Raw genomic sequence first — 84,164 nt, 5'->3', positions numbered from 1 at the left:
GTTGCGGGGGACGCCGTAAACCCGTCCATGGGGGCTTGGTCGCGGCATCCATGCCGCTCACACCCCCGCAACCGGACCCACCCCGCCTTCGACAGTTTCCCTCTGTTGTTTAGTGCCAGCTGCTCTTGGCGGATGCCGACCGTTGGTCGGCACGGGGTCGGATCCAACCTCTGATTCATTTCCGGCTGGCGATGAATAGACTGGGCGCATGTCCATCGAACTGCGCCACCTGCGCTATTTCCTCGCCGTTGCCGAGACCCTGCACTTCGGCCAGGCGGCCGAGCGGCTGGGCATGTCGCAGCCGCCGCTCAGCCAGCAGATCCGCCAGCTGGAGGACCTGATCGGGGCGCGCCTGTTCGTGCGCAGCCATCGCCGCGTGCAGCTGACGCCTGCCGGTGAACTGCTGCAGGAGCGCGCGCGGGCCATCGTGCAGCAGGTGGAGACGGCAGTGGACGAGGTACAGCGTGCACAGCGCGGCGAGCAGGGTGAGCTGCATATCGGGCTGACCCGGGCCACGCCGCTGTCCCCGCAGATTCCGCGCTCGATCCTGCGCTACCGCCAGCAGTATCCGCAGGTGCGGCTGCAGCTGAGCGAGATGAACACGCTGCAGCAGATCGACGCCCTGCTCGACGGTTCACTGGACGTGGGCATCATCCGCAAGCGCGCGCTGCCGCCGGAACTGGTTGCGCACAGCCTGTTCGTCGATCCGCTGGCGTTGATCGTGCATGCCGACCACCCTGCCCTGCGCCGGCTCCCGGAACAGGGAACGCTGTCGCTGCGTGCGTTCGCGCAGGAACCGTTCGTGGCCTTTCGACGCAGTGCCGGCGCCGGCATCCATGACCACATGATCGCGCTGTGCGCGGCTGCCGGATTCACTCCACGCATCGTGCAGGAAGCCGGTGAGGCGTCCACGCTGATCAGCCTGGCGGCGGCTGGCCTGGGTGCGGCGATCCTGCCGTCCTCGTGCGACCACATCCGGGTGGAAGGCGCGCGCTTTGTCGCGCTGGCCGATGCCGGCGCGCACTCGGAGGTGCAGCTGGCATGGCGCCGTGAGGGGGTGACGCCGCTGATCCGCAACTTCGCCGGCCTGCTGCGCGGCGCGTTCGCCGAAGAGTGAAGCGCCGCGCTGCGCGCTCGCCGGGCATGGCCCGGCACTACCCGGTCAGGGTCGAAAACGGTGGCGCCGGGCCATGCCCGGCCAGCATCAGGCCGTCACCGGCTGCGGGGCCCGCTGCTGCAACGCCCAGACGATGCCACCGCCAAGCAGGGTCAGCACTGCCGCGAACGCGCACACCCCCAGCCAGTCCCACGCGGCGTAGGCAAGCCCGCCCACACCGCCCAGCACGCTCGACCCCAGGTAGTAGGCGAACAGATACAGTGCCGAGGCTTCCGCGCGCATCATGCCCGCCCGGCTGCCGACCCAGCTGCTGGCGACCGAATGACCGCCGAAGAAGCCGAAGGTCACCAGCGCGATGCCCAGCGCCATCGTGGTCAGCCACGGCATCGCCAGCAGCGCGATGCCGGCACCGATAAGCACGAAGGAGATCGACAGGACGCGCCCACGGCCGTACCGCGTGGCCTGTTGGCCCATCCATGCCGAGCTGAACGTACCGACCAGGTAGACGCTGAAGATCAGCCCGACCACGGTCTGGCTGAGGTGGTACGGCGGCGCCAGCAGGTGATAGCCGAGGTAGTTGTAGAGGGTGACGAATACGCCCATCAACACGAAGGAGGTGGCGAACAGCCACGGCAGGCCGGGATCGGCGAACAACGTGCGCCAGCGCGACGGCAGCTGGCGCAGGCCGCCGCGACGGGCCTGGAAATGCCGCGATGGCGGCAGCTGCAGCCACAGCAATACGGTGCTGGCCACGGCGATGATCGAGACCACGCCGATGCCCCAGCGCCACCCCCAATGGTCGGCGATGATGCCGGCGAGCAGGCGCCCGCTCATGCCACCAATCGCGTTGCCGCCGATGTACAGGCCCATCGCCAGGCCCAGTGCGCGGCTGTCCATTTCTTCGACCAGATAGGTCATCGCCACCGCCGGCACGCCACTCAGGGCCAGGCCCAGCAGGGTGCGCAGCACCAGCAGCGTGGTCCAGTCATCGACCAGGGCGGTACTCAGCGAGAGGATGGCCGAGGCCAGCAGGGCGACGATCATCAACGGCCTGCGGCCCACGGCGTCGGACAGCAGCCCGGCCAGCAGCATCGCCACGGCCAGCGTGCCGGTGGTCAGTGACAGCGACATCGCGCTGCCGGCGGCGGAGACGCCGAAGTGGCGGCTGAACTCGGGCAGCAACGGCTGCACCGTGTACAGCAGGCCAAAGGTGGAGAAGCCGGCCAGGAACAGCGCGACCGCCGTGCGGCGGAACGCTGGCGTGCCCTGCTGGATGCGCGTCTCGGGGCTGTAATCGGCAGGAGGGAAGCGACGTTCGGGGGCCGCGGCGGTTTCGCCAGTCATGGGATCGATGGGCCGTTGGGGGCGGCCGGGGTGGAGGGAACGGGCCCCAGACTAGGCCCGTCCACCCAGTCGATCCATAACCTGAAAAGTCAGGATTGATATCCCTGACGTATCGATTCAGCTCACAGGTGCTGCCACTGGAAGCCATCGCCACGGCGGTAGTAGACGGCCACCGCGCGCCCGTAGACTTTGTCGGCGTCGACAAAGCCGAAGAAGCGGCCATCGAAACTGTTGCCGCGATGATCCCCCAGTACCAGCAGCTTGCCGGCCGGTACCACCAGATCCGCAATGTCGGGACCACCGCCCATGTCCAGGTCCAGGCGGGCACGGCGGCTGCCGAAGCCCTCCACGTCCTGCAGGTCGGCCATCTGCAGCGGGTGGCCGTTGATGCTCAGGTGGCCCTCGTGCAGTTGCACGTGGTCGCCGGCCACGGCGGCGACCCGCTTGATCAGGCGGGTGCCGTCGGCAGGCGAATCGAATACCGCCACCTCGCCGCGCTGCGGCTGGCCGGTGGACAGCAGGGACGTGTTGGTGAACGGCAGGCGCAGGCCATAGGCACGCATGTCCACCACCACCCGGTCACCGGGCTGCAGGGTCGGCTGCATCGAGCCACTGGGCACCACGTAATGATTGGCGAGGGTGTCGCGGGCGGCGGCGAGCAGGCCCAGCATGAGCAGCAGCGGCAGCGCCTCCTTCTTCAGCCAGGCGAGAGCGCGTTGCGGGAACGGCGGTCGGGCAACAGCATCCATGTCAGGTTCCGATGGGGTGGCAGGGTCTTCAGACCCCATCCGGGTGCAAGAGGTTCCCGGTCGCGCCGGGCCATGCCCGGCCGAGTGTTGGAACGGCCGCGCCATGTGCTCTCCGGGCATGGCCCGGCGCTGCCGATGCAGGGTTACGCAGGTTTTACGCCCGGGCCCGGCGCCCGGCATCGCACCTTTACGGGCACTGCGCGCATCGTCTGCCCACCGCGCCGAACGGCGCTTTCCGCAAGGTGTTGTATGACCCTCCTGGTGATCCGCCACGCCTCTTCATCGGCACCGCGTCCGCAGCTGCCGGCGCAGTTGTCCGGCCACCGCGTGCTGTGCAGCGACTGCGCCAGCCTGTCCGAAGTGCGCCAGTGCCTGTGCCAGCCGCAGGCGCGCTCGGCCGACTGGGTACTGCTGGACGTGGGCGTGGCCGACGAGGCGCAATGGCAGGCCGAGGGCAGCGCGCTGCAGGCCGCCCTGGAGCGGCTGCCGGCGCATTACATCGAACTGCAGAGCGCCCGCGAACCCGGCTTGGACGCGCGCCTGCGCCTGCAGCATGGGCCGGCCGCGGTGGTGGTCGACCAGCGCAGCCAGCAGGCCGGTTATCCGCTGTCGCTGGCCATCGTCGGCCGCCGCCTGGCGCAGGAGGGCTGAGCCATGTCGATCTTCATCATCCGCGGCCCGGAAGCGGCCGGCACATTGATCCGTACCGCACTGCCGCTGCCGGCACCGGTACTGAAGTCGCTGGTACACCGTGCGATTGATGCCGGCACCAGCGTGGCCATCCGTGCCTGCGGTTCGGAACAGGAACTGCTGGATGCCCTGCGCGTGGCCGATCACAGCCGCGGCGAAGTGACATTGCTCGATCCCGGCGCGTGTGCCGGCAGCCTGCGTCTGCAGCGCCTGCTGCCCTATCTGCACAACGCCTACGTGGAGGTGCATGACGACGGCGCGGTGGCTGAGCCCTGTCTGCCGGCCGGCATCGGCCAGCGCCTGGGCATCGCCGCCGGCTATGGCGCGCAGAGCTACGTGCTGGCGCTGGATATCGCGCTGGATCACCTGGGCCTTGCCGAACAGGCGAACCGGGTGCACGTGGGGACGTAACGCTGTTTGTAGAGCCGAGCCCATGCTCGGCTGCCTTTCCAGGAAACATCAGCCGAGCATGGGCTCGGCTCTACAGAAGAACGTCGAGCATGGCTCGACGCTACAGAAAGAAAAACGGCGGGGTCGCCCCCGCCGTTTTCGCTTTCTTACTTCAGCCCGCGGAACTTCAGCAGCGGCTCCACCGACGGGTCCTTGCCGCGGAAATCGCGGTACAGGGTCGACAGCTCCACGCTGTTGCCGCGCGAGAGGATCTTGTCGCGGAATTCCTGGCCATTGGCCGCGGTCAGGCCACCGTTCTCGGTGAACCACTGGAAGGCGTCATGGTCGAGCACTTCCGCCCAGAAGTAGGCGTAGTAGCCAGCCGAGTAGCCACCGCCCCAGATGTGGTCGAAGTAGGTGGTGCGGTAGCGCGGCGGAACCTGCGGCAGATCGACCTTGAACTTCTTCAGCGCGCTGGCTTCGAAGGCTCCGACATCCTGCAGCGGCGCGTCGGCCTTCTGCGTGTGCCAGGCCAGGTCCAGCAGCGCAGCCGACAGGTACTCGGTGGTGGCGTAGCCCTGGTTGAAGCTGCGCGCCTTGAGGATCTTGTCGACCAGTTCCTGCGGCATCGGCTCGCCGGTCTTGTAGTTCTTGGCGTAGTTGGCGAAGACCTTCGGATCCAGCGCCCAGTGCTCGTTGAACTGCGACGGGAACTCGACGAAATCGCGCGAGGTGGCCGTGCCGGCGATCGAGGGGTACTTCACGTTCGAGAACATGCCGTGCAGGGCGTGGCCGAACTCGTGGAACAGGGTGGTGACGTCGTCGAAGCTCAACAGCGCCGGCTGGCCTTCGGCCGGCTTGGTGAAGTTGCAGACGTTGTAGACCACCGGCTTGGCGCCGGTCAGGCCATCCTGCTCGACGAACACGTCCATCCACGCGCCACCGGACTTGCTGTCACGCTTGAAGTAGTCGGTGTAGAACAGGGCCAGCGAGGTGCCGTCCTTGTCGAACACTTCATACACCTTCATGTCCGGGTGGTAGGTCGGAATGTCGGTACGTGGCTTGAAGGTGATGCCGTACAGCTGGGTGGCGGCGTAGAAGACGCCGTTCTGCAGCACGTTGTCCAGCTCGAAATAGGGCTTGATCTGCGACTCATCCAGATCGTACTTGGCCTTGCGTACCTGCTCGGCGTAGAAGTCCCAGTCCGAGGCCGCAACCTGGAAACCGCCCTTCTGCGCGTCGATCACCTTCTGGATCTCGCCGGCTTCGGCACGTGCCTTGGCGGTGGCAGCCGGCACGGTGTCGGTCAGCAGCTTCAGCGCGGCGGCCGGGGTCTTGGCCATCTGGTCGCCCAGCTGGTAGTCGGCGAAGGTGTCGAAACCCAGCAGCTTGGCCTTCTGCGCACGCAGCTGGGCCAGGCGCTGCACGGTCTGGCGGGTGTCGTTGGCATCACCGCGCTCGGCGCGGGTTTCCGAGGCCTTTAGCACGGCGGCGCGCTGGTCGCGGTCGCTCAGCGAACCAAGCACCGGCTGCTGGGTGGTGTTCTGCAGCGGCAGCAGGAACTTGCCGTCAAGCTTGCGCGCCTTCGCATCGGCAGCTGCGGTGTTGATCGCGTTCTCATCCAGGCCGGCCAGCTTGGCCTTGTCGTCCACGATGACGGCAGCGGCAGCGGTGGCGGCGACCAGGCGGGTATGGAACTGGGTGGAAAGCGTGGTCTCTTCCACGTTGAGCTTGCGCAGGCTGGCCTTGTCGGCGTCGGACAGCTGCGCACCGGCACGCACCAGGCCGTCGTAGTAATGCTCGACCAGGCGCTTCTGCACCGGGTCCAGGCCCAGCGTGTCACGCTGGTCGTACAGCGACTTCACGCGTGCGAACAGCTTCGGGTCCAGGCTGATCTCGTCCTGGTGCGCGGCCAGTTTCGGCGCGACTTCTTCCTGGATCTTCTGGCGCGCATCGTTGGTATCGGCCTGCACCAGGCCGAAGAAGATGCGCGACACGCGGGTCAGGGTCTCACCGCTGCGCTCCATCGCCACGATGGTGTTGTCGAAGGTGGCCGGCTCGCTGTTGTCGGCGATCTTGCGCACGTCGGCCAGGTGCTGGCGCATGCCTTCCTCGAACGCCGGCAGGTAGTCGCTGTCCTTGATCTTGTCGAACGGCGGCGCCTGGAACGGCAGCGTGCTGGCGCTCAGCAGCGGGTTGGTGGAGGCATCGGCCGGCTGCTGGGCCGGGGTATTCTGGGCTGCGGACACGGGGGTGGACTCCTTGCCGGAACAGGCCGCCAGCGCCAGGCTGATGGCGGCGGCCAGGACTACGGTACGCGACATGTAAAACGCTCCTTGGGCAGACGGGATGGGATGCCGACCGTCCACCCTACTCCTGTCGCGCTCGCCCGGCATGTGCCGGACGTGGCGTCTGGACCTTCACTGGCGGCCGGCTCAGACCGTACCGCGGGTCTTGCCGATCCAGGGCCGGTAGAACTCGCGGATGGCGGCCATGTCGGCCACGTCATCGCCGGTGGGATGGAACAGCGGACCGACGCCGATGACCTTCTCCGGATAATGGAAATAGGCGGTCAGGATCGGCACATCGGCCATCCGCGCGATCTTCAGGAATCCGGCCTTCCATTCCTTGACCGCCTTGCGGGTGCCTTCAGGGGTGATCGCGAACCACATCCTGTCGTTGTTGCGGATCAGGTCCACGGCCTGGCCGACGGTTCCCTGCGGCGAGCTGCGGTCCAGCGGGATCACGCCCAGCCGGTGCAGCAGCGGGCCCAGCGGCCACCAGAACAGCGACGCCTTGCCCAGCACCTTGACCTTCATGCCCAGTGCGATCTTGGCCGCCATGCCCCAGAACCCGTCCCAGTTGGACGAGTGCGGGGCGATGATGAAGACCAGCTTCGGGATGTCCGGCAGGGTGCCGACCACCTTCCAGCCGCCCATGCGCAGGGTGCAGCGCGCCAGCCAGCGCAGGAACGGGTTGGATCTGACCTGCGGCATGTTCGGCGGGATGGCCGGCAGCAACGGAGTCGGGTTGTTCAAGCAATCACTCCCAGTCACGTGAGGAGCGCCCGCGCTTGATCTGCGCGCGCCCGCGTTTGGCGTCCAGACGACGCAGTTTCGACCCGAGGGTCGGCTTGGTGGCCTTGCGCGGTTTGGGCACGCTCAACCCGGCCTGGATGAAGGCCGCCAGCCGCTCGCGCGCATCCTCGCGATTGCGATCCTGGGTCCGGAAGCGTTGCGCGTCGATGACCAGCACGCCTTCGCCGGTCATCCGCCGGTCACGCCGCGCCAGCAGGCGCGCGCGCAACGGTTCGGGCAACGAGGGCGAGTTGGCCACGTCGAAACGCAGTTCCACCGCGGTGGACACCTTGTTGACGTTCTGGCCACCGGCACCACTGGCACGCACGAAACGCTCGACGATCTCGCCGTCGGGGATTTCAAGCTGCGCGCTGATGGTGACCGGTCCATTGCCCATCCGCGCATTGTAACGGCAGCCACGTGGCGGAGTGCGGCATCGCGCGCCGTATGCCGCCGATCAGGCACCGAACACGCCGCCTTCGCCTTGCCAGCGGGTATGCTGGCCGTCCCATGTACCGCAGGAAGCTTCGCATGATCCGCTCCGCATCCACCCTGCCCGCCCTGCTGCGCCGTGCTGCCCTTCTGCTGGCGCTTGCCGTGGCCAGCGCCCCGGTCCTGGCCGCCGCGCCGACCGACGGCGACATCAACCGCCTGCTGTCGGCCTCCCGCGCGCAGAGCATGATCGACACCATGCTGCCGCAGATCGAGGCGATGCAGCAGCAGCAGTTCCAGCAGGTCGCGTCGCAGCGCCAGCTCAATGCCCAGCAGCAGGAGCAGCTCAAGCGCATCCAGGCACGGACCAGCCAGACCCTGCGCCAGGCCCTGTCATGGCAGCAGCTGCGGCCGATGTACGTGGATCTCTACAAGAAGACCTTCAGCAAGGAAGACGTGCTGGCGATGGCCGAGTTCTACGAGAGCCCGGCGGGCCAGAGTCTGCTCGACAAGACCCCGGCGCTGATGCAGAACGTGATGGTGGCCATCCAGTCGCGCATGCAGCCGCTGTTCGCCGACCTGCAGAAGGATCTGGAAGCGATCGTCAACGAGCCGGAAAAGAAGTGAGGCGGTAGCGCCGGGCCATGCCCGGCGCTGCCTTCACTCCACCCGCCAGCCGAACAGGTCCAGTGCCTTCTGGAATTCCCGGTCCAGCGGCGCCCGCACATCCACCGTGCCGCCCTCGGGATGCGGAAAACGCAGGCGCTCGGCGTGCAGCAGCATGCGGTGCACCCCCTGCATGCGGAAGATGCGGTTGTGGCGGCCGTCGCCGTGGCTGGTGTCGCCGATCATGTGGTGCGAAAGATGCTTGAGATGCCGGCGGATCTGCCGGAACCGTCCGGTCTGCGGCTGGCAGCGCAGCAGCGCATAGCGCGAACGGGCGAACTCGCCGACCGGCACCGGCAGCTCGCCGGTAGCCAGGCACTGGAAGTCGGTGATGGCAGGCTTCTTGACCGGTTTTCCGGGGCCGCCGTCGAGGTCGTGGTCGACCCGCCAGGACGCCTCGGCCGGCCAGCCGCGGCAGATCGTCAGGTAGTCCTTGGCCACCTCGCCGCCCATCAGGGCCTTGCCCAGCGCACTGGCGGTGTCACGGTCGAAGGCCAGCAGCAGGCAGCCACTGGTGGCACGATCCAGCCGATGCACCAGAAAGATCGGGCGCCCGAGCTGCTCACGCAGGCGATCGGCCAGGAAATCATCTTCGCCACGGGCCAGCTTGCTGTCATGGACCATCAGCCCGGCCGGCTTGTCGACCACCGCCAGGCGTTCATCCAGGTGCAGGAGCCGAAGGGGGGCGGTGTCGGTCTCGACCGCGGCGAGGGTATCGGGTTCGGTGCTCACCGCGCGATTATACGGGCGGCCTGTATGGGGTCAGATCCCTTTTCCTGCGGAAAAGGGATCTGACCCCGGGTTTGTGCCGCGAGGCAGTCAGGCGTTGCGCACGGCCAGCAGTTCACCGTTGCCCACCGGCACCAGGCTGACGCTGAAGTTCGCGTCCGCCTCCAGCAGCGCCCGCAGCGGCTCCATCTGTTCGGCGTGGGAGATCGCGTTGTCCACCACCAGCAGGCCACCGGGCCGCAGCACGCGGCGCAGGTGCGGCCACCAGCCAGCGTACTGCTCGCGATCCGAATCGAGGAACAGCAGGTCGATGCTGGCATCGGCCGCCTGCGCCAGCCACGCCCCGGCGTCAGCGTGCACCAGGGTGATATGCGCCTGCAGGCCGCTGCGGGCGAAGGTCGCGCCGGCCAGGGCCACCTTGTCGGCAGCGTACTCCAGCGTGGTCACATGGCCGTCGATGGCAGCGGCAGCCTCGGCCAGCCACAGGGTGGAATAGCCGTTGGAGGTGCCTATCTCCAGCACGCGCCGGGCCTGTCCGAAACGTACCAGCAGCGACAGCAGCGCACCGGTATCCGGCGTGATGTTGAGCATGCGCCGGGCCCGCTCGCTTTCGCGCGCATCGTTGTCGGCGCCAAAGCGCGCCAGTTCGTCCTTGAGCGCCTGCAGCACGGCGGCTACTTCCACCACGCCCGGGCCAATGCGGCCACACCCACCGCGCCCGACAGCCAGCTCCACATCGGCAGGTCGCCCCAGTACCAGCCGGGCGGCTGCAGCACGTACATCAAGGCGGCAATGGCAAGCAGGCCGACGCCGGTGATGGCACCGACCGCATGCTTCTGCAGGCGCTGCACGCTGGCATCGAGCGATACCAGATCGCGCGAGCGCATCGCCAGCTCGTGACGTCCCTCCACCTGCTGGGTCAGCCAGGCATGCACCAGGCGGGGCATGTCCGGTGCGTGGGTCATGATTTCCGGCAGGCGCTTGCCGAGCTCGCGCATCACCCTGCGCGGGCTGTAGCGCTCGCGCAGGATCTTCGCCAGTACCGGCTTGGCCACCGCCCAGATATCGATCTGCGGGTCGAGCTGGCGACCGACGCCTTCGATGTTCAACAGGGTCTTCTGCAACAGGATCAGCTGCGGCTGCAGCGTCAGCTGGTAGCGCTGCGCCACGCGGAACAGCTTCATCAGCACTTCCGCCAGCGAGATCTGCGACAGCGGGCGGGTGAAGTACGGCTCGCACACCGACCGCACCGCCGCTTCCAGGTCGTCGATGCGCACGTGGTCCGGCATCCAGCGCGCCTGCACGTGCAGCTCGGCGATGCGGCGGTAGTCGCGGTTGAAGATGGCCATGAAGTTCTCGGCCAGGTAGTACTGATCTTCCTGCGACAGCTGGCCCATGATGCCGAAGTCCAGCGCGATGAAGCGCGGATCGCTGCGGCGTGCCGGATCGGGGTCGACCCAGATGTTGCCGGCATGCGCATCGGCGTGGAAGAAGTTGTCGCGGAACACCTGGGTGTAGAACACCCGCACGCCCTTGGCGGCCAGCGCCTTGCGATCGATCCCGGCGGCGTCCAGTGCCACGATGTCATCGGAGGGAATGCCCCACACGCGCTCCAGGGTCAGCGCGCGCTCGGCCGTGTGGCTCCAGATCACTTCCGGCACGTACAGGTCGTCGGAGTTCTCCCAGAAGCGGCGCAGCACGCTGGCGTTGGCGCCTTCGCGCTGCAGGTCCAGCTCGGCGGCCAGGGTGTTCTCCACTTCCGCCACGACTTCGCGCGGGCGGATCTTGTCGGCACGCGGGTGGGTGCGCTCAACCAGCGCGGCCAGTGAATTGAGCAGGGCGATATCGGCGTCGATCTGCTTCTCGATGCCCGGGCGCAGCACCTTGACCACCACCTGGCGGCCATCGGCCAGCGTGGCCGCATGGACCTGCGCGATCGAGGCCGACGCCAGCGGTTCGGTATCGAAGCTGGCAAAGGCTTCGCTGACCGGCAGGCCCAGCGCGTCCTCGACGATGCGGCGCGCGGTGTCGCCGTCGAACGGCTTGACCCGGTCCTGCAGCAGGGTCAGTTCGTTGGCCACGTCCGGCGGCACCAGGTCGCGACGGGTCGACAGGATCTGCCCGAACTTGACGAAGATCGGACCCAGGTCCTGCAGCGCCAGGCGCAGGCGTGCGCCACGCGATTGCGCGGCGATGTCGGCAGAGGCCCGCGGAACGAAGGGTTTGGCCAGGCGCAGCCAGCGTTCGGCCGGCGTGTCCTGCAGCAGGTCATCCAGGCGGTAGCGCAGGATCACCCGGCCGATGCGGCTGGCCCGCAGCACCGCCTTCATGCCGCACCCCGCAGGCGCTGCACGCGTGCACCCAGGCGCTCGACATCATCGCGCAGCACATCCACATCGTCGTGGAACGCGTCCAGCTCGGCGCGCGGCACCACGTCGCGCGATTCCTCGGTAATGAATTCGGCTGCACTGTGCGCCAGATCGATCACGCCCTGGCGGGCGTGCTGCAGCGCGCCGCGCAGTGTGTTGGCCACCTGTACGCCCAGCACCTCGCCGAACACGCTGACGAACGGCTGCTGCCAGTCCGGGTCGAAGCCCTTGGCCAGCTGCTGCAGGCGGCGCGCCAACTCGGCATCGCCGGCCACGCGCACGCGTCCCTTGCCGGTGCTGTCGGCGCGCCGGGCATTGGCCAGCAGCGGCAGCTGGGCCAGCACCCCCGACAGGCTGCTGCGTACGGCCAGATCGGCTTCCTGGGCATCCACCGGCCCCACCCGCAGCTGGTCACCGTCAACGCTGATGCGCATGGCCAGCGCAGGAGCCTCCAGGGTCAGATCGATATGGCGGCCATCCAGACCGGCCAACGCGTGGCGGGTATCCGGATCCAGCGCCAGGGCGCGGTTCAGGGCGATCTGCAGGGCACGACCGGCGACCGGCTTGAGGGACTTGAGCAGGGAAAGAGCCATGGCCCCATTCTACCTTCGTGGGTGCCGGGCTTGGGCCGGGCAGCGCGGATGGGTGCGGGTTCATCCCCGCCTCACCTGCCGGGCGAAGGAAGGTCCATGCTGTGGGGCCACGCAACGTCCAGGACATCGCATTGCCCATGAGCAGGACCCGGGTCGGCATCATTTTCGGTGGTACGTCCTCCGAGCACGAAGTCTCGCTGCAGTCGGCGAAGAACATCCTCGACGCACTCGACCACGAGCGCTTCGAGCCGGTGCTGATCGGCATCGACAAGCAGGGCCGATGGCATCTGAGCCAGGCCGGGAGCTTCCTGCTCAACGCCGATGATCCGGCGCGCATCGCGCTGCACCGGTCCGGCGTCGCGCTGTCGGTGCACCCGGGCGCCGGACAGGCGCAGCTGCAGCCCGCCGATCCGGCTGCCGTGCTCGGCCAGATCGACGTTGTCCTGCCGATCGTGCATGGTCCGCTGGGTGAGGATGGCGCGCTGCAGGGCCTGCTGCGCATGGCCAACCTGCCCTTCGTCGGTTCACCGGTGCTGGGCTCGGCCGTGGCCATGGACAAGGACGTGACCAAGCGCCTGCTGCGCGATGCCGGCCTGCAGGTGGCGCCCTGGCAGTGCATCCGTCGCCACCAGGCTGCGACCATCGATGTCGACGGCGTCATCGCCCAGCTCGGTCTGCCGCTGTTCGTGAAGCCGGCCAACCAAGGTTCGTCGGTGGGGGTGAGCAAGGTCAAGGACGCTGCCGGCTTCGCGGCCGCGCTGGAACGGGCGCTGCGCTACGACCACAAGGTTCTGGTGGAAGCGGCCGTGGCCGGCCGCGAGATCGAATGTGCGGTGCTCGGCAACGAGCAGCCGCAGGCCAGCGTGTGTGGCGAAGTGGTGGTGCACGACGAGTTCTATGCCTACGACACCAAGTACCTCAACGAGAACGGTGCCGACGTCGTGGTCCCGGCCGACATCGATGATGCCACCCAGCAGCGGATCAGGCAGATCGCCCTGCAGGCGTATCAGGCGCTGGAGTGCGCCGGCATGGCCAGAGTGGATGTGTTCCTGACCGGCGATGGCCGCGTCGTCATCAACGAGGTCAACACGCTGCCGGGCTTCACCCGCATCAGCATGTACCCGAAGCTGTGGGGCGCCAGTGGCGTGGATTACACCACGCTGATCACGCGCCTGATTGAACTGGCCCTGGAACGGCACGAAGCCGATCAGAGGCTGCTGTAGGCAAGGCAGTACCCGGTACTACAGGAAACAACCGCTTCCGCCGGAGCAGTGCCGGCCATCGACCGGCACTGCTCCGGGGCTCACTAGCCGCGCTTGCGGAACATCGAGATCACCGCCAGGACCAGGAACACCACGAACAGGATCCAGGCAATGTTGCTGGCCGCGCCGGCGATGCCGGAGAAACCGAGCACGGCGGCGATGATGGCGATGACGAAGAAAATGACGGCGTAATGCAGCATGGCGCTCCTCGCAGATATTCGGCCGTGGGTGGCGTGGGGTCCATCCTCCCGGTCCGGCGGTGTGCAACCGGTGATGGCCGGTTCTGCGCGCGATGAAGTCTTCAGCGCCGTGAGGCTGCCGTCATGACGACGCGGCCTTCAGCCGACGCAGCCCTTCCTCGATGCTGACCTGCGGCACATAGCCGAAATCACGGCGCGCCGGCTCCATGCTGTACCAGTGCGGCGTGCACAGCTGCTCGGCGAGGAAACGCGTCAACGGCGGCTCGCCGCGCAACCGCAGCAGCGGCCACAGGCGCTCGCAGATCGCACCGATCCGGTAGGCGGTCCTGAAGCTGATTGCCTTCTCCACAGGGGGGGCGCCCACGGCCTGCAGCAACTTGTTGACCAGCTCGCGCATCGGCAGTGGCTCGCCATTGGAGATGAAGTAGGCCTTGCCGGCGCAGGCCGCCGCCGGGCCCAGCGCCTCGAATGCCAGGAAGTGCGCCAGCGCGGCGTTGTCGATGTAGGTGGTGTCGACCTTGTTGCTGCCATCACCGACCAGGCGCAGCCGGCCCTGCCGTGCGCGCTCGGCCAGACGCGGCACCAGCTGCTGGTCGCCCGGCCCCCAGATCAGGCGCGGACGCAGCGCCACCGTGGCCAGCGTCGCGTCGTTGGCGGCCAGCACCCGTTGTTCGGCGATCGCCTTGGTCGCCGCGTACGGCGCCTGGAAATCCTCGCCGTAGGGCACCTCGTCCGCGCCCAGTCCTTCCACCGGGTGGGTGGCACGATGGGTCACGCTCGGTGTGGAGGTATAGACCAGCCTGCCGATGCCATGCGCACGGCAGGCAGCGATGACATTGTCGGTGCCGACCACATTGGCCTGGTGGTAGCTGTCGTAACTTCCCCAGGCACCGGCCTTGGCACCGTTGTGGAATACCGCATCGACACCGGCCACCGCATGCAGCACGGCCTGCGGGTCCGCCAGGTCGCCACGGATCTGGCCCACTCCCAGCGCCTGCAGCGCCGGGTAGTGGCTGCGGTTGAATGCCAGCACCTGGTGGCCGCGCTCGACCAGCCCGCGGCACAGCGCCTGGCCAAGGAAACCACCACCACCGGTGACCAGGATCTTCATGCGCGCTTCTCCAGTTCGGCGCTGGCCCAGACGGCGAGCTTCTCGCGGCCGATCTTGGCGTTGTGACGGATATCGACGGGAAACGCCGGATGCACCAGGAAGTGCTGCAGCCCGGCCTCGGGCAGGCGTGCGCCGGCAAGGGCGCGCAGCACTTCATGCAGCGCCGGGCTGTCGGACTGTCCACGCTGCAGCTCCACGCACAGGACCGGCACCTGCGCGCCCGCGGGACCCACGCCGACCAGCGCGGTGCGTGCCACGCCCTGCACCGTGTTGAACACCGGCTCGACCTGTTCGGTGTAGAGCGGGCCGTGCGGGGTTTCCACGCGCTGGGTCTTGCGTCCGCAGAACCACAAACGGCCCTGCGCGTCGAAATAGCCGACATCGCCCATGCGATGCACGATGCGGGTACTGCCATCGGCCAGCGTTTCGGCAATCTTCGCCGCAGCGGTGGCCTGCGGACGATTGAAATAGCTGTCGGTGGCGGTGGGGCCGGCCACGGTGATCTCGCCCACCTCGCCGGTGGCCAGCACGCGTACCTGCGACCAGTCGGCCAGCGGTGCATCGTCGATGGCGATGATGCGCACTTCGTTCGGGGCCACCACGTTGCCCACGCAGGTACCCGCACCGCCCTCGGTGGCCGCACGGGTGCGCTCCAGTTCATGGCCTTCCACCACCGCCACCGGCAGGCATTCGGTGGCACCGTACGGCGTCCAGAACTGCGCGCCGGCCGGCAGCAGGCCACGGATGGTGGCGACCACATCCGGCGGAACCGGGGCACCGGCCGAGGTCACCCGGGTCACCGACGGCAGCGGCCGGCCATGGCGGGCCAGGACCCGCATCAGCGCAGGCGAGCCGAACAGCTGGGTCACGCCGAAGCGTTGGATCGCATCATGCAGGCGTGCCGGATCGGCCTGCGCGGGCCGCGTGGGGTCCATGTCCGGGATCACCGAGGTCAACCCCAATGCGGGATCGAACAGGGCGAAGGGCGGGAAGGTCGGCAGGTCCACCCCGCCGGCCTCCATGCCGAAGGCGCTGCCCAGCAGCTCGATCTGGCCGACGAAATGGCGATGGCGGTAGACCACGCCCTTGGGCACGCCCGTGGAGCCGCTGGTGAACAGGATCGCGGCCATGTCCTCGCCATCGGTGGCCGCCAGCATCGGCCCGGCCTGCGCGCCCGCGCGCTCCAGCGCGGCCAGGGTGGTCCCGCCCCAGGCCAGCCGCCGTCCCACCGTGACCAGGCGGGTCGCCGACGGCGCCCAGCGCAGCGCCAGCCGTGCCACGTGGGCCAGCGGGATGCCGATGAAGGCCTCCGGCTGGGCTTCGTCCAGGCACTGCTTCAGCGCGCGCCGGTCGATGCCGGGATCGACCAGCACCGGCACCGCACCCAGCTTGAACAGGGCGAACATCAGCAGGAAGAACTCCGGCGAGGGCCGCACCATCACCACCGTGCGCACGCCGCGCCCGATCCCGTAGCCGGCCAGGCCGGCGGCCATGGCGTCGCTGCGGGCATCCAGCTGCCGATAGTCCAGGGTCACATCGTAGGCCGCCATGCCGTTGCCGGCGCCGCGGCGGCCGGGGCAGCGGATGGCGATCTGGTCGGGGCGTTCACGGGCCAGTTCAGGCAACCGCGCAGCAATGTTGCAGGGTCGGTTCATCCGTTCATTGTCGCCGCTTACGGAATTTCTTGCGCGGCGGCTCACTTCGTGGAAAATCCGCAGCCTCGTTCCCGATTCCGACTGCCGCCCGAGGCGGCTTGCCCATGCAACACCCCTGCATGACCTGCGGCGCCTGCTGCACCCAGTACCGCGTGGCCTTCCACTGGATGGAATCGGACGAGGTCACCCCGGGCGGCGTGCCCCACCAGCTGACCGAAGTGCTCGACCCGCATCGCCTGTGCATGCGCGGCACCCACTCCAAACCGGTGCGCTGCGTGGCACTGGATGCGCAGATCGGCGTGTATTCGCGCTGCACGATCCACCCCAACCGGCCCAGCGTGTGCCGCGAAGTGGATGCCTCATGGGAGTACGGCAAGGCCAGCCCGCAGTGCGACAAGGCCCGCATCGCCTACGGCCTGGACCCGCTGACGCTGGCCGACTGGCGCTGGCGCGACGAGGCGGACAACGACGACGATCATCCGGACGACAACGGCAGCAGCCCGTCGTCTCCGCCGCAGGCGCCGATCGCGGCGTGACGGTCAGGGTCGGGCCCGTTTCCGGCACGGAAGGGCTCTGACCCCCTGTACGACAACGCCGGGCATGGCCCGGCGCTACCGAAGGGATCCGATCAGATCGGGTTCGCGTCCAGGAAGGCGCGGATCTCCGGCACCAGCACCTCGTGCTTGTCTTCCAGCACGTAGTGGCCCGCGTCCTTGAAGGCATGCACCTGGGCCTGCGGCAGCGCCGCCTGGAAGCCCTGCAGGAAATGGTGGTCGAACACGAAGTCGCGCAGGCCCCAGCCTATGAAGGCCGGGCGATCGGCAAACGACGGCAGCGCCTTGCCTGCACGCTCCAGCAGCGACCACGCCTTGTCGGCCGGGCCCAGCGGAATGTCCTGCATGAAGCGGATGGTGCTGATGCGGTTGGCATAGCTGTTGTACGGCGATACATACGCGCGGCGCACGTCGGCGGGCATCTTCCGCTCAACGCCCAGCCACGATGCGCCGGCGGAGAAGGCATTGAAGGTGCGGATGATCCACTCGCCGATCTTCCAGTGCCGTCCGAGCGCGATCTGCCATGGCATCTTCTTCGCTGCCGGCATCGGGAACGCGGCGGTGTTGAGCACCACCAGCCGCTTGACCTGCGCGTGGTGCGACAGCGCCCAGCCAAAGCCGATCATGCCGCCCCAGTCGTGCACGGCCAGGGTCACCGGGCCGGTGATGCCCAGGTGCCTGAGCAGCGCATCCAGGTCATCCACGCGCGATTGCAGCGTGTACGCATAGCCACGGTCATCGGGCTTGTCCGACAGGCCCATGCCGATGTGGTCGGGCACGATGCAACGGTACTTGTCCGACAGGCCGGCCACCAGCGTGCGCCAGTAATAGCTCCACGACGGATTGCCGTGCACCATCACCACCACCTCACCGTCGCGCGGGCCCTCGTCGAGATAGTTCATCGACAGGCCAGGGCGGACCTCGAAGCGCTGGGGATGGGCGGGGTAACCGGGAAGCTTGGACATCGGGTCGCACCTGTAAAAAGGGCCGGTAGTACCGGCCCCAGGATTCAACGCAGGGGTCTGTTTACCAGACCACTTCGGCCATCGAGCAGTTCAGGCCCGAGCCGATGCCCAGAAGCGCGATGCGATCACCCTTCTTCAGCTTGCCCAGCTGCTTGAGCTTGCTCAGCACGATCGGTACCGACGCCGGGCCGATGTTGCCGTGCTCGCCGAAGATGGTCATGACCTTCTTCGGGTCGATGCCGAAGTTCTTGATGAACGCTGCGGTGTGCGGCTGGCTGACCTGGTGGATGACGAACTGGTCCAGTTCTTCCACCGCCCAGCCCAGCGCGATCTTGGCCGCAGTGAAGGTCTTCTGCGCCAGCTTGATGCCTTCGATCAGCAGCAGGCGGGTGTCGGTCACCATGCGGTCCAGGTTGCCCAGGCACAGCTGGTTCCATTCGGTCGCCGAACGGGTGACGCCGCCCTTGTAGCGCGGGGCATCCGGCACCAGTTCCGAGCGCGCCATCACCATGGCGGCAGCGCCCGAACCGGTGGTCAGCGCCGCCAGTTCGTTGCGGAAATCGTCGGCGGTGACGTCCGGCGCGGTCATGCGCTCCAGCGTCTTCTCGTACACCAGGTTGGCGGTTTCGCCATCCACCACCAGCGCATAGTCGATGTCACCGCGCTCGATCATGCGCGCCGCGATGTCCATGCCGTTGATGAAGGCCAGGCAGGCATTTGCGACATCGAACGTCATGCATTCGTCGCTGACACCCAGATTGCCCGAGACGATGGAGGCCGTGGACGGCTCCAGGTAGTCGCGGCTGACCGAGGTATTGACCAGCAGGCCGACCTGGGTGGCTTCGATGCCGGCATCTTCCAGTGCCTTGCGACCGGCCATGGTGGCCGCGTCCGAGGCCAGCACGCCGTTGTCCCACAGGCGGCGGGCGTGGATGCCGGCGATATCGCCGAGCACGTCGGTGCGGATGCCCAGCCGGTCCAGCGTCGGCTGCAGGCGTTCGTTGATTTCCTTCGTCGTCAGCGTATGAGGCGCATCGACGTGTGCCAGGCCGGCGATCGAGACATTCTTGAAGAGCATCGAGGTTAGCGCCAAGGCTCAGGCAAAAGGGGGCGCTATTCTATAACCCCCCGGGCCTTCACCGCATCTTTACGAATTCAGGCTTGCCCGTATGGTGAAGGATTCAGCGCGGCGGGCACTGGAAGGCGGCAAAGCGCTGGCTGCCATCGGCCGGCGGTGCGGCGGCCTGTACGGCATTGGCGCCGGCGCTGGGGGCCTCGTTGCGGGCCAGCGTTTCCAGTTCTTCCTGCACGCGCAGCGGGTTGCGGTTGTAGAAGCCGACCTTGCTCTTCACGGTGACCACCACCTCGCCCTTGGTGATGCAGCCGGTGGGCGCCGGCCCGGCCGGCAGCACGCGGACGGTCTTCCCGGCCGGTTCGATCGGCACCCAGGTACAGGCGGTGACGGTGAGCAGCAGGGAGGAAAGCAGCAGAACGCGCATGGGCAGATCCTGGAAGGGTATGAGGGGGATTCTGCCTGAACCGCCTGAATCGAGGGTAGCCGGGAGGCCTGCCCGCCGTGGCGGGCAGGCCTGTCCCTTACTTCTTGACCGGCTTGCCTTCGGCATCCAGCACGGTCACCTCGCCCAGGTTCAGCGCGCGCACGGCTGGCTCGGTCTGCTTGAGGTCGCCCACCACCACCCAGGTCAGCGCCTGCGGCTTGATCTCGGCCGCAGCCTGCTGCACCTGGGCCGGCGTCATCGCCTCGATCTCGGCCTTGCGACGCAGCACATAGTCATCCGGCCGCTTGAACTGCACGATGCTGCTGATGGTCGCGGCGACCGCACTGGCGGTCTCATAGGCGCCCGGCAGGCTCAGCGTCTGGATGTTGCGGATGCGGTTGACCTCGGCAGCGGTGGCCGGCTTGCTGCCCGTGCTGAACTCGACGATTTCCTTCTGCATCTCGGCCAGCGCCGGGCCGGTCTTGTCGATCTGCACCGGCGCACTGGCCGCCCACGGCCGCTGTCCGACCGAGTTCGGCGCACTGCTGCGCGCGCCATAGGACCAGTGCTTGTCCTCGCGCAGGTTCATGTTCAGGCGCGAGGTGAAGTCACCGCCGATCACACCGTTGGCGATATCGAAGCGGGTCGAGCTGGCGTCACTGGACGGCGGCACCACCTGGCCGGCGAACAGGTTTGCCTGCACCGCACCAGGCTGATCGATCAGGAACACGCGCGGGCCCTTCGGCAGCGCCACATCGGTGGCCGCCTTCACCTGCGGCGCATCGCCCGTGGCCTTCCAGTCGCCCAGCTGCTTGTCCAGCAGGGGCACGATCTCGGCCAGCGTGGTATCGCCAACCACGATCAGGGTGCCATCCTGCGGGCGCAGCCAGTCGCGGTGGAAGTCGACCAGATTCTCGCGGGTGAGGCTGCTGATGGCCGCTTCATCGCCGCTGCCAGTGAACGGAATGGCGTACGGATGGCCTTTGCCGTACAGCAGCGGCGGCAGCACGCGCATGGCCACCGCGTTCGGGTTGACCTTCTCCTGCTGGATGCCGGCGATCCAGGTGGCCTTGACCCGGTCGATCTCGGCCTGTTCGAAGCGCGGCTCGCGCAGCAGATCGCGGTACAGGGCCAGCGATGGCACCAGGTTCTCCTTCAGTGCCGACAGGTCCACGGTCACCGAATCCAGGCCGGCACCGGCGTCCAGGCTGGCACCCAGCGCATCGGCGGCATCGGCGAAGGCCAGCGAGCCGAGCTTGCCGGCGCCTTCGGTCATCAGGTTCATGGTGAAGTTGGCGGTGCCCGGCTTGCGGCCCTGGTCGGCGGTGAATCCACCCGGGAACTGGTAGCTGAACTGCACCACCGGAATCTCGTGGCGCTCGGCCAGCACCACCTGGGTGCCGTTCTTCAGCGTGGCGCGCTGCAGGGCGGGGAACTTCAGCTGCGGGAATTCACGGGTCTGCGGCACGCCGGCCTTGCGGTCCACCTGCTCCGGCAGAGTGCTGTACTTCGGGTCCACCGCCGGCACGTTGAACGGCTTCGGCGCCTGTGAGGGATCTTCCTTCAGCGCCACGCGCTCGCCCGGTTCGACCACCAGCGTGTGGCTGCCGACGTCCAGCCACTGCGCGCCCAGGCGCTTCAGGTCGGCCGCGGTCGCCTTGTCGATGTTGGCCAGCGACGTGCGGAAGCAGCCCGGGTCGCCGGTGTAGACCGCGCATTCGGCCAGTGCGTCGGCCTTGCCACCGAAACCACCGATGCGCTCGATGCCGCGGATGAACGCTGCGCGCGAGCCGGTCTTGGCACGCGCCAGCTCGTCGGCCGTGGGGCCCTCCTTGATCAACCGGTCCAGTTCTTCGTCGATGATCTTCTCGACCTTGGCCGGATCCTGGCCCTGCTTCACCGTGGCCATGACGATGAAGTTGGAACCCAGCTGCGAGGCGTAGGCGCCGGCGCTGATGTTGTCCACCAGCTTGTCCTGGTGCTGCAGTCGCTGGCTCAGGCGCGAGGACTTGGCGCCGCCGAGCACATAGGCCAGCAGCTGCAGCTGGTCGACGTCGGTGGTGCCGACCTGCGGCACGTTCCAGGCGCGGTAGATGCGCGACTGCGGCACCTTGTCGGTCATCGTCTCGCGGGTGTCGGCCGGGCGCTTGGCCACGTCGACCTTCGGCTGCGCCATGCTCGGACCGGCCGGGATGCTGCCGAAGTAACGGGCCACCTTCTCCTTGGCGGTGGCCACGTCGATATCGCCCGCCAGCACCAGCACCGCGTTGTTCGGGCCATACCAGGTGCGGAACCAGGTCTTGACGTCATCCAGCGAGGCCGCGTTGAGGTCGTTCATCGAGCCGATCACGCTGTGGTGATACGGGTGGCCGGCCGGGTACATCGCACGGTTGAGCTTCTCCCAGGCCTGGCCGTAGGGCTGGTTCTCGCCCTGGCGCTTCTCGTTCTGCACCACGCCGCGCTGCTCGTCCAGCGCGGCCTGGTCGATCGCACCGAGCAGATGGCCCATGCGGTCCGACTCCATCCACAACGCCATGTCCAGCGCGGTGGTCGGCACGTTCTCGAAGTAATTGGTGCGATCGGTATTGGTGGTGCCGTTCTGGCCGGTGGCACCCACCTGCTTGAACGGTTCGAAATACTCGCCGTCGTGGTTTTCGCTGCTCTGGAACATCAGGTGTTCGAACAGGTGGGCGAAACCGGTGCGGCCCGCAGGCTCGTCCTTGCTGCCGACGTGATACCAGACGTTGACCGCCACGATCGGCGCCTTGCGATCGGTATGCACGATCACGCGCAGCCCGTTGGGCAGGGTGAACTGCTCGAACGGAATATCGACCTTGGCCGGCGTGAACGTCTTGGCCGCCAGTGCAGGAGTGGGCGCGAGCGTGCCCAGGGCAGTGCTGAGGGCAACAGCGAGCAGTGCAGCACGCGGGCGCAGGGCGAGAGACATTTCCGGATCCTTGGTCACGTTGGTGAAGCCCGATCCTAGCGTGCCCATCCGGTGCCCGGAATCCGCCAGCAGTCACTGGGGGTGTTTGCCCCCGTAGCCGTTCAGGGCCTTGTCGGCGGCCCCCGACAGCAGTCACGTCTCCCCCGCCCCCGCGTCCGGACAGTGTCCGCGCCCCCTCGGATGGACAGGTGTCCGCCCCGCGGACACTTTCCGACGGGAGAAAACCCTTTCAAATCAATGATTAAAAGTTGGCACGGGGTTTGCTTGGTACTTCCTGCGCCAAGAAGGGCTTCAGACAAAAGCTGACTGAAGACTGAACAAACGCAAGAAATCGAAAATTTCCCTTGCATCCCCCGAATTGGTGTTCTACCTTACTACCACACCACCGATCAACAACACTAAACAGGCCCCGTCATGAACGCCAAGACCATTGCCATCGCCATCGCCCTGATCGCCGGCACCGCGGTTGTTTCGTCGGTGCAGGCCTCCGAATCCATCAAGACCCTGGCCACCGTGCAGGTTCGCCCGGCCGCCGACCAACTGGCCCAGCAGGCCTGGGAACAGGCCAGCGGCATTCCGACCCTGGCCACCGTGGAAGTGCGCCCCAGCGCCGACCAGCTGGCCGAACGCGACGGCTTCACCGCCGCCCCGGTCGCCGCCGCCCTGCCGATCACCACCCTGGCCGCGGTGGAAGTGCGCCCGAGCCTGGAACAGCGCGTCGCCCTGGCCGCCGAACTGGAAGCACAGCGCTACGCAGCCACCCTGGCCGCCGCCGCCACCAGCGTTGCCAACCAGGTGATCGTCAACCTGCCGACCCTGCAGGTGCGTCCGAGCGCGGCCGACCTGCAGGCCCTGGCCACCGAAACCGCCCAGGTCCTGCTGCGCCCGTAAGCGGTGCCCGCCCTGCCCTGGCAGGGCGTGCGCCGTACTGGCAGCCGTCGCAGGTACACTGCGCCGATGAATGCCGCACCCCAGTTCCACGTGATCCTGTTCCAACCGGAAATCCCGCCCAACACGGGCAATGTGATCCGGCTCTGCGCCAACACCGGCGCGCAGCTGCACCTGGTCGAGCCACTCGGCTTCGCACTGGAAGACAAGCAGCTCAAGCGCGCCGGCCTGGACTACCACGAGTACTCGCGCCTGCAGGTGCACCCCGACCTGGACACCGCGCTGGCGCGGATCGCACCGAATCGGTTGTTCGCACTCAGTACCCGCGCCAGCGTGCGCTACGACAGCGTGGCCTTTGAAGAGGGCGATGCCTTCCTGTTCGGCCCGGAAAGCCGTGGCCTGCCGCAGGACGTGCTCGATGCACTGCCGGATGGCCGGCGCCTGCGCCTGCCGATGCGGCCGGACAACCGCAGCCTCAATCTTTCCAACACCGTTGCCGTGGTGATGTATGAAGCCTGGCGGCAGCACGGGTTTGCCGGCGGCGCGTGAGAGGAAGCAGCCGAGCATGGGCTCGGCTCTACACGTACGTGTGACCTGCTTATGGTGGGTGCGGACCTTGGTCCGCACCGATGCCCGGATGCGCGCCGAAGAAATGTGCCGACCAAGGTTGGCACCCACCGGAACCCGCTGTCAGAACGCGTTGATGCCGGTCAGTTCGCGGCCAATCACCAGCTGGTGCACGGTCTCGGTGCCTTCATAGGTGATCACCGATTCGAGGTTCAGCGCGTGCCGGATCGCCACGTGTTCGGTGGTGATGCCAGCCCCACCGAGCAGATCGCGACACTCGCGGGCGATGTCGATGGCCATGCGGCAGTTGTTCCACTTGGCCAGGCTGACCTGCTGCGGCTGCAGCTGGCCGGCTTCCTTCAGCCGGCCCAGTTGCAGGGCCAGCAGCTGGGCGGTGGTGATGCGGCGGGCCATTTCCGCCAGCTTGATCTGCGCGCTCTGGGTGGCGGCCAGCGGGCGGCCGAACAGCACGCGCTCCTTGGCGTAGCCCAGCGCTTCATCCAGGCAGGCGATGGCCGCGCCGATCGGGCCCCAGCTGATCCCGTAACGCGCCTGGGTCAGGCACCCGAGCGGCCCCTTCAGGCCCTTCACGTTGGGCAGGCGGTGGCTGTCGGGCACGCGCACATCGTCGAAGAACAGCGCGCCGGTCAACGAGGCACGCAGGCTCATCTTGTGCTTGATCTCCTGCGTGCTGAAGCCGGCCATGCCCTTCTCCAGCACGAAGCCCTGGATGCCGTCCTCGGTCTGTGCCCAGACGATGGCCAGGTCGGCCACCGGGCCGCTGGTGATCCACATCTTGCTGCCGCTGATGCGCCAGTCGCTGCCGTCGCGCACCGCGCGGGTCTTCATGCTGGCCGGGTCGGACCCACCGTGCGCCTCGGTCAGGCCGAAGCAGCCGATCAGTTCGCCGCGTGCCATCGCCGGCAACCACTGCTGGCGCTGTTCCTCGCTGCCGTACGCGTAGATGGGATACATGCACAGCGAGCTCTGCACCGAAACGAAGCTGCGCAGGCCCGAATCGCCGCGCTCCAGCTCCTGGCAGATCAGGCCATAGCTGACCGCGCCGAGGCCACCGCCACCGTATTCGGCCGGCAGTGTCGCGCCGAGCAGGCCCAGAGACGCGATCTCCGGTACCAGTTCGGCCGGGAAGCGCGCCTGGTCGAAGGCATCGCCGATGATCGGCAGCACGCGCTCGTTGGTGAAACGGGCCACGCTGTCCTGTACGGCGCGCTCTTCCTCGCTGAGCAGGGAACGGACATCGAACAGGTCGTACGGATCCAGGGCCATGGCACTCACACGCAGTCGGGACCGGGCCATTGTCGGTCATCCGGGAAGCGCGTGCCGACCAGGGTCGGCACCCACCCGGCTGCGGGCGTGCGCTGCAGTGCAGCAATCACGACGTGAACATCGGCGATCTAGCTCGATCACGCCCGTCCCGGTACCCTGACACATTCAAACAACCGTTTCGCCGTGGCTGCACGCGCGATTTCCAGGCAACCGCCGGTGGCCCTGCTACCGGCACTACCCACGAGTCATGCAATCGATGAGCGCTGAAGCCAACGCCCTGCCCCCGCGTGAAGTAATGGAGTTCGACGTGGTGATCGTCGGTGCCGGCCCAGCCGGGCTGGCCACCGCGATCCGCCTGCGCCAGCGTGCGATCGAAGCCGGCCGCGAACTGTCGGTGTGCGTGCTGGAGAAGGGCTCCGAGCCCGGTGCACATGTTCTGTCCGGTGCGGTGATGGACCCGCGCGCTCTGACCGAACTGTTCCCGGACTGGGCCGAACGCGGCGCACCGCTGAAGCAGAAGGTCACCCGCGACGAGTTCCTGTTCCTCAGCGAGACCGGGTCGCGCAGCACGCCCAATGCGCTGCTGCCGGAGTGCTTCCACAACGAAGGCAACTACATCATCAGCCTGGGCGAAGTGACCCGCTGGCTGGCGCAGCAGGCCGAGGCGCTGGAAGTGGCGATCTTCCCCGGCTTCGCCGCCGCCGAGGTGCTGTACGGCGACACCGGCGAAGTGATCGGCGTGGCCACCGGCGACATGGGCATCGAGAAGGACGGCAGCATCGGCCCGGCCTTCGAGCGCGGCATGGCGCTGCATGCGAAGTACACGGTCTTCGCCGAAGGCGCGCGCGGCCACCTCGGCCGCCAGCTGATCGCCCGCTACAAGCTGGACGAAGGCAAGGACCCGCAGGCCTACGGCATCGGCATCAAGGAACTGTGGCAGATCGACCCGGCCAGGCATGAGCCGGGCATGGTGGTGCACGCCGCCGGCTGGCCGCTGGACAGCGACACCTACGGCGGCGCGTTCCTCTACCACGCCGACGGCGGCAAGGTCGCCATCGGCTACGTGGTCGGCCTGGACTACAAGAACCCCTGGCTGAGCCCGTTCGAGGAATTCCAGCGCTTCAAGACCCATCCGGATATCCGCAAGCATCTGGAAGGCGGTACCCGCATCGGCTACGGCGCGCGTGCGATCACCGCCGGCGGCCTGCTGTCGCTGCCGAAGACGGTGTTCCCCGGTGGCGCGCTGGTCGGTTGCGAGGCCGGTTATCTCAACGCCAGCCGCATCAAGGGCAGCCATGCCGCGATCAAGACCGGCATGCTGTGCGCCGACGCCGCGTTCGACGCGCTGGCCGCCAACCGCCAGCACGATGAACTGAGCGCCTATCCGCAGGCCTTCGAAGCCAGCTGGCTGTTCACCGAACTGCAGCAGGCCAAGAACTTCAAGCAGTGGTTCAAGAAGGGCCAGACCGTGGCCACGCTGATGACCGGTGTGGAGCAGTGGCTGCTGCCCAAGCTGGGCGTGCGCAACCCGCCGTGGACGCTGCACCGTACGCAGCCGGACCACGCCTGCCTGGAGCCGGCGGCCCAGCACACCCGCATCAGCTACCCGAAGCCGGACGGGGTGCTGACCTTCGACCGTCTCAGTTCGGTGTTCCTGAGCAGCACCAACCACGACGAGAACCAGCCCAGCCACCTGACCCTTAAAGATCCGAGCATTCCGGTGAAGGTGAACCTGGCCGAGTACGCCGGCCCGGAAGCGCGCTACTGCCCGGCCGGCGTGTACGAGTTCGTTGGCGAAGCCGACAACGCACGCCTGCAGATCAACGCGCAGAACTGCGTGCACTGCAAGACCTGCGACATCAAGGATCCCACCCAGAACATCGTCTGGGTGACCCCGCAGGGCGGCGGCGGCCCGAACTACTCGGGCATGTGACCGCAGGGGGCTGCGACCGCGTGTCGCAGCCCGGCCCGCGGCGGCCACGGCTATCCTCTCCGCCCATGCGTGCCTTCCGTCTGCTCCCTGCCCTCGTCCTGCTGCTGGCGTGCAGCGGCTGCCAGCGCACGGCCACGCCACCGGCCACACCTGAGCAGGCGCGACAACAGGCGATGCAGCGCGCATTCGAACTGTGTGCGGGCTGCCACACGGTGCAGGCCGGTGGCATCCACCGGTTCGGCCCCAACCTGCACGGTGTGATCGGACGCCGCGCTGGCAGCCTGCCCGACTATGGCTATTCGCAGGGCATGCGCCGGGCCGACATCGTCTGGACCGCGCAGACCCTGGATGCCTTCCTGCAGTCACCAACGCAGCAGGTGCCCGGCACGCGCATGTACAACGCGTTTCCCAGCGCCGAACGACGTGCGCTGGTGATCGCTTACCTGCAGCAGCAGTCTGCTCAGTGAGACAGCCCCTGCAGCTGCTGCCGCAGGCGTGACAGGAACGCCTGGACTTCGGCGAACAACGGCGCGCTGTCCCCTTCTCCGGCGTCTTCCAGGCGTTCGACCAGGGCATTGGCCTGCGTTGCCAGCGCATGCGCACCCACCGCCCCGAGCCCCCCGGCCTGGCGATGCAGGTGCAGGGCGGCGGCCTCGCGGTCGCCGGCCTGCACCGCACGCTGCACGGCCGCGATATCCACCTCGCTGGCCTGCAGCAGGGTGGCGGCCAGCTGCACGGCGACCGCATGCGAACCGAAGCGCCGCTGCAGGCCCGCCAGGTCCAGCGATGCGTCGCCCTCCACCGCTGCGGGCGACTCGGCGGTCGCCTCCGGTGCCACGGACGCCTGCGGCAGCCATCGCATCAACGCCGCGCGCAGCGTAGCCAGCGACAAAGGCTTGGCCAGCACCTCATCCATGCCGGCCTCGCGGCAACGTCGCGCGTCGTCGTCCAGCACGCTGGCCGTCAATGCCAGTACCGGCATGCGCGCCTGGCCCTGGCGGCCTTCGCGCTCGCGCAGCAGGCGGGTGAACGCAAAGCCATCGAGAACCGGCATGCGGCAATCGGTGATCACCAGGTCGAAGCGTTCCGACGCCAACCGGTCCAGCGCCTGCTGGCCATCACTCACCAGCACGTGCGGAAGGCCCAGCTGCTGCAGCCGCCAGGCCATCATCGCCTGGTTGGTCGGATGATCCTCGATCACCAGCACGCGGCTCTGGCGCAGCGCGGTCGGCAGCAGCGCCGCCTGCTCGTGCTCGCTCGCCAGCACGGCGACGTCCTCGATGCCGGCTTCCACCAGCGACAGACGGACCTCCGCGCGGGTGCCCTCGCCGAGCGTGCTCTGCAGGGTCAACGTGCCGTCCATCATCTGCACCAGCCGCTGGCAGATGCTCAGGCCCAGGCCGGTTCCGCCATGGTCGCGCTGGATGTATGCACCGGCCTGGGTGAACGGCGCGAAGAGGTGCTGCAGCTGTTCCGGCGCGATGCCCATGCCGGTATCGATGACGCTCAGGCACAACGGCTGACTGCCATCGGCGGTAGTCGGCCCGAGCACCTCCAGCCGCAGCCACACATCGCCCTGCGCGGTGAACTTGATGGCATTGCTGAGCAGGTTGAAGACGATCTGCCGCAGGCGCACGCCATCCACTTCATGCGCCGCAGCCAGCTGCGGATCGATCTGCACGTGCAGGGCCAGGCCACGCGCGCTGGCCTGCGCCGACATCAGCCGGCACACGCCTTCCAGCAGGGTCCGCAGTGACAATGGCACCGGTTCCAGGCGCAGCGCACCGGCTTCGATGCGCGAGTAGTCGAGGATGTCATCGAGGATCTGCCGCAGCATCTGCGCAGAATCCTCGATCACGGCAAGGATGCGCTGCTGTTCTGCATCCAGCGGCGAGTGCGCCAGCACTTCCAGCATGCCCAGTACACCGCTCATCGGCGTGCGGATCTCATGACTCATCGTGGCCAGGAAGCGTGATTTGGCCTCGGCCGCCTGTTCCGCCTCGATCTTGGCCGCCGCCAGCGCATCGGCCTGTACGCGTGCCTGGGTCACGTCCACCCAGTAGCCGCTCCAGGTGACGGCGCCGGCCTCGGTGGCGTAAGGGTGAGCCTGGCTGCGTACCCAGCGCGCGGGCGTGCCGTCATCACCCGGCAGCAGGCGGAACTCGAAGGCCAGCGGCGCGAACTGGCGGGCCGCCTGGTCGATCGCCTGCAGCACGGCCTGGCGGTCGGTGTCCTCGATCCGCGCCAGCAGCGCCTGCGCATCCTGCTCGGCACGCTGCCGCGGAATGCCGAACAGTGCCTGCAGGTCGCCGGCGATGAAGGGGAAGGCCAGGCTGCCGTCCGCGTCTCGACGTGCCTGGTAGACCACCGCAGGCAGATTGTCGGTGACCTCGGCCAGGCGCTGCTCCAGATGGCGGCGCCCGGCCACCTCCCGGCGCAGCCGCCAGTGACCGACGCCATGCACCACCGCCCCGGTCAGCAGCACCAGCAGCAGCGGAAGCCCCCAATGCAGCACGGCGTCCCAGTCCACGCCACTGCGATACTCCACGGCCAGCCAGTCGCCCCGCAGCGCCTCATGCTCCCGCGGTGACATCTGCAGCAGCAGGCGGTCGAAGGTGGTCGCCAGGGCGGCATGGCGACGGTCGACAGCCAGCGCCAGCTGGTCGCCGAATCCGGCCGGCGCAAGGATCTGCAGACGGCCCGGGAAGCGGTTGCGCAACAGGTGATCGACCAGGACCAGGTTCCCCACGTAGGCATCGGCCTCGCCATCGGCCAATCGCTGCAGCGCCTGCTCGCCACTGCGCGCGGGAATGATCTTTGCCCGTGGCGCCTGCTGCAGCACGTAGCCGCGCAGGCGTTCCGGGTCGGACAGCAGCACGCGCTTGCCCTGCAGATCGGCCAGCCCCAGGATCGCCGGGCTGTCGCGCGTGCCGACGATCACGCTCGGCACGCTGATGAAGGGCTGGCTGAACACCCAGTCCGGCCCCAGGTAGCGCGAATCGGTGGGAATGCCCATCACCGCCTGCACCTCACCCTGCAGCGCCTTCTCGCGCACCTCGAACCAGTCGTGGCTGGTTTCCACCTTCAGGTTGGCGCCGACCTGGATCAGCCGCCGCAGGTACTCGCTGGTCAGGCCGCTGGGCTGGCCGTCGTCGTCGGTGAACGAAAGCGGCGCGGCATTGGGCGCAAAGGTGATCTTCAACGGCTGCTGCAGCACGCGCTTTTCGGCCTGGCTCAGGGCCAGCTGCGCCGACGCGGACCATTCCGGAGGCCGCAGCCAGCGCTGGGCCAGCGCGTCCCGCTGCGCCTGGCTGGTGGCAGCCAGCGCAAGATCCAGTGCCTCGGCCAGCGGTTGCTTGCCGTTGGGGACGCCGAAGTGCGCCCGCTCCGGCGGCAGATCGCTGGGCCGCAGCAACACCACGCCCTTCAGCTGATGGGCCGCGATCAGCTCGGTGACGACATAGGCATTGCCGATATAGACGTCGGCCTTGTCGTCTCTGACCATCTGCAACGCCGCCAAAGTGCCATTTGCGACAAGTTGTCGTGCCCGTGGGAAACGGGCGCGCACCTGCGGTGCGGTCAGGAAATCCTGCTCGATCACCACCCGCAGTCCGTCCAGATCCGGCATCTCCGAAGCACGCAGGTCTCCGGGCCGTCCGACCACCGCCAGCGGCGCCTCGGCATAGGCCGAGGTGTAGACCATGCAACGGGTTCGGTCGGCACTGAGGCCGATGTTCATGACCACATCGATCTCGCCCCGGCATGCCGCGTCCAGCACGGATGGCCAGTCCGGATAGCGGCGTGCCTCGACTTTCACGCCCAAACGACGAGCCAAAAGCGACAAGTAGTCCGGTCCCAGGCCGACCTGCTGGCCTTCGTGGATCGACTCGAAAGGGGGCCAACCGCTGTCATACTGCCCGACGACGATGCGAGGGTGCGCGGTCAGGTATTCGCGTTGCAGGGGACTCAACGGCAATGGGCCGGGCGCGAGTTGCGCCCAAGCGACGGCAGGACCCAACATGGCCAGCAGCAGGACCCGCCCGCGAACAGCCCAGCTACGCATCGGCGTTGATCTCCTAGAATCCTGCCAGGAGCCGCGATGGTCGCGGCCCGGCGTGCCCGGTGGTCATACTAGAGCATGAGCTTGCGCATCATCATCGCAGACGACCACCCCGTGGTCCGTATCGGAACCCGCGCCGTCATCGAGTCCAGCGGCGTTGGCCAGGTCGTCGGTGAAGCCGACAGTGCCCAGGCGCTGATGGCGCTGCTGACCAGCCAGCCATGCGACCTGCTGGTCACCGACTATTCGATGCCCGGCAGTCCCCAGGCCGATGGCTTCGCCATGATCGGCATGATCCGGCGCCGCCATCCCGACCTCAAGGTGCTGATGCTCAGCGTTTCCAGCAACCTGGCGATCCTGCGCATGGTGCTCGACAGCGGCGTGCTCGGCCTGGTCGACAAGAGTTCGTCGATGGACGAGCTGCCGCAGGCGATCCAGGCGGTGAACCGCGGCCAGCTGTATATCAGCCGCAGCCTGCGCGAGCGGGTCGAGGCCGCCGGCAGCTGGCGCATGCGCGAAGGCGACGGCAAACCGCTGTCGCCGCGCGAACTGGAGGTGCTGAGGTTGCTCGGCACCGGCATGACGGTGAAGGAGATCTCGGTGCAGCTGCACAAGAGCGTCAGCACCATCAGCCGGCAGAAGGGCGATGCGATGCTGAAGCTGGGCCTGAAAGGCGATGCGGAGCTGTTCGACTATCTGCGTGACGGCAAAATCTGAATCCTGTCCATCCAGCCGTTGAACTTTCAGGCAGGCTTCATGCCGCCTGACGCTAGATGAATACGCACGCCGCCCAGTGGCCCACGCAATGTTCCGGCAATCTCCGGGCGCCAGCGTGGTCACTACGGCAGCCAGGGCGCCCGCGCCCTCCCTGCCCACCGTGGCATGCCCCTACAGGAGAACCGAACATGCTCAGTACTTCCGCTCTCAGCTTCCGTGGCGTGGCGATGGCCCTGGCCCTGCTGGCCGGTGTCGCCGTGGTCAGCGACGCCAGCGCCATGTCGAGGAAGGACAAGCGCACCGTCGTCGGTGCGGTGGTGGGCGGCGTCGCCGGCCACCTGATCTCCAATGGCGATCCGGCCGCCACCGTCGGCGGTGCCGTGGCCGGCGGCGCGATCGGCAACCTGACCACCCCGGACCGCCACGACCGTCGTTATGACCGCCGCTACGACCGCGGCTACCAGCGCGGCTACGACCGGGGCTATGGCTATCGGGACCGCGGTCATGACCGCCGCTGGCGCGACAGCGACCGCCGCTACTACCACGACCGCGGTCGCCACCGCGGCTGGTAACCCTCGCCGGCACTGCCCGGCATCACCGGCAACGGGCGGGTCGATGACCCGCCCGTTTGCGTCCGGACCGTCCATGGCGTTGAATGCGCAGCCCTGGATGACTCCTTTGCCCCCGGCCCCCGCATGACCTCCACCGCCCACCGCGTGCAGGGCCTCAACAACGATGAGGTCGCTGCCGACTGGCCCGCGATCGATGCAGCCGAGGTTGCCTGGCTGGCCCGCCGTTATCGGGTGCTGGACGCGGACAGCGCCCTGCGTTGGCACAGCCCCCGGCCGTTGTCGGCCGCCGCGCTGGCTGAAGGTGCCCGCGGCCGGGTGTTCATCAAGCGCCACCACCGCAGCGTGCGCAGTGCCGCCTGCCTGCAGGAGGAACACCGCTTCATCGCCCATCTGGACGCTGCCGGCGTGCCGGTGGTGAAGGTTCTGCCCACCGCCGGAGGCGACAGCGCCATCGAGCATGGGCCTTGGACCTATGAACTGCATTCACCGGGGGTGGGTGACGATCTGTACCGCGACGCCGCCTCCTGGACGCTGCTGACGGACATCGCACGGGCGCGTTCTGCCGGACGCATGCTGGCCCGGCTGCATCAGGCCGCCGCCAGCTACCACGCCCCGCAGCGCAGCACGCATGTCCTGGTGGCACGCGACGAGCTGATCCGCGCCACCGACCCCATCGGCGCGCTGGAAGCGGGTCTTCCCGACCGCCCGGGACTGGCGCGCTACCTGGCGCGGATTCCGTGGCAGGCGCAGCTGCGCCGCGACGTCCTGCCCTGGCATGCCGGCCTGGCCGAGCGCCTGTCCGCCGAGCCGCCGCTGTGGGCGCACAACGACTGGCATGTGTCCAACCTGCTGTGGCGCGGCGACGACGTCAGCACCGTGCTGGATTTCGGCCTCGCCTCACCCACCAGCGCGCTGTTCGACCTGGCCACCGCGATCGAGCGCAACGCCGTGGCCTGGCTGGAGCTGGAGCGGGGCCATGAGGCGGTGCGCATCGACATCGCGCTGGCGCTGCTCGACGGCTACCGCGAAGTACTGCCGTTGTCGGCCACCCGCCTGCATCTGCTGGCGGACCTGCTGCCGATGGTCCACTTCGACTTCGCACTGTCCGAAGTGGAGTACTTCGAAGGCATCACCGGCTCGACGGCGAACGCCGATGTCGCCTGGTATCCCTTCATGCTGGGCCATGCCGCGTGGTTCGCCAGCGCACCCGGCCAGGCCCTGCTGCAGGCGCTGCATGCCGCCGCCTGAAGGGCATCGGCTCGCAAATCCCTGCCATCTGTAGTGAAATAGCGGCCTGAAGCGGGGGTGCCTGGATCTGCAGGCTGAGAGAGTCCCTTGGAACCTGATCCGGTTTGCACCGGCGTAGGGAGCTTTGAGCCGCAGCCACACCCCCGTTCCGGGCCGGTGCACCTGCGCGCCGTCGCTTCGTCTCCCCTGTTGTCCGAAGACGAATCGAATGAACCGCTGCCTGCGTCCCACCCTGCTCGCTCTCGCCCTCTGTGCCGCGCTGCCGCTGCATGCCAGCGAGGCTGGAGCCTCCCCCGACGTGACAGCCGACAGCGGCGAACGTTCGCCCACCGAGCTGGCAGCGGTCCGCGTGCAGGCCGGCAGGCCGGCGGCCGACAGCGCGCGGGTCAGTGCATTCGGCGCCGGATCCTGGAAGGACACCCCGGCCTCGGTGAACGTGCTCGAACGCGACTACCTCGACCGTCGACAGGTGCGCTCGTTGTCCGAACTGGCAAGCAATGACGCCTCGCTCGGTGATGCCTACGCGCCGGTGGGCTACTACCAGAACGTCGCCATCCGCGGCTTCGCGCTCGATGCCGCCACCGGCTACCGCTTCAATGGCCTGGCCATCGCCGGCGAGCAGCGGTTGGCGCTGGAGAACGTGCAGGCGGTGGAGATCCTGAAGGGTGAGGCCGGCCTCGCCGCGGGGGTGATGGCACCCGGCGGCATCATCAACTACATCGGCAAGCGCCCGGCCGAAGTGCGCACGGCTACCATTGGCACCGATTCGGAAGGCTCGCGCTATGCCGCCGTCGATGTCGGCCACTGGATCACGCCGCGTTTCGGCATCCGCCTCAATGCCGCCTGGGAGGGCAGCGAGTCCTACGTCGAGCACGCCGACGGCCGCCGCAACTTCTATTCGCTTGCAGCGGACTGGCTGATCGGCGAGCGCGGCAAGCTGGAAGTGGACGCCAACTACCAGACCAGTTCGCAGCGCTCGGTGTCCGGTTACCAGCTGCTGGGCGCACATGAGCTGCCTCGTGGCGTCGACCGCGAGCACCTGCTGGGCTATCAGCCGTGGCAGCGCCCGGTGGAAATCGCCAGCACCAACATCACCGCCGTACACACCTACGACTTCAACGAGCGCTGGCAGTCGCGGCTGTCGGTGGGCCACAGCCGCTCGGTGATCGACGACAACGTCGCCTTCGCCTATGGCTGCTACTACGCCGACGCGTGCGCTGATGGCAGCGTGCCCGGCAACTACTTCGCCCCCAACGGCGACTACGACATCTACGACTACCGCAGTCCGGACGATACCCGCCGCAACCAGCAGGCGCGCGCCGAGCTGCGTGGCCGCTTCGACACTGGCAGCGTCGGCCACCAGCTGACGGTCGGCGCCGACACGTTCCGCCGCACGGTGGACAGGCGACCGAGCGTCAACGAGTACGTGGGCAGCAGCAACATCCACAACACGCAGGTGCCGGTGTACGAGCCCTCGCCGCTGATGCCCGGCCCCTCCGCGCGGCGTCTGGACAGCCGCCAGACCGCCGTGTTCGCGCTGGACCGCATGCAGTTCGGCGATGACTGGCAGTGGCTGGCTGGTGGCCGCTTCGTCCGCCTGAACGAGCGCGCCTACGACAAGCGCGGCAAGCCGCAGCGGCACAGCCGGCTGTCGCGCTTCCTGCCGCAGACCGCGCTGGTATGGAAGGCCACCGACCAGCTCAATGCGTACGCCAGTTATGTGCGCGGCATTGCGCTGGGCCAGGAGGCACCGTTCTGGACCTCCAACGCCGATGCCTTCCTGCCGGCGGTGCAGTCACGGCAGCTGGAAGCCGGCGTCAAGTACGTGCCAGCTGCCTCGCTCACCCTGGGCGCCGCGCTGTTCCGCATCTCGCAGCCCTACCAGTACGCCATGCCGGATGACAGCGATGCCGGTTACACCTTCGTCGAGCGCGGCACGCAGACCCATACCGGCCTGGAGCTGACCGCCAACGGCCAGCTGACCGATGCGCTGCAGATCGTCGCCAGCGCCAGCGTGCTGCAGGCGCGTGCACGCGATACCGGCACGCCGGGCCAGGAAGGCCATCAGCTGGTGAACGTGCCGAAGGTGCGTGCCAGTGTGCATCTGGCCTACGCACTGCCGTTCGTGCAGGGCCTGGATGTCACCGGTGGCTGGCGCTATGCCGCCGCCAATGTGGCCCGTGCCGACGGCGGCGTACGTGCGCCGGACTATTCGGTGTTCGATGCCGGCCTGCGCTTCCGCCACCGCGTGCATGAGCGCGCCGTGACCTGGAACCTGTCGGTGGACAACGTGTTCAACCGCTTCTACTGGCGCGACACCGGCAGCAGCGGCGGTGACTACTACCTGTTCCCCGGCGCACCGCGACAGGCACGCCTGTCGGTGACGTTCGCGCTGTGAGCGGCGCCGTGCTCGAGTGGACCGCCGCGCTGTGCAGCGTGCTGGGCGTATGGCTGATGGCGCGCCGGCGGCTGGCAGCGTGGCCGGTCGGCCTGCTGTCGGTGGCGCTGTACGGCCTGGTGTTCGCCGAGGCCAGGCTGTACTCCGACACGCTGCTGCAGGTCGCCTTCGCCGGCTTCCTGGTCTATGGCTGGATCAACTGGCGCCAGCACGCCGCCGATGAGGGCAGCATCCGCATCGTGCCGCTGGCACGCGGAAAACTGCTGCGTGACCTGATCATCGGCCTGTGCGGTGGCGTGGCGCTGGGCACGGTCATGCACACCTTCACCGATGCGGCGCTGCCATGGCTGGACGCGATGCTGACCGCCCTGAGCCTGGTCGGCCAGTGGTGGCAGGCGCGCCGCCATGTGGCGTGCTGGTGGGTGTGGATCGGGGTGGACGTGGTTTACGTGGGCGCGTACCTGTTCAAGTCGCTGCACGTCACGGCCGCGCTGTATGTGTTCTTCCTGGGGCTGGCAGTATTCGGCCTGCGCGCCTGGAGTGCGGCGGCGCGGGAGCGCGAGCTGCTGCCGGCGCGGTAGTGCCGCGCAGTGCACTTCACTTCGGCTGCAGCACCAGCCCCAACCGCAACGGCTGGCGCATGTCGGCCGGTGGCGCCGACGACAGCGGCGCCGACTGCAGCGTCGCGCGCAGATCCGCGTCCGCCTGCGCATCGCCGAGACTGTCGAATTCCAGTTTCGCGATGCGGCCATCGGCTGCGATCCAGAGGCTGACCGGCAGCGGCGTGGGCACCTGTGGATGCGCCTGCAGCCAGGCCAGCACGCGCTGCACCTTCGGGTCCTGCTCCTGCTGCAGGCGCTGCTGCAGTTCACTGCCTGCCGTGGCGGCGTAGGCCATCCAGTGCGGTGGAGCCTCATCGGCCGAGACGGCCCCGGCGCCGCCCAGCGCCAGAAGGCCGATCAGCGACGCCAGCGGTCGCCACCAGCGGCGGCGGTCGGCGCGAAGTATGGATTCCATGGCGGTACCCTCATGCAGTCGTCCAGCGCTCCATCGTCGGCGGCGCGGATGACAGGCAGATGGCGGGCAGGCATCACCCGCCCAGGTCGGCCAGCACCTTGCGCGAAGGCGCGAAGAAGGTCACGCCGGTCATCGCGGTAGAGAAGTCCAGGATGCGGTCATGCAGCGGCGCAGGGTTGCCGATGAACATGCGCTCGAGCATCTTCTCGATCACCCACAGGCGGCGCGTGTAGCCGATGAAGTACGTACCGTACTCACCGCGCCCCGGATTGGCGAAGGGCATGTTGTCACGCAGGATGTCGTGCTCGCCGTCGGCGTCCTCGATGGTGCACAGCGTCTTGTGCGACTTCTGCGCGTCGGCCGGCGCATCGTCCAGCTCGGTGTTGTCGTGCTTGGTGCGGCCGATGATCGCCTCCTGCACCTCGGTCTTCTGCGCGCGCCATGCGTCCAGGTTGTGCAGGTACTTCTGCACCACCACGTAGCTGCCGCCGGCATGCGCGGGATCCTCGTCGCCGACGATCGTGGCGTCCGGCAGCGACAACCCTTCCGGATTGGCCGTGCCGTCAACGAAATCGAGCAGGTCGCGGCCGTCGAAATAGCGGAAGCCGGCCACCTCATCGACCGTCTCCACCGCATCGCCGAACGCCATCAGCAGGTTGCGCTCGAACGCCACGATCAGGTCCATCGTGCGTGCCCGGATGTGGTACAGCAGATCGCCCGGGGTCGACACCGCGGTGTGGGTGGCGCCCTTGATCTCGCGGAACGGATGCAGTTCGCGCGGCGGCGTGCTGCCAACCAGCGGCTGCCACACACGGTGGCCGATCGCCACATTGCAGGTGAAGGTCCGTTCGATCTCGCGGATGGCCGTGTTCTTGATCAGGTCATCGGTGCTGGCCAGCACGTCGCGCACCTTCGCGATCGAGTCCGCATCATCCTTCACCTTCAGCACCAGGAAGGCGGCCGAGTGGGTCAGCGGCGCAGTGATCTGCTGCGGCTCGTTGTCGAGCGTGTGATTGAGGGCGGTGATCGGTGCGGGCTGGGAATTCACGGCAGTTCCTGCGGGCTTGAGGCGGGCGCATCGCGCATGGTGCAGCGATGTGCGGGCGATCATAGCGGAACGGCTTCCGCTGCGACGGAGCGGTTCTCAGTCGCGCGCCAGCCGCTTGGGGCGCAGAAAAGTGAAGCCCGGCGCGAGGCCGGGCTTCGATGGCGTGCGGGAGAGAGAGAGAGTCACACGCCAGTTACACGCACTAACGACAGAGCGTTTCTTACCAGGTGAAGCGCGGGCCGACGAACCACTCGCGGTCGCCCGCCTTGGCCAGCTTCACTTCGCCACTCAGGCCCCAGTTCTGGTTGAACTTGGCGGTGGCACCGACGCGGCCGTAGAACTCGCCGTCCGGGTTGTAGCCGTGCTTCTTGCTGAAATCTTCGTAGCCGGCCAGCGCGTAGCCTTCCAGGTACGGGTTGAACGCGGTGCGCACGCCCACTTCAGTGGAGTAGCCATTGAAGTCCAGGCCGCGCTTCTCGTCGTACTTCTGATAGGCCACGCGGGCCACCAGGTCGGTGTTCGGTGCGATGCCGTAGTTGTAGCCGACACCCAGGCGCCACTGGTCGACGTCATTCTTGAAGCGGTCGGTTTCCTGCGCGCTGTAGTCGCCGAAGATGTGGAAGTTCGGGTGGACGGCCACCGAGCCCTTCACGCCCCAGCCATCGGCGTCGCCGCCCTTGGCATCGGTGTTCACGTAGCCGCCTTCAACGTAGTTGTACGACAGGCCATCGGCAGCCGATGCAGCGAACGGCAGGGCAGCCAGCAGACCCAGGGCAAGCAGCGAATTCTTGTTCATCGGGACACACCTTTAATTATTTTGGTTTCGTCGACCGCCTCCCGGGAGGGGGAGAGAGGAGAGGCGCTCGACAGGTGTGAATTATCCGTTTGTTGGCGAAATCAGCCCTGAATATTGAACTGACCGGTACATGAATGAAGTTGCTGTTCAGGGAACTCTGGCGCTGGTCGACAGCGCTGCTGCTGCATGCCCGCGCCACCCTTACCCGTCATGTCCCTTCAGGCGGCTGACACCTGTCACTGGTTCGGGAAGGCTCCGGCGCGAATAGTACGCGTCACCGCCCGGCACCACTGCGCCGGCACTCACCAAGGGGACGTGTCATGAACCTGTTCCAGCAACTCCTTTCGCATACTCCGATCTGGGTCTGGGTGCTGATGGTGTTTCTCATCACCCGGGGCATCGCCGCCATGAAGCCCGGCGAAACTTCGCTGCCCACACTGGCGATCGTGCCGGCGGTGTTCACGGCATGGGGGGTGTGGTCCATCAGCCACCGCTACGGCGCATCGTGGTCGGCCTGGGGCGAGTGGCTGGTCGGCATCGGCGCAGGAACGGGCCTGGGTTGGCTGTTGCTGCGCCGGGCGCGTGTAGCCGTGAACAGTGCGACGGGACGGCTGTGGCGCAGCGCGGATTACAGCCTGCTGCCGCTGCTGCTGATCACGTTCCTGGTGAAGTATGGCTTCGAAACGGCGCTCGCAGTGTCGCCCGCGCTGAGCGCGAACTCAGGTTTCAGCGCTGCCTACCTGCTGCTGTCCGGTGGTTTCACCGGCATCTTCATCGGCCGCTACTGCCGGTATCTGTCGGCGGCACGCCTTGAGGGGCACAGCCGGATGGGGGCTGCCAGCTGAGGCGGGTGCACCCGGGAGGCGTCGCGCAGTGCCGTCACCCGGTGCCGGCTGCGGTCGTCGCCCCTGCGGCCTGCGCAAGCGCTGCCGCTGCAGCGTCACCCTTGCGCTCGCTGTAGCGATCCACCAGGTAGTCCGCCCGGCCCCGCGTCAACAGGGTGAACTTCACCAGTTCCTCCATGACATCCACCACCCGGTCGTAGTATGGCGAGGGCTTCATTCGTCCGTCCTCATCGAACTCCTGCCAGGCCTTGGCCACCGAAGACTGGTTGGGGATGGTCAGCATGCGCATCCAGCGCCCCAACACCCTCAGGGTGTTGACGGTGTTGAACGATTGGGAGCCGCCACTCACCTGCATCACGGCCAACGTTCTGCCCTGCGTGGGCCGCACGCTGCCGTCCTCCAGCGGCAACCAGTCGATCTGGTTCTTGAACACGCCGGTGACGGTACCGTGCCGTTCCGGGCTGACCCACACCTGCCCCTCAGACCACTGCGACCACGCGCGCAGCCGCTGCACTTCGGGGTGGCTCCTGTCCACGCTGTCCACCATCGGAAGCGCATGCGGATCGAACACCCGGGTTTCGCAACCCAGATGCTGCAGGAGCCGCTCGGCTTCCAGGGCCAGCTTGCGGCTGAACGACTGCGGCCTCAGCGAACCGTAGAGCAGCAGGATGCGGGGCGGTCCCAGATTCCCCGCGGCGAGCAGGCTGGGGTCGGGCTGGGGCAGCGAGGCTTCCCTCAGATTCGGCAGCTGGGTACTTGCGATCGTCTTGTTCATTCGACTATTCTAGAAATATGGAAACGTCAAATGCAATCGTCGCGCTCACCGCGTTGGGCCACGCCACCCGCCTGGCGGCCTTCCGCCTGCTGGTGGAAGCCGGTCCAGCGGGGCGCGTGGCCGGTGACATCGCGGCGGCCCTGCAGGTGCCACCGGCCACACTCAGCTTCCACCTGAAGGAGCTGGTACAGGCCGGCCTGGTGGAGAACGAGAGCCAGGGCCGCAATGTCTGTTACCGCGCCAACTTCGCCGCCATGACCGGCTTGATCGAGTACCTCACGCACAACTGCTGCGCGGGTTCGCCGAGCGAGGAGTGCGGGCCCACTGCGCCCGCATGCAAGTGCTGAAGCCCGATCCAACCTCCTGCCATCACAACGACTGCACCATGACACGCAACGTCCTGTTCCTCTGTACCGGCAACAGCGCCCGCAGCGTCCTTGCCGAGGCCACGCTGCGAGCCTGGGGCGCTGAACGTTTCAATGCATTCAGCGCAGGCAGCCACCCCACCGGCCAGGTCAACCCATTCGCACTCGCACAGCTGCAGGCCGAAGGAATCACCATCGATGGGCTGCGCAGCAAATCGTGGGATGAGTTCGTGGATGCTGCGCCCATGGACCTGGTGATCACCGTGTGCGATTCGGCTGCGGCAGACGCCTGCCCGGTGGTGTTTGGCGACTTCATTCGCAGCCACTGGGGCCAGCCGGATCCGGCCGCAGTTGCAGGCAGCGATGCCGAGAAAGCAGCCGCGTTTGCACGCGCGCATGCCATTGTGAAATCGCGGCTGCGTGCGTTGATCGATCTGCCCGGATCGTTGTGGTCCGACCGCGAGGCAATGCAGAACGCTCTGGATCAGATCGGCCGGTTGCAGCCGACCGACAGCACACCGTGACGGCGCCCGCGCGCATGCGCCTGTTCGAGCGCTACCTCACCCTGTGGGTCGCGCTGTGCATCGCGGCCGGTACCCTGCTGGGACACCTCCTGCCCGGCGCCTTTGCGGCACTGGCGTCCGCCGAAGTGGCCAAGGTCAACCTGCCGGTCGCGGCACTGATCTGGCTGATGATCATCCCGATGCTGCTGAAGGTCGACTACGGCGCAATGCGCCAGTTGCAGCAGCACTGGAAAGGCATCGGCGTAACGTTGTTCATCAACTGGGCGGTCAAGCCCTTTTCGATGGCACTGCTGGGCTGGGTATTCCTGCGTCACCTCTTCGCGGAATGGCTGCCGGCCGGCCAGATCGACAGCTATATCGCCGGCCTGATCCTGCTGGCAGCCGCGCCCTGCACCGCGATGGTGTTCGTGTGGAGCAACCTGTGCCGCGGCGATGCGAACTTCACGTTGAGCCAGGTCGCGCTGAACGACGCGATCATGGTGGTGGCCTATGCGCCGGTGGTCGCATTGCTGCTCGGCATGTCCGCGATCACTGTTCCGTGGGACACCCTGCTGCTGTCAGTGGGGTTGTACATCGTTGCACCTGTCGGTGTTGCCGCCCTGCTGCGGCGCTGGATGCTTTCGCGCAGCGGCGAGGCCGGTCTGCAGCTGGCGCTGACCCGACTCGGCCCGGTTTCGCTGTCGGCCCTTCTACTGACACTGGTGCTGCTGTTCGGCTTTCAAGGTCAGCAGATCGTCGAGCAGCCGCTGGTCATCGCGCTGATCGCCGTGCCCATCCTGATCCAGGTCTATTTCACTTCGGGCCTGGCCTATCTGCTCAACCGTCGTCTGGGCGTCGCCCATTGCGTGGCCGGCCCGTCGGCGCTGATCGGCGCGAGCAACTTCTTCGAGCTGGCGGTCGCCACCGCCGTCGGGCTCTTCGGGGTGCATTCGGGCGCCGCACTGGCCACCGTTGTCGGTGTGCTAATCGAGGTGCCGGTGATGTTGTCGGTCGTTCGTATCGTGAACCGTACTGAAGGCTGGTACGAGAGGCATGGTGCGGGTGACCGCGGGCGGTCGTAGAGGGCCGATGCCTGCTTCTGGCCCGCGCTGTCGCAATCGTCCAAGTTTCGCGGCACCCCGAAGCACTCAACCACGACTCGTGTCGCAAATTCCCCGAACGCGTGAGGCCCTTGCGCCATCAACGTCTGCGACTACTTAACCGTGTGCGAGGATGCTGAAAGCGTCGAGCATCGTGGGTTGAATACAACTCGGCTCATTGGCGTTGCGCAGTGACACAGGTACAGATGCGGTGCCACCCCAAAAGGTGGCCGGGCATCGAAAACCCGTGGAGTTGCTTGATTACGGTTGCCAGCCGGTGTCACCTCGTGTGGTGCCGGCTGGCAACGCGTCCGCCGGCCATGGCGGGCGGAGCGTGGAGGCCTTGTGCCTGCCGGCCTAGCAACCTCCCGGTTTTCGAGCCACGTCTCCGCCCGCCACCTTTATCCGTGGCGGCTACCGTCTGTCCTGCACGGAGCCTCATCAATGACCACACCCGAGTTTCCCCCTCCGCATTCCGACAGCGCGCCGGCCAACGATGCCGATGCGACCCCCCAACAGACCCCGTCCGACCCCAACACCTTCATCGCCACGCTGAAGCGGATCGGCAGCGGCGCAGCCGCCGATGGCCTGCCCTGGCCGGAACGCCATCCGCTGCCTGGCCGTCAGCTGGCGCTGGCCGATGCCGACTGCGCGCACGCCGGCCTGCGGGTGGCGCTGGAGCTGCTGCTGGCCGCCGAGCGTGTCCGGCAGAACGGGCCGGAGGAGCAGTACGTGGGCGATCGCGTGATGGAAGGACTGGTGATGGCCTGCCTGTCACTGTCAGTGCAGGCCGGCACCTTGCTGCGTCCGGGCTGACAGGGAGGTTTCGCGCACCCTCGGCCGCGTGATCCGGGGCCGGCCCGTGTGGTTATTCTTGCGGCCAGGCTTCTGCCACCGCCCGGGACTCTTCGCATGCGCCCCCCCTTCCATGCCGCGATCCTTCTTGCCACCGTGCTGCTGGCCGGTCCTGCCCTCGCGCAGCACGCCAGCAGCGCACCGCCGCCCGCTGGACGCCTGCCCGACGTGGCACTGCCTGCGGCACTGGATCGCGTGCTGCGCGACTACGAGCGGGCGTGGAGCGCGGGCGATGGCAAGGCACTGGCGGCGCTGTTCGCCGAAGACGGATTCATCCTGCAGAGCCACCAGCCGCCGGTGCGCGGGCGCGACGCGATCGCGGCCGCCTACGCCGGACAGGGCGGAAGCCCGCTGCGCCTGCGCGCGCTGGCGTACGCGGTGGACAGGAGCACGGCCTACATCATTGGTGCCTACACGTTTGGCGGCAACGTCGGCGATACCGGAAAGTTCACGCTGACGCTGACGCGCGCGGGCGATGGACCCTGGATGATCTTCTCGGACATGGACAACGGCAACGGGCCTCCACGGGCGCGGTGATCGGGCGTTGCAGTGGATCCACGCCATGCGTGGATATGCTGCACGCGTGATGCCAAGCAAGCTTGGCACCCACCAAAGTCTGTCTCCGGTCCGGCACCCGCATGGGTACTCCCTGATGAAAAAACCCCGGCGCATGGCCGGGGTTTTCGGTTACTTGAACAGCGTGTCCGGATATTCCGGTTTCTGTTCGCGCGCCAGCAGTGCGCGCAGGCCCTCTGCCGGGGTCTGCTCGCCGTGCAGTACGGCGCGTACGCCATCGGAGATCGGCAGGTCGATGCCGTGTCGGCGTGCCTGACGCATCACCTCATCGGCCGTCTGCACCGATTCAACCACCTGCCCGATCTCGCGCACGGCATCCTGCAGCGTCTGCCCGCGGCCCAGGGCCAGGCCCAGGCGGCGGTTGCGCGACAGGTCGCCGGTGCAGGTCAGCACCAGATCGCCCAGGCCCGCCAGACCCATCAGGGTTTCCGGCTTGGCACCGATTGCCGCGGCCAGCCGCAGCATCTCGTTGAGGCCGCGGGTGATCAGGCCGGCACGGGCGTTGAGGCCCAGCTGCATGCCATCGGCAACGCCGGTGGCCACGGCCAGCACGTTCTTCATCGCGCCCCCCAGCTCGGCACCGACCATGTCGTCGCCGGTGTAGGCACGGAACGCCGGGCCATGCATCGCTTCGGCCACGGTCTGCGCGAACGCCGGCACGTCGCCGTGCACGGTGATCGCGGTGGGCAGGCCCTGGGTGACTTCCTTGGCGAACGACGGGCCGGTGACGACAGCCAGCGGCACGTCCTCGCCGAGGATCTCGCGCGCGACTTCATGCAGGAAACGGCCGGAGCCGGGCTCGAAACCCTTGGTCGCCCAGGCCACGCCGGCACCGGCCGGACGCAGCGGCGCCAGCGCGCGCACGGTCTCGTTGAACGCGTGCGACGGGGTCACCACCAGGATCCAGGCGGCACCGTGCACCGCCGACGCCAGGTCGGTGGTGGCATGCAGGCTGTCCGGCAGCGGGATGCCCGGCAGGTAGCGCGGATTCTCGTGGCGCTGGTCGATGGCCTCGACCACGGCGGCATCACGCCCCCACAGCACGGTCGGATGACCGTGCCGGGCGAGCAGGCTGGCCAGCGCGGTTCCCCAGGAACCGGCGCCCAGCACGGCGATCTTGTCAGCGGTAGTGCTCATCCGTGACGTCGCGACGGATTCAGGCGTTGCCGGCCGGCTCGGAGTCAGCCAGCGACGGTGCGTCGCCCTGCTCCTGGCGCTGGCGCAGGGTTTCTGCGTACAGGCCTTCGAAGTTGATCGGCTGCAGGAAGAACGGCGGGAAGCCGCCGGCCTGGATCAGATCGCTGACCAGCTGGCGCACGTACGGGAACAGGATGTTCGGGCACTGGGTGCCGAGCAGCACGTCGATCGACTGCGGGTCCAGGCCGACCAGGCCGAACACGCCGGCCTGCTTCACTTCGGCCACGTAGGCGGTGCGCTCACCGGCCTGGCAGGTCAGGGTGACGGCCAGCACGACTTCGAACGCGTTCTCACCCAGGCGCTGCACCTGCTGGTTCAGATTCAGCTGCAGCTCCGGCTGCACCTGGTCATTGAAGATGGTCGGTGCGTTCGGCGACTCGAAGGAGACGTCCTTGACGTAGATCTTCTCGACGGTGAAAGCGGGGCCGGTAGCGGCATCGACCGGCGCAGCGGCGCCGTTGGTGATCTCTTCGGACATTTCCAGTAACTCCAGGTGAATGCAATGAAAACTAGGGTCGAATTACTGCGATGGGGGCGGCATCAGGCCCATACAAGGCCGGATCCGCCACCTGCGGCAATCAGTTGCGGCCCTTGACCAGCGGCAGTTCGGCCTGCTGCCAGGCGGGAATGCCGCCCTCGAGCACGAAGACCTTTTCGAAACCGGCCTTCTTCAGCGCCTTGGCGGCGGTTTCCGATGCGTTGCCGTTGCGGCACACCAGAACCACCGGCGCCTGCTTGGCGCTGGCCACGAGCTTGTGCTCCGGGCCGAACGCGCTGGCCTGCGCATTGCGGCTGCCGGCGATGTGGCCCTTTTCGAAGTCACCGCTGGCGGACAGGTCCACCACCACCGTGCCGCCCGCATTCATCAGCTGGGTCAGTTCGGCGGGCTTGATGCCCTTGAAGCCCCGGAACAGGCGGCGGATTTCGGTGACGATGAGGGCCACGGTCAGGCCGACCAGGGCCGCGGACAGCATCGGGTTTCGGCCTGCAAAGGCCAGCAACTCTTCGTAATTCACTCAGGTCACGGGTCGATAAGCGGGCGCCGATTGTCGCACAAGCCGGACGCGGCCCGTCACTGCCCCTGCCACAGATCCGGCAGGCCACCGGCCTGCCACCAGCGCTTGGCCTCGGCATCCCAGCGCCAGCGCTCGGTCACCACCACGGTGCGCTCGGCCTGGGTGTTCTGGTTGATGACGCCGATTTCCACCCGGCGCTCGACCTGGCCATCAGGAAGCGAGGCGCTGCTGCGCTCGCGGTAGGAGGACACCCGCAGCTGTGCATAACGGTTGAGCTCGAACTCGGTGGGCGGCTTTTCCTTGCGCAGCACCGGATCCAGGTAGCCGATGGCGTCGTCCATGCTGCCCCAGCGGATCGTCGCTCCGTAGGCGATCTGGGTCTCTTCCAGCATCTTGCGCTGCTTGCGGCTCAGCTCGTCGGCACCGGCCATGGCGCTGACCAGCAGCAGGGAACTCAACAGGATCTGGATGAGGCGGCGCATCAGGGGTTTCCGCAGGGCGTCAGCCTGCCATCCTACCCTTTGGCGAAGGCAACGAAGCGACCGCTGAACTCGGCAGCGGCCCGGCCGTCGGCGGCCGGCTGGGTGGCGATGATGCTGATGCGGGCCTTGCGACGCTGGCGGAAGGTGGCCAGGAAGGTGTCCCAGGCACCGCTTTCGGCCGCCTCGGCCTGCGCGTGCAGGTCTTCGTAGACCGGTGCCAGGTAGCGCAGGTTGCTGTCGGCTACGTAGACCTCGGCGTCGTGGCCGGCCAGGCGCAGGCGCAGGCTGACCAGCGCCCAGCCGGACAGGGTCAGCACCGAGGCCAGACTGCCGCCGAAGGCGTTGCCCTTGTCGTTGACGTTCGCCGTCAGCGGCGCGGTGATGCGCAGCACGCCATCGGCATAGCCGTCCAGGCGGATCTGCATGGCACGGACCGCAGGCATGCAGTCCAGCACCTCCTGCAGGGAGGCCAACGAGGAGCTCAGGGCATCAACGGACATCGGAGCAGCAACCACGACAACGGCGGGCCCGCATAATGCAGGCAATGGATGACCATACGATACCCACTGGCAGCGCGTGCCGCGGCGCGGGCTGGACGCTGATCTCGCTGCGTCCGCAGGGCCAGCATGCGGCGCTGCGCCGCGCCGTTGCTGGGCTCGGCGGGCAGCTGGTGGCGCTGTCGCCGTGGCGGCTGCAACGCTTGCAGGGCCCTGCCGTGGTGCGCCAGCTGCAACGCGCGCTGAACTGCGATCGGGTGGTGTTCACCAGCCCCGCAGCCGTCACGGCGGCTGCCGCGCTGCTGCCGCTGCGCCCGGCGCAGCACAGCCCGTGGCTGACGGTTGGCGAGGGCACCACACGCGCGTTGCAGGCGCACGGCATCAGCGAGGTCCACGCGCCGCAGCGGATGGACAGCGAGGGGTTGCTGGCCCTGCCTGTACTGGCGGCGGTACAGGGCCTGCGGATCGGGCTGGTCACTGCGCCCGGTGGCCGGGGCCTGATTGCCGCCCGGCTGCAGGCGGCGGGTGCCAGCATCGAACGTGCCGATGTCTATCGGCGCCAACCACTGCGCCTGTCGCCTCGCGCCCTGTCACGGCTGGGAGAGTGTTCTGCGCCCTGGCTGATGGCGGTCAGCAGCGGTGAAGCCCTGCAACGTGTGTGGGAGCAGCTGTCGCCGCAGTGGCAGCAGCGGCTGCAGGCCCATGCCACCGCGCTGGTCGCCAGCGAACGGCTGGGCGTGCAGGCGCAGGCGCTGGGCCTGCGGGTGGTACGCAGCGCGGGGCCGACCACCCCGCAGTTGATCGCCGCTGCACACACCACGCTCACCGGGCCGGCAGCGACCTGAACAGGGACGTGGGTCACGCTTGCCGCTGTCGTCGGCAACAGGGATGCTGTGCCTGACGCTGCCTGCCGGAACCCTTCCGGCGACGCCGCCGACAAGGAAGCCTGATGAACGACACCGCCCCCGTTTCCCCACCCCGCCGCTCCCTGCGCTGGCTGCTGCCGCTGGCGGTGGTGGCCGTGCTCGGTGCAGGGGGCTATGCCGGTTGGCGTTTCTGGCAGCAGCAACAGCATGAGCAGGAAGCACAGTCGCGGACGATGGCGGTGCAGTTGCAGGGCCTGGAGGCCACGCTGGATGCGCTGCGTCGCGACCAGCGCGCAACCAGCCAACGCCTGCAGGACGCGGCCGCAACCAACCGTGTGCTGCGCGACGAGATGCTGGGCCTGTCGCAGCGCAGCGCGCTGCTGGAGGAAAACCTCGCCAAGCTCGCCGACAGCGCCAACCAGGGCCGGCAGGCCGTGCAGCGCGACGAGGCCGAACTGCTGCTGACCCAGGCCGCACAGCGCTTGAACTACGCCGACGATGTCGAAGGTGCCCGCCGTCTTTATGCACAGGCCGCGACCGCGCTGGCCGCGCTGCCCGACAGCGAGGGCCTGAACCTGCGCCAGGCGCTGGTACAGGAGCGCGATGCCCTCGATGCGTTGGGTGCCGGACCCCGCGTTCAGGCGCTGCAGCGACTGGATGCGTTGGCCGGCGCCCTGCAGGGGCTGCCGACCCAGGTGGCCAGTACGCCGGCCGGCGACCAGACGCGAGCGTGGTGGCAGGCCGCTCTGGCGCCCTTCGTCGATATCAGCCCGAGCCGCCAGAACGGTCCGCTGACCGCCGCCGAACGGCGCAACGCCGACGATGCGCTGCAACTGGAACTGACCCTGGCCCGGGCGGCGATCGAGCGCGGCGACCGTGCCGGCCGTGACGCCGCGCTGTCGCGCGTGGAGCAGTGGGCACAGCGGCGCTGGCCGGATTCACCGGCCCTGCGCGCGCAGCGTGCTGAACTGCAGGCCTTGCGCGAGCTTCCCTTGCAGACCAGCAACACCGTCCTAGGCAGCACCCTGCAACAGCTGCGCACCCAGACCGACCGGAGGCTACCCGAATGAAACCCCTGCAATCCCTGGTCGTGCTGTTGCTGGCCGTGGCCATTGGTGTGGTCGCCGCGCAATGGCTCGGCACCGACGATCTCAACCGCTACGGCGAAGTGATTCTGCGCTATGGCGGCTACGACTATCACAGCAACCTGCCGAAGGTGGCGCTGCTGACGGTGATTGCAGTCCTGGTGCTGTGGCTGCTGTGGAGCCTGATCGCCGCACCGTTCCGTGCGTGGGGCCGCTACCGCCGCAAGCAGGGCCGGGTGCGCCTGATCGATGGCCTGCAGGCTTACGAGCACGGGCAGTGGCAGCGCGCGGAAAAGCTGCTCGACGGCGCCGCCAAGGATCCGGAAGTGAGCGCGGTGGCGCTGGCCAATGCCGTGCGCAGTGCACAGGCACGTGCTGACGCCAGCGCAGGTGAGGCGCTGCTGCAGCGGCTGGGTGAATCCGATGCCACCCTGCAGGCGCTGCTGCGCGCCGAGCAGCTGCTGGCGCGCGACCTGCCGGTGGACGCGATCAACGTGCTGGATGTGGCCGCGATCCAGCCGCTTCCGCCGCGTGGCCTGTGGCTGCGCACCGAGGCACTGGCCCGCGCCGGTCGTGCGCACGAAGCGTATGGACAGCTGGGCGCCCTGCGTCAGAGCAAGGTGCTGCCGGCCGAATCCAACAGCGAACTGGAAGCGCGCCTGGCCGCGCAGGCGCTGCTGGAAGCGGCCGACGTCAATGCGTTGGCCGCGCAGTGGGAAGCCACGCCGAAAGCGCTGCGGCCGACCCCCGACGTGGTGGGCGCCTATGCCAGCCGCGCGGTGGCGCTGAACTGGGACGAGCCGGCGCTGCTGGCGCTGGAGCACGCCCTGGACCAGCGTTGGGACGACGAACTGGTGGCCCTGTATGGCCGCCTGCCGGCCGAACGCCTCGCCACCCGCCAGGCCAACCTGCAGCGCTGGCGCAACGTGCATGACGATTCGGCGGCGCTGCGCCTGGCACAGGGCCGCGTCGCCCTGGCCCAGCAGCAATGGGACGCTGCCGATACGTTCCTGCACGAAGCGATCGCCAGCGGCGCCGGTGCCCCGGCCTGGGAAGCGCTGGGTGAGCTGTTCGCCCAGCGGGGTGAACATGCCCTGGCTGCACAGTGCCTGGCCAACGCGCTGCGCCTGCAGCGCGGCGAGGACAGTGTGGCGCTGGTGCGCACGGCAGGGGCCGGTGCCGATGAAGTGCCGCCGCGCGCCACCGTGGAAGATCTGCCGACGGTGCCGCAACCGCCGGTGTACAACGCCAACGAAGAGCGCGACGAGTTCGGCAACCCCCGTCTTCCCTGATCGGCGCAGTGCCGGCGAAGGGTCGGCACCCCACCGGGTCCGCAACGAAAAAGCCGCCCATCCGGGCGGCTTTTCCATGTGCAGCCTTCTGCAGCGATCAGCGCTCGACGATCGCCACCACGCCCATGCCGCCTGCCGTGCAGATCGACACCAGCGCGCGGCCGCCGCCGCGTTCGGCCAGCTGCTTTGCGGCCGTGGCGATCACACGCGCACCGGTAGCGGCAAACGGGTGACCGGTAGCCAGCGACGAGCCCAGCAGATTGATCTTGTCCGGATCGATGCGGCCCAGCGGTGCCTCCAGGCCCAGCCGGTTGCGGCAGTAATCCTCGCTCTCCCACGCGCGCAGGGTGCACAGCACCTGTGCGGCAAACGCTTCGTGGATTTCGTAGATGTCGAAGTCCTGCAGGGTCAGGCCATTGCGCTTGAGCATCTCAGGCACGGCCACGGTCGGTGCCATCAGCAGGCCTTCGCCGTGCACGAAATCGACGGCCGAGACATGCGCATCGCGCAGGTAGGCCTGCGGCTCGTGCCCGTGGGCGCGGGCCCATTCCTCGCTGGCCAGCAGCACCGCCGCGGCACCATCGGTGAGCGGCGTGGAGTTGGCGGCGGTCAGGGTGCCGCGGCCGGACACCTTGTCGAACGCCGGCTTCAGCGTGGCCAGCTTTTCCAGCGAGGTATCCGGGCGCAGGATGTTGTCGCGCTCCACGCCGCGGAACGGCGCGATCAGGTCGTTGAAGAAGCCACGCTCATAGGCGGCGGCCAGCTTCTTGTGCGAGGACACCGCCCACTCGTCCTGCGAGTCACGCGAGATGTTCCATTCCTTGGCCATGTCCTCGCAATGATCGCCCATGCTCTTGCCGGTGCGCGGTTCGGCCACGCCCGGGAACTCGGGCTTGAGCTCGGAGAACTTGAAGCCGGAGGTCAGCGCGCGGATCTTGTCGCCGGTGCTCTTGGCGCGGTTGGCGGCCAGCAGGCGTGCACGCAGCTTCTTGCCGTACACGATCGGCACGTCGGAAGTGGTGTCCGACCCGCCGCCGATGCCCGATTCGATCTGGCCCAGGGCAATCTTGTTGGCGACGGTGATGATGCTGTCCAGCGACGTGCCGCAGGCACGCTGCAGGGTGATGCCCGGGGTGAGCGGCGACAGTCCGGAGGACAGCGTGGCTTCGCGGCCCAGGTTCCAGTCGCTGGAGTGCTTGATCACCGCACCCATCGCCACTTCACCCAGCTGCTGGCCGTGCAGGCCGAAGCGTTCGACCAGCGCACCCAGTGTGCGTACCGACATGCCGAGGTTGCCGACATCCGAATACGCGGTGTTCTGGCGGCAGAACGGAATGCGGACGCCACCGAGAATGGCGACGGGACGAGCGTTGGGCATGGAGATACCTGGCATGGATGAGGGTGTCTGCAACATGGCCTGCACGACAGAGCAGGCATAATGGGGCCAAGTGTAGCTGCCGCCCTGTGATGGGCCAACCGTGGAACCATGAGCAAACCCGACCCCGCGATGAATGCCCTTGGCGTGCTGGCCCTGGAACTGGCCGGCGGCGAGATCCCCCGCCAGGCGGTACTCAGCGCAGACCAGGCCGGTGAACTGGCCGAGCGCGTCGGCCGCGACCTGTCCAAGCTGGTACCGGCCGTGGCCGAGCTGGACCTGGTCCTGGCCGCCGCCCATTTCGATCCGGCCGAAGTGCTGCGCCCGGGCTGGCCGATCCATCGCCGTCTGGAAGAACTGCAGATGCGCGCGCCGGGCCGCAACCAGGGCCCGCGGCTGCTGGCCTTCGGTACCGATGCCAATGGCGATGTGCCGCTGCCGTTCCAGGCCGATGCGACGCTGGTGGGTGGCGGCCTGCGTGTGCTGCCGTTCCTGCTGACCGGCAGTGATGTGGCGACCACCCGTGCGGTGGCCGATGCGTTGGAAGAGGTGCTGCTGGCCAATGGCATGGCCCATGCCGATACCGCGCTGATGGCGCAGAACAGTTTCGGTGCCCGCATCGAGCATGCGCGCTATTTCACCGTGAACGACCTGGCCGCGATGATGTCGATGCAGTACGACAACCAGGGCCTGGCCGCGCTGTGGCCGTTGATCGAGACCGCGATCATGGCGCCGGGCGAGGATGAATGGCTTGAGGCCGCACCGGAGCCGTTGCTGCGCTACAGCCATGGCGAGGCGCGCATGGCGTTGTTCGATCCGGCCGGCTGGTGCGCCCACTACAATCATGACAGTGGCGACTGCGATCGCCTGCAGGGCATCTATGAGCAGTTCCTGATGCGCCAGCGGCAGATGGCGGCAGTGCTGGAAGCACACGGTGTGCCGGTGCTGTTCGTGCATTGCGAGGCGGGACAGGACGCGCGCGAGTTGCTGGCGCGCTGACAAGGAAACGGCGGCCGCGTGTTGTAGAGCCGAGCCCATGCTCGGCTCAGGCCGCCGGAAAAGCAGCCGAGCCTGGGCTCGGCTCTACAGAAAGGGATGCAAAGAAAAACGCCGGCCTGCGCCGGCGTTTTCCAATCCAGCGGGCCCGGCCTTACGGGGCCTTCTGGATCACTGCGCAGGCCAGGCGCGCACCTGCGTTGCCGGTCGGCTGGCTGGTGTAGTCATCCGGATCGGCGTGGACGATCAGGCCACGGCCGATGATGTCGAAATCATCGCCCTTGCCGATGTTCACGTTGCTCGACACCGGGCCATCGATGGTGGCCACGCCCTTGTCGTCGGCCTTGATGTTGGGCATGTCGCCACCGTGGTGCGGATCACTGGCCACGCTGCCATGGTCCTGCTTGCCCGGGTTGAAATGACCGCCGGCGCTGGTGCCGTCCGGCGCACTGCAGTCGCCCTTCTCGTGGATGTGGAAACCGTGTTCGCTGCCGGGCTTCAGGCCACTGATCTGGCCCGTGACGTGCACTTTGCCGTCAACCCGCTTGAAGGTGACGCTGCCCTTGGTCTCGTTGCCCTGGGTGGGTGCCAGCTCCGCCGTGGCCGAGGCATCGGCGGTGGACGCCGGTTCTGCAGCGGGCGCCGGTTCGGTGGTTGCGCTCTCGCCCGGCGCGGCCGGCGGCGTCTCGGTCTGCGGGGTGTCGGCCGGCTTGCCGCAGGCCGCCAGGCCCAGGGCGGCGATGGCCGCGAACAGCGAAGTATGGATCAGACGCATGGATGCTCTCCTTGGAAGATGGCCGGCGGCGATCAGCGCGTCACGCGGATCACGCCGCAGGCGATGCGAACGCCGGCATTGCCGGCAGGCTGGCTGCGATAGTCATCGGCATTGGCATGCACGACCAATGCGCGTCCTGCGATATCGGTGGCGGCGCCTCCGCCCAGAGTAACGCCCTTGAGGTGGATGTCGACGTTGGCGCGGCCCTGGGCATCGGCACGCAGGTTGTCGATGTCGCCCAGGTGATGCGTGCCGGCACCGGCGCGACCGTGCGCGACGCCGCCGGGATTGAAGTGATTGCCCGCACTGCTGGCATCCACAGCGCTGCAATCACCACGCTCGTGGATATGGAAGCCTGCCTGCTGCATCGGCTGCAGGCCACCGACCAGGCCGGTGATATGTACGCCTGCCGGTTCGACCTTCAGCACCAGCCGGCCACTGACGATGCTGGCCGACGCCGGGGCCAGATTCGCCTCGGCCTGCTGTGCGGTACTGGTCACGACCGGCGGCGGTGGCGTGGGCTGCGGCTTCGGCGTACTGCCACACGCGGACAGCAGCGCGGCGGCGGACAGCGGAAGAAGGGCAGGTAACAGGCGCATCGAAGACTCCTTGCAGGTGACACTACGGACGGCATCGTCCATGAGGGATCAACGGTTCGGCAAGCGGATGCGAGGATCGCGTGCAGGGACCGTTCAATGGGGGCCGCGGCGGCGGCCTGCGCCCAGCTTGCGGGTCAGCGTGTTGCGGCCCAGGCCCAGCCGCGCCGCTGCTTCCGCGCGGCGACCGTGGGTGATCTGCAGGGCAGCGTCCAGCAGGGCGTGATCGACGCGCTCGCGCACCTGCGCATGCAGCCCTTCCACGCCCTCCGCCAGTTGCCGCCGCGCCCACTCCGACAGCAGCGCCTCCCACTGCCCCGGGTCGGTGCCGCCGGTGCTGCTGCGCCGGGTGCGTGCCCGGTTGAGCGCGGTATCCACGTCGGCCACGCCGATGGTGTCGGCGGCGGCCAGTGCGGCCATCCGCCAGCACACGTTCTCCAGTTCGCGCACATTGCCCGGCCAGTCGTGCTCGCGCAGCGCCTGCAAGGCAGCGGCGGTCAAGCGCTTGGTCGGCGTATCCAGCCGGCGTGCGGCCGCCGCCAGGAAGGTGGTGGCCAGCTGCGCGATGTCCTCGCGGCGCTCACGCAGCGGCGGCAGCTGCAGGCGCACCACGTCCAGGCGATGCAGCAGGTCGGCGCGGAACAGCCCCTGCGCCACCCGTCCTTCCAGGTCCTGGTGGGTCGCTGCGATCACGCGCACATCGACACGGATCAGTTCGCGACCGCCGACACGGAAGAACTCGCCCTGCGCCAGCACGCGCAGCAGGCGCGTCTGCAGCGGCAGGGGCATGTCGCCGATTTCATCGAGGAACAGGGTGCCACCGTCGGCCTGCTCGAAGCGGCCGATGTGCCGGCGCTGTGCGCCGGTGAATGCGCCGGCTTCATGGCCGAACAGTTCACTCTCCAGCAGCTCGGCGGGAATGGCGGCGGTGTTCAATGCCACGAACGGGCCCTGCGCACGCGGCGATTCGCGGTGCAGCGCGTTGGCCACCAGTTCCTTGCCGGTGCCGGTTTCACCGGTGATGAGCACCGCCAGCGGCGCCTGCGCGAGCCGGCCGATGGCGCGGAACAGCGCGCGCATCGGCGGCGTATCGCCAACCAGCTGCGGCGACGGGTCGGCGGAGGCCTCCGTGGCCGGTACCGGCGCGGCCAGTGCCGGCGCGACCGCCGGCAGCACGCGCTGGGCCAGCGCCACGGCATCATCCAGATCGAACGGCTTGGACAGGAATTCGTGCGCGCCGCCGCGGAAGGCGCCCGCCGTGCTGGCGACATCGGTGTAGGCCGACATCACCACCACCGGCAGCTGTGGCAAGGCAGCCTTGAGCTTGTCGAGCAGCACCAGGCCGTCATCGCCGGGCATGCGCACATCGGTGAACAGCAGTGCCGGCGGAGACCCCTCGGCCAGCGCCTGAAGGGCGGCGGCGGCGCTGTCGAAATCATCGACCCGGTAGCCCGCCTCGCGCAGCGCGGTGCACAGCACGAAGCGCACGGCGCGGTCATCGTCGACCACCCAGATCCGCTGGGGTGAAGGGGACGCGTCAGACATCGCGCGGGGCCTCCTCGGCCGGAACGGTGCCGCTGCCGATCGGCAGCAGCAGGGTGAATACGGTGTGGCCGGGCCGCGAGCGGTAGGTCAGCGTGCCGCGATGCTCGCGCGCGACCTGCTGGGCCAGCGCCAGGCCCAGGCCGGTGCCTTCGGCGCGACCACTGACCAGGGGCAGGAACAGGTGTTCGGCCAGCTCCTCGGGTACGCCACGACCGTCGTCGGCGATCTCCAGCCGCAGCGCCAGCGTATGCAGCCGCTCGGCAACCCGCGCACCATGCTCCACGCGCGTGCGCAGGGTGATGGTGCCCGCGCCGGCCTGGATCGCATTGCGCACCAGGTTCCACACTGCCTGGGTAAGGCGGTCGGCGTCGCCATCCAGCTCGGGAATGCTGGGGTCGTAGTCGCGTTGCAGGCGCACCGCCCAGCCCGCTTCGTTCTCGGCCAGGCGCAGCACGCGCTCCAGTGCTGCATGGATGTTCAAGGCGGCATGCGGTGCCGCCGGCGCCGGCGACAGCAGCTGGTCAAGCAACCCGTTGAGGCGTTCGATCTCCGAACCGATCAGTTCAATCAGTTCGCGCTCGCTGGCATCGCGCTGTGCGGCACGGCGCGCCAGCAGCTGCGCCGCGCCTTTGAGGCCAGCCAGCGGGTTGCGCAGTTCGTGGGCCAGGCCCTTCAGCGCCGCGCTGAGTGCGCTGGGCAGGGCCTGGGTGGGATCAAGCCCGGGGAACTCATCGACCGGATGCGCCTCCAGCAGCCAGCCGCCATCATCACGGCGGCTCATCCAGCCTTCGGCGAAGCGGGGTGCCTCTCCCGGTACCGCCAGTGCCAGCCGGTGCAGGCGCAGGCTGTCACGCTCGTCGCGGGCCAGGAAGTGGGCCAGCGCCTCGCCCTGCACCTCCAGCGCCGCCAGGGGCTGGCCCAGCAGGCGACGGCCGCTGACGCCCAGCCAGCGTCCGAAGGCCGGATTGCAGCCGATGATGCGGCCGTCGGCAGCGGCCCAGGCCAAGGGGGTACCCAGGGCATCGAGGGACGGTGGCGGCGCGGGGTCGGACATTGCACCAATGTAGTGCAAAAGCGTGGCAGATGCGTTCCTTCCGCGACCCGAAGCGCCCCGCCGGTCTACAGCTTCATGCTGAGGCCGACGAAGATGGTGCGGCCGGGGGCAGGCGAGAACATCGGCCGGGCACTGTCCCAGAAGAAGCTGTCGTACCACGCGTAGGCGTACTCGCGTCCGGTGACGTTCTTCAGCTGCAGGTCCACGCTCCAGCGCGGATTGATCCGGTACGCGGCAGTGAGGTCGAGCACGGCGAAGCCGCCGAACCTGCCGGCCACGTTGCGCTCTTCCAGGTAGTAGTCGCCCTGCGCGCGCGCCTGCAGGCCCAGCCGCAGTGCCTGGCTGGCCTGGTAGTCCACGCCCAGGTTGCTGATGTGGCGCGGGGTGGCGGCCACTTCGCGACCCTGCAGGGACACGCCGGGGGCGCGGTTGTCGCGGGTGATCTTCGCTTCCTGGTACGCATGCGAGGCCCACACCGTCCAATCGTCGCCCACCTGCAGGCTCAACTGCGCGTCCACGCCACGGCGGCGGGTCTTGCCCAGGGTGACGGTGGTGCCGGTGGCCGGCATGTTGGACACCTCGTTCTCCGCATCCTGCTGCCATATCGCCAGGCGGGCCTGGGCGCCGTCAAAGGGCTGGAACTTCAGGCCCAGCTCCATGCCGGTGTTGGTGGAAGGACGCATCGGCGTCTGCCCGGGCGTGAGATAGGCCGGCGCGGTGGCGCCGGTCAGCACCTGGAACGTGCGGCCCCAGTTCGCGTAGACGTGGGTGGTGTCGCCCAGGCTGTGGATGACGCTCAGCTTGGGCTGGCCGATGGAGCCGTAGTCCTGCAGCCGCCCGCGGGTGCCATCCATCAACCGCGTGCGACCATTGAAGCGGTCCACGCGATAGGCCGGCACGATCTTCCAGGCGGCGGCTGGCTGATAGATGGCCTGCAGATAAGCGCCCACGTTGTCGAAGCTGTGGCGGTCGTCGTTCTGCACGCGGGCCGGCGGGCGGGTGAAATCGGTGGGTTCGGCGTAGGCATACCGCTCGCGGATGTAACCGTTGTCCTGCTGCTCGTAGTTCAACCCGCCCTCCACCGTCAGCGTGGCTGCGGGCTGCCAGGTAAGCGTGGTGAGCAGGCCGGCCTGGCGCTCGTCCCACAGCCGCCGCTGGCGCGGCAGGTTGCCGGTGGGCAGGTCGCTGAAGGTCACGCGCCGATCGTCCTGGTAACGGTTGTAGTACAGCCGGGTGCCGAGAACGAGCGCGTCGGACAGCTTCAGGTCCAGATGCGCGGCGAACTGGCGCATGTCGCGGTCGTCGCCGTCATGGGCGTTGCGCAGGTCGCTGCCACGGCGGTGCGTGCGCAGTTCCTCGGCCGTCATGAAGCCGGGTTCGTCCGCCTCGTGGTGATAGGCGCGCGCGGTCAGGCCCACGCGCAGGCCATCGTCCAGTGAACCGTAGAACCACTTGCCACCCAGCGAGTACTTCCTGGAGGTGTCGTGCTCGCGATAACCGTCGCTGGCCTGGGTGCCGATGAAGTAGTTCTGCGCGAAGCCGTTGGATTCGCGGCCCACCGCCAGCTGCGCATCGCGCGTGTTGTAGCTGCCATAGGCCAGCCGTGCATCGGTGTAACTGCCGCCCTGGCGGGTACCGAAGTTCACGTTGCCGCCGATGTTGTGCAGCCCATAACGCGGATCGTTGGTCCCGCGCACCACCTCGATGTAGCTGATTTCCAGCGGGAACAGCATGTCGATGAAGCGCTGGTTGCCGCTGTTGACGTTGCTCGGGATGCCATCGATCAGGGTCTTGATGGCATTGAGGTAACCCTCGCCATTGAAGGCGCGGAAGCTGACCTTGCCCGACTCGGCACCCTGGCGTGTTTCGGTCAGCTGGATGCCGGGCATCTGCCCCAGCAGTTCCCAGCTGTGGGACACGGTGCGGTCTTCAATCTGGTCTGCGCCCAGAACGTCAACGGAGGTGAGTACCTGGTGCGCGCTGAGGGCGCCTTCCCGGTGCTGGTGGACATCGACCTTGCCCAGGGTGAGCGACGCGTCGGCTGACTGCGCCAATGCGTCGGGGGCAAGGGGAGCCGCCGCCAGGGCGGCCAGCAGCGTGGGGGTCTTCATGGGGGAGGAGATGGAGTGCCAAAAATGAAACTTTATAACATTTCAGTTCTGGCAGCCATCGGGGACGCCGGTTTGCCGGGCGTCAGGCAGACGGATACCCGGTCGCTTCCCTGGCCTTCTTCCACGCGATTTCAAATTCGCGCGCGCTGATCTCGTCGTCGGAATCGAAATCCAGGAACGAGACGGGCTGGTCGGCCAGCATGAAACGGTCATCGCTCTGGCCGTTTTCATCGGCCCATACCAGCTTGGAGCCGTAGATCTCCACCTGGCGGACGATCCTGTCGCCCCGTGCTTCCATCAGCACGTTGCCCTTGCCGAGGCCCGATTCGGCCCAGTGCTTGTAGTACTTCTTTGCGTTCTTCATTGCCGGAGTCCTGGCTGTGGAGGCAGCCGGAGAGTTCAGAGGGCGGCATTATCGCCCAGCGGGCACCGCAGGGGCCCTGCGATGACCTGCCATTCGCCCGTCGATCACGGCAGAAGGCCCCGGCTCACCGCCGGGGCCCTGCACTCACTTCTGCTGCAGGAAGGCCAGCAGGTCCTGGTTGACCTTGTCCTTGTGGGTTTCGGTCAGGCCATGCGGCGCACCCGGGTAGACGATCAGGCGGGCGCCCTTGATCAGCTTGGCCGACATGCGGCCGGCAACATCGATCGGCACGATCTGATCGTCATCACCGTGGATCACCAGCGTCGGCACGTCGAACTTCTTCAGGTCCTGGCGGAAATCGGTTGCCGAGAATGCGGCGATCGAATCGTAGGTGTTCTTGTGCCCGCCCAGCATGCCCTGCGCCCACCAGGCGTCGATCATGGCCTGCGAAACCTTCGCGCCCGGGCGGTTGAAGCCATAGAACGGGCCGGAGGGAATGTCGCGGTACAGCTGCGAGCGGTTTTCCAGCTGCGCCTTGCGCAGGCCATCGAACACTTCGATCGGTACGCCGCCGGGGTTGTCGGCGGTCTTGAGCATGAGCGGCGGCACCGAGCTGATCAGCACGGCCTTCTTCACCCGGCCGGTACCATGGCGGCCGATGTAGCGCGCCACTTCGCCCCCCCCGGTGGAGAAGCCCACCAGCGTCACGTCATGCAGATCCAGCGTGTTGATCACCGTGGCCAGGTCATCGGCATAGTGGTCCATGTCGTTGCCTTCCCACGGCTGGCTGGAGCGTCCATGACCGCGGCGGTCATGCGCGATCACGCGGTAGCCATGGTCGGCCAGGAAGATCATCTGCGATTCCCAGCTGTCCGAGTCCAGCGGCCAGCCGTGGCTGAAGGTGACCACCGGGCCATCCTTCGGACCCCAGTCCTTGTAGTAGAGCTGCACGCCATCGGCGGTGGTGAGGGTGCTGGCGGTACGGGCGACGGCGGTGACGGCGGTGGAGGGCGCCGCTTGCGCAGCCTGGGCGGACAGGCCGGCCTGCAGGGACAGAGCCAGGGCAGTGGCGGCCAGGGTGCGGGTGACGGTGTTCATGGTGGAATCTCCTGCGAAGTGAGTGGGTTTCGACAGGTCCACTTTGCGCCCCTTTCCGGGACTGCTTGCTACGTAAAGTCCTTAAAATTTGACCATTCGTCCGCCAATCCCCATGGCCCGCGACCGCTACCTCGCGCGGGCATCGCCGCGGCCCGGTCTGCGGTCTGCGGTCAGCGGTCAGCGGTCAGCGGGCCGGCAGCGCCACGCCCTTCGGCCACAGCATCCACAGGCTGCCCTGCTGCTTCATGTCGCCGGCCAGCTTCCCGGCGGCATCACCGGTGCCCCAGTACAGGTCGGCGCGGACTTCGCCGGCAATGGCGCCACCGGTATCCTGCGCGGCCACCGGGCGTACCAGCGGCGTACCGTCCGGACGGGTGGTCGACAGCCACAGCAGGCTGCCCAGCGGTACCACGGTGCGATCCACGGCAACGCTGTAGCCGGCAGTCAGCGGTACGTTCAACGAACCGCGCGGGCCTTCCGGGCTGTCCGCGCTGCGCACGAAGAACACGTAGCTGGGATTGCTGCGCAGCAGCTCCGGAACACGCGCGGGATTGGCCTTCGCCCACGTGCGGATGGCGTCCATGGTGACGTCTTCCTTGCGCAGCTCGCCCTGCTCCACCAGCCAGCGGCCGATCGCGCGATAGGGATGGCCGTTCTGCTCGGCGTAGGCCAGCCGCACCTGCGTGCCATCGGCCAGGCGAACCCGGCCCGAGCCCTGGATCTGCAGCAGCTGCAGGTCCATCGGATCGGTCAGCCAGGCCAGTACCGGCGCCTTGGCACCCTTGCCGGCGATGGTGCCTGCGTCGTCATAGGGCTTGAGTACCTTGCCGTCCAGGCGGCCGCGCAGGCGCTTGCCCTTCAGTTCGGGGTAGACGCTGTCCAGCTGCACCACGATCAGATCATCGGGGGTGCCATAGACCGGCACTGTTGCCGTGTCCGTGCGGCTGAGGCTGCCGGGGTAGATCGGCTCGTAGTAGCCGGTGATCAGGCCTTCGGCCTGCTGGCCACCCGCACGCAGCGCATAGACGTCCAGATCACGCTGCAGGAACTGGCGGATGTCGGCCGGGTCCTTGTCTGAAACCGCAGCGGCTGTGGCGCAGGGTCTGGCCCAGACCGCATCGTTCTTCAGGCGGGTGCAGCTGCTGCGCCAGGCGACGAAGCCGGCCTGCAGGTCGCTGTCCGAGACCGGTGGCAGCGCACTCCATTCAACCCTGGCGTAGGTGGCCGCAGCGGGCGTGGCAGCGGCAGGCGTGCCTGGGCGGGTGCCGGTGGTGGAACACGCGGCGAGCAGGGCTGCACCGAGCAGGAGGAGCAGCGCGTGCGGCAACGACTTAACAGTGATCATGGTCGCAATGTAGTGGGGCGGGTGCTGGCCCGGCAACCTCATGCAGGTGTAGCGCGGGCCCATGGCCGGCGGAAAGCGGATCCCGCGCTGTGCGCTCGCCGGGCATGGCCCGGCGCTACCGGCATTCCGACCCGGCGCTGCCGGTCACGGCGTCTGCAGCAGCAGCGAGTACAGGATGCGCGCGTCTTCCGCATCCAGCGTCTTCGGCAGATCATCGCTGCCACGGAATCGACGGTGGAACGCGGCCACCGCCGCGTCCCGATCCTCCAGCGGGTAACCGAAGCGGGCCAGCGCATTCCAGGCATCGAAGCCTTCCGGTGCGGGGCCATCGCTGGCACGCGGCCACACGCCGAAGCCGGCCTCTGCCAGCTGCTGCCACGGGAAGAAACGGCTGGGATCCTGCTTGCGCGTCGGCGCCAGGTCGGCGTGGCCGATGACCTGCCGCGGCGGAATGTCCAGGCGCGCGGTGAGGTCGCGCAGCAGCACGATCAACGATTCGATCTGCGCCGCGCTGAAGGGTGTGCGGCCGTTGTTGTCCAGCTCGATGCCGATGGACGCCGAGTTGAGGTCGGTGATGGTGCCCCATCGGCCCGTGCCGGCATGCCAGGCACGACGTTGATCGCTCACCAGCTGGTAGCGATGGCCGTCGGCGCCGATCAGGTAATGCGCGCTGACCCGGCCGCCACTGTTGGCGGTGCGCAGCGTGCGCAGGCTCTGCTGCACCGAATCCTGTTCGGTGTGGTGGATGACGATGATGACCGGACCCCGCGCGTTGTGGTTCGGCGAGGGCACCCAGGTCGCGAGCGGATTGCGCGGCTCCGGCGGAGCGGACGCACAGGCGGCCAGCAGCAGGCAGGCCGAGAGCAGCAGGGACGTGCGGATCGGGTGCATGCCCCTGATTGTGCGCGATCGGGATGGATCGTGCATGGAGGGGCACGCGGCGCGTGGCCGGTGCCCTGACGGACGCAGCCGGGCATGGCCCGGCTGCACAGCGTGCGGGCGGCCCTTCCGGACCGCCCGCCCCTGCATCAGGCCTCGTACGCGGATTCGCCGTGCGAGGTGACGTCCAGGCCGGTACGTTCGGCCTCTTCGGTCACGCGCAGGCCGACCACCACCTTCACCAGCAGCAGGATGACCGCGGTCACCACGGCGGACCAGACCACCGTCAGGCCGACGCTGACCACCTGCACCCACACCTGGTGGCCGATATCCAGATCGGCCTTGGTGCCGCCCAGCGACTGCGCACTGAACACACCGGTGAGGATCGCGCCGACGATGCCGCCGACGCCGTGCACGCCGAACACGTCGGCCGTGTCATCCACCTTCAGCAGCCGCTTGAGACCGGTGACGCCCCACACGCAGACGGTGCCGGCGACGAAACCAATGACGATGGCACCCAGCGGCCCGACCGTGCCGCACGCGGGCGTGATGCCGACCAGGCCGGCCACCGCGCCGGAGGCCGCACCCAGCGCCGACGGCTTGCCCTTGCCGATGGCTTCCACCAGCGTCCAGCCCAGCACTGCGGCGGCGGTGGCCAGCACGGTGTTGAGGAAGGCCAGCGATGCCACGGTATCGGCCGCGGCGGCGGAGCCGGCGTTGAAGCCGAACCAGCCCACCCACAGCAGCATCGCGCCGATGTAGGTGAACGGTACGTTGTGCGGCTTCAGCGCGGTCTGGCCGTAGCCGAGGCGCTTGCCGACGAACCACGCGGCGACCAGGCCGGCAACGCCGGCGTTGATGTGCACCACGGTACCGCCAGCGAAGTCGATCGCGCCCAGCTCACCCAGGTAGCCACCGCCCCAGACGATATGCGCCATCGGGATGTAGCTGAAGGTGAACCACAATGCCGAGAACAGCAGCACCGCACGGAACTTGATGCGCTCGGCGAAGGCACCGACGATCAGCGCGGTGGTGATGCCGGCGAAAGTCGACTGGAAGGCGACGAACAGATAATCCGGCAGGCCCGCGATCGGCGTGTTGCCCACCGAGTCGGGCGTGAAGCCCTTCAGGAACGCGAACTCGGTGAATGAACCGAAGAACGGATTGCCGGCGCTGAACACCGCGCTGTAGCCGTAGGACACCCACAGCAGCAGCACCAGCGAGAACACCACCAGGATCTGGCTCAGCACGGACAGCACGTTCTTCGAACGCACCAGGCCGCCGTAGAACAGGGCCAGGCCCGGCACCACCATCAACAGCACCAGCAGGGTGGAGGTCAGCATCCAGGCGACGTCGCCGTGATCGAAGGCCGGGGCCGCAGCCTCGGCAGCCGCGGGAGCGGCGGCGGCCGGTGCCTGCAGCGGCTCGACCGCTACCGGTTCACTGCTCAACGGTGTCACCTGGGCCTGGGCGTGGGCGTTGCCCGGCCAGACGCCCGCGGCCAGCGCGCTGAGCAGCATCAGCAGGCACACGAGATGGAACCGGGCTTGCCACCCGGTAAGAAGGCGCATCTTCATTGGGGGAGTCTCCGGAAGGGGGTTACAGCGCGTCTGCACCGATTTCGCCGGTGCGGATGCGGATGACCTGTTCGACGGCGGTGACAAAGATCTTGCCGTCACCGATCTTGCCGGTACCTGCCGACGATTGGATCGCCTCGATCACCGCATCGGCGCGCTCGTCGGTGACCACGGTTTCGATCTTGATCTTGGGCAGGAAATCGACGACGTACTCTGCGCCGCGGTACAGCTCGGTATGGCCCTTCTGGCGGCCGAAGCCTTTCACTTCGGTCACGGTGATGCCCGACACGCCAGCATCGGAGAGGGCCTCGCGGACCTCGTCGAGCTTGAACGGTCGGATGATGGCGGAGATCAGTTTCATGCGCATGTCCCGATGGTGGATGGGGCCAGCGCGCCAACGCGCGATGGCATCAGGCAACCACGGGCCATCACATCGATGGCCGTGGCTGTTGCACCGGACACGAACGGGGCCGGGACGGTCGTGCCTCTCTCCTTGCACGACCGACGCGGGAGGGAGGGCGGCCCATGTCGCGTATCCGGTCTCTCTTGCCCCTGGATCAACGGACCCACGGTCCGCTCTAGCACGGTGGGCCGGAGCCCACCCTGCGGCTCCCCAGCCGCAAAGATCGGAGGCGATGGCGGCGGGTGGGAGGGGGAAGCCCGCCGCCATCGCCGCCCGGTCAACTGGCGTAGTACAGCTGGTATTCCAGCGGGTGGGTCGCCGCGCGGAACTTGGTCACTTCCTGCATCTTCAGCGCGATGTAGCCGTCGATGAAGTCATCGCTCATCACGCCGCCGGCCTTCAGGAACTCACGGTCCTTGTCCAGCGCTTCCAGCGCCTGGTCCAGCGAGGAGCAGACCTGCGGAATCAGCTTCTCTTCTTCCGGCGGCAGGTCGTACAGGTCCTTGTCGCTCGGTGCGCCCGGGTCGATCTGGTTCTTGATGCCGTCCAGGCCGGCCATCATCAGCGCGGTGAAGGTCAGGTAGCCGGACTGGATCGGATCGGGGAAGCGCATTTCGATGCGGCGTGCCTTCGGGTTGGAGACCCACGGAATGCGGCACGACGCCGAACGGTTGCGCGCCGAATAGGCCAGCATCACCGGTGCTTCGAAGCCCGGCACCAGGCGCTTGTAGCTGTTGGTGCCCGAGTTGGCGAAGGCATTGATGGCGCGGGCATGCTTGAAGATGCCGCCGATGTACCACAGCGCCAGCTGGCTCAGGCCGCCGTAACCGTCGCCGGAGAACAGGTTGGCGCCGCCCTTGGACAGCGACTGGTGCACGTGCATGCCGCTGCCGTTGTCGCCGACGATCGGCTTGGGCATGAAGGTGACGGTCTTGCCGTTGCGGTGCGCGACGTTCTTGATGACGTACTTCATGCGCAGCAGCTCATCGGCCTTCTGCACCAGGGTGCTGAACTTGGTGCCGATCTCGCACTGGCCGGCGGTGGCCACCTCGTGGTGCTGCACTTCCACTTCGATGCCGACCTGTTCCAGCGTCTTGCACATTTCCGCACGCAGGTCGTGCAGGGTGTCGGTCGGCGGCACCGGGAAGTAGCCGCCCTTCACGCCCGGGCGGTAGCCGCTGTTGGCGCCGTCGTACTTCGCGCCGCTGTTCCAGGCGGCTTCTTCCGAGTCGACCTTGAAGAAGGTGTTGCCCATTTCATTGGCGAAACGGACCGAGTCGAAGATGAAGAATTCCGGCTCCGGGCCGAAGAACGCCGATTCGGCGATGCCCGAGGACTTCAGGTAGGCCTCGGCACGCTTGGCGATGCCGCGCGGGCAGCGGCCGTAGGCCTGCATGGTGGCCGGATCGAGGATGTCGCAGCTGATCACCAGAGTGGGATCGGCGTAGAACGGATCGACATAGGCGCTGGACGGATCCGGCAGCAGGACCATGTCCGATTCGTTGATGCCCTTCCAGCCGGCGATCGAGCTGCCATCGAACATCTTGCCTTCTTCGAACAGCGACGCTTCGACGATGCTGACCGGGAAGGTGACATGCTGTTCGACACCGCGCATGTCGACAAAGCGCAGATCGACGAACTCGATCTGGTTGTCCTTGATCAGCTTCTCAACGTTTTCCACGGACATCGGTACGACCTCGGATGGGAATGAATGCCTGCTGAGGTACAGCAATGACCGTGCCAACTTTTTGCGCCCTGCAAGTCCTTGATTTCACAAAGCGTGCACTGAGTCAGTGCGGCACAGCCTGCACCAAAGGGGTGCGCAGGCACGCGGATGCACCCCTTTGGTGCGGCATGGATGGTCTATCCTCTCGACCTTCTTCCGCCGCACGCGCCCGCACTGTCCATGTCCGACCTGCTCTCCGCCCTGCTGCTGGGCATCCTCGAAGGCTTGACCGAATTCCTGCCGATCTCCAGTACCGGCCACCTGCTGATCGCCCAGCATTGGCTGGGCGCACGTTCGGATTTCTTCAACATCATCATCCAGGCCGGCGCGATCCTGGCCGTGGTGCTGGTGTTCCGCCAGCGCCTGTGGAGTCTGGCCACCGGCCTGGGACAGCGCGAGAACCGCGACTACGTGTTCAAGCTGGGCGCGGCATTCCTGGTCACCGCCGTGGTCGGGCTGCCGGTGCGCCTGCTCGGCTGGGAACTTCCGGAAACGGTCAGCCCGATCGCCTGGGCGCTGATCATCGGCGGCATCTGGATGCTGCTGGTGGAGCTGTATACCGCGCGCCTGCCCGACCGCGACCAGGTCACCTGGACGGTGGCGATCGGTGTCGGTCTGGCACAGGTGGTGGCCGGCGTGTTCCCCGGCACCTCGCGCTCGGCGTCGGCCATCTTCCTGGCCATGCTGCTGGGCCTGAGCCGTCGCGCAGCCGCCGCCGAGTTCGTGTTCCTGGTCGGCATTCCCACCATGTTCGCCGCCAGCGCCTATGCGTTCCTCGAGCTGGCCAAGAAGGGACAACTGGCCAGCGAGAACTGGGCCGATGTCGGCGTGGCGTTCGTTGCCGCCGTCATCACCGGCTTCATCGTAGTGAAGTGGCTGCTGGGCTACATCAAATCGCACCGCTTCACCGCGTTCGCCCTGTACCGCATCGCGCTGGGTGCCGCACTGCTGCTGTGGTTGCCGTCCGGCACCTGAACAGCGGCGGGGAACGGCAACCCCGTTGCCGGCCCCGCCCCGTTTCCCCCTCGGTTCCCCAAGGAGAATCACCATGAACCGCAAGCTCACCCTGCTCCTCCCGCTGGCCCTGCTGGCCGCCTGCAGCCAGACCCCGGCCCCGGCCGGAACCGGCGGCGACGACGTGGCCCCGGCGGCGACCAAGGCGGCAGACCAGCAGACGCTGGCGCATCTGGACGCGCAGCGCCTGCAGAGCCAGCACTGGCGGCTGCAGAAGGCCACGGCCGCCGACGGCAAGCGCATCGACGCGCTGTTCGCCCGTGAGGACAAGCCGGTCACCCTGGACTTCGTCGATGGCCGCCTGTCGGTCAGCAATACCTGCAACCGCATGAGTGGCGGTTACACTCTGGCCGACGGAAAGCTGAGTGTCAGCGCGATGGCCTCGACGATGATGGCCTGCGCGGACAAGTCGCTGATGGCGCTGGACGAGGCCGTATCCAGCCGCCTGCAGGGCGAACTGAAGGCGGAGCAGGATGCCGCCGGCATGCTGACCCTGACCAGCGCACAGGGCGACACGCTGGTCTTCGCTCCGGAACCCACCGCTGAAACCCGCTATGGCGGCGCCGGCGAAACCGTGTTCCTGGAAGTGGCCGCCCGGACCGAGAAGTGCTCGCACCCGCTGATCCCGGACTACCAGTGCCTGCAGGTCCGCGAGGTGAAGTATGACGACAAGGGCCTCAAGCAGGGCGAGCCGGGCAAGTTCGAGAACTTCTACGGCAACATCGAGGGCTACACCCACGAAGACGGCGTGCGCAACGTCGTGCGGGTGAAGCGCTACGAGGTGAAGAACCCGCCGGCCGATGCGCCGTCGCAGGCGTATGTGCTGGACATGGTGGTCGAGTCGGCCGTCGAGAAGAAGTAAGCATGCAGAAGGGCGGCCGCAGGGCCGCCCTTCTTCGTTGCCGCTGGGCGTACTGCCCGGCGCTGCAGAAACACGCTGCGCGGTCAGGCCAGCGCCGGATTCAACGTGTAGGTGCCGTGCAGCGCCGCCTCGGCCAGCACATGGCCATGCATGGCGCGATGGACATCCGCGGCGGTGAAGCGCTCCGGCAACGCCAGCGCGGCCACGTCCAGCGCGAACACACGGAAGAAGTAGCGGTGCAGCCGCTCGTCGTTGAACGGCGGGTACGGGCCGTCGTAGCCCAGGTAATCACCGGCCATGTCCGGATTGCCGGCGAACCAGCCGGTGAAGTCGTTCAGGCCCTGCCGGCTGCCGGCCGGACCGGCCGGTGCGGCCTTGCCCTTGACCACGAAGCCATCGCTGCAGCTGCCCGCGGCGATCTCGTGCACGCTGGCAGGGATGTCGGCCATCACCCAGTGCACGAAGTCGCAGCGCGGCTGGTCGCGTGGCACGGTCATATCGCTGCGGCCGACGGTGTCAGGCACCGTCGGCACATCCGGGTCCACGCAGATCAGCACGAACGAGCGGGTGCCCTCGGGCACATCGCTCCAGGCCAGGTGGGGATTGCGGTCCGGCGCGAAACCGGCGGTGTCGCCGGCGGCGAATTCGCGGTCGATCGGTGCGCCGTTGGTCAGGCTGTGGCTGCTCAGTTTCATCGGACGGTCCTCACTCTTCCGGGTAGCCCAGGCGCACCGCGATTGGTGTCAGCTGGGCGAAAGCGGCGCTCATCACGTCGCGGTAGTGGCGCCAGTGGCCCGGCGGGAAGCGCGGCACGCCAAGCTGGGCTGCCACGGGCATGGGGCGCTCGAACAGGCGTCCCAGCAGCTCGGCCATTGCCTGCGCATCATTGCCGATGTGATCGATCCGCAGCAGCACATGCGGGTACAGATCTTCCTCGTTCAGGGTCGCGACCTGGGCCAGCGCACGCGCCAGCCATTCGCCGGCCTCGGCCAGCGAGGTCATCGCCAGCGGCGCGGCAGCGCCATAGGCCACCCAGTCCAGCAGCATGTCGCGCGGATCACGCAGCACGATCAGCAGGCGGCCCTGCGGCAGCTGCGGGCGCAGGGCCCACAGCAGCGCGTTGTCCCACCACAGCAGCCAGTCGATGATCGTGTCGCCCTGCACGCCGCGCGCCGGCAGCTGCTCGCGCCAGCGCTGCACCAGCCGCTCCGGCGTCAGCACGCCGGACGCCAGGTCCTGCAGCGTGTGGTAGTTCTGGAACGCGTCATCCGGCGGGTTGCTGGTGTAGCGATCACTGCGCAGCACCGGGCTGGCAGCGGCCAGGCCGGTCGCCACGCGCTCCACACCCGAACCCGGTGCGCCCCACAGGAAAATCGGCGCCGACGTGTTGGATTCGTCGACACTGCCCTTGTCCGGCCAGCTCGGCGGTGCCTTCGCCTGCGGCGGCAGCGGCAGGCGCTGCGGCGCCTGGTCGGCCTGCAGCGCCAGCCAGGTTGCCAGGGCGGCATCCGGTTGCCCGGCGCGATCCTGGATCTCGCCCAGCCAGGTGCGCAGGTCAGCGCGATGGCCCTCCGCGGCCTGTTCGATCAGCGCCTGCACGCGGGCAACGGCAGCAGCGGGGTCGCGCTGCAGCAGGCCCTCGACAAGGCGGGACTCGGCGCTGACACGGCCCGGCTCGAGGCTGACGATGCGTTCTGCGATGCCTTCAGCCTGTGCGTGCTCACCCGCCATATCGTGCAGCCGCAGACGCGCCTCCAGGGCGGGCACATGGCCAGGCATCGCTTCGATCCAGCGCTCGACCACGGCAACCGCCGCATCGCTGCCCACCTCTTCCACCGACAGGCGTGCCAGCCACAGGTCATGCAGCTGCGGGTTGTTTTCCAGCGCCGCATCCAGGCGTGCGCGTGCTTCTTCCTCGCGGCCCAGCCGCTGCCACGACATCAGCAGCAGCTGCAGCATCTGCCGGTCTGCCGGCTGCGATTCCAGCAGCGGCAGCAGGTGTTCCAGCGCCTGCAAGGGCTGCCCGCTGCGCAGCGCCAGCTCACCGGCCAGGCGCCGCAGCGATGCGTGGTCCATGCCTGGCTGCTGCAGCGCCACCTGCATGGCCTCGGCGGCGGCCTCGAGATTGCCCTGCCGCAACGCCAGCTGCACGACCAGCCCGTGCAGGGACGACAGCGACGGGTTGAGCTCCAGCACGCGGCGGAAGGCCTGCTCGGCGAATGCCAGCATGTCCTTGCCCAGATAGGCAAAGCCCAGTGCATACAGCACGCGCGGATCATTCGGCTGGGCCTGGTTGGCCTGCGACAGCAGTACCAGCGCGCGATCAGGATCGTCACGGCGCAGGGCGATCATGCCGTCGATGTGCAGCAGATCGGGGTGATCCGGTTCAACGCGCGCGGCCAGGGTCGACAGGCGCTGGGCTTCATCGAAGTCATTACGGCCGATCGCCAGGTGCGCCTGCATCAGGTAGGCGGAAAAGGCGTTCGGATTGAGATCGGTGGTACGCAGCAGCGCCTCGTCGGCGCCCTGGTATTCGCGCAGCGCCAACAGCAGGCCGGCATGCTGCAGATGCAGCTGGGCATCGTCGGGGGCCAGCCGCAGCGCCTGCTGCAGGGCGTCCATCGCGTCGCCGGGCTTGCCCTGCTGCTGCAGCGCAAGCGCCAGCCAGCGGTGGGCCGCGGCCAGGCCGGGTTCGTCACGGGTCCACGCCTGGGCCAGCTGCACGGCCTGGCCGGCCTCGTTCTGGCGCAACGCTTGGATGATCTGGTCTTGCATGGCGGTCCGGTTCAAGGGCAAACCCGCATTGTAGCGGCCTGCGCGCCGGTCCCGGTTCAGGCCTGCAGAACCCGCCGCAGGCGCTGCGCCACCCAGCGCTCGGAGAAGCCGTCACCACGCCAGTTTTCCAGGAAACCGCAGTGACCGCCCCAGCACGCCGTTTCCAGATGCGCCTGGCGTGGCAGCTGCCAGTCGCGGAACGTGGAATACGGGATCACCGGATCATCCTGTGCCATCAGGATGTCGGCCGGCACCTGCAGCCCGGACAGGCGATCACCGGCAATCGAGTAGCCGTCGAAATACGCCTGCAGCGAACCGAAGGTGGTATGGCGCTCGACCAGCCATGCGGTCAGCGCGCGGATGTCCAGCTTCAGCACGCGATCGTCGCAGTCACTCAACTCGGGGAACAGGTCGCGCTTGCGGCGCAGCGAGACGGTCCACTTGCGGCGGAAATACCAGTCGTACATCGCCGGGCCGTTCTCGATGCTCTCCATGGTCAACGCCGGGTCCAGCACCGGGCACACCGAGGCCACCCGCAGCAGCGGCACGCCGGCTGCCGGCGCACGCAGGGCCAGGCGCAGCACGAAGTTGCCTCCCAGCGAGTAGCCAGCGGCGACCAGCGGCAGGTGCGGCCAGCGCTGGGCGACGTCGCCCGCGGCATGCACCACTTCGTCGATCAGGTTGGAATGGAAGATGCCGGGGTTGAGGTGATGGGTGTTGCCATGGTCACGGAAGTTCAGCCGCACCACGTCGAAGCCCTGCTCGAGCATGCGCGCGGCGGCCATGCGCATGTAGCTGGACTCGGCGCTGCCTTCCCAGCCATGCAGCAGCAGTGCGATGCCACGCGGCTCACGCCCCTCGACGTGGCTGTGCCAGCCCTGCAGGCGCACGCCCTCGCCACCATCGAGGATCATTTCCTCGCTGACTGCGCCGGTGGCGGCCAGCAGCAGCAGGCCGCGCTGCAGGCGCATGCGGCTGGAACTGAGCATCGACTGCAGGTGGGGATTGCGCAGCCAGCGCGGCGGCTGGTAATCGGCCGCAGTCAGCATCGACGCGGATGCGTCGACAGGCGGTGGCGGGACCAGGGCCACCACGGCCTCACTCCCCGCTCATGGCCGCCACGATGCGCGCGCGCGAGGTCTCCGCGATGCGCCGACGGCCTTCCAGGTCCTGGGCACCGATCGGTGCCAGGAAGTGCACTTCCGCACGTCGCGCCGGCTCACCGAGCAGGCGCAGGAAATTGGCGAAGAAACTCTCGCCCGGGCCGAAGGCCACGATCGTCTGCGCGTCGCCCTTCGTTCCGTACACCAGCGCCACCGGCTGCACCGGCACACCGGTCTCGACTGCCGCCTGGAAGATCCGGGCGTGGAACGGGCCCACTTCGTGGCCCCCGCGGGTGCGCCCCTCCGGGAACACGCCCACGGCCTTGCCTTCACGCAGGCGATCGGCCATCACCTGCATCACCCCACCGAGCGACTCGGTGTTGCCACGCTGGTGGAAGATGGTCTGGCCGCGCGCGGCCAGCCAGCCGACCACCGGCCAGCCGGCGATCTCGCGCTTGGCGACGAAGCCCATCATGCGCTGGCTGTGCAGGATGCTGATGTCGACCCAGCTGACGTGGTTGGCGACGAACAGCACCGCGCCGGGCAGCGGCTGGCCGAAGCGCACCAGGCGGAAACCGAAGATCCACATCAGGCCGCCCTGCCACGCGTTCACCACTTTGGCACCGAGACGGTCCTGGCCCACGCGCAGGTTCGCCCACGGCGCGAGCATGCCCAGCAGGGTGAGCGGCAGGAACACGAGGATGTGGACCAACAGCAGCGGTACGCGGTACAGGTAACGGCACACACGCGCCACGCCGCCGCGGGGGGCCGGAGTGGGGGAAGTCATCCGCGCACGATACCGGAGGGCTGCCATCGCTGCCAGCTGGTTCAGGCCATAAATCCGCTAGATCGGGGCAATCGGCGGGGAACGCTGGGTTCCGCCGCTGTCGCGGGCCTGGCCGGGGGCTCAGCCGTGGCCGGCAGCCACCACGGCCAGGGTCAGCCGCGAGATGCACACCAGCCGGCCCTGCTCGTCCTCGATGCGGATCTCCCACAGCTGCGTGCTGCGACCCACGTGCAGCGCGCGTGCGGTACCGGTGACGGTGCCCGAACGCACCGCGCGCACGTGGTTGGCGTTGATTTCCAGGCCCACGCAGATCTGCTTGCCGGCCTCCACGCACAGATTCCCCGCGCTGCTGCCCAGGGTCTCGGCCAGCACCACCGATGCGCCGCCGTGCAGGATGCCGTAGGGCTGGCGGGTGCGCTCGTCCACCGGCATGGTGGCCTGCAGCCAGTCTTCACCGGCAGCGCTGAAGACGATGCCCAGCGACGCGATGGCCGTGTTGCGGCTGAGCGCGTTGAGCTGCTCGAGGGATACGGCTTCGCGGAACACCTGGGTCATGCGGGCACCTTCAGAGGATGGGGACGAGGCCGGCGCCGAATGCGGTCAGCATGCGTACCAGCAACCACTTCGGTCCGACGTTGACTTCGGGGAAGTCGCCCACGGCGACGTAGCACTGGTGGAAGTCCGGGCTATGCCGGGGCAGCGGCTGCGGGCAGTCCGGACCCGGCTTGAACTCGTAGTCGGTGGCGTAGCGCCACGGCCAGAAATCGAGGATCGGCAGCGCCTCGGAGGCCTTGCCGACGCTGTAGTTGAGCCCGGACAGCACCGGCGGCTTGGCGCGTGGCGCGACCGTCCAGGAGTTCTGCGGGTGGATGTCGCGCAGGATGCTCTGTGCCAGCTGCTCGGCGAACACCGGATCGTCGATGATAACCGCACCTTCGGTGTTGTAGTTCTCGCTGCGCGGATCGAAGTTGTGGGTGCCGACCACGCCGATGCGGCGGTCGACCACCAGCGACTTCGCGTGCAACCCCATGCGCGCACCCTTGCGGGTCACAGGCAGCGGCTTGTTGACCGCCTTGCTGCCCAGGAACGAGGGCCGCGTCTCGGTGCGCAGCAGACGCGTTTCCACTTCACTGCCGGCGGCGCGGCGGCGCGCCCGCGCATTCTCGTAGGCGCTGCCGGTGCGGGGGCGGAAAACCGCCGGCGCTTCGTCGGCGCCACTCGTGGTGGCGGTGGCGTCGGTGGCGGAGGACGTGCCGCCGCTGCGGGCATTGCTGCCGGCAGCGCTGCCGCCGATCAGCGGATTGCGTCCGCCACTGTCCTGGCCCGGCGGCGCCTCGATCGGGTCCGGCAGCAGGTTGCGGTAGTCGACCGGCGCATCGAGCGGGAACGGTTTGTATTCGAAGATGTTGAAGCCCAGCTCACGCATGTTGCGCCGCTTGTACTTGTACGACAGCGCGTAGACGATCGGGTTGTCGGTGGCCGCCAGGCTGTTGGTGGACACCAGCACGCGCGGCGGCTGCGGACGCTTGCGCAGATCGCGGAACAATGTCTGCGCGGGTTTGGACAGCACCAGGTACGGCGTCTGCAGGATCACTTCGTGCTGCGCGCTGGCGATCAGTGCGTCGAGCTGTGGCTCGGTGACGTGCTGGCTGGCCAGCGGCGCATCGACCTTTTCGCGCCGATGCTTTCGCGGCAGGTCGGCGACGTAGCGCACCGACGCCACCGGCAACGCGGTGTCGACGAAAGAGCGGGTGACGAAGTCCATGTCGTTGGCCTCCGCGCTGACCCGCTGCACCCGCTCGGGACGGCGGAAGGTGGCGGGCGGCAGGGCCGGCACGCCCTCGCGCAGCAGCGTACGTCCGACGTCGTTCAGGCGTTCGGCCGGCACGCTGCGGCGGGCGCGCCAGAATGCATCGAAATTGGCCGCCATCTCACGCGCTTCCGGGCCGGCGATCAATACGTCGCGATCACGGAAGTTGTACTCGCGGTCCCAGTCGTAATAGTCGTCCTGGTAGTTGCGGCCGCCAACCACGCCGATTGCGTCATCAATCACCAGCAGCTTGTTGTGCATGCGCTGGTTGAAGCGGCGGAAACAGCACAGCACGCTGCCGGCATAGTCGAAGTAGTTCAGCCGCGCCTTGCCGAAGGTCGGGTTGTACACCCGCAGCTGGAAGTTCTCGTGGGCGCCGGACAGGGCGCCGAGAATCTGCAGGTCGGAGATGGCCGAGAGCTGGTCGATCAGCAGCCGCACCTTCACTCCCCGCTTCGAGGCGGCGAGCAGTTCATCGATGACCAGCCGGGCACTGTCGTCCTTGTCGAAGATATAGGTCTGCAGATCGATGCTGCGGGTGGCACTGCGCAACAGGTTCAGGCGCGCGACCAGTGCGCCCTCCCCCTCGTCCAGCAGGGTGGCGTAATGACGGGGACGGGTTTCGGTGGACTCGCTGAATGCGCGGCCAGCGAGCGCGCGCAGCGGCGACTCCTGCGCGCAGCGGTCGGCACGCTGGCACTCGACCTCGGTGGAGCGCGCCTGCACGGCAATCGCTTCGGCACGGTCGCGCTCGGCGTGCGACAGCGACGCACAGCCACTGCCAAGCAACACCGTTGCCAGCGCCAGCACCCGCAGCAGCAGATTCACGGTTTCGGCGCCTCGCTCAGGCGCGCTCGCAATACGAAGGTCACTCGGTCACTCAAGGCAAGCTGCCAGCTGTCCATGCCATACCGGCCTCGCTGCACGGTACCGCGGCTGACGACGTCGCAATCATAGCCGGGTCGGGCGCACTGCGCCTTCTCGACCCGCAGCGATTCAGGATGGCTGACCCCGCGCAGGGTCAGACGGCCTTCGATGTCGCCGCCTTCGGCCACCGTGTCGGGCCAGTAGGGCAGCGAATCGAACTCCACCATGGGGTGCCGCCCGGCGTCGAAGAACTCCTCGCCCCGCATCCAGCCGGTGTAGCGGGCCTTGCCGGGAATCTCCACCGACCGGGTGAACATCTTCAGGTGCACCTGGTGGCGGCCGTCGGAGAGCACCTCGATGCGCCCCTCGAACTGCGGGAACACCCCCTCGATGCGCTGCCCGAAGCGGGTGCGTACTTCGAAGCCGATGCGCGAATGCTGGCTGTCGAGCAGCAGCACGCGGGGGCCATCGGCGCGCACCGGAGGCAACGTGGTTGGCTGGGGCACGCCCGCCCAGGCCGGGGCGAGTGCCAGCAGCAGGGGCAACAGGCAGCGGCCGGGCCACCGCAGGCTCATCGGCTCACGGCCACCAGAAGGCGTTCAGGCTGGCCACGCCCGGCTCGATCGCCGCTTCGCGCGGGAAGCCGAGCACCGCGATGCCGGCCGGCGGCATGCCGCGGTAATCGCTGCTGCTGCCTTCGGTCATCAGGGCCACCAGCCGTTCCAGGCCGGGGTTGTGGCCCACGACCAGCACACGGTCGAGATCGCGGCGTTCATCCACCAGTGCCGCCAGGGTGCCCGGGGTGGCTTCGTAGATGCGGTCTTCCAGGCGCTTTTCGACATAGCCGATGGCCGCCATCACCGCTTCCAGGGTTTCGCGGGTCCGCCGCGCAGGCGAGCACAGCACGCAATCCGGCAGCAGCTTGTTCTCCTTCAGCCAGCGGCCGGCGGCTTCGGCTTCGGCAAGCCCGACCGGCGACAGGGGCCGGTCGAGGTCGGCCTGGCCCGGGGTGGCCGGTTCGGCGTGGGCATGGCGCAGCAGGATCAGTTCACGCATCGCGGATATCCATGGAATCGGGGAGTGGAGCAAGGGCCCAGGCGTGAACGGTCACAGCTTCAGCCAGGACAGCAGAGGTTCCCAGTCGGCCTGGTGCTCGCGCACCTGGGCGGAGCGATAGTCGAACAGGCTGCGGCCCAGGCCGGTCATGACCACGTAGCTCTGGCTGTCGCGCAGCTGTGCGACCACCGGGTACGGCCATTCGGCCAGCATCTGCAGCGCCTGCTGCGAGGTCTGGGTCCAGGGCTTGGTGCGGTTGAGCACCAGCCCCACCGGCAGCTTGCGGCTGTGCACGCGCGGCACCTGGGCCAGGCTGTTGAGGAAGCCGACGATGGCTTCGATGTCCAGCGCCGAGGGCAGCACCGGCACCACCACTGCATCGGCGGCATCAAGGAAATGGGGGATATCGTCGGCCAACGCGCCGGCAGGCGCATCGATGATGACGGTCTCGGTGCCATCGGGCAGCTTCTGCGCCCATTGCTTCTTCCGGTACACGTCGATCGGCAGCACCGCGCTTTCCAGGCCGGCGCGGCGCTGTGCCCAGCAGGTGCTGGAGCCCTGCGGGTCGGCATCGGCGATCACCGTGGCCTTGCCCTGCAATGCCGCGTACGCGGCCAGGTGGGTGGCGACGGTGGTCTTGCCCACCCCGCCCTTGGAACCGGCCACCAGGATCGTCTTCATGCCAGCCTCGCTTCCGGGTACGTGCCCCGAGCGTACACCGGCGATGGTGACGGGAGGTAGAGCCGCGCTGAACCTGTCGGCATCGGCTTTGCTATGGTGGCGCCCCCGAAGGATCGAACCCGCATGAGCGAACTGCAGGACCTGAGCGCGCTGATCCGCGCCAACACCCCCCTGATCGTGGTGGAGACCCAGGACGAGGGCCGCATCGTCGAGCTGTTCCGGCAGACACTGATGCATGTATGGCGGGCCCTGCACCGCTGGTCGATCACCGAGGGCCTGCGCCGCATCGATCTGGACAGCGAGGATGCGCCGGTCGGACCGCCCGATGCCAGCGCGGCGCTGCAGATGATCCGCCAGGCCGACCAGCGCGGGGTGTACCTGCTGCTCGATTTCCATCCCTATCTGGGCTATGCCAGCCACCAGCGCGCGCTGCGCGACCTGATCCAGCGCCGCCACAGCGAACCCCATGTGCTGGTGCTGATCGGCGCCAAGGTCGAGCTGCCGGCCGAACTGGAAGCCCTGGCGGTGCGCTTCAACCCGCGCCTGCCCGACGCCAATGCACTGCTGAAGATGCTGCGCGAAGAGGCCGATGCCTATGCACGCGAGCACGGTGGCCGCCGCGTGGAGGTCGACAGCGAGGCGGTGAAGAAGATCCTGAAGAACCTGCAGGGCCTGAGCCTGGTCGACGCCCGGCGCATCGCCCGGCAGCTCATCTACGCCGACGGTGCGCTGCGCGACGACGACCTGCCGCAGCTGGCGCGGCTGAAGTTCGAGCTGCTCAACCGCAGCGGCCACCTGTTCTTCGAGCATGACAGCGCGCGCTTCGGCGACGTGGCCGGCGCCAACCGGCTCAAGCGCTGGATCAACCAGCGCCGTGTCGCGTTCATCGCCGGCTCGGCACCGGCAGGGCTGGATCCACCGCGCGGCATGCTGTTGCTGGGCGTGCAGGGCTGCGGCAAGTCGATGCTGGCCAAGGCCACCGCCGCCGGGTTCGGCGTACCGCTGCTGCGCCTGGACGTGGGCGCGCTGTACAACAAGTACCACGGCGAGACCGAGTCCAACCTGCGCCAGGCCCTGGCCTCGGCCGAGCAGCTGGCGCCCTGCGTGCTGTGGATGGACGAGATCGAGAAGGGCCTGGCCAGTGGTGGCGACGACGGTGGGGTATCGCGCCGCGTGCTTGGCTACCTGCTGACCTGGATGGCCGAACGCAAGGCGCCGGTGTTCATCGTCGCTACCGCCAACCAGGTGCATGAGCTGCCCGCGGAGCTGCTGCGCAAGGGACGCTTCGACGAGATCTTCTTCGTTGACCTGCCCTCGCCCGAGGTGCGGGTGGAACTGCTGCGCCTGCACCTGGGGCGACGCCAGCTCACTGCGGACGACTTCGCGCTGCCGGCGCTTGCCGCAGCGTCCAACGGGTTCTCCGGTGCGGAGATCGAGCAGGCCATCGTGGCCGGGCTGTATGCGGCCCATGCCGAGAACCGGCCGCTGGATACCGAAACGCTGATGGGCGAGATCCGGGCGACACGGCCCTTGTCGGTGCTGATGGCCGAGCAGGTGGCGGCGTTGCGCGAGTGGGCGTCGGGTCGCACGGTGTCTGCGGACGACTGAGCGGTCTGCCACCCGCGGCGCAGGCTGTTGCCCTCTGCAGGTGCCGGGTGCACCCCGGCACCACGCCTGCCCTCAGGGCCAGGCCGGCGGCGCGGCAGCCCAGGCCTGCTGTACTTCGGCCAGCGACGCGCGCTCGTCCTCGCGCCACTGCGGCAGCAGCTGCGCGTAGCGGCTGCTGTCGCTCCACTGCGACGGTTCGGTGCGCACGGCAGCGGCGTACCACTGCACTGCCTGCTCCTTCTGCCCCAGGCGCCACAGTGCCAACGCGTAGCTTGGCGGCAACCAGCTCGGCTTGCTGAGCGTACTGCCGGCGGCGGCCTGCCACTGCTCCAGCGCGGCCTCCGGCTGCCCCTGCCGCAGCAGGTCCCAACCATAGTTCCAGCGTACGCCGCGACCGACGCTGCTCTGCACCGGGGCATCCTTCAATGCTTCGCGGTACAGCTGCTCGCCAAGTTCGGTACGGCCCTGCGCGATCGCCACCGAGGCCAGCTGCACGGTCGCTTCCACCACGCGCCGGCCACGCTCGCGCTGCTTGAGCAGCTGCGCCACCAGGGCATCGCCCTGCGACTGCTGCACGACCACCATCGGCGCAGCCGCGGCATCGTTGTCGAAATAGAACTCCTGTGGCGCCGGCAATACCGGCGCCGCCCACGCGGAGGCCGCCCCCGAGACCAGCAGGATGCCGGTCAGGATCTTTACTGCCACTGACATTCCTTCTTCCCCCGGGCTGCGACCGCAGCCCCTCTCTCTCCTCCTGATCCTAACCGCAGCATGGCCGCCGGCGCGAGTGCCGGGGCCTGCGTGGCCTCACTGCTACAATTCGCGCCTTCCCCGTCGCGTGCCTGCACGCGGCCGGTGCCAGCCGATCCTGACCGGGCCAGCCATGACCAGTACCGCGCAACTCACCTCGCCCTCTTCCGCCGACCTGATCGACCGTGATTACACGCTCGATCACAAGTACACCCGCAACGAGGGACGGATCTACCTGAGCGGGGTGCAGGCGCTGGTGCGGCTGCCGCTGATGCAGCGGCTGCGGGATGCCGCCGAAGGCATCGACAGCGCGGGGTTCATCAGCGGCTACCGCGGCAGCCCCCTGGGCGGCTTCGATCTGGAGCTGTGGCGCGCCCGCACGCACCTGGAGGCCGCGCGGGTGAAGTTCACCCCGGGCCTGAACGAGGACCTGGGCGCCACCATGGTCTGGGGTACCCAGCAGACCAACCTGTTCCCCGGCGCCAACGTACAGGGCGTGTTCGGCATGTGGTACGGCAAGGGCCCGGGCGTGGACCGCTGCGGCGACGTCTTCAAGCACGCCAATGCGGCAGGCACGTCCCGTCATGGCGGCGTGCTGGCGCTGGCGGCCGATGACCATGCCTGCCGCAGCTCCACCCTGCCGCACGGCAGCGAGGATGAATTCGTCAGCGCGATGATGCCGGTGCTGAATCCGGCGGGCGTGCAGGACATTCTCGACATGGGCCTGCTCGGCTGGGCGATGAGCCGGTATACCGGGCGCTGGGTCGGCTTCAAGACCATCGCCGAGACGGTGGAATCGTCGGCATCGGTCGACGTGGATCCGCTGGCGCGTCGCATCGTGCTGCCGGACGACTTCCCGATGCCGGCCGGCGGCCTCAACATCCGTTGGCCGGACCCGCCGCTGGACCAGGAGATGCGCCTGCACCGCTATGCCGTGAAGGCCGCGCAGGCCTTCGCCCGCGCCAACGGCATCGACCGGGTGGTGATGGACGCGCCGCGTGCACGGCTGGGCATCGTCACCACCGGCAAAAGCTACCTGGATGTGCTGCAGGCACTGGAGTACCTGGGCCTGGACGAGGCCGCCTGCGCCGACATCGGCATCCGCGTCTACAAGGTCGGCATGACCTGGCCGCTGGAGCCGGAAGGCATCGCCCGCTTCGCGCAGGGCCTGGACGACATCATCGTGGTGGAGGAGAAGCGCGCCTTCATCGAGCGGCAGATGAAGGAGCAGTTCTTCAACTGGCCGGCCAGCTGGGGCCCGCGCCCGTCCATCGTCGGCAAGTACGACGAAGCCGGTGAATGGATCCTGCCGTCCACCGGCGAGCTGACCCCGGCCACCATCGCCGGCGTGATCGGCCGGCGCATCCAGCGGTTCTTCAACAACGAGTCGATCGAACAGCGCCTGCAGTGGATGCAGCAGAAGGAGGCCGAGCTCGCGTTGCCGCGCGCCAGCTTCCCGCGCGTACCGCACTACTGCTCGGGCTGCCCGCACAACACCTCCACCACGGTGCCGGACGGTTCACGTGCGTTGGCCGGCATCGGTTGCCATTACATGGTGACCTGGATGGACCGCAGCACCGACACGTTCACCCACATGGGTGGCGAAGGCGTGACCTGGGCAGGGCAGGCGCCGTTCACCGATACCCCGCACGTGTTCCAGAATCTGGGCGACGGCACCTATTTCCACAGCGGCTCGCTGGCGATCCGCCAGGCAATCGCGGCCGGCGTCAACATCACCTACAAGATCCTCTACAACGATGCGGTGGCGATGACCGGTGGCCAGCCGGTGGATGGCCCGCTCAGCGTGCCGGATATCGCCCGGCAGATGCGCGCCGAAGGCATCCACACCATCGTGGTGCTGTCCGACGACATCGCCAAGTGGACCCGCCAGCGCGAGCATTTCCCCAGTGACGTCGAGTTCCACGACCGCAGCGCGCTGGACGAGGTGCAGAAGCGCCTGCGCGAGGTGAAGGGGGTCTCGATCCTGATCTACGAACAGACCTGCGCCACCGAGAAGCGGCGGCGCCGCAAGCGCGGCAAGCTGGAAGATCCCGCCAAGCGCGTGATGATCAACTCGCTGGTCTGCGAGGGCTGCGGCGACTGTGGCAAGAAGAGCTTCTGCGTCTCGGTGCTGCCGAAGGAAACCGAGTTCGGGCGCAAGCGCGAGATCGACCAGTCCAACTGCAACAAGGACTACTCGTGCGTGAATGGCTTCTGCCCGAGTTTCGTCACGGTGCATGGCGGGAAGCCGCGAAAGGGCAACCGGCGCGATGCATCGTCCCTGCTGGACAACCTACCGGCGCCGACGGTGCGCGGCAGCCTGGAGCAGCCCTGGAACATCCTCATTACCGGCGTGGGCGGTACCGGCGTGGTCACCATCGGCGCGTTGCTGGGCATGGCCGGCCACCTGGAGGGCAAGGGCGCCACGGTGCTCGACCAGACCGGCCTGGCGCAGAAGGGCGGCGCGGTGACCACCCACATCCGCATCGCACGCCGGCCGGAGGACATCCACGCCGTGCGCATCGCCGCCGGTGAGGCCGACCTCGTACTGGGCTGCGACATGGTGGTGGTCAACGATTACTGGGCACTGTCGAAGGTGCGCGCGGGCCGCTCGCAGGTCGTGCTCAACACCTACGAAGCGATGCCGGGCACGTTCACCACCCGTCCCGACATGCAGTTCCCGGCGGCCGACATCATCGCTGGCGTGCGCGTGGCGCTGGGCGGCGATGAGCCGCTGCTGCTCGATGCCACCCAACTGGCCACGGCGCTGCTGGGCGATGCGATCGCCGCGAACCTGTTCATCCTCGGCTACGCCTGGCAGCAGGGCCTGGTGCCGCTGTCGTTCGAATCGCTGATGCGTGCCATCGAGCTCAACGGCGCGGCGGTGGCGATGAACCAGCAGGCCTTCGCCTGGGGCCGGCTGGCGGCGATCGATCCGCAGGCCGTGCAGGAGGCCGCCGGCCTGGTGCGCAACCGCCATACTGATACCGAATCCACGCCGGGCCCGCTGCATCCCCTGCCACCGGGCGAGTGGGAAGGCAACGAGTGGGGTGCCACCGCTGCGCCACGCAACACCGGCGACGAACGCGAACTGCGTGGCCTGCCCTCGCATGGCGGCGAGGTTGCCTTCCTGCCGCTGGACGACGCGCGCCTGTCGCGCTCGCTGGATGAAATGATCGAACGCCGCGCCGCGTTCCTGGTCGACTACCAGGACGCCGCCTACGCCGATCGCTACCGCAGCGTGGTCGAACGCGTGCGCGCCGCCGAACGCGAGCGCATCGGCGGCTCGACCGCGCTGACCGAGACCGTGGCCCGCTATCTGTTCAAGCTGATGGCCTACAAGGACGAATACGAAGTCGCCCGCCTTTACACCAGCGGTGATTTCCAGCGCCGGCTGCAGCAGCAGTTCGAGGGTGACTACCAGCTGCGCTTCCATCTGGCGCCGCCGCTGTTCGCGAAGAAGGATGAACAGGGCCGGCTGCAGAAGAAGGAGTACGGTCCGTGGATGTTCAAGGCGTTCGGCCTGCTGGCGAAGCTGAAGTTCCTGCGGGGCGGTGCCTTCGATGTGTTCGGCCGCACTGCCGAGCGCCGCATGGAGCGCAAGCTGATCGGCGACTACGAAGCCACTGTGCAGCTGCTGCTGGACGGGCTGGATGACGGTCGCCTGGCGTTGGCCGTGGAGATCGCCAGCATCCCCGAGCACATCCGCGGCTTCGGCCACGTCAAGGAAGCGCATGTGGAGAGCGCCAAGGCGCGGGAAGCTGCGCTGCTGGCGCAGTGGCGCAACCCGAAGGCGCTGCATATCGTGCAGGTGGCGTAAGCCGGAGCAGCGCCGGCCACCGTCAGCCGCGGCGGTTGCCTAGCCCAACCGCCACACCAACAGGCGGTTGTTGGCCGGCATCGCCACATCGCGCAGGCGGGTGAAGCCGCCTTCCGCGGCCAGCGCCTGCACGGCCTCCGCATCGCGGATGCCGCTGCGCGGATCCCGCGCCTTCAGCCACTCATCGAACCGCGCATTGCTGTCACTGGTGTAGCGGCCGCCGTAGTTGAAGGGGCCATACACCGCCAGCAGTGCGCCGTGTCGCAGCACCGACGGCAACGCGGCAAACAGCGCCTGCACGTGCTCCCAGCTCATGATGTGCAGCGTATTGGCACTGAATGCGGCGTCGAACAGGCTGCCCACCGGCAGCGACAGCCCTGCTGCCGGTGCCAGTTCCACCTGCAGCGCCACCGGCGGCAGCAGGTTCAGCAGTGCCGCCTCGGCGCGCCACGCCTCGATACCCGGCAGATGGTCCGGGTGATCACTGGGCTGCCAGCGCAGCCAGGGCCAGCGTTCGGCGAAGAACACGGCGTGCTGGCCGGTGCCGCTGCCGATCTCCAGTACCCGGTGGCGGTCGCCCATCCACGGATCGAGCGCGGCAGCGATCGGTTCGCGGTTGCGTTCGCAGGCTTCTGAATACGGCTTGCTCGACATCGGGACGGCATCCGGACGGGGTCGGGCCATTGTGCACGAGGGAGGGTGTCCGGCAGGGCTGCGCCCTGCACCCACCGAAGCAACATCAACGTCAAAAGCGGACTGTCCGTGGGTTGGCGGGGTGGGTCCGGTTGCGGGGGCGTGAGCGCCATGGATGGCGCGACCGAGGCTACAGGGACGTAGTCACGCCGTCCCCCGC

The 84,164-nt window shown here is 68.0% G+C and carries 80 protein-coding genes and 1 riboswitch; of the genes, 29 read left to right on the top strand and 51 right to left on the bottom strand.

Annotated features, from left to right (window positions below; all coding sequences use genetic code 11):
* The first annotated feature begins 208 nt into the window (after positions 1-208).
* Positions 209-1,117: a LysR family transcriptional regulator gene (locus tag ABE543_RS14705; protein WP_053520468.1), complete on the top strand. Its 909-nt coding sequence runs from the start codon at positions 209-211 to the stop codon at positions 1,115-1,117.
* An 87-nt stretch (positions 1,118-1,204) separates the two neighbouring features.
* Here ABE543_RS14705 and ABE543_RS14700 read toward each other — a convergent pair whose 3' ends face one another.
* Complete coding sequence (locus ABE543_RS14700; protein ID WP_262218874.1) at positions 1,205-2,461, bottom strand: MFS transporter; 1,257 nt, start codon at positions 2,459-2,461, stop codon at positions 1,205-1,207.
* A 122-nt stretch (positions 2,462-2,583) separates the two neighbouring features.
* Complete coding sequence (lepB, locus tag ABE543_RS14695) at positions 2,584-3,210, bottom strand: signal peptidase I (RefSeq protein WP_346475832.1); 627 nt, start codon at positions 3,208-3,210, stop codon at positions 2,584-2,586.
* A 249-nt stretch (positions 3,211-3,459) separates the two neighbouring features.
* Between lepB and ABE543_RS14690 the strand changes: the two genes are divergently transcribed.
* Together ABE543_RS14690 and ABE543_RS14685 are read left to right on the top strand one after the other, a co-directional pair.
* Positions 3,460-3,861, top strand: a complete 402-nt coding sequence (locus tag ABE543_RS14690; protein ID WP_053518441.1) for a hypothetical protein — start codon at positions 3,460-3,462, stop codon at positions 3,859-3,861.
* Positions 3,862-3,864: 3 nt separating this feature from the next.
* On the top strand, positions 3,865-4,311 hold the full coding sequence (locus tag ABE543_RS14685; protein ID WP_053518439.1) for a hypothetical protein: 447 nt from the start codon (positions 3,865-3,867) through the stop codon (positions 4,309-4,311).
* A 146-nt stretch (positions 4,312-4,457) separates the two neighbouring features.
* On the opposite strand, the gene dcp is transcribed toward ABE543_RS14685, so the two are convergent.
* The 3 genes from dcp to arfB all read right to left on the bottom strand — a co-directional run bounded on the left by dcp (position 4,458) and on the right by arfB (position 7,764).
* Complete coding sequence (gene dcp / locus ABE543_RS14680; protein ID WP_074902277.1) at positions 4,458-6,614, bottom strand: peptidyl-dipeptidase Dcp; 2,157 nt, start codon at positions 6,612-6,614, stop codon at positions 4,458-4,460.
* A gap of 111 nt (positions 6,615-6,725) precedes the next feature.
* Entirely contained in the window at positions 6,726-7,286 is a 561-nt protein-coding gene (locus ABE543_RS14675) for a lysophospholipid acyltransferase family protein (RefSeq protein ID WP_227255266.1), read from the bottom strand.
* 46 nt (positions 7,287-7,332) lie between these two features.
* On the bottom strand, positions 7,333-7,764 hold the full coding sequence (gene arfB / locus ABE543_RS14670) for an alternative ribosome rescue aminoacyl-tRNA hydrolase ArfB (RefSeq protein ID WP_111186528.1): 432 nt from the start codon (positions 7,762-7,764) through the stop codon (positions 7,333-7,335).
* Between the two features lie 134 nt (positions 7,765-7,898).
* Here arfB and ABE543_RS14665 point away from each other — a divergent pair, with 134 nt between their 5' ends.
* Complete coding sequence (locus tag ABE543_RS14665; RefSeq protein WP_065174175.1) at positions 7,899-8,426, top strand: DUF2059 domain-containing protein; 528 nt, start codon at positions 7,899-7,901, stop codon at positions 8,424-8,426.
* A gap of 33 nt (positions 8,427-8,459) precedes the next feature.
* Here ABE543_RS14665 and ABE543_RS14660 read toward each other — a convergent pair whose 3' ends face one another.
* The 4 genes from ABE543_RS14660 to ABE543_RS14645 form a co-directional block, all read right to left on the bottom strand.
* Positions 8,460-9,197: a pseudouridine synthase gene (locus tag ABE543_RS14660; RefSeq protein WP_053518434.1), complete on the bottom strand. Its 738-nt coding sequence runs from the start codon at positions 9,195-9,197 to the stop codon at positions 8,460-8,462.
* An 87-nt stretch (positions 9,198-9,284) separates the two neighbouring features.
* Entirely contained in the window at positions 9,285-9,863 is a 579-nt protein-coding gene (locus ABE543_RS14655; protein WP_111186527.1) for a class I SAM-dependent methyltransferase, read from the bottom strand.
* A 5-nt stretch (positions 9,864-9,868) separates the two neighbouring features.
* A complete protein-coding gene (gene ubiB / locus ABE543_RS14650) occupies positions 9,869-11,524 on the bottom strand; it encodes a ubiquinone biosynthesis regulatory protein kinase UbiB (protein WP_065174173.1) in 1,656 nt (551 codons plus the stop codon).
* Positions 11,521-12,156 (bottom strand): SCP2 sterol-binding domain-containing protein, encoded by a 636-nt coding sequence (locus ABE543_RS14645; protein WP_053518430.1) that lies wholly within the window; start codon positions 12,154-12,156, stop codon positions 11,521-11,523. Before ABE543_RS14645 ends, ubiB begins: the two co-directional genes overlap by 4 nt.
* A 137-nt stretch (positions 12,157-12,293) precedes the next feature.
* Here ABE543_RS14645 and ddlA point away from each other — a divergent pair, with 137 nt between their 5' ends.
* Positions 12,294-13,379 carry a D-alanine--D-alanine ligase gene (ddlA, locus tag ABE543_RS14640; protein ID WP_053518429.1) on the top strand — a complete coding sequence of 362 codons (1,086 nt, stop codon included), beginning with the start codon at positions 12,294-12,296 and terminating at the stop codon, positions 13,377-13,379.
* 83 nt (positions 13,380-13,462) lie between these two features.
* On the opposite strand, the gene ABE543_RS14635 is transcribed toward ddlA, so the two are convergent.
* The 3 genes from ABE543_RS14635 to oleC all read right to left on the bottom strand — a co-directional run bounded on the left by ABE543_RS14635 (position 13,463) and on the right by oleC (position 16,384).
* On the bottom strand, positions 13,463-13,618 hold the full coding sequence (locus tag ABE543_RS14635) for a DUF1328 domain-containing protein (RefSeq protein WP_004153593.1): 156 nt from the start codon (positions 13,616-13,618) through the stop codon (positions 13,463-13,465).
* 121 nt (positions 13,619-13,739) lie between these two features.
* Positions 13,740-14,729, bottom strand: coding sequence for a 2-alkyl-3-oxoalkanoate reductase (gene oleD / locus ABE543_RS14630; RefSeq protein WP_053518428.1), 990 nt, complete (start codon positions 14,727-14,729; stop codon positions 13,740-13,742).
* Positions 14,726-16,384 (bottom strand): olefin beta-lactone synthetase, encoded by a 1,659-nt coding sequence (oleC, locus tag ABE543_RS14625; RefSeq protein WP_346475831.1) that lies wholly within the window; start codon positions 16,382-16,384, stop codon positions 14,726-14,728. The genes oleD and oleC overlap by 4 nt, the downstream gene beginning before the upstream one ends.
* A gap of 104 nt (positions 16,385-16,488) precedes the next feature.
* On the opposite strand from oleC, the gene ABE543_RS14620 reads away from it, so the two are divergent.
* Positions 16,489-16,920, top strand: coding sequence for a YkgJ family cysteine cluster protein (locus tag ABE543_RS14620; RefSeq protein WP_053518425.1), 432 nt, complete (start codon positions 16,489-16,491; stop codon positions 16,918-16,920).
* Positions 16,921-17,012: 92 nt separating this feature from the next.
* On the opposite strand, the gene ABE543_RS14615 is transcribed toward ABE543_RS14620, so the two are convergent.
* The 4 genes from ABE543_RS14615 to ABE543_RS14600 form a co-directional block, all read right to left on the bottom strand.
* On the bottom strand, positions 17,013-17,903 hold the full coding sequence (locus ABE543_RS14615) for an alpha/beta fold hydrolase (RefSeq protein WP_053518424.1): 891 nt from the start codon (positions 17,901-17,903) through the stop codon (positions 17,013-17,015).
* 61 nt (positions 17,904-17,964) lie between these two features.
* A complete protein-coding gene (locus ABE543_RS14610; protein WP_008264841.1) occupies positions 17,965-18,981 on the bottom strand; it encodes a 3-oxoacyl-ACP synthase III in 1,017 nt (338 codons plus the stop codon).
* 103 nt (positions 18,982-19,084) lie between these two features.
* Positions 19,085-19,402: a DUF4156 domain-containing protein gene (locus ABE543_RS14605; RefSeq protein ID WP_053518422.1), complete on the bottom strand. Its 318-nt coding sequence runs from the start codon at positions 19,400-19,402 to the stop codon at positions 19,085-19,087.
* Positions 19,403-19,499: 97 nt separating this feature from the next.
* Positions 19,500-22,349, bottom strand: a complete 2,850-nt coding sequence (locus ABE543_RS14600; protein ID WP_346475830.1) for a pitrilysin family protein — start codon at positions 22,347-22,349, stop codon at positions 19,500-19,502.
* Between the two features lie 414 nt (positions 22,350-22,763).
* Between ABE543_RS14600 and ABE543_RS14595 the strand changes: the two genes are divergently transcribed.
* Both ABE543_RS14595 and ABE543_RS14590 read left to right on the top strand, forming a co-directional pair.
* The gene (locus tag ABE543_RS14595; protein ID WP_065182052.1) at positions 22,764-23,240 is read left to right on the top strand and encodes a hypothetical protein; all 477 of its coding nucleotides are present in this window, start codon (positions 22,764-22,766) and stop codon (positions 23,238-23,240) included.
* Positions 23,241-23,306: 66 nt separating this feature from the next.
* A complete protein-coding gene (locus ABE543_RS14590) occupies positions 23,307-23,786 on the top strand; it encodes a tRNA (cytidine(34)-2'-O)-methyltransferase (protein WP_061479351.1) in 480 nt (159 codons plus the stop codon).
* Positions 23,787-23,927: 141 nt separating this feature from the next.
* Here ABE543_RS14590 and ABE543_RS14585 read toward each other — a convergent pair whose 3' ends face one another.
* Positions 23,928-25,091: an acyl-CoA dehydrogenase family protein gene (locus tag ABE543_RS14585; RefSeq protein ID WP_346475833.1), complete on the bottom strand. Its 1,164-nt coding sequence runs from the start codon at positions 25,089-25,091 to the stop codon at positions 23,928-23,930.
* Positions 25,092-25,347: 256 nt separating this feature from the next.
* Here ABE543_RS14585 and ABE543_RS14580 point away from each other — a divergent pair, with 256 nt between their 5' ends.
* Positions 25,348-27,024 (top strand): electron transfer flavoprotein-ubiquinone oxidoreductase, encoded by a 1,677-nt coding sequence (locus ABE543_RS14580; protein ID WP_346475829.1) that lies wholly within the window; start codon positions 25,348-25,350, stop codon positions 27,022-27,024.
* 65 nt (positions 27,025-27,089) lie between these two features.
* The gene (locus ABE543_RS14575; protein ID WP_053518416.1) at positions 27,090-27,491 is read left to right on the top strand and encodes a c-type cytochrome; all 402 of its coding nucleotides are present in this window, start codon (positions 27,090-27,092) and stop codon (positions 27,489-27,491) included.
* On the opposite strand, the gene ABE543_RS14570 is transcribed toward ABE543_RS14575, so the two are convergent.
* Positions 27,485-31,087 (bottom strand): transporter substrate-binding domain-containing protein, encoded by a 3,603-nt coding sequence (locus ABE543_RS14570; protein ID WP_346475828.1) that lies wholly within the window; start codon positions 31,085-31,087, stop codon positions 27,485-27,487. The two genes, ABE543_RS14575 and ABE543_RS14570, sit on opposite strands and share 7 nt — an antisense overlap.
* Before the next feature lie 75 nt (positions 31,088-31,162).
* Between ABE543_RS14570 and ABE543_RS14565 the strand changes: the two genes are divergently transcribed.
* From ABE543_RS14565 to pnuC, 5 genes are all read left to right on the top strand, one after another.
* Positions 31,163-31,801, top strand: a complete 639-nt coding sequence (locus ABE543_RS14565) for a response regulator transcription factor (RefSeq protein ID WP_053518414.1) — start codon at positions 31,163-31,165, stop codon at positions 31,799-31,801.
* 188 nt (positions 31,802-31,989) lie between these two features.
* The gene (locus tag ABE543_RS14560; RefSeq protein ID WP_074902303.1) at positions 31,990-32,373 is read left to right on the top strand and encodes a glycine zipper 2TM domain-containing protein; all 384 of its coding nucleotides are present in this window, start codon (positions 31,990-31,992) and stop codon (positions 32,371-32,373) included.
* 123 nt (positions 32,374-32,496) lie between these two features.
* Positions 32,497-33,621, top strand: a complete 1,125-nt coding sequence (locus tag ABE543_RS14555) for a phosphotransferase (protein WP_346475827.1) — start codon at positions 32,497-32,499, stop codon at positions 33,619-33,621.
* A 43-nt stretch (positions 33,622-33,664) separates the two neighbouring features.
* Positions 33,665-33,759, top strand: a riboswitch (TPP riboswitch).
* A gap of 70 nt (positions 33,760-33,829) precedes the next feature.
* Positions 33,830-36,019 carry a TonB-dependent siderophore receptor gene (locus ABE543_RS14550; protein ID WP_346475826.1) on the top strand — a complete coding sequence of 730 codons (2,190 nt, stop codon included), beginning with the start codon at positions 33,830-33,832 and terminating at the stop codon, positions 36,017-36,019.
* An 8-nt stretch (positions 36,020-36,027) separates the two neighbouring features.
* A complete protein-coding gene (pnuC, locus tag ABE543_RS14545) occupies positions 36,028-36,600 on the top strand; it encodes a nicotinamide riboside transporter PnuC (RefSeq protein WP_053518445.1) in 573 nt (190 codons plus the stop codon).
* A gap of 16 nt (positions 36,601-36,616) precedes the next feature.
* Here pnuC and ABE543_RS14540 read toward each other — a convergent pair whose 3' ends face one another.
* The 3 genes from ABE543_RS14540 to ABE543_RS14530 all read right to left on the bottom strand — a co-directional run bounded on the left by ABE543_RS14540 (position 36,617) and on the right by ABE543_RS14530 (position 38,880).
* Positions 36,617-37,036, bottom strand: a complete 420-nt coding sequence (locus ABE543_RS14540) for a hypothetical protein (protein WP_346475825.1) — start codon at positions 37,034-37,036, stop codon at positions 36,617-36,619.
* 73 nt (positions 37,037-37,109) lie between these two features.
* Positions 37,110-38,084, bottom strand: coding sequence for a Dyp-type peroxidase (locus ABE543_RS14535; RefSeq protein WP_065174161.1), 975 nt, complete (start codon positions 38,082-38,084; stop codon positions 37,110-37,112).
* Positions 38,085-38,304: 220 nt separating this feature from the next.
* Complete coding sequence (locus ABE543_RS14530) at positions 38,305-38,880, bottom strand: Ax21 family protein (protein ID WP_065174160.1); 576 nt, start codon at positions 38,878-38,880, stop codon at positions 38,305-38,307.
* A gap of 320 nt (positions 38,881-39,200) precedes the next feature.
* Between ABE543_RS14530 and ABE543_RS14525 the strand changes: the two genes are divergently transcribed.
* Positions 39,201-39,725 carry a DUF6622 family protein gene (locus ABE543_RS14525; RefSeq protein WP_346475824.1) on the top strand — a complete coding sequence of 175 codons (525 nt, stop codon included), beginning with the start codon at positions 39,201-39,203 and terminating at the stop codon, positions 39,723-39,725.
* Positions 39,726-39,759: 34 nt separating this feature from the next.
* Here the strand turns inward: ABE543_RS14525 and arsH are convergent, their stop codons facing one another.
* Positions 39,760-40,500 (bottom strand): arsenical resistance protein ArsH, encoded by a 741-nt coding sequence (gene arsH / locus ABE543_RS14520; RefSeq protein WP_262100941.1) that lies wholly within the window; start codon positions 40,498-40,500, stop codon positions 39,760-39,762.
* A gap of 17 nt (positions 40,501-40,517) precedes the next feature.
* Between arsH and ABE543_RS14515 the strand changes: the two genes are divergently transcribed.
* The 5 genes from ABE543_RS14515 to ABE543_RS14495 all read left to right on the top strand — a co-directional run bounded on the left by ABE543_RS14515 (position 40,518) and on the right by ABE543_RS14495 (position 43,860).
* Entirely contained in the window at positions 40,518-40,847 is a 330-nt protein-coding gene (locus ABE543_RS14515) for a metalloregulator ArsR/SmtB family transcription factor (RefSeq protein ID WP_053518034.1), read from the top strand.
* 38 nt (positions 40,848-40,885) lie between these two features.
* Positions 40,886-41,389 (top strand): arsenate reductase ArsC, encoded by a 504-nt coding sequence (locus tag ABE543_RS14510; RefSeq protein ID WP_065182163.1) that lies wholly within the window; start codon positions 40,886-40,888, stop codon positions 41,387-41,389.
* A gap of 14 nt (positions 41,390-41,403) precedes the next feature.
* Positions 41,404-42,450 (top strand): ACR3 family arsenite efflux transporter, encoded by a 1,047-nt coding sequence (gene arsB / locus ABE543_RS14505; protein WP_346475823.1) that lies wholly within the window; start codon positions 41,404-41,406, stop codon positions 42,448-42,450.
* Between the two features lie 462 nt (positions 42,451-42,912).
* On the top strand, positions 42,913-43,284 hold the full coding sequence (locus ABE543_RS14500) for a hypothetical protein (RefSeq protein ID WP_346475822.1): 372 nt from the start codon (positions 42,913-42,915) through the stop codon (positions 43,282-43,284).
* 96 nt (positions 43,285-43,380) lie between these two features.
* Positions 43,381-43,860: a nuclear transport factor 2 family protein gene (locus ABE543_RS14495; RefSeq protein WP_346475821.1), complete on the top strand. Its 480-nt coding sequence runs from the start codon at positions 43,381-43,383 to the stop codon at positions 43,858-43,860.
* A gap of 150 nt (positions 43,861-44,010) precedes the next feature.
* Here the strand turns inward: ABE543_RS14495 and ABE543_RS14490 are convergent, their stop codons facing one another.
* The 5 genes from ABE543_RS14490 to ABE543_RS14470 form a co-directional block, all read right to left on the bottom strand.
* On the bottom strand, positions 44,011-45,036 hold the full coding sequence (locus ABE543_RS14490; protein WP_053518041.1) for an NAD(P)H-dependent glycerol-3-phosphate dehydrogenase: 1,026 nt from the start codon (positions 45,034-45,036) through the stop codon (positions 44,011-44,013).
* Between the two features lie 19 nt (positions 45,037-45,055).
* Positions 45,056-45,574, bottom strand: coding sequence for a protein-export chaperone SecB (secB, locus tag ABE543_RS14485; protein WP_004153553.1), 519 nt, complete (start codon positions 45,572-45,574; stop codon positions 45,056-45,058).
* A gap of 100 nt (positions 45,575-45,674) precedes the next feature.
* On the bottom strand, positions 45,675-46,112 hold the full coding sequence (locus ABE543_RS14480) for a rhodanese-like domain-containing protein (RefSeq protein WP_053518043.1): 438 nt from the start codon (positions 46,110-46,112) through the stop codon (positions 45,675-45,677).
* Between the two features lie 56 nt (positions 46,113-46,168).
* Positions 46,169-46,594: a hypothetical protein gene (locus tag ABE543_RS14475; protein ID WP_065182065.1), complete on the bottom strand. Its 426-nt coding sequence runs from the start codon at positions 46,592-46,594 to the stop codon at positions 46,169-46,171.
* Between the two features lie 32 nt (positions 46,595-46,626).
* Positions 46,627-47,094, bottom strand: coding sequence for a YiiD C-terminal domain-containing protein (locus ABE543_RS14470; protein ID WP_053518047.1), 468 nt, complete (start codon positions 47,092-47,094; stop codon positions 46,627-46,629).
* 35 nt (positions 47,095-47,129) lie between these two features.
* On the opposite strand from ABE543_RS14470, the gene ABE543_RS14465 reads away from it, so the two are divergent.
* The 3 genes from ABE543_RS14465 to ABE543_RS14455 all read left to right on the top strand — a co-directional run bounded on the left by ABE543_RS14465 (position 47,130) and on the right by ABE543_RS14455 (position 50,334).
* Positions 47,130-47,936 carry a uroporphyrinogen-III synthase gene (locus tag ABE543_RS14465; protein ID WP_053518049.1) on the top strand — a complete coding sequence of 269 codons (807 nt, stop codon included), beginning with the start codon at positions 47,130-47,132 and terminating at the stop codon, positions 47,934-47,936.
* A 104-nt stretch (positions 47,937-48,040) separates the two neighbouring features.
* Positions 48,041-49,027 carry a uroporphyrinogen-III C-methyltransferase gene (locus ABE543_RS14460; protein ID WP_065182067.1) on the top strand — a complete coding sequence of 329 codons (987 nt, stop codon included), beginning with the start codon at positions 48,041-48,043 and terminating at the stop codon, positions 49,025-49,027.
* On the top strand, positions 49,024-50,334 hold the full coding sequence (locus ABE543_RS14455) for a heme biosynthesis HemY N-terminal domain-containing protein (RefSeq protein WP_053518053.1): 1,311 nt from the start codon (positions 49,024-49,026) through the stop codon (positions 50,332-50,334). The genes ABE543_RS14460 and ABE543_RS14455 overlap by 4 nt, the downstream gene beginning before the upstream one ends.
* Positions 50,335-50,431: 97 nt before the next feature.
* On the opposite strand, the gene ABE543_RS14450 is transcribed toward ABE543_RS14455, so the two are convergent.
* Positions 50,432-51,727, bottom strand: a complete 1,296-nt coding sequence (locus ABE543_RS14450; RefSeq protein ID WP_111186508.1) for an acetyl-CoA C-acetyltransferase — start codon at positions 51,725-51,727, stop codon at positions 50,432-50,434.
* A 93-nt stretch (positions 51,728-51,820) separates the two neighbouring features.
* Here ABE543_RS14450 and ABE543_RS14445 point away from each other — a divergent pair, with 93 nt between their 5' ends.
* Positions 51,821-52,708 (top strand): hypothetical protein, encoded by an 888-nt coding sequence (locus ABE543_RS14445; protein ID WP_253118354.1) that lies wholly within the window; start codon positions 51,821-51,823, stop codon positions 52,706-52,708.
* Between the two features lie 151 nt (positions 52,709-52,859).
* Here ABE543_RS14445 and ABE543_RS14440 read toward each other — a convergent pair whose 3' ends face one another.
* From ABE543_RS14440 to glnA, 12 genes are all read right to left on the bottom strand, one after another.
* Entirely contained in the window at positions 52,860-53,480 is a 621-nt protein-coding gene (locus ABE543_RS14440) for a superoxide dismutase family protein (protein WP_346475820.1), read from the bottom strand.
* A gap of 32 nt (positions 53,481-53,512) precedes the next feature.
* The gene (locus ABE543_RS14435) at positions 53,513-54,079 is read right to left on the bottom strand and encodes a superoxide dismutase family protein (RefSeq protein WP_053518061.1); all 567 of its coding nucleotides are present in this window, start codon (positions 54,077-54,079) and stop codon (positions 53,513-53,515) included.
* Between the two features lie 93 nt (positions 54,080-54,172).
* A complete protein-coding gene (gene ntrC, locus ABE543_RS14430) occupies positions 54,173-55,621 on the bottom strand; it encodes a nitrogen regulation protein NR(I) (RefSeq protein WP_065174140.1) in 1,449 nt (482 codons plus the stop codon).
* A complete protein-coding gene (locus ABE543_RS14425) occupies positions 55,614-56,675 on the bottom strand; it encodes an ATP-binding protein (protein WP_346475819.1) in 1,062 nt (353 codons plus the stop codon). The genes ntrC and ABE543_RS14425 overlap by 8 nt, the downstream gene beginning before the upstream one ends.
* A 65-nt stretch (positions 56,676-56,740) precedes the next feature.
* On the bottom strand, positions 56,741-58,786 hold the full coding sequence (locus ABE543_RS14420; RefSeq protein ID WP_346475818.1) for a TonB-dependent receptor: 2,046 nt from the start codon (positions 58,784-58,786) through the stop codon (positions 56,741-56,743).
* Between the two features lie 82 nt (positions 58,787-58,868).
* Positions 58,869-59,150: a hypothetical protein gene (locus ABE543_RS14415; RefSeq protein ID WP_053520269.1), complete on the bottom strand. Its 282-nt coding sequence runs from the start codon at positions 59,148-59,150 to the stop codon at positions 58,869-58,871.
* A 144-nt stretch (positions 59,151-59,294) separates the two neighbouring features.
* Positions 59,295-60,248: an alpha/beta hydrolase gene (locus tag ABE543_RS14410; protein WP_065182072.1), complete on the bottom strand. Its 954-nt coding sequence runs from the start codon at positions 60,246-60,248 to the stop codon at positions 59,295-59,297.
* Positions 60,249-60,432: 184 nt separating this feature from the next.
* On the bottom strand, positions 60,433-61,593 hold the full coding sequence (locus ABE543_RS14405; RefSeq protein WP_283219057.1) for an MltA domain-containing protein: 1,161 nt from the start codon (positions 61,591-61,593) through the stop codon (positions 60,433-60,435).
* Between the two features lie 144 nt (positions 61,594-61,737).
* A complete protein-coding gene (locus ABE543_RS14400; protein ID WP_065182073.1) occupies positions 61,738-62,484 on the bottom strand; it encodes an N-acetylmuramoyl-L-alanine amidase in 747 nt (248 codons plus the stop codon).
* Between the two features lie 137 nt (positions 62,485-62,621).
* A complete protein-coding gene (amt, locus tag ABE543_RS14395; RefSeq protein ID WP_053520267.1) occupies positions 62,622-64,049 on the bottom strand; it encodes an ammonium transporter in 1,428 nt (475 codons plus the stop codon).
* Between the two features lie 22 nt (positions 64,050-64,071).
* Entirely contained in the window at positions 64,072-64,410 is a 339-nt protein-coding gene (locus ABE543_RS14390; protein ID WP_004134334.1) for a P-II family nitrogen regulator, read from the bottom strand.
* A gap of 319 nt (positions 64,411-64,729) precedes the next feature.
* Positions 64,730-66,139: a type I glutamate--ammonia ligase gene (glnA, locus tag ABE543_RS14385; RefSeq protein WP_053520266.1), complete on the bottom strand. Its 1,410-nt coding sequence runs from the start codon at positions 66,137-66,139 to the stop codon at positions 64,730-64,732.
* 219 nt (positions 66,140-66,358) lie between these two features.
* Here glnA and ABE543_RS14380 point away from each other — a divergent pair, with 219 nt between their 5' ends.
* Both ABE543_RS14380 and ABE543_RS14375 read left to right on the top strand, forming a co-directional pair.
* The gene (locus tag ABE543_RS14380) at positions 66,359-67,153 is read left to right on the top strand and encodes an undecaprenyl-diphosphate phosphatase (RefSeq protein WP_053520271.1); all 795 of its coding nucleotides are present in this window, start codon (positions 66,359-66,361) and stop codon (positions 67,151-67,153) included.
* A 73-nt stretch (positions 67,154-67,226) separates the two neighbouring features.
* A complete protein-coding gene (locus tag ABE543_RS14375; RefSeq protein ID WP_065182074.1) occupies positions 67,227-68,054 on the top strand; it encodes an META and DUF4377 domain-containing protein in 828 nt (275 codons plus the stop codon).
* Positions 68,055-68,137: 83 nt separating this feature from the next.
* On the opposite strand, the gene ABE543_RS14370 is transcribed toward ABE543_RS14375, so the two are convergent.
* The 9 genes from ABE543_RS14370 to ABE543_RS14330 form a co-directional block, all read right to left on the bottom strand.
* Positions 68,138-68,749, bottom strand: a complete 612-nt coding sequence (locus ABE543_RS14370; protein WP_065182075.1) for a YbhB/YbcL family Raf kinase inhibitor-like protein — start codon at positions 68,747-68,749, stop codon at positions 68,138-68,140.
* Between the two features lie 10 nt (positions 68,750-68,759).
* Positions 68,760-70,829: a tetratricopeptide repeat protein gene (locus tag ABE543_RS14365; RefSeq protein WP_065182076.1), complete on the bottom strand. Its 2,070-nt coding sequence runs from the start codon at positions 70,827-70,829 to the stop codon at positions 68,760-68,762.
* Positions 70,830-70,885: 56 nt separating this feature from the next.
* Positions 70,886-71,920: an alpha/beta fold hydrolase gene (locus tag ABE543_RS14360; protein ID WP_080375346.1), complete on the bottom strand. Its 1,035-nt coding sequence runs from the start codon at positions 71,918-71,920 to the stop codon at positions 70,886-70,888.
* A 7-nt stretch (positions 71,921-71,927) separates the two neighbouring features.
* Positions 71,928-72,719: a lysophospholipid acyltransferase family protein gene (locus ABE543_RS14355; RefSeq protein ID WP_053519975.1), complete on the bottom strand. Its 792-nt coding sequence runs from the start codon at positions 72,717-72,719 to the stop codon at positions 71,928-71,930.
* 120 nt (positions 72,720-72,839) lie between these two features.
* Complete coding sequence (locus ABE543_RS14350) at positions 72,840-73,274, bottom strand: hotdog fold thioesterase (RefSeq protein WP_053519976.1); 435 nt, start codon at positions 73,272-73,274, stop codon at positions 72,840-72,842.
* 10 nt (positions 73,275-73,284) lie between these two features.
* Positions 73,285-75,357, bottom strand: a complete 2,073-nt coding sequence (locus tag ABE543_RS14345; protein ID WP_346475817.1) for a phospholipase D family protein — start codon at positions 75,355-75,357, stop codon at positions 73,285-73,287.
* Positions 75,354-75,971 carry a YceI family protein gene (locus ABE543_RS14340; RefSeq protein WP_164152954.1) on the bottom strand — a complete coding sequence of 206 codons (618 nt, stop codon included), beginning with the start codon at positions 75,969-75,971 and terminating at the stop codon, positions 75,354-75,356. The genes ABE543_RS14345 and ABE543_RS14340 overlap by 4 nt, the downstream gene beginning before the upstream one ends.
* Positions 75,972-75,975: 4 nt before the next feature.
* Positions 75,976-76,452 carry a histidine phosphatase family protein gene (locus ABE543_RS14335; RefSeq protein ID WP_065174130.1) on the bottom strand — a complete coding sequence of 159 codons (477 nt, stop codon included), beginning with the start codon at positions 76,450-76,452 and terminating at the stop codon, positions 75,976-75,978.
* 51 nt (positions 76,453-76,503) lie between these two features.
* Positions 76,504-77,133 carry a ParA family protein gene (locus ABE543_RS14330; protein ID WP_346475816.1) on the bottom strand — a complete coding sequence of 210 codons (630 nt, stop codon included), beginning with the start codon at positions 77,131-77,133 and terminating at the stop codon, positions 76,504-76,506.
* A 123-nt stretch (positions 77,134-77,256) separates the two neighbouring features.
* On the opposite strand from ABE543_RS14330, the gene ABE543_RS14325 reads away from it, so the two are divergent.
* On the top strand, positions 77,257-78,741 hold the full coding sequence (locus tag ABE543_RS14325; RefSeq protein ID WP_065182079.1) for an AAA family ATPase: 1,485 nt from the start codon (positions 77,257-77,259) through the stop codon (positions 78,739-78,741).
* A gap of 72 nt (positions 78,742-78,813) precedes the next feature.
* Here ABE543_RS14325 and ABE543_RS14320 read toward each other — a convergent pair whose 3' ends face one another.
* The gene (locus ABE543_RS14320; protein ID WP_065182080.1) at positions 78,814-79,452 is read right to left on the bottom strand and encodes a tetratricopeptide repeat protein; all 639 of its coding nucleotides are present in this window, start codon (positions 79,450-79,452) and stop codon (positions 78,814-78,816) included.
* A 172-nt stretch (positions 79,453-79,624) separates the two neighbouring features.
* On the opposite strand from ABE543_RS14320, the gene ABE543_RS14315 reads away from it, so the two are divergent.
* Complete coding sequence (locus tag ABE543_RS14315) at positions 79,625-83,311, top strand: indolepyruvate ferredoxin oxidoreductase family protein (protein WP_193395716.1); 3,687 nt, start codon at positions 79,625-79,627, stop codon at positions 83,309-83,311.
* 39 nt (positions 83,312-83,350) lie between these two features.
* On the opposite strand, the gene ABE543_RS14310 is transcribed toward ABE543_RS14315, so the two are convergent.
* Positions 83,351-83,965, bottom strand: a complete 615-nt coding sequence (locus ABE543_RS14310; protein WP_346475815.1) for a DUF938 domain-containing protein — start codon at positions 83,963-83,965, stop codon at positions 83,351-83,353.
* Positions 83,966-84,164: the final 199 nt, after the last annotated feature.

This window comes from Stenotrophomonas sp. TWI169, from assembly GCF_039674705.1.
GTDB classification, from domain to species: domain Bacteria; phylum Pseudomonadota; class Gammaproteobacteria; order Xanthomonadales; family Xanthomonadaceae; genus Stenotrophomonas; species Stenotrophomonas maltophilia_P.
Note: the sequence above shows the minus strand (reverse complement) of the source record. Positions and strands in the feature narration are given on the sequence as shown.

What these genes read in the sequence shown, in the direction of transcription:
- ABE543_RS14600 (WP_346475830.1), bottom strand. Translation starts at nt 22,349, where the DNA reads ATGTCTCTCGCCCTGCGCCCGCGTGCTGCACTGCTCGCTGTTGCCCTC.
- ABE543_RS14525 (WP_346475824.1), top strand. Translation starts at nt 39,201, where the DNA reads ATGAACCTGTTCCAGCAACTCCTTTCGCATACTCCGATCTGGGTCTGG.
- ABE543_RS14320 (WP_065182080.1), bottom strand. Translation starts at nt 79,452, where the DNA reads ATGTCAGTGGCAGTAAAGATCCTGACCGGCATCCTGCTGGTCTCGGGG.
- ABE543_RS14455 (WP_053518053.1), top strand. Translation starts at nt 49,024, where the DNA reads ATGAAACCCCTGCAATCCCTGGTCGTGCTGTTGCTGGCCGTGGCCATT.
- ABE543_RS14445 (WP_253118354.1), top strand. Translation starts at nt 51,821, where the DNA reads ATGAGCAAACCCGACCCCGCGATGAATGCCCTTGGCGTGCTGGCCCTG.
- ABE543_RS14635 (WP_004153593.1), bottom strand. Translation starts at nt 13,618, where the DNA reads ATGCTGCATTACGCCGTCATTTTCTTCGTCATCGCCATCATCGCCGCC.
- ABE543_RS14375 (WP_065182074.1), top strand. Translation starts at nt 67,227, where the DNA reads ATGAACCGCAAGCTCACCCTGCTCCTCCCGCTGGCCCTGCTGGCCGCC.
- ABE543_RS14460 (WP_065182067.1), top strand. Translation starts at nt 48,041, where the DNA reads ATGAACGACACCGCCCCCGTTTCCCCACCCCGCCGCTCCCTGCGCTGG.
- ABE543_RS14380 (WP_053520271.1), top strand. Translation starts at nt 66,359, where the DNA reads ATGTCCGACCTGCTCTCCGCCCTGCTGCTGGGCATCCTCGAAGGCTTG.
- arsB (WP_346475823.1), top strand. Translation starts at nt 41,404, where the DNA reads ATGCGCCTGTTCGAGCGCTACCTCACCCTGTGGGTCGCGCTGTGCATC.
- ABE543_RS14310 (WP_346475815.1), bottom strand. Translation starts at nt 83,965, where the DNA reads ATGTCGAGCAAGCCGTATTCAGAAGCCTGCGAACGCAACCGCGAACCG.
- ABE543_RS14610 (WP_008264841.1), bottom strand. Translation starts at nt 18,981, where the DNA reads ATGCTCTTCAAGAATGTCTCGATCGCCGGCCTGGCACACGTCGATGCG.
- ABE543_RS14540 (WP_346475825.1), bottom strand. Translation starts at nt 37,036, where the DNA reads ATGGAATCCATACTTCGCGCCGACCGCCGCCGCTGGTGGCGACCGCTG.
- arsH (WP_262100941.1), bottom strand. Translation starts at nt 40,500, where the DNA reads ATGAACAAGACGATCGCAAGTACCCAGCTGCCGAATCTGAGGGAAGCC.
- ABE543_RS14595 (WP_065182052.1), top strand. Translation starts at nt 22,764, where the DNA reads ATGAACGCCAAGACCATTGCCATCGCCATCGCCCTGATCGCCGGCACC.
- ABE543_RS14465 (WP_053518049.1), top strand. Translation starts at nt 47,130, where the DNA reads ATGCAGGCAATGGATGACCATACGATACCCACTGGCAGCGCGTGCCGC.
- ABE543_RS14510 (WP_065182163.1), top strand. Translation starts at nt 40,886, where the DNA reads ATGACACGCAACGTCCTGTTCCTCTGTACCGGCAACAGCGCCCGCAGC.
- ABE543_RS14565 (WP_053518414.1), top strand. Translation starts at nt 31,163, where the DNA reads ATGAGCTTGCGCATCATCATCGCAGACGACCACCCCGTGGTCCGTATC.
- ABE543_RS14685 (WP_053518439.1), top strand. Translation starts at nt 3,865, where the DNA reads ATGTCGATCTTCATCATCCGCGGCCCGGAAGCGGCCGGCACATTGATC.
- ABE543_RS14475 (WP_065182065.1), bottom strand. Translation starts at nt 46,594, where the DNA reads ATGCGCCGCCTCATCCAGATCCTGTTGAGTTCCCTGCTGCTGGTCAGC.
- ABE543_RS14330 (WP_346475816.1), bottom strand. Translation starts at nt 77,133, where the DNA reads ATGAAGACGATCCTGGTGGCCGGTTCCAAGGGCGGGGTGGGCAAGACC.
- ABE543_RS14335 (WP_065174130.1), bottom strand. Translation starts at nt 76,452, where the DNA reads ATGCGTGAACTGATCCTGCTGCGCCATGCCCACGCCGAACCGGCCACC.
- ABE543_RS14390 (WP_004134334.1), bottom strand. Translation starts at nt 64,410, where the DNA reads ATGAAACTGATCTCCGCCATCATCCGACCGTTCAAGCTCGACGAGGTC.
- ABE543_RS14575 (WP_053518416.1), top strand. Translation starts at nt 27,090, where the DNA reads ATGCGTGCCTTCCGTCTGCTCCCTGCCCTCGTCCTGCTGCTGGCGTGC.
- ABE543_RS14435 (WP_053518061.1), bottom strand. Translation starts at nt 54,079, where the DNA reads ATGCGCCTGTTACCTGCCCTTCTTCCGCTGTCCGCCGCCGCGCTGCTG.
- ABE543_RS14580 (WP_346475829.1), top strand. Translation starts at nt 25,348, where the DNA reads ATGAGCGCTGAAGCCAACGCCCTGCCCCCGCGTGAAGTAATGGAGTTC.
- ABE543_RS14490 (WP_053518041.1), bottom strand. Translation starts at nt 45,036, where the DNA reads ATGAGCACTACCGCTGACAAGATCGCCGTGCTGGGCGCCGGTTCCTGG.
- ABE543_RS14705 (WP_053520468.1), top strand. Translation starts at nt 209, where the DNA reads ATGTCCATCGAACTGCGCCACCTGCGCTATTTCCTCGCCGTTGCCGAG.
- amt (WP_053520267.1), bottom strand. Translation starts at nt 64,049, where the DNA reads ATGAAGATGCGCCTTCTTACCGGGTGGCAAGCCCGGTTCCATCTCGTG.
- ABE543_RS14325 (WP_065182079.1), top strand. Translation starts at nt 77,257, where the DNA reads ATGAGCGAACTGCAGGACCTGAGCGCGCTGATCCGCGCCAACACCCCC.
- ABE543_RS14615 (WP_053518424.1), bottom strand. Translation starts at nt 17,903, where the DNA reads ATGTCCAAGCTTCCCGGTTACCCCGCCCATCCCCAGCGCTTCGAGGTC.
- ABE543_RS14370 (WP_065182075.1), bottom strand. Translation starts at nt 68,749, where the DNA reads ATGAAACTGAGCAGCCACAGCCTGACCAACGGCGCACCGATCGACCGC.
- ABE543_RS14450 (WP_111186508.1), bottom strand. Translation starts at nt 51,727, where the DNA reads ATGCCAGGTATCTCCATGCCCAACGCTCGTCCCGTCGCCATTCTCGGT.
- oleD (WP_053518428.1), bottom strand. Translation starts at nt 14,729, where the DNA reads ATGAAGATCCTGGTCACCGGTGGTGGTGGTTTCCTTGGCCAGGCGCTG.
- ABE543_RS14425 (WP_346475819.1), bottom strand. Translation starts at nt 56,675, where the DNA reads ATGTCCGACCCCGCGCCGCCACCGTCCCTCGATGCCCTGGGTACCCCC.
- ABE543_RS14690 (WP_053518441.1), top strand. Translation starts at nt 3,460, where the DNA reads ATGACCCTCCTGGTGATCCGCCACGCCTCTTCATCGGCACCGCGTCCG.
- ABE543_RS14405 (WP_283219057.1), bottom strand. Translation starts at nt 61,593, where the DNA reads ATGATCACTGTTAAGTCGTTGCCGCACGCGCTGCTCCTCCTGCTCGGT.
- ABE543_RS14500 (WP_346475822.1), top strand. Translation starts at nt 42,913, where the DNA reads ATGACCACACCCGAGTTTCCCCCTCCGCATTCCGACAGCGCGCCGGCC.
- ABE543_RS14350 (WP_053519976.1), bottom strand. Translation starts at nt 73,274, where the DNA reads ATGACCCAGGTGTTCCGCGAAGCCGTATCCCTCGAGCAGCTCAACGCG.
- glnA (WP_053520266.1), bottom strand. Translation starts at nt 66,139, where the DNA reads ATGTCCGTGGAAAACGTTGAGAAGCTGATCAAGGACAACCAGATCGAG.
- oleC (WP_346475831.1), bottom strand. Translation starts at nt 16,384, where the DNA reads ATGAACCGACCCTGCAACATTGCTGCGCGGTTGCCTGAACTGGCCCGT.
- ABE543_RS14555 (WP_346475827.1), top strand. Translation starts at nt 32,497, where the DNA reads ATGACCTCCACCGCCCACCGCGTGCAGGGCCTCAACAACGATGAGGTC.
- ABE543_RS14515 (WP_053518034.1), top strand. Translation starts at nt 40,518, where the DNA reads ATGGAAACGTCAAATGCAATCGTCGCGCTCACCGCGTTGGGCCACGCC.
- ABE543_RS14570 (WP_346475828.1), bottom strand. Translation starts at nt 31,087, where the DNA reads ATGCGTAGCTGGGCTGTTCGCGGGCGGGTCCTGCTGCTGGCCATGTTG.
- arfB (WP_111186528.1), bottom strand. Translation starts at nt 7,764, where the DNA reads ATGGGCAATGGACCGGTCACCATCAGCGCGCAGCTTGAAATCCCCGAC.
- ABE543_RS14585 (WP_346475833.1), bottom strand. Translation starts at nt 25,091, where the DNA reads ATGGCCCTGGATCCGTACGACCTGTTCGATGTCCGTTCCCTGCTCAGC.
- ABE543_RS14530 (WP_065174160.1), bottom strand. Translation starts at nt 38,880, where the DNA reads ATGAACAAGAATTCGCTGCTTGCCCTGGGTCTGCTGGCTGCCCTGCCG.
- ABE543_RS14420 (WP_346475818.1), bottom strand. Translation starts at nt 58,786, where the DNA reads ATGAAGACCCCCACGCTGCTGGCCGCCCTGGCGGCGGCTCCCCTTGCC.
- ABE543_RS14355 (WP_053519975.1), bottom strand. Translation starts at nt 72,719, where the DNA reads ATGACTTCCCCCACTCCGGCCCCCCGCGGCGGCGTGGCGCGTGTGTGC.
- ABE543_RS14665 (WP_065174175.1), top strand. Translation starts at nt 7,899, where the DNA reads ATGATCCGCTCCGCATCCACCCTGCCCGCCCTGCTGCGCCGTGCTGCC.
- ABE543_RS14400 (WP_065182073.1), bottom strand. Translation starts at nt 62,484, where the DNA reads ATGCACCCGATCCGCACGTCCCTGCTGCTCTCGGCCTGCCTGCTGCTG.
- ABE543_RS14470 (WP_053518047.1), bottom strand. Translation starts at nt 47,094, where the DNA reads ATGTCCGTTGATGCCCTGAGCTCCTCGTTGGCCTCCCTGCAGGAGGTG.
- ntrC (WP_065174140.1), bottom strand. Translation starts at nt 55,621, where the DNA reads ATGTCTGACGCGTCCCCTTCACCCCAGCGGATCTGGGTGGTCGACGAT.
- ABE543_RS14410 (WP_065182072.1), bottom strand. Translation starts at nt 60,248, where the DNA reads ATGAACACCGTCACCCGCACCCTGGCCGCCACTGCCCTGGCTCTGTCC.
- ABE543_RS14700 (WP_262218874.1), bottom strand. Translation starts at nt 2,461, where the DNA reads ATGACTGGCGAAACCGCCGCGGCCCCCGAACGTCGCTTCCCTCCTGCC.
- ABE543_RS14675 (WP_227255266.1), bottom strand. Translation starts at nt 7,286, where the DNA reads ATGCCGCAGGTCAGATCCAACCCGTTCCTGCGCTGGCTGGCGCGCTGC.
- ddlA (WP_053518429.1), top strand. Translation starts at nt 12,294, where the DNA reads ATGAGCAGGACCCGGGTCGGCATCATTTTCGGTGGTACGTCCTCCGAG.
- ABE543_RS14550 (WP_346475826.1), top strand. Translation starts at nt 33,830, where the DNA reads ATGAACCGCTGCCTGCGTCCCACCCTGCTCGCTCTCGCCCTCTGTGCC.
- ABE543_RS14605 (WP_053518422.1), bottom strand. Translation starts at nt 19,402, where the DNA reads ATGCGCGTTCTGCTGCTTTCCTCCCTGCTGCTCACCGTCACCGCCTGT.
- ABE543_RS14495 (WP_346475821.1), top strand. Translation starts at nt 43,381, where the DNA reads ATGCGCCCCCCCTTCCATGCCGCGATCCTTCTTGCCACCGTGCTGCTG.
- ABE543_RS14440 (WP_346475820.1), bottom strand. Translation starts at nt 53,480, where the DNA reads ATGCGTCTGATCCATACTTCGCTGTTCGCGGCCATCGCCGCCCTGGGC.
- ABE543_RS14415 (WP_053520269.1), bottom strand. Translation starts at nt 59,150, where the DNA reads ATGAAGAACGCAAAGAAGTACTACAAGCACTGGGCCGAATCGGGCCTC.
- ubiB (WP_065174173.1), bottom strand. Translation starts at nt 11,524, where the DNA reads ATGAAGGCGGTGCTGCGGGCCAGCCGCATCGGCCGGGTGATCCTGCGC.
- ABE543_RS14590 (WP_061479351.1), top strand. Translation starts at nt 23,307, where the DNA reads ATGAATGCCGCACCCCAGTTCCACGTGATCCTGTTCCAACCGGAAATC.
- ABE543_RS14645 (WP_053518430.1), bottom strand. Translation starts at nt 12,156, where the DNA reads ATGGCTCTTTCCCTGCTCAAGTCCCTCAAGCCGGTCGCCGGTCGTGCC.
- ABE543_RS14365 (WP_065182076.1), bottom strand. Translation starts at nt 70,829, where the DNA reads ATGCAAGACCAGATCATCCAAGCGTTGCGCCAGAACGAGGCCGGCCAG.
- dcp (WP_074902277.1), bottom strand. Translation starts at nt 6,614, where the DNA reads ATGTCGCGTACCGTAGTCCTGGCCGCCGCCATCAGCCTGGCGCTGGCG.
- secB (WP_004153553.1), bottom strand. Translation starts at nt 45,574, where the DNA reads ATGTCCGAAGAGATCACCAACGGCGCCGCTGCGCCGGTCGATGCCGCT.
- ABE543_RS14315 (WP_193395716.1), top strand. Translation starts at nt 79,625, where the DNA reads ATGACCAGTACCGCGCAACTCACCTCGCCCTCTTCCGCCGACCTGATC.
- lepB (WP_346475832.1), bottom strand. Translation starts at nt 3,210, where the DNA reads ATGGATGCTGTTGCCCGACCGCCGTTCCCGCAACGCGCTCTCGCCTGG.
- ABE543_RS14340 (WP_164152954.1), bottom strand. Translation starts at nt 75,971, where the DNA reads ATGAGCCTGCGGTGGCCCGGCCGCTGCCTGTTGCCCCTGCTGCTGGCA.
- ABE543_RS14620 (WP_053518425.1), top strand. Translation starts at nt 16,489, where the DNA reads ATGCAACACCCCTGCATGACCTGCGGCGCCTGCTGCACCCAGTACCGC.
- ABE543_RS14560 (WP_074902303.1), top strand. Translation starts at nt 31,990, where the DNA reads ATGCTCAGTACTTCCGCTCTCAGCTTCCGTGGCGTGGCGATGGCCCTG.